Annotated in this window: 109 protein-coding genes and 3 pseudogenes (2 of these 112 only partly in view); 75 read left to right on the top strand and 37 right to left on the bottom strand. The window is 57.8% G+C overall.

Features of this window, described 5'->3' with window-relative positions; translation table 11 throughout:
* Positions 1 to 111, top strand: a pseudogene (locus tag G6L01_RS26615) (ethanolamine utilization protein) (it extends 242 nt beyond the left edge of the window).
* On the opposite strand, the gene G6L01_RS26620 reads toward G6L01_RS26615, so the two are convergent.
* Both G6L01_RS26620 and G6L01_RS26625 read right to left on the bottom strand, forming a co-directional pair.
* Positions 74 to 295, bottom strand: coding sequence for a hypothetical protein (locus G6L01_RS26620; RefSeq protein WP_174096418.1), 222 nt, complete (start codon positions 293 to 295; stop codon positions 74 to 76). The pseudogene G6L01_RS26615 and the gene G6L01_RS26620 overlap by 38 nt on opposite strands.
* Before the next feature lie 76 nt (positions 296 to 371).
* On the bottom strand, positions 372 to 620 hold the full coding sequence (locus G6L01_RS26625) for a DUF2188 domain-containing protein (protein WP_174096461.1): 249 nt from the start codon (positions 618 to 620) through the stop codon (positions 372 to 374).
* Between the two features lie 154 nt (positions 621 to 774).
* On the opposite strand from G6L01_RS26625, the gene G6L01_RS26630 reads away from it, so the two are divergent.
* Positions 775 to 4,371, top strand: coding sequence for a PAS domain S-box protein (locus G6L01_RS26630; RefSeq protein ID WP_174096462.1), 3,597 nt, complete (start codon positions 775 to 777; stop codon positions 4,369 to 4,371).
* A 143-nt stretch (positions 4,372 to 4,514) separates the two neighbouring features.
* Here the strand turns inward: G6L01_RS26630 and G6L01_RS26635 are convergent, their stop codons facing one another.
* The 3 genes from G6L01_RS26635 to G6L01_RS26645 all read right to left on the bottom strand — a co-directional run bounded on the left by G6L01_RS26635 (position 4,515) and on the right by G6L01_RS26645 (position 6,330).
* Positions 4,515 to 5,204: a haloacid dehalogenase type II gene (locus tag G6L01_RS26635; protein WP_234902239.1), complete on the bottom strand. Its 690-nt coding sequence runs from the start codon at positions 5,202 to 5,204 to the stop codon at positions 4,515 to 4,517.
* 199 nt (positions 5,205 to 5,403) lie between these two features.
* Positions 5,404 to 5,793 (bottom strand): response regulator, encoded by a 390-nt coding sequence (locus G6L01_RS26640; RefSeq protein WP_174096464.1) that lies wholly within the window; start codon positions 5,791 to 5,793, stop codon positions 5,404 to 5,406.
* A 180-nt stretch (positions 5,794 to 5,973) separates the two neighbouring features.
* A complete protein-coding gene (locus G6L01_RS26645; protein ID WP_174096465.1) occupies positions 5,974 to 6,330 on the bottom strand; it encodes a low affinity iron permease family protein in 357 nt (118 codons plus the stop codon).
* Between the two features lie 165 nt (positions 6,331 to 6,495).
* Here G6L01_RS26645 and G6L01_RS26650 point away from each other — a divergent pair, with 165 nt between their 5' ends.
* The gene (locus G6L01_RS26650; RefSeq protein ID WP_174096466.1) at positions 6,496 to 6,897 is read left to right on the top strand and encodes a low affinity iron permease family protein; all 402 of its coding nucleotides are present in this window, start codon (positions 6,496 to 6,498) and stop codon (positions 6,895 to 6,897) included.
* A gap of 86 nt (positions 6,898 to 6,983) precedes the next feature.
* Complete coding sequence (locus G6L01_RS26655) at positions 6,984 to 7,406, top strand: GFA family protein (protein ID WP_174096467.1); 423 nt, start codon at positions 6,984 to 6,986, stop codon at positions 7,404 to 7,406.
* A gap of 115 nt (positions 7,407 to 7,521) precedes the next feature.
* Here the strand turns inward: G6L01_RS26655 and G6L01_RS26660 are convergent.
* The 3 genes and pseudogenes from G6L01_RS26660 to G6L01_RS26670 form a co-directional block, all read right to left on the bottom strand.
* A pseudogene (locus G6L01_RS26660) lies at positions 7,522 to 7,893 on the bottom strand (DNA polymerase III subunit epsilon); the annotation flags it as partial.
* A 324-nt stretch (positions 7,894 to 8,217) separates the two neighbouring features.
* On the bottom strand, positions 8,218 to 8,607 hold the full coding sequence (locus tag G6L01_RS26665) for a VOC family protein (RefSeq protein WP_174096468.1): 390 nt from the start codon (positions 8,605 to 8,607) through the stop codon (positions 8,218 to 8,220).
* 66 nt (positions 8,608 to 8,673) lie between these two features.
* Positions 8,674 to 9,420 carry an SDR family NAD(P)-dependent oxidoreductase gene (locus G6L01_RS26670; RefSeq protein WP_174096469.1) on the bottom strand — a complete coding sequence of 249 codons (747 nt, stop codon included), beginning with the start codon at positions 9,418 to 9,420 and terminating at the stop codon, positions 8,674 to 8,676.
* Positions 9,421 to 9,535: 115 nt separating this feature from the next.
* Between G6L01_RS26670 and G6L01_RS26675 the strand changes: the two genes are divergently transcribed.
* On the top strand, positions 9,536 to 10,126 hold the full coding sequence (locus G6L01_RS26675; protein ID WP_174096471.1) for a TetR/AcrR family transcriptional regulator: 591 nt from the start codon (positions 9,536 to 9,538) through the stop codon (positions 10,124 to 10,126).
* Between the two features lie 109 nt (positions 10,127 to 10,235).
* On the opposite strand, the gene G6L01_RS26680 is transcribed toward G6L01_RS26675, so the two are convergent.
* A complete protein-coding gene (locus tag G6L01_RS26680; RefSeq protein ID WP_174096472.1) occupies positions 10,236 to 11,123 on the bottom strand; it encodes an AraC family transcriptional regulator in 888 nt (295 codons plus the stop codon).
* A gap of 136 nt (positions 11,124 to 11,259) precedes the next feature.
* On the opposite strand from G6L01_RS26680, the gene G6L01_RS26685 reads away from it, so the two are divergent.
* The 4 genes from G6L01_RS26685 to G6L01_RS26700 are packed head-to-tail and all read left to right on the top strand — an operon-like array spanning position 11,260 to position 13,738.
* The gene (locus G6L01_RS26685) at positions 11,260 to 12,003 is read left to right on the top strand and encodes an SDR family NAD(P)-dependent oxidoreductase (RefSeq protein ID WP_174096474.1); all 744 of its coding nucleotides are present in this window, start codon (positions 11,260 to 11,262) and stop codon (positions 12,001 to 12,003) included.
* Between the two features lie 16 nt (positions 12,004 to 12,019).
* Complete coding sequence (locus G6L01_RS26690) at positions 12,020 to 12,415, top strand: VOC family protein (protein ID WP_174096476.1); 396 nt, start codon at positions 12,020 to 12,022, stop codon at positions 12,413 to 12,415.
* A 1-nt stretch (position 12,416) separates the two neighbouring features.
* Positions 12,417 to 13,397: a saccharopine dehydrogenase family protein gene (locus G6L01_RS26695; protein WP_174096477.1), complete on the top strand. Its 981-nt coding sequence runs from the start codon at positions 12,417 to 12,419 to the stop codon at positions 13,395 to 13,397.
* Between the two features lie 14 nt (positions 13,398 to 13,411).
* Positions 13,412 to 13,738, top strand: coding sequence for a nuclear transport factor 2 family protein (locus G6L01_RS26700; protein WP_174096479.1), 327 nt, complete (start codon positions 13,412 to 13,414; stop codon positions 13,736 to 13,738).
* Positions 13,739 to 13,756: 18 nt separating this feature from the next.
* Here the strand turns inward: G6L01_RS26700 and G6L01_RS26705 are convergent, their stop codons facing one another.
* Positions 13,757 to 14,347 (bottom strand): TetR/AcrR family transcriptional regulator, encoded by a 591-nt coding sequence (locus tag G6L01_RS26705; RefSeq protein WP_174096480.1) that lies wholly within the window; start codon positions 14,345 to 14,347, stop codon positions 13,757 to 13,759.
* 169 nt (positions 14,348 to 14,516) lie between these two features.
* On the opposite strand from G6L01_RS26705, the gene G6L01_RS26710 reads away from it, so the two are divergent.
* The 7 genes from G6L01_RS26710 (at position 14,517) to G6L01_RS26740 (ending at position 19,285) form a co-directional block, all read left to right on the top strand.
* On the top strand, positions 14,517 to 15,260 hold the full coding sequence (locus G6L01_RS26710) for an SDR family NAD(P)-dependent oxidoreductase (protein WP_174096482.1): 744 nt from the start codon (positions 14,517 to 14,519) through the stop codon (positions 15,258 to 15,260).
* Between the two features lie 93 nt (positions 15,261 to 15,353).
* A complete protein-coding gene (locus G6L01_RS26715) occupies positions 15,354 to 15,725 on the top strand; it encodes an MFS transporter (protein WP_202032385.1) in 372 nt (123 codons plus the stop codon).
* Positions 15,638 to 16,768 (top strand): MFS transporter, encoded by a 1,131-nt coding sequence (locus G6L01_RS26720; protein WP_202032386.1) that lies wholly within the window; start codon positions 15,638 to 15,640, stop codon positions 16,766 to 16,768. Before G6L01_RS26715 ends, G6L01_RS26720 begins: the two co-directional genes overlap by 88 nt.
* A 43-nt stretch (positions 16,769 to 16,811) precedes the next feature.
* A complete protein-coding gene (locus G6L01_RS26725) occupies positions 16,812 to 17,288 on the top strand; it encodes a nuclear transport factor 2 family protein (protein WP_174096483.1) in 477 nt (158 codons plus the stop codon).
* Positions 17,289 to 17,298: 10 nt separating this feature from the next.
* Positions 17,299 to 18,027 carry an SDR family oxidoreductase gene (locus tag G6L01_RS26730; RefSeq protein ID WP_174096485.1) on the top strand — a complete coding sequence of 243 codons (729 nt, stop codon included), beginning with the start codon at positions 17,299 to 17,301 and terminating at the stop codon, positions 18,025 to 18,027.
* Between the two features lie 35 nt (positions 18,028 to 18,062).
* Positions 18,063 to 18,560 carry a nuclear transport factor 2 family protein gene (locus G6L01_RS26735; protein ID WP_174096486.1) on the top strand — a complete coding sequence of 166 codons (498 nt, stop codon included), beginning with the start codon at positions 18,063 to 18,065 and terminating at the stop codon, positions 18,558 to 18,560.
* Positions 18,557 to 19,285 (top strand): SDR family NAD(P)-dependent oxidoreductase, encoded by a 729-nt coding sequence (locus G6L01_RS26740; RefSeq protein ID WP_174096487.1) that lies wholly within the window; start codon positions 18,557 to 18,559, stop codon positions 19,283 to 19,285. Before G6L01_RS26735 ends, G6L01_RS26740 begins: the two co-directional genes overlap by 4 nt.
* Before the next feature lie 144 nt (positions 19,286 to 19,429).
* Here the strand turns inward: G6L01_RS26740 and G6L01_RS26745 are convergent, their stop codons facing one another.
* Positions 19,430 to 19,828 carry a winged helix-turn-helix transcriptional regulator gene (locus G6L01_RS26745; RefSeq protein ID WP_174096489.1) on the bottom strand — a complete coding sequence of 133 codons (399 nt, stop codon included), beginning with the start codon at positions 19,826 to 19,828 and terminating at the stop codon, positions 19,430 to 19,432.
* 47 nt (positions 19,829 to 19,875) lie between these two features.
* On the opposite strand from G6L01_RS26745, the gene G6L01_RS26750 reads away from it, so the two are divergent.
* The 6 genes and pseudogenes from G6L01_RS26750 to G6L01_RS26775 all read left to right on the top strand — a co-directional run bounded on the left by G6L01_RS26750 (position 19,876) and on the right by G6L01_RS26775 (position 25,304).
* A complete protein-coding gene (locus tag G6L01_RS26750; RefSeq protein ID WP_174096490.1) occupies positions 19,876 to 20,685 on the top strand; it encodes an SDR family NAD(P)-dependent oxidoreductase in 810 nt (269 codons plus the stop codon).
* A 197-nt stretch (positions 20,686 to 20,882) separates the two neighbouring features.
* A pseudogene (locus G6L01_RS26755) lies at positions 20,883 to 21,031 on the top strand (short-chain dehydrogenase); the annotation flags it as partial.
* Between the two features lie 214 nt (positions 21,032 to 21,245).
* On the top strand, positions 21,246 to 21,857 hold the full coding sequence (locus G6L01_RS26760) for a TetR/AcrR family transcriptional regulator (RefSeq protein ID WP_234902241.1): 612 nt from the start codon (positions 21,246 to 21,248) through the stop codon (positions 21,855 to 21,857).
* A 78-nt stretch (positions 21,858 to 21,935) separates the two neighbouring features.
* A complete protein-coding gene (locus G6L01_RS26765) occupies positions 21,936 to 23,360 on the top strand; it encodes an MFS transporter (RefSeq protein WP_202032387.1) in 1,425 nt (474 codons plus the stop codon).
* A gap of 128 nt (positions 23,361 to 23,488) precedes the next feature.
* Positions 23,489 to 24,244, top strand: coding sequence for an SDR family oxidoreductase (locus G6L01_RS26770; protein ID WP_174096493.1), 756 nt, complete (start codon positions 23,489 to 23,491; stop codon positions 24,242 to 24,244).
* A gap of 76 nt (positions 24,245 to 24,320) precedes the next feature.
* A complete protein-coding gene (locus G6L01_RS26775) occupies positions 24,321 to 25,304 on the top strand; it encodes an aldo/keto reductase (protein ID WP_174096495.1) in 984 nt (327 codons plus the stop codon).
* A 92-nt stretch (positions 25,305 to 25,396) separates the two neighbouring features.
* Here G6L01_RS26775 and G6L01_RS26780 read toward each other — a convergent pair whose 3' ends face one another.
* Entirely contained in the window at positions 25,397 to 26,017 is a 621-nt protein-coding gene (locus G6L01_RS26780; RefSeq protein WP_174096496.1) for a DUF1684 domain-containing protein, read from the bottom strand.
* Positions 26,018 to 26,114: 97 nt separating this feature from the next.
* Positions 26,115 to 26,585, bottom strand: a complete 471-nt coding sequence (locus G6L01_RS26785; protein WP_337796330.1) for a MarR family winged helix-turn-helix transcriptional regulator — start codon at positions 26,583 to 26,585, stop codon at positions 26,115 to 26,117.
* Positions 26,586 to 26,864: 279 nt separating this feature from the next.
* On the opposite strand from G6L01_RS26785, the gene G6L01_RS26790 reads away from it, so the two are divergent.
* On the top strand, positions 26,865 to 28,421 hold the full coding sequence (locus tag G6L01_RS26790; RefSeq protein WP_174096498.1) for a DHA2 family efflux MFS transporter permease subunit: 1,557 nt from the start codon (positions 26,865 to 26,867) through the stop codon (positions 28,419 to 28,421).
* A 156-nt stretch (positions 28,422 to 28,577) separates the two neighbouring features.
* On the opposite strand, the gene G6L01_RS26795 is transcribed toward G6L01_RS26790, so the two are convergent.
* The 3 genes from G6L01_RS26795 to G6L01_RS26805 are packed head-to-tail and all read right to left on the bottom strand — an operon-like array spanning position 28,578 to position 30,674.
* On the bottom strand, positions 28,578 to 29,150 hold the full coding sequence (locus G6L01_RS26795; RefSeq protein WP_174096500.1) for an HD domain-containing protein: 573 nt from the start codon (positions 29,148 to 29,150) through the stop codon (positions 28,578 to 28,580).
* The gene (locus G6L01_RS26800) at positions 29,144 to 29,893 is read right to left on the bottom strand and encodes an SDR family NAD(P)-dependent oxidoreductase (RefSeq protein ID WP_174096501.1); all 750 of its coding nucleotides are present in this window, start codon (positions 29,891 to 29,893) and stop codon (positions 29,144 to 29,146) included. Before G6L01_RS26800 ends, G6L01_RS26795 begins: the two co-directional genes overlap by 7 nt.
* Before the next feature lie 4 nt (positions 29,894 to 29,897).
* Entirely contained in the window at positions 29,898 to 30,674 is a 777-nt protein-coding gene (locus tag G6L01_RS26805) for a GntR family transcriptional regulator (RefSeq protein WP_174096503.1), read from the bottom strand.
* Positions 30,675 to 30,874: 200 nt separating this feature from the next.
* Here G6L01_RS26805 and G6L01_RS26810 point away from each other — a divergent pair, with 200 nt between their 5' ends.
* The 12 genes from G6L01_RS26810 (at position 30,875) to G6L01_RS26865 (ending at position 44,881) form a co-directional block, all read left to right on the top strand.
* On the top strand, positions 30,875 to 31,849 hold the full coding sequence (locus G6L01_RS26810) for a nucleoside hydrolase (protein WP_174096505.1): 975 nt from the start codon (positions 30,875 to 30,877) through the stop codon (positions 31,847 to 31,849).
* 111 nt (positions 31,850 to 31,960) lie between these two features.
* A complete protein-coding gene (locus tag G6L01_RS26815; protein WP_174096507.1) occupies positions 31,961 to 32,998 on the top strand; it encodes a BMP family lipoprotein in 1,038 nt (345 codons plus the stop codon).
* A gap of 78 nt (positions 32,999 to 33,076) precedes the next feature.
* Positions 33,077 to 34,684: an ABC transporter ATP-binding protein gene (locus G6L01_RS26820; RefSeq protein ID WP_234902243.1), complete on the top strand. Its 1,608-nt coding sequence runs from the start codon at positions 33,077 to 33,079 to the stop codon at positions 34,682 to 34,684.
* Between the two features lie 5 nt (positions 34,685 to 34,689).
* On the top strand, positions 34,690 to 35,784 hold the full coding sequence (locus G6L01_RS26825; RefSeq protein WP_174096509.1) for an ABC transporter permease: 1,095 nt from the start codon (positions 34,690 to 34,692) through the stop codon (positions 35,782 to 35,784).
* Position 35,785: 1 nt separating this feature from the next.
* Positions 35,786 to 36,706: an ABC transporter permease gene (locus G6L01_RS26830; protein ID WP_174096510.1), complete on the top strand. Its 921-nt coding sequence runs from the start codon at positions 35,786 to 35,788 to the stop codon at positions 36,704 to 36,706.
* 52 nt (positions 36,707 to 36,758) lie between these two features.
* Positions 36,759 to 37,685 (top strand): NAD-dependent epimerase/dehydratase family protein, encoded by a 927-nt coding sequence (locus G6L01_RS26835; protein WP_174096512.1) that lies wholly within the window; start codon positions 36,759 to 36,761, stop codon positions 37,683 to 37,685.
* A gap of 11 nt (positions 37,686 to 37,696) precedes the next feature.
* Complete coding sequence (locus tag G6L01_RS26840; RefSeq protein ID WP_174096514.1) at positions 37,697 to 38,680, top strand: nucleoside hydrolase; 984 nt, start codon at positions 37,697 to 37,699, stop codon at positions 38,678 to 38,680.
* Between the two features lie 35 nt (positions 38,681 to 38,715).
* Entirely contained in the window at positions 38,716 to 40,005 is a 1,290-nt protein-coding gene (locus G6L01_RS26845; protein ID WP_174096516.1) for a styrene monooxygenase/indole monooxygenase family protein, read from the top strand.
* 5 nt (positions 40,006 to 40,010) lie between these two features.
* Positions 40,011 to 40,544, top strand: coding sequence for a flavin reductase (locus G6L01_RS26850; protein ID WP_174096517.1), 534 nt, complete (start codon positions 40,011 to 40,013; stop codon positions 40,542 to 40,544).
* Entirely contained in the window at positions 40,545 to 41,969 is a 1,425-nt protein-coding gene (gene hydA, locus G6L01_RS26855) for a dihydropyrimidinase (RefSeq protein WP_174096518.1), read from the top strand. It begins immediately after the preceding gene.
* Complete coding sequence (locus tag G6L01_RS26860) at positions 41,966 to 42,865, top strand: ribokinase (RefSeq protein ID WP_174096520.1); 900 nt, start codon at positions 41,966 to 41,968, stop codon at positions 42,863 to 42,865. Before hydA ends, G6L01_RS26860 begins: the two co-directional genes overlap by 4 nt.
* A 54-nt stretch (positions 42,866 to 42,919) precedes the next feature.
* On the top strand, positions 42,920 to 44,881 hold the full coding sequence (locus G6L01_RS26865; protein WP_174096522.1) for an FAD-binding oxidoreductase: 1,962 nt from the start codon (positions 42,920 to 42,922) through the stop codon (positions 44,879 to 44,881).
* A 182-nt stretch (positions 44,882 to 45,063) separates the two neighbouring features.
* Here the strand turns inward: G6L01_RS26865 and G6L01_RS26870 are convergent, their stop codons facing one another.
* On the bottom strand, positions 45,064 to 45,756 hold the full coding sequence (locus G6L01_RS26870) for an aspartate/glutamate racemase family protein (RefSeq protein ID WP_174096523.1): 693 nt from the start codon (positions 45,754 to 45,756) through the stop codon (positions 45,064 to 45,066).
* Between the two features lie 314 nt (positions 45,757 to 46,070).
* On the opposite strand from G6L01_RS26870, the gene flgD reads away from it, so the two are divergent.
* Entirely contained in the window at positions 46,071 to 46,502 is a 432-nt protein-coding gene (gene flgD, locus G6L01_RS26875) for a flagellar hook assembly protein FlgD (RefSeq protein WP_174096525.1), read from the top strand.
* 234 nt (positions 46,503 to 46,736) lie between these two features.
* Here the strand turns inward: flgD and G6L01_RS26880 are convergent, their stop codons facing one another.
* Entirely contained in the window at positions 46,737 to 47,168 is a 432-nt protein-coding gene (locus G6L01_RS26880; RefSeq protein WP_174096527.1) for a MarR family winged helix-turn-helix transcriptional regulator, read from the bottom strand.
* Positions 47,169 to 47,238: 70 nt separating this feature from the next.
* On the opposite strand from G6L01_RS26880, the gene G6L01_RS26885 reads away from it, so the two are divergent.
* From G6L01_RS26885 to G6L01_RS26925, 9 genes are all read left to right on the top strand, one after another.
* Positions 47,239 to 47,799 (top strand): cytochrome b, encoded by a 561-nt coding sequence (locus G6L01_RS26885; protein ID WP_174096529.1) that lies wholly within the window; start codon positions 47,239 to 47,241, stop codon positions 47,797 to 47,799.
* 375 nt (positions 47,800 to 48,174) lie between these two features.
* A complete protein-coding gene (locus tag G6L01_RS26890) occupies positions 48,175 to 48,480 on the top strand; it encodes an antibiotic biosynthesis monooxygenase family protein (RefSeq protein ID WP_174096531.1) in 306 nt (101 codons plus the stop codon).
* A 283-nt stretch (positions 48,481 to 48,763) separates the two neighbouring features.
* Positions 48,764 to 49,576 (top strand): DJ-1/PfpI family protein, encoded by an 813-nt coding sequence (locus G6L01_RS26895; protein WP_202032388.1) that lies wholly within the window; start codon positions 48,764 to 48,766, stop codon positions 49,574 to 49,576.
* A 355-nt stretch (positions 49,577 to 49,931) separates the two neighbouring features.
* Positions 49,932 to 50,522 carry a TetR/AcrR family transcriptional regulator gene (locus tag G6L01_RS26900; protein WP_174096533.1) on the top strand — a complete coding sequence of 197 codons (591 nt, stop codon included), beginning with the start codon at positions 49,932 to 49,934 and terminating at the stop codon, positions 50,520 to 50,522.
* 68 nt (positions 50,523 to 50,590) lie between these two features.
* Complete coding sequence (locus G6L01_RS26905; RefSeq protein WP_174096534.1) at positions 50,591 to 51,220, top strand: hypothetical protein; 630 nt, start codon at positions 50,591 to 50,593, stop codon at positions 51,218 to 51,220.
* Positions 51,221 to 51,304: 84 nt separating this feature from the next.
* Complete coding sequence (locus G6L01_RS26910; protein ID WP_174096535.1) at positions 51,305 to 52,153, top strand: cytochrome b/b6 domain-containing protein; 849 nt, start codon at positions 51,305 to 51,307, stop codon at positions 52,151 to 52,153.
* The gene (locus G6L01_RS26915; RefSeq protein ID WP_174096536.1) at positions 52,150 to 52,926 is read left to right on the top strand and encodes a molybdopterin-binding protein; all 777 of its coding nucleotides are present in this window, start codon (positions 52,150 to 52,152) and stop codon (positions 52,924 to 52,926) included. Before G6L01_RS26910 ends, G6L01_RS26915 begins: the two co-directional genes overlap by 4 nt.
* A 75-nt stretch (positions 52,927 to 53,001) precedes the next feature.
* Complete coding sequence (locus G6L01_RS26920; protein ID WP_174096537.1) at positions 53,002 to 53,277, top strand: hypothetical protein; 276 nt, start codon at positions 53,002 to 53,004, stop codon at positions 53,275 to 53,277.
* A gap of 48 nt (positions 53,278 to 53,325) precedes the next feature.
* Positions 53,326 to 53,898 carry a DUF308 domain-containing protein gene (locus G6L01_RS26925; RefSeq protein WP_174096538.1) on the top strand — a complete coding sequence of 191 codons (573 nt, stop codon included), beginning with the start codon at positions 53,326 to 53,328 and terminating at the stop codon, positions 53,896 to 53,898.
* Positions 53,899 to 54,063: 165 nt separating this feature from the next.
* Here G6L01_RS26925 and G6L01_RS26930 read toward each other — a convergent pair whose 3' ends face one another.
* On the bottom strand, positions 54,064 to 54,660 hold the full coding sequence (locus G6L01_RS26930; RefSeq protein ID WP_202032389.1) for a cupin domain-containing protein: 597 nt from the start codon (positions 54,658 to 54,660) through the stop codon (positions 54,064 to 54,066).
* 236 nt (positions 54,661 to 54,896) lie between these two features.
* Here G6L01_RS26930 and G6L01_RS26935 point away from each other — a divergent pair, with 236 nt between their 5' ends.
* The 6 genes from G6L01_RS26935 to G6L01_RS26960 all read left to right on the top strand — a co-directional run bounded on the left by G6L01_RS26935 (position 54,897) and on the right by G6L01_RS26960 (position 58,885).
* The gene (locus G6L01_RS26935; RefSeq protein WP_174096539.1) at positions 54,897 to 55,469 is read left to right on the top strand and encodes a nuclear transport factor 2 family protein; all 573 of its coding nucleotides are present in this window, start codon (positions 54,897 to 54,899) and stop codon (positions 55,467 to 55,469) included.
* A complete protein-coding gene (locus G6L01_RS26940; RefSeq protein ID WP_174096540.1) occupies positions 55,462 to 55,896 on the top strand; it encodes a nuclear transport factor 2 family protein in 435 nt (144 codons plus the stop codon). The genes G6L01_RS26935 and G6L01_RS26940 overlap by 8 nt, the downstream gene beginning before the upstream one ends.
* A 355-nt stretch (positions 55,897 to 56,251) precedes the next feature.
* Positions 56,252 to 56,647 carry a chorismate mutase gene (locus G6L01_RS26945; protein WP_202032390.1) on the top strand — a complete coding sequence of 132 codons (396 nt, stop codon included), beginning with the start codon at positions 56,252 to 56,254 and terminating at the stop codon, positions 56,645 to 56,647.
* Positions 56,648 to 56,696: 49 nt separating this feature from the next.
* Positions 56,697 to 57,410, top strand: coding sequence for an alpha/beta fold hydrolase (locus tag G6L01_RS26950; RefSeq protein ID WP_202032399.1), 714 nt, complete (start codon positions 56,697 to 56,699; stop codon positions 57,408 to 57,410).
* Between the two features lie 69 nt (positions 57,411 to 57,479).
* Entirely contained in the window at positions 57,480 to 58,010 is a 531-nt protein-coding gene (locus G6L01_RS26955) for a GNAT family N-acetyltransferase (RefSeq protein WP_174096542.1), read from the top strand.
* A gap of 341 nt (positions 58,011 to 58,351) precedes the next feature.
* Positions 58,352 to 58,885, top strand: a complete 534-nt coding sequence (locus tag G6L01_RS26960; RefSeq protein WP_174096543.1) for a GNAT family N-acetyltransferase — start codon at positions 58,352 to 58,354, stop codon at positions 58,883 to 58,885.
* Positions 58,886 to 59,086: 201 nt separating this feature from the next.
* Here the strand turns inward: G6L01_RS26960 and ydiJ are convergent, their stop codons facing one another.
* The 4 genes from ydiJ to hglS (G6L01_RS26980) form a co-directional block, all read right to left on the bottom strand.
* On the bottom strand, positions 59,087 to 62,128 hold the full coding sequence (gene ydiJ / locus G6L01_RS26965; protein WP_174096544.1) for a D-2-hydroxyglutarate dehydrogenase YdiJ: 3,042 nt from the start codon (positions 62,126 to 62,128) through the stop codon (positions 59,087 to 59,089).
* A gap of 21 nt (positions 62,129 to 62,149) precedes the next feature.
* Positions 62,150 to 63,382 (bottom strand): pyridoxal phosphate-dependent aminotransferase, encoded by a 1,233-nt coding sequence (locus G6L01_RS26970; RefSeq protein ID WP_174096545.1) that lies wholly within the window; start codon positions 63,380 to 63,382, stop codon positions 62,150 to 62,152.
* 107 nt (positions 63,383 to 63,489) lie between these two features.
* Complete coding sequence (gene hglS / locus G6L01_RS26975; RefSeq protein WP_174096636.1) at positions 63,490 to 64,887, bottom strand: 2-oxoadipate dioxygenase/decarboxylase HglS; 1,398 nt, start codon at positions 64,885 to 64,887, stop codon at positions 63,490 to 63,492.
* Between the two features lie 256 nt (positions 64,888 to 65,143).
* Positions 65,144 to 66,520, bottom strand: coding sequence for a 2-oxoadipate dioxygenase/decarboxylase HglS (gene hglS / locus G6L01_RS26980; RefSeq protein ID WP_174096637.1), 1,377 nt, complete (start codon positions 66,518 to 66,520; stop codon positions 65,144 to 65,146).
* Between hglS (G6L01_RS26980) and G6L01_RS26985 the strand changes: the two genes are divergently transcribed.
* Complete coding sequence (locus G6L01_RS26985; RefSeq protein ID WP_174096419.1) at positions 66,453 to 66,605, top strand: hypothetical protein; 153 nt, start codon at positions 66,453 to 66,455, stop codon at positions 66,603 to 66,605. The two genes, hglS (G6L01_RS26980) and G6L01_RS26985, sit on opposite strands and share 68 nt — an antisense overlap.
* Positions 66,606 to 66,756: 151 nt before the next feature.
* On the opposite strand, the gene G6L01_RS26990 is transcribed toward G6L01_RS26985, so the two are convergent.
* From G6L01_RS26990 to G6L01_RS27015, 6 genes are all read right to left on the bottom strand, one after another.
* A complete protein-coding gene (locus tag G6L01_RS26990; protein WP_174096546.1) occupies positions 66,757 to 67,221 on the bottom strand; it encodes a VOC family protein in 465 nt (154 codons plus the stop codon).
* A 42-nt stretch (positions 67,222 to 67,263) separates the two neighbouring features.
* Positions 67,264 to 68,976, bottom strand: a complete 1,713-nt coding sequence (ggt, locus tag G6L01_RS26995; RefSeq protein ID WP_174096547.1) for a gamma-glutamyltransferase — start codon at positions 68,974 to 68,976, stop codon at positions 67,264 to 67,266.
* Between the two features lie 96 nt (positions 68,977 to 69,072).
* Entirely contained in the window at positions 69,073 to 70,224 is a 1,152-nt protein-coding gene (locus tag G6L01_RS27000; protein ID WP_174096548.1) for an ABC transporter ATP-binding protein, read from the bottom strand.
* The gene (locus G6L01_RS27005) at positions 70,221 to 71,984 is read right to left on the bottom strand and encodes an ABC transporter permease (protein ID WP_174096549.1); all 1,764 of its coding nucleotides are present in this window, start codon (positions 71,982 to 71,984) and stop codon (positions 70,221 to 70,223) included. The genes G6L01_RS27000 and G6L01_RS27005 overlap by 4 nt, the downstream gene beginning before the upstream one ends.
* A 126-nt stretch (positions 71,985 to 72,110) precedes the next feature.
* Positions 72,111 to 73,184, bottom strand: coding sequence for an extracellular solute-binding protein (locus tag G6L01_RS27010; protein ID WP_174096550.1), 1,074 nt, complete (start codon positions 73,182 to 73,184; stop codon positions 72,111 to 72,113).
* Between the two features lie 200 nt (positions 73,185 to 73,384).
* The gene (locus G6L01_RS27015; protein ID WP_174096551.1) at positions 73,385 to 74,449 is read right to left on the bottom strand and encodes an extracellular solute-binding protein; all 1,065 of its coding nucleotides are present in this window, start codon (positions 74,447 to 74,449) and stop codon (positions 73,385 to 73,387) included.
* A gap of 235 nt (positions 74,450 to 74,684) precedes the next feature.
* Here G6L01_RS27015 and G6L01_RS27020 point away from each other — a divergent pair, with 235 nt between their 5' ends.
* From G6L01_RS27020 to G6L01_RS27050, 7 genes are all read left to right on the top strand, one after another.
* Positions 74,685 to 76,187: an aminotransferase-like domain-containing protein gene (locus G6L01_RS27020; protein WP_345799436.1), complete on the top strand. Its 1,503-nt coding sequence runs from the start codon at positions 74,685 to 74,687 to the stop codon at positions 76,185 to 76,187.
* 187 nt (positions 76,188 to 76,374) lie between these two features.
* Positions 76,375 to 78,060, top strand: coding sequence for a gamma-glutamyltransferase family protein (locus tag G6L01_RS27025; RefSeq protein ID WP_174096553.1), 1,686 nt, complete (start codon positions 76,375 to 76,377; stop codon positions 78,058 to 78,060).
* The gene (locus G6L01_RS27030) at positions 78,057 to 79,397 is read left to right on the top strand and encodes an aspartate aminotransferase family protein (protein WP_202032391.1); all 1,341 of its coding nucleotides are present in this window, start codon (positions 78,057 to 78,059) and stop codon (positions 79,395 to 79,397) included. The genes G6L01_RS27025 and G6L01_RS27030 overlap by 4 nt, the downstream gene beginning before the upstream one ends.
* Entirely contained in the window at positions 79,394 to 80,584 is a 1,191-nt protein-coding gene (locus tag G6L01_RS27035) for a pyridoxal-phosphate-dependent aminotransferase family protein (RefSeq protein ID WP_174096554.1), read from the top strand. The genes G6L01_RS27030 and G6L01_RS27035 overlap by 4 nt, the downstream gene beginning before the upstream one ends.
* A gap of 148 nt (positions 80,585 to 80,732) precedes the next feature.
* Positions 80,733 to 81,917 (top strand): CaiB/BaiF CoA transferase family protein, encoded by a 1,185-nt coding sequence (locus tag G6L01_RS27040; protein WP_174096639.1) that lies wholly within the window; start codon positions 80,733 to 80,735, stop codon positions 81,915 to 81,917.
* Positions 81,910 to 83,994 (top strand): 3-hydroxyacyl-CoA dehydrogenase NAD-binding domain-containing protein, encoded by a 2,085-nt coding sequence (locus tag G6L01_RS27045; RefSeq protein ID WP_174096555.1) that lies wholly within the window; start codon positions 81,910 to 81,912, stop codon positions 83,992 to 83,994. Before G6L01_RS27040 ends, G6L01_RS27045 begins: the two co-directional genes overlap by 8 nt.
* Before the next feature lie 145 nt (positions 83,995 to 84,139).
* The gene (locus G6L01_RS27050) at positions 84,140 to 85,231 is read left to right on the top strand and encodes a branched-chain amino acid aminotransferase (RefSeq protein WP_174096556.1); all 1,092 of its coding nucleotides are present in this window, start codon (positions 84,140 to 84,142) and stop codon (positions 85,229 to 85,231) included.
* Between the two features lie 30 nt (positions 85,232 to 85,261).
* Here the strand turns inward: G6L01_RS27050 and pcaF are convergent, their stop codons facing one another.
* The 6 genes from pcaF to G6L01_RS27080 are packed head-to-tail and all read right to left on the bottom strand — an operon-like array spanning position 85,262 to position 91,422.
* Positions 85,262 to 86,467 (bottom strand): 3-oxoadipyl-CoA thiolase, encoded by a 1,206-nt coding sequence (pcaF, locus tag G6L01_RS27055; RefSeq protein ID WP_174096640.1) that lies wholly within the window; start codon positions 86,465 to 86,467, stop codon positions 85,262 to 85,264.
* 29 nt (positions 86,468 to 86,496) lie between these two features.
* Positions 86,497 to 87,426 (bottom strand): electron transfer flavoprotein subunit alpha/FixB family protein, encoded by a 930-nt coding sequence (locus tag G6L01_RS27060; RefSeq protein ID WP_174096557.1) that lies wholly within the window; start codon positions 87,424 to 87,426, stop codon positions 86,497 to 86,499.
* Positions 87,427 to 87,445: 19 nt separating this feature from the next.
* On the bottom strand, positions 87,446 to 88,192 hold the full coding sequence (locus tag G6L01_RS27065; RefSeq protein ID WP_174096558.1) for an electron transfer flavoprotein subunit beta/FixA family protein: 747 nt from the start codon (positions 88,190 to 88,192) through the stop codon (positions 87,446 to 87,448).
* 43 nt (positions 88,193 to 88,235) lie between these two features.
* A complete protein-coding gene (locus G6L01_RS27070; RefSeq protein WP_174096559.1) occupies positions 88,236 to 89,414 on the bottom strand; it encodes an acyl-CoA dehydrogenase in 1,179 nt (392 codons plus the stop codon).
* 34 nt (positions 89,415 to 89,448) lie between these two features.
* On the bottom strand, positions 89,449 to 90,609 hold the full coding sequence (locus G6L01_RS27075) for an acyl-CoA dehydrogenase family protein (protein WP_174096560.1): 1,161 nt from the start codon (positions 90,607 to 90,609) through the stop codon (positions 89,449 to 89,451).
* 15 nt (positions 90,610 to 90,624) lie between these two features.
* Positions 90,625 to 91,422, bottom strand: coding sequence for an IclR family transcriptional regulator (locus G6L01_RS27080; RefSeq protein ID WP_174096561.1), 798 nt, complete (start codon positions 91,420 to 91,422; stop codon positions 90,625 to 90,627).
* A 293-nt stretch (positions 91,423 to 91,715) separates the two neighbouring features.
* On the opposite strand from G6L01_RS27080, the gene G6L01_RS27085 reads away from it, so the two are divergent.
* The 4 genes from G6L01_RS27085 (at position 91,716) to G6L01_RS27100 (ending at position 97,056) form a co-directional block, all read left to right on the top strand.
* On the top strand, positions 91,716 to 92,504 hold the full coding sequence (locus tag G6L01_RS27085) for an SDR family oxidoreductase (RefSeq protein WP_174096562.1): 789 nt from the start codon (positions 91,716 to 91,718) through the stop codon (positions 92,502 to 92,504).
* A 29-nt stretch (positions 92,505 to 92,533) separates the two neighbouring features.
* The gene (locus tag G6L01_RS27090) at positions 92,534 to 94,198 is read left to right on the top strand and encodes an electron transfer flavoprotein-ubiquinone oxidoreductase (protein ID WP_174096563.1); all 1,665 of its coding nucleotides are present in this window, start codon (positions 92,534 to 92,536) and stop codon (positions 94,196 to 94,198) included.
* A 351-nt stretch (positions 94,199 to 94,549) separates the two neighbouring features.
* Positions 94,550 to 95,773: an arsenite efflux MFS transporter ArsK gene (arsK, locus tag G6L01_RS27095; protein ID WP_174096564.1), complete on the top strand. Its 1,224-nt coding sequence runs from the start codon at positions 94,550 to 94,552 to the stop codon at positions 95,771 to 95,773.
* A gap of 359 nt (positions 95,774 to 96,132) precedes the next feature.
* Positions 96,133 to 97,056, top strand: coding sequence for an alpha/beta hydrolase family protein (locus tag G6L01_RS27100; protein WP_427832972.1), 924 nt, complete (start codon positions 96,133 to 96,135; stop codon positions 97,054 to 97,056).
* 147 nt (positions 97,057 to 97,203) lie between these two features.
* On the opposite strand, the gene G6L01_RS27105 is transcribed toward G6L01_RS27100, so the two are convergent.
* Positions 97,204 to 97,665 carry a YybH family protein gene (locus G6L01_RS27105; protein ID WP_174096566.1) on the bottom strand — a complete coding sequence of 154 codons (462 nt, stop codon included), beginning with the start codon at positions 97,663 to 97,665 and terminating at the stop codon, positions 97,204 to 97,206.
* A gap of 124 nt (positions 97,666 to 97,789) precedes the next feature.
* On the opposite strand from G6L01_RS27105, the gene G6L01_RS27110 reads away from it, so the two are divergent.
* On the top strand, positions 97,790 to 98,719 hold the full coding sequence (locus G6L01_RS27110; RefSeq protein ID WP_174096567.1) for a LysR family transcriptional regulator: 930 nt from the start codon (positions 97,790 to 97,792) through the stop codon (positions 98,717 to 98,719).
* A gap of 108 nt (positions 98,720 to 98,827) precedes the next feature.
* Here the strand turns inward: G6L01_RS27110 and G6L01_RS27115 are convergent, their stop codons facing one another.
* Complete coding sequence (locus tag G6L01_RS27115; protein ID WP_174096568.1) at positions 98,828 to 100,231, bottom strand: helix-turn-helix domain-containing protein; 1,404 nt, start codon at positions 100,229 to 100,231, stop codon at positions 98,828 to 98,830.
* A gap of 120 nt (positions 100,232 to 100,351) precedes the next feature.
* Between G6L01_RS27115 and G6L01_RS27120 the strand changes: the two genes are divergently transcribed.
* The 11 genes from G6L01_RS27120 to G6L01_RS27170 form a co-directional block, all read left to right on the top strand.
* Positions 100,352 to 101,938: an isocitrate lyase gene (locus G6L01_RS27120; RefSeq protein ID WP_174096641.1), complete on the top strand. Its 1,587-nt coding sequence runs from the start codon at positions 100,352 to 100,354 to the stop codon at positions 101,936 to 101,938.
* Between the two features lie 103 nt (positions 101,939 to 102,041).
* On the top strand, positions 102,042 to 102,221 hold the full coding sequence (locus G6L01_RS27125; protein ID WP_174096569.1) for a hypothetical protein: 180 nt from the start codon (positions 102,042 to 102,044) through the stop codon (positions 102,219 to 102,221).
* Between the two features lie 46 nt (positions 102,222 to 102,267).
* Entirely contained in the window at positions 102,268 to 102,750 is a 483-nt protein-coding gene (locus tag G6L01_RS27130; protein ID WP_174096570.1) for a UPF0262 family protein, read from the top strand.
* Between the two features lie 375 nt (positions 102,751 to 103,125).
* Complete coding sequence (locus G6L01_RS27135) at positions 103,126 to 103,668, top strand: TetR/AcrR family transcriptional regulator (RefSeq protein WP_174096571.1); 543 nt, start codon at positions 103,126 to 103,128, stop codon at positions 103,666 to 103,668.
* A 64-nt stretch (positions 103,669 to 103,732) separates the two neighbouring features.
* A complete protein-coding gene (locus tag G6L01_RS27140; RefSeq protein WP_174096572.1) occupies positions 103,733 to 104,416 on the top strand; it encodes an NAD(P)H-dependent oxidoreductase in 684 nt (227 codons plus the stop codon).
* Positions 104,417 to 104,492: 76 nt separating this feature from the next.
* Positions 104,493 to 105,590: an alcohol dehydrogenase family protein gene (locus G6L01_RS27145; RefSeq protein WP_234902244.1), complete on the top strand. Its 1,098-nt coding sequence runs from the start codon at positions 104,493 to 104,495 to the stop codon at positions 105,588 to 105,590.
* A gap of 146 nt (positions 105,591 to 105,736) precedes the next feature.
* Positions 105,737 to 105,937, top strand: a complete 201-nt coding sequence (locus G6L01_RS27150) for a helix-turn-helix transcriptional regulator (RefSeq protein ID WP_174096573.1) — start codon at positions 105,737 to 105,739, stop codon at positions 105,935 to 105,937.
* 325 nt (positions 105,938 to 106,262) lie between these two features.
* Positions 106,263 to 106,439, top strand: a complete 177-nt coding sequence (locus tag G6L01_RS27155) for a hypothetical protein (protein WP_174096574.1) — start codon at positions 106,263 to 106,265, stop codon at positions 106,437 to 106,439.
* Between the two features lie 201 nt (positions 106,440 to 106,640).
* On the top strand, positions 106,641 to 107,675 hold the full coding sequence (locus G6L01_RS27160) for a DUF3991 and toprim domain-containing protein (protein WP_174096644.1): 1,035 nt from the start codon (positions 106,641 to 106,643) through the stop codon (positions 107,673 to 107,675).
* Between the two features lie 64 nt (positions 107,676 to 107,739).
* Positions 107,740 to 108,345, top strand: coding sequence for a DUF1419 domain-containing protein (locus G6L01_RS27165; protein ID WP_174096643.1), 606 nt, complete (start codon positions 107,740 to 107,742; stop codon positions 108,343 to 108,345).
* 144 nt (positions 108,346 to 108,489) lie between these two features.
* On the top strand, positions 108,490 to 113,063 hold the 5' portion of the coding sequence (locus G6L01_RS27170) for a DEAD/DEAH box helicase family protein (protein ID WP_174096575.1). 514 nt of this gene lie beyond the right edge of the window; 4,574 of the gene's 5,088 nt are visible here — the first part of the coding sequence; it begins with the start codon at positions 108,490 to 108,492; its stop codon lies beyond the right edge, outside the window.

The following is a 113,063-nucleotide window of genomic DNA, read 5'->3' on the forward strand; positions in this document are numbered from 1 at the left end:
GAGATCGTCTATATGCCCAAGGGCGAGGCCGTGACCATCACGACAGAAGGTGAAGGAGCGCTCACGGCCTTCGTTACGTATCCGCATTGGGCAGAAGTCGACGAAGGTTGAAATAGGGACGTAGTGTGGGGTAGACGAAGCGTTCGAGGTCCGTATCGAAATTGCGGCAGAGGTCCGTCAGTGCCGACTGGTTGCCCGGCGGCCCGATATTTCTCGTGGACGCGATCCGCGTCCCGCGCCTCTCTATCGCGATCGGCAGGCGGAACGCCGAGTTACGCAAGCTTATGGCTGGCATCGACATTTATCCGCTCGCCAGCTTCGACCTAACCGCAGTTTTCCGCAACGTCAGCAGTGCGCGCATGTTTTCGATATCACCTGATGTCGTCGACAACTTCTGTGCCAGGACGATCCCCGCCGCCGGCATGTTCCGTCTGCCAGCGACCGTCGGAAAGCTGAAAGGAGATCTCGGCGTCGCGGCCTTCGACATGTTGCCGTTGTGCTGCAGACTTGGCGGCCGCAAGAGCCGTGTCGTGGTCGGGAAATGTCTCTGACCAGACGTCTCCCAGCCGATACCCGTAGCCGCCGTCGTGCTTCGCAACATGATATGTGATCGTCGTCATTACGCTTTCCTTCTGCGAACTCACATTTCAAATAGGGCGCGGTGAGCATCTTCCAAAGCAAGTTTTTGAATGCGGAGCTTTCCGGACAAAAAACGAGAATAGGCTGCGGCAGGCGGCCTTTCGCTGGCCTATGATCTCGCGTAATACCGCTACCATGAGCCGTGAACACAATGCCTTCGACTTCCTTGCACATACCGGCGAACTCGCGCGCCTGATCGCCGCCTTCGACTGGTCAAACACGTCGATTGGTTGTCCCGGATCATGGCCGCAGAGCCTGCGCACTACGGTGGCGCTGATCCTGCAATCGCCTGTGCCGATCGTCACCCTGTGGGGCGAGGACGGTATCATGATCTACAACGACGCCTATTCGGTCTTTGCAGGCGAGCGACATCCCGACCTTCTCGGCGCGAAGGTTCGCGAAGGCTGGGACGAGATCGCCGATTTCAATGACAACGTCATGCGTGTCGGACTATCGGGGCGAACGCTCCGTTACACGGATCAAGAGCTTTCACTGAACCGATCGGGAACGCCCGAACCCGTCTGGATGAATCTCGACTACTCCCCGATCATCGACGAGAACGGCAACCCGTGCGGCGTTATGGCGATCGTTATCGAAACGACTGCGAAGGTCCGGGCCGAACGGGCGCTTGTCGCGAGCGAAGAGCAGAGCCGGCAGATCATCGACAGTGCCGTCGATTACGCGATCATTGCCCTTGATCTCGAGGGAAGGGTCATTCGCTGGAATGAAGGCGCGCGTCGCATCTTCTGCTGGACGCAAGAAGAAGTAGCTGGTCTCTTTTGGGAAATGCTGTTTACGTCGGAGGACCGGGCGGCTGGCAAGCCCCGGGAAGCGATGGATGCGGCCTTAGCACTCGGCACCACCCATCACGACCGATGGCATCTTCGCAAGTCCGGCGAGGTCTTCTGGGCAAGCGGCGAGATCAGTCCTCTGCGCGATGCTGGAGGCACGCCAATCGGGCTCGTCAAGGTGCTGCGAGATCAGACAGATCAACATAGGGCCACGCAGGCTCTCGCCGATGCGGAGGCGGGGCTTCGCCGTGCGCAAGAGGCGGGCGGGGTCGGAGTATTCTCGCTCGATCTTCAAACGGACATCCTGAGTCCGTCACCCGAATTCTGCAGCATCTACGGAATCGAACAGACGGACGCCATTCCCATTTCGACAATCCAGCATCTCGTCTTCGGCGAGGACCAGGAAATCGCTTCCAATCCGGAGACGAGAAAAACTGGTACGTCGCCGCTCACGGTCGAATATCGGATCCGACGCTCGGACAACGGCCAGCAACGCGTCGTGGCGAGACGAGGCGAGTTCGAATTCGCTCCTGACGGCAAGCCGATCCGGTTTGTCGGCGTTGTCCAGGACGTGACGGAGCAGCTGAGGGCGCAACGCGAACTGCGCGAAAGCGAAACGCGTTTCCGGGCACTTGCTCAAGCCATTCCAAACCATGTCTGGACGGCATCGCCCGATGGCCAGCTCGACTGGTTCAACGATCGCGTCTACGAATACGCGGGCAGAGCGCCGGGGGAGCTCGACGGCGAGGCCTGGGTGTCGATGGTCCATGTGGACGACGTTGCTGCAACAGCACAGGCCTGGAAGCACGCGCTCGATACTGGCGAGACCTATCAGGCGGAATTCCGCCTGCGTCACAAGTCGGGGGCTTTCCGATGGCATATCGTGCGCGCCGTTCCGATCGAGAGCGACGAAGGCAGCATTCTCCGCTGGATCGGCACCAATACCGAAATCGAGGAGCTGCGGGCGACACGAGAGAAGCTCCAGGCTCTCAATCAGACCCTCGAGCAGCGCGTCGCCGAGCGCACGGCGGACCGCGATCGCATGTGGCGGCTTTCGACCGACGTAATGCTCGTAGCATCGTTCGATGCCGCGATCACCGCGCTCAATCCGGCATGGAAGACGGTTCTCGGTTGGGACGAAGACGATCTGATCGGTCGATCCTTCATGGACTTCGTCCACCCGGACGACCGTCAGACCACCCTCGACGAAGTCGGCAAACTTGCCCAGGGCGTCACGACCTTCTCGTTCGAGAACCGCTATCAATGCAAAGATAAGTCCTACCGGACGATTTCCTGGACCGCCGTCCCGGACGAGAGCTTCATCCATGCCGTCGGTCGCGACGTGACCGAGGAACGGGAGGCAGCGGCGGCGCTTCGCCAGAGCGAGCTTGCCTTGCAGCAAGCCCAAAAGATGGAGGCGATCGGCAACCTGACCGGCGGCGTCGCCCATGACTTCAACAATCTGTTGCAGGTCGTTGCCGGCAATCTTCAGCTTCTGTCAAAGGACGTGGTCGGGAACGAGAAGGCTGAACGGCGCATCACCAACGCCCTTGCCGGTGTCAATCGAGGATCGAAGCTCGCTTCCCAGCTGCTGGCATTTGGCCGACGACAGGCACTTGATCCGAAGGTCGTCAGTGTCGGCCGGTTGATCCGCGGCATGGATGAGATGTTGCGACGCACGATCGGCGAAGGCGTGGAAATCGAGACAATCGTGTCAGGCGGCCTATGGAATTCTCTCATCGATCCTATGCAGGTCGAGAATGCGCTCCTCAATCTTGCGATCAATGCGCGTGATGCGATGGAAGGGTTCGGCAAACTCACCATCGAGGTCGGCAATGCCTATATCGACGACACCTACGCGAGACTGCACGACGACGTGCAGCCGGGACAATACGTGGCACTTTCGGTCACGGATACCGGAAGCGGCATGTCGCCGGAGCTGATGACAAAGGTCTTCGAACCATTCTTCTCGACCAAGCCTGAAGGCAAAGGCACGGGCCTTGGGCTGTCGATGGTCTACGGTTTCGTCAAACAGACCGGCGGCCACGTCAAGATCTATAGCGAACTTGGCCACGGTACGACCGTCAAAATGTACCTGCCAAGGGCCATGCAGCAAGAGGATGTCGAGGTCGAGCGGATTGATGGCCCAGTCGAGGGAGGGTCGGAAACCATCCTCGTTGCTGAGGATGACGAAGGTGTTCGCGCCACTGTCGTCGAACTTCTCCAAGAACTGGGCTATCGTGTGTTGAAAGCGCCAGATGCCGCCTCAGCGCTGTCGATCATCGAAAGCGGAATGAATATCGATCTGCTGTTCACCGACGTGGTGATGCCGGGTCAGTTGAAAAGCTCCGAGCTCGCCAGAAAGGCGAAGGAGCGCGTTCCGAACATCGGCATTCTGTTCACGTCGGGATACACCGAAAACTCAATCGTCCATGGTGGTCGCCTGGATCCGGGCGTCCAGCTTCTGTCGAAGCCCTACAGCCGCGAGCAGCTCGCCAGAAAAATCCGGCACGTGCTCAACAATCGCACGCAAGTGCAAACTGCGACAAGCCGGCTCGCGGAGGCGCATCGAGAGACGAAAGCGACAGGCATAGCGAAACGCCGCGTCCTTTTGGTGGAGGATAATGATCTGATCCGGATGGCGAGCGCCGACATGCTGCTCGAACTCGATTGCGATGTGACGGAAGCTGGGTCTGCCGAGGATGCGCTGGCTCTCCTTGAGCAGGGCGGCGTCGATATTGTCGTCTCCGACCTTGGGCTGCCCGGCATGACCGGCGAGGAGTTCTGTCGCCAGGTTCGCCGGCGGTGGCCTGGGATCGGTATCGTTTTCGCAACGGGCATGGATCAGGGGCCGTCGCTTGACGATCCGGCGCGAACAGCGCTTCTGACAAAGCCTCACGGTCTGGAAGAACTGCGCGCGGCGCTGGCGGCGGTTGCATAGCGTCCACTGCTTGGAAACACGTAAGCGAATAAGGTCGATCGACGGGTTGTAAACCTTTTAAAAGCGACAACTTGACAGGGTGATCCCGCCATTTCCGTTAACTAGCGCATGGATTGAACAGTCATAGTGCCGGCAGCTCAGGCTCATGGCGGCAGGAGCAATGATGCCGCGCCATCCAAGTCTGACACTTCAGCATAAGGCAGCCAGTCGGGGTTGCCGGTCTCTCCCCGCCGGTTCACCCAGATACCTCGCAGACCTAGTTCATGACGGGCTTTCATGTCCCAGTACATGCCCATGGCCACGTGAACCGTTTCGTCGGGGTTCACGCCCATCCGGCGGTAGGCGTATTCGAATAGTTGTCGCGACGGCTTGTAGGCGTGAGCCTGTTCGGCGGTGATGATGTAATCAAAGGGCACGCCGATGCGCGCCACTGTTGGCGCGATAAGATCGTCGTCGGAATTCGTGAAGATCGCGAGCTTGTAGCGCTCGCGCAGCCGTCGCAGGGCATCCGGGACGTCTGGATGCGGGCCCATCATCATGGGTGACGAGGCAATGCGTTCGATCTCCTCCGGGCTCAGGGTCAGCCCGTGTTCGCGAAATGCAGCAGCAAAGCCAATGCGCAGAATGTCTTTATAAAGGCGGTGCGGCTTTTCAGCCGTCAGGCGCCGCCCCTGTACGGCGAAGCTGTCGAGGATTGACGATGCACTCAATTCACTCGCGCGGTGCGCCGCCAGCGTCGCGCTGATCTCGCGGAGCAGCACCTCATACCACTGCACGAGCGTGCCATAGCAGTCGAAAGTGATGACCGTCGGCGCGGGATCGAGTTTGAACATGGAAGTGTCGGGTCCGGGCATCAGCATAACCTGCAGTCGTAGCAATAATCATCGTCAGCGTTGGAGATCAATCAGGGCATTGATAGTCATCATCGACACTCCGGGTCCCCCATTCGCCAGTAAGTAGACCACAACCGGCAATATGACGTTGCGGTAGTTGTTCTCGGCCATTGTGTTGCTTCGGGGTAACACTCGGCTCCTAGTGCCGGATACAGCGCTCCCTCAACACTTTATGGACATGCTCCGCGGTGAATGGCTTGGAGATGAACGTTGCATTATCCGGAATGTCGCCAGGTCCAGGAACGGCCGCGCCCGACGCAATGACGACGCAGATATGTGGCCAACGCTCAGCGACAACCCGGGCGAGATCGAAACCGTCCAGATCACCGGGCATTTGGACATCGGTGAACAGGAGCTGAAGCGATGAATGCCGGTCGAGGAATTCATAAGCCTGGTCGGCAGTGGTCGCCTCCACGACGGCATAACCTTCGTCGGAAATCATGTCCGCCGTGTCCATGAGGATAAGCGGCTCGTCGTCAACGACAAGTGCGATGGGTTCTTCGAGTTTTGCGAATTCTGAGGTTTCCATCCCGCCTAAAGCGCTGTTGAGACGTTTGGTTCCTGACGGGCACTTCTACGCCGACAACTTATCGCGTTGTGGCAGTTCAAGGAGCGGTTTCGACCTCGATTTTCTCAACGACATCGAGTTCCTGAGGCACCGCAACAGCTATCTGGAGTAAACACATTTCGCGTTCTCCTACACCGAAGTTCAGATCTTGGTTTGCCGATCTTGGACCATGCGCTCAATCTCGCGTTCCTCCCGGCGTTCCACGGCAATCATTTCGTTTCGCGCGGCGCCGTTGGATCGGATTAGTTCATCGACCTTTACCTTCAGCGCGTGCATGTCTCGATTTTGCGAGTGCTGGACGAGCAGGAGAACGAAAACTGTAACCGCTGTGCCGACCATGTTTGCGATGAGGAACCACTCCGTTGGAAAACCTTTCATTGAGCCGACGACGATCCATCCGATCATCGCAACGGTGACGAGCAACGGGGAAAGGCGATGGCCCGCGACCGTGACAGTTGCGTTGGACAGTTGGAGAAAGCGTTGGTCAAGGATCTTCATCGTCGGCTCCTGCCAACAAATGCATGACGTCGTTGCCTGTTCCTTCGATCAGTGACGCCGTTTCAACGCTGACTGTCCGCATTGCATATTTGTAATATTTCGCATCGGAACTGGTCATAGGCGCACGCGTTTCAGCGCTGTCTCCTGATGATCGGACAACGTCTCATGAATTCCCTGTTCTCCAAGTTCGCAACAAAAATCGCGGATCTTTCCGGCAAACCGGCGACGTTTGTCACGGCAGTCGTGCTCGTTCTTGTCTGGGCGCTTTCCGGACCGTTCTTCGGATACTCGGAGACATGGCAGTTGGTCATCAACACATCGACGACGATCGTTACATTCCTCATGGTCTTCGTGCTGCAGAACTCCCAAAATCGTGACGGCAAGGCCTTGCAAGCTAAGCTCGATGAATTGATCCTGACGTCTCAGGCGCAGAACAAGTTCGTCGGCATCGAAAAACTTGACGAACAACAGCTGCGCGAAATGAGTGAAAGCCTCGCAGAGAAGGCTGAGTGCATGGAAGACGTCGCCGAGGAAAAGGCGGAAGTCTCGAAACAGGCTGCTGAATAACGCCTCAAGCTGCCTCATAGTCCACGGTCTGCACTGGGTCGGCGCTTGTCTCGCCCCGCATCGAGATGTTTTTAAGAGGAGAGGTGATGAGAGTGGCGGCATGCAAATGCAGGTCTTTCACGGCCGAATGTGAAGGTGAACCCCGTCACGTCTCAGTCTGCCATTGCCTGGACTGTCAACGGCGCACCGGTAGCGCCTTTGGCGTGCAGGCTCGCTTTCCCAAAAAGAATGTCACCCTGTACGGCGCTTGTCAGCAATGGGAGCGAACTGGTGAGAGTGGCAGGTTGGCAAAGCACTTCTTCTGCCCGACATGTGGATCGACGGTCGTTTATGAAAACGAAGATCTCCCGAACATGGTGGCTATCCCGGTTGGGGCATTTGCCGACCCAGGTTTTCCGTTCCCGCAGCGCTCCATCTTCGAGAGCCGCAAACACGGCTGGGTCGAGATCACCGACGCCGCGTTACGACATCATGCCGAAGGTGATAGATCGGATGGTTTCGAAACCTGACCCAGCATTCGCTGTCGAGATCAGCGCGCCCCCCGGGGTCGTGGTCGTGCCGGACATCATATCGTCAGAAGCCGCAGCTCGCGGCCTACGGAGGCAGCAATCGCGCTATCGTTCGTCAAAGAAGTGTCCGTTGAGCCGGCTCGACAGTTATAGGCTGGGCGATATCGCCACGCCGTGCCAGTTCTGTCTTGGCGCTAAAGCGAATATCGATATCCCGATCGCGAAGGAATTCATTAAGCGCCTCGTTACTGAGACGATCCCAGCTCTCGCCCCGATCCGGACCCGAGGGCACGCGCGGCAGAAGGCCGGGCTCAGCGCTCCAGGCGAGACACGGTTCAAGCGACGCTGCGTTCAACAGATCACGAAGATGATGGGCCGTGACATAGGCGTCCGGCATCGCTCGATGCGCTGGCAGACCAATCTCGTGCACCAGCCCCTCCGGCATCCGCTCGTAGCGGAGTATCTGGTTGGAAAACCGCGGCAGCTTTACGGTGAGTGCGCTGGTAGCAAACTTTCCCGCCAGCATTCTCGGTTGCCCTGCTCCGACTGGTACGTCTACGGGTGAAACTCGACAATGCCCGGCCGTCGAGCCCACCGGGTAATTGCCTTGGCGACGACCTGCATCTGAGCGTAGGCCAGCGGACGCAAGCAATTGAACCACTGGGTCGGCCGTTCGACTCCGTTCAAGGCGTGAGATTGTGGCGTTCAAAAAAAAGGTCCAAGGGGCGGGCTTGTTCTTGGGAAGAAGCTCCGGATATAGGCGAGGACCGTCACCAGAGCAGGGCGACTATCCGCACCGGTGATAATCATATCAGATCTGGCAAACAGCCTCGATGTTGTTTCCATCTGGGTCGAGAACGTAGGCCGCATAATAGCTTGAGTGATAATGTTCTCGAATACCAGGCGGGCCGTTGTCGCGCCCACCGCTCTTCATAGCCGCCGCATAGAAAGCATCTACCGCTGCTCGACTGTCGGCCGTGAATGCAACATGGATTGCGGCGCGCTGCCCCTTCCTTTCGTGAATCCACAGACTGGGATAGCCACCGCGACCAAACCCATATCTTGGACCTCCATGTTTCGTGCGTGCCGGATCGACGGAGATGACGACATGAATGCCCAGAGGTGCAAGGGCCTCCTCATAGAAGGCTTTCAATAGCTCCCCATCCGAAACAGGAAATTCGATGTGATTTAACAGATCCATGGATCATTCTTTCTGTCGGTCGGCTTTGCGTGCCGGGCAATGTCCAAGACCAACGGGCTCGTTTGGTTAGACTTGTGATGCGCCGCCATCGGCGAACAGTTCAATGCCGTTGACATAGCTTGCGGCATCGCTTGCGAGGAAAGCTGCGACCTCGGCGACTTCTTCCGGCTCTCCAATGCGTCCGATCGGACTTTTGTTGGTCAGGAACTCCATGCCTTCTTTTGCGTGGTCACCGAATGCAATGCGGAGAGAGTCGGTGTTCGTAGGGCCGGGGCTTACGATGTTGATCCTGATCCCGGAGCCCTTCAGGTCGCTGATCCAGCTTCGAACGAGATTGCGGACGGCAGCCTTGGTGGCGCCGTAGATGCTCATTGTCGGCCCCGGATCGATCGAAGCCGTTGAACCGACAATGACCACAGAGGATCCCCTGCGCAGCAGCGGCAGTGCCTCCTGAACGGTAAAAACGATACCCTTGACGTTGGTGTCGAACTGCTCGTTATAGGCTTCTTCGGTGATCTGCCCGAGGGGTGCGTGGATACCTTTTCCGGCATTGGCAACCAGAACATCGATGTGACCAAAACGATCGCTGATGTGGCGGAACAGCTCGCGCAGGGCAGCAGGATTGGCAACATCACCGACTATTCGTTCCGAATTGGCACCGAGTGCGATGAGGGCCTTGTCCAGTGCTTCTGCGCGTCGGCCGACTATCACCACATGCATGTCGGATGCGATCAGTCGTCTGGCGATCTCCAGTCCGATGCCACTGCTACCGCCGGTGATCACAGCGATCTTTTTGGAAATCTCGTTCGTCATACTCATTGCTCCTTTTCGCAGGACATATAATAGCAGTCACTACAAACGCATTGCAATGCCGATTGCCAAAATATGTAGTGATTGCTATTATCTCCTTCTAACAGTGGAGAGAAATGTGGCTGAAACTCCTCGTACACGCCGTCCGCGCCGCCCGTTTGACCGGCAGTTGGGGCTGGAACGCGCTCAGCGTCTGTTTCACGAACGCGGCTACGATGGGGTCAGTCTCGCCGACCTTACCGAGGCCCTCGACATCAATCCGCCGAGCCTTTATGCGGCCTATGGCAGCAAGGCTGGACTGTTCCGAAACGTTCTCGATCGGTACATGATGGACCAGGCGTTGCCGCTTTCCGAGTTCTTCGACGAACGCGATCTGGGTGATGCCGTGGCCCTGCTTTTCGTTTCCGCTGCCGACCAGTATTCGCGCCATGGCGACTGCCGGGGCTGCCTGGTGACGGAGGGCGCACGTGCTGCGGATACCGATGCGCGCAGGATCGCTCAGGAATTCAGTGCCATCATAAATAGCGCCATTCGCGAGGAGATTATCAAGCGTGCGCCTAACGATGCCGATATCCTCACCGATCTGGTGGTCACCATAATTCGCGGCCTATCGGCTTCGGCCTATACGGGGATGGAAAGATCGCGGTTGTTGGCAACAGCCGAACGCGCCGGTGCCATGTTCAGGATAAAAGCCTCTGCGGCTCTGTAATTTACGATATGGCTCTTCTCAAGAAAGCAGCTTGCCGAAGCGCCGCCGTCCGTGAGGCACGTGGTCTTCCTTGAGCCGGGACATGCTAATTCTCTAACTGACCTTTTCGCTACGCGACCCTGAGATCCTGCGTCGCTCTGGCCAGATCTTTTGAAGGCGGCAGTCCGAACAGTCGCGTGTATTCGCGACTGAACTGGTTCGGGCTTTTGTATCCTACCCCGAAGGAAACCGATGTCGCGTTGCCCTGCCCGGCGATTAGCAGGGAGCGGGCATGGAGAAGGCGGACGCGCTTCTGGTATTGCAAGGGGCTAAGCGCCGTGACCGACTTGAAGTGGCGGTGGAATGCCGACACGCTAAGCGCCGCCATTTCAGCCAAGGCCTCGACCCTGATCGTCTGGGCAAAATTCTGGCGGATCCAGTTAATGGCTACACTGATACGCGAGAGCGCCGTATCGGGCGAGGCGATGTCGCGTAGCATCCATCCGAGTGGACCCTGGAGGACGCGGAAGAGTATTTCCCGCTCGTAGACGGGGGATAGTATCGCGATTTCGTCTGGTCTCTCCATCAGTCGCAGCATCCGGATCCAGGCGTCAAGAAGGTCCTCGTTGACCGGGGCAACGGAAAATCCCGAGCTGAACAGCTCGCTTGATACCTTGACAGGCAGATCTCGGATCAGGCCCGCGACGATAGTGGGGTCGAGTGTCAGGCTGACCGCCAGATAGGGTTCACCCGCCGACGACGGATGCACAGATCCGACGGCCGGCAGATCCACAGACATCACGAAATAGGTCGCCGGATCGTAGTGGAATGTCCGGTCACCGACCGTCATCGTCTTCGATCCTGTCAGGATCAGGTTGACCATCGGATCATAGACGGCGGCGAGCTGGTGCTCCGGGATTTCACCCTGGACCATTGCCACGCGCGGAATGCCAGTGTCGGTGCGCCTGTTCTCGGCCTTCGACGCCAGTGCGCGCAGTTCGGTCAATTGCTTTTCCATGTTTCAGAGCTTGGCAGAGCTTCGATGAGCGCGCAAGACGAAAGCAGAAATAGGCAAGCTTCAGAGAGAAATGGGTGAGCGAACGATGCCTCGCCGAAGTAGCTTCAGGTCAACACAGGACATGGAGCAAAGAGACATGAAAATCGTCATCATTACCGGCGGCAGCCGAGGCCTTGGAGCCAGCACCGCGATCCACTGCGCAAAGCGCAGCATGGGCGTTGTCGTCACCTACAACAGCAATCCCGCCAAAGCCGATGAGGTTGTCAGCGAGATCACGGCGCAGGGCGGCAAAGCCGTCGCATTGAAGCTCGATGTCGGCGACATAAGCGCATTCCCGGAATTCCGGGATGCGGTCAAGCTACAACTTCAGGCGGTCTGGGGCCGTCAGACTTTTCACTCCCTCATCAACAATGCCGGATACGGTCTTTACGCTCCGATCACCGATGTGACGGAAGACCAGTTTGACGGCCTGTTCAACGTCCATCTTAAGGGACCGTTCTTCCTGACCCAGACGCTGCTGCCGCTGATGGAGGATGGCGGGCATATCGTCAATATGACGAGCGCCACAAGCCGCGTCGCAACCGCGGGCGTTGCCCCATACGCATCGTTCAAAGGTGGCCTGGAAGTTCTGACACGCTACATGGCCAAGGAATTCGGCGAGCGCCGGATCCGGGCGAACTCCATCGCTCCTGGGGCTATCCGCACGGAACTGGGCGGTGGTCTGAACGAGGAGTTCGAAGCCATGCTGGCGGGACAGACTGCTCTCGGTCGTGTGGGTGAGCCGGAAGAGATCGGCGGCGTGATTGCCAGCCTGCTGTCTGAGGAGAGCCGCTGGATCAACGCCCAGAATATCGAAGTCGCCGGCGGCTACATCATCTGAACCAAAGGAGAGCACCATGCTCGACCATGTCTTTCTGTCGGTCAGCGACATCGACCGCTCCATCGCTTTCTATGAGGCGGCGCTCGCACCTCTCGGGATCGTCCACGCCATCGACTACGACGGAAAGGACGGCCCTCCCGGCCATCCCGATCTCAAAGGTTTTGGGGCGAACGGCCGGGTGTTCTTCTGGCTCCGCATGGGCGTCGTCGAAGGGCGCGCCGGGCATGTTGGCTTCGTTGCCGATGGTGAGGCGCAGGTGGATGCAGCCTATGCAGCAGCCATGACGGCAGGGGCCGCCGAGATCCACCCGCCCGGACCGCAGCTTCACTACGACCCTCGCTACTACGCGGCACAGGTCCGCGATCCCGACGGCTACTCACTCGAATTTGTCTACAAGGAATGGCAGCACTGACATGAAGAAAATGATGATATACGGCGCGACCGGATACACAGGGCGCATGGTGGCAGAACATGCCCAGTCTGCCGGCACTCAGCTCGTGCTGGCAGGACGCAGCGAAGGAGCCCTGGCCAAGCTCGCGGCCGAACACGGTGTCGAGTGCCGGGTTTTCGCGCTCGATGATGCCGACACGATCGACCAGAACCTATTGGGTATATCAGTCCTGCTGAACTGCGCTGGTCCCTTTATGCGGACGGCGAAACCTTTGATGGAAGCTTCCATCCGCAACGGCATGCACTATCTCGACACCGCGGCCGAACTCGACAGCTATCGTCTTGCTGAACGCCTCGACGGCGAGGCGAAGGCCGCAGGTGTCATGCTGATGCCGGGCGGTGGAGGCAGTGTTGCGATGCTTGGCAGTCTTGCCGGACATGCTGTCGCAAGGGTGCAGAATCCCCGCAAGATCAGGACTGCGATGCATGTGTCCGGTGGGATGTCCCGGGGGTCTGCCATCAGCGCGACCGAGAACATGACCACTGAGACGCTTGCGCGTGTGAATGGCGAGCTGGTGACGGTCGCCAACAGCATCCGGAAGTTCGACTTCGGGCAGGGTGCTGTCGAGAGTTTCCAGGTCACGCTTCCCGATCTCATCACAATCTGGCGGGCGACGGGGGTTCCCAACATCGAGACCTTCGTCCATGTGACGGGCAATGGTTTTCCACAGGGCGATCTCTCCCTGCTCCCGGATGGGCCGAGCGACGACGAGCGGCTGGCGAACCGCTATCAGGCAATCGTCGAAGTGACCGATGCTCAGGGTAAGGTTTTCCGCTCGCTCCTCGACACGGTCAACGGCTACAGCTTTACCGCAATCGCGGTAGCGGAGGCCGGGCGTCGCGTCCTGGCGGGCGAGGCCAGGGGAGGGTTTCAAACACCGGCCGGACTGTTTGGCAATGGATTTGCCAAAACGATCGCCGACACCACAATCATCGATCTCTGAGGGAGCCAGCAACCATGCAGAAGCTCGTCGAAGACTTCATACGGACCACCAATGCTTTCGACGTCGCTGGTGCAATATCCCTGTTCGCAGCGGATGCTGTCATCGATGACGTATCTGTCGGCGACGCGTTCGTCGGAATTGAAGGTGTGCGACGTTATATCGAGCGGTTTTTCGTCGGGTACAATACCCACAGCGAGCTTCTGTCGATGGAAAGCGCCGACAACTTCAATGCGGTCGTTCGCCTGGATTTCACAGGTGACTACGGCCACGAGATCGGCACCCTCAAAATTGCGGCGAATTCAGCCGGCCTGATCGAACGGATCGACGCGGATCTCGAGTAAGTGCCCAGACGGATTGGATCAGGCCGCGTGCGTATCGAAATCGCCTTCCAGCGCGCGGCCAGCCATCTCCGCACAATGGGTCAGACGCTCGGTCGAATACCCGAGACAGGCATAGGAGGACAGGCCGCGAAGGGTCATCAGGACGTAGTCGGTCACCCGCTCCGGATCCTTCGCCTGATGGTCTCGGATGTAGTTGCCAATGATGTCGCTGCCGCCCTTGGCAAGCTCGGCAGCCATGCTTCTCGCCGTTTCGTCGTCAGCGCGCATGCCTTCGGTGACCATGCATCCCTTCCACTTGTCGTGGCGGGTATAGTGTTCCGTCGCCCTGACGAACAGTTCCGTCAAGGCTTCCACAGGCTTGCTATCGGACGTGAGGATATCGTCCAAAGGCAGGAAATCTGTCCCGACGTAGCGCTTCATCGCCCGATTGAACAGCTCGGCCTTGCTGCCATAGGCCGCGTAGAGGCTGGGCGCTACGATGCCGAGCGCATCGCACAGCTCCGCCACGCCCACGGCATCGTAGCCGCGTTCGTGGAAGAGGCCTTGAGCGATTGCCACTCCCTCTTCCCGGTCGAATGCCGGACGTCTCCTGCGAACTTTCGTTTCCATGGACCACCTTGTTCAGTCTTCTTTATAGCGAACGCTAACTCCGACGGCAAGCACGATCGGAAAATATATAGCGACTGCTAAATAGGTGTTGCGCCGTCAGTAAATCGGATGTAGCTGTCGATATAGTGACCACTAAATAGGTCGCCCATGTCCATAAAAGGAAACATCGATGTCATATGAAGGAAAAATCGCGCTGGTCACGGGCGGGTCGTCTGGGATCGGTCTCGGGATCGCCAAGGAGCTTGCTTCGCTCGGAGCGAAAGTCATCATCACCGGTCGGCAGGATGCGAAGCTGGATGCAGCGGTGAAGGAGATCGGCGGCGCCACGAAGAGCATCAAAGCGGACGTTTCGGATCTTGAGGATCTCGACAGGCTGTATGCAGACATCAAGTCCGAGTATGCGACGCTCGACATCCTCGTCGCCAATGCGGGCTTCGGCATCCTGGCTCCATTAGGTGCCATCACCGAAGAGCAGTACGACAGCGTCTTCGACACCAATCTGAAGGGTGTCATCTTCACCGTGCAGAAAGCCCTGCCGCTGATGACATCTGGCTCCGCAGTGGTGCTGATCGGATCGACGGCCTCCATCCAACCAGGCGGCTCCATGAGCGTCTATGGCGCAACCAAAGCAGGCCTGCGCAATCTGGCCAGATCCTGGATCGAAGACATCCGGGGCACTGGTATCCGCATCAACGTCGTGAGCCCAGGACCGATCAAGACCCAGTCACTCCATGACTACTTCCCGGACGACAAGCGGGACGAGATTATGGCTTATCTTGAGACCAGGAGCACTGTCGGCCGCCTCGGCAAGCCGGAAGACATTGCAAGGGCCGTTGCGTTTCTCGCAAGCGACGATGCCGGCTACATCAACGGCGTCGAGCTGATCGTCGACGGCGGCGCGTCCCAGGTCTGACGCCCACGGGCTGAGCCTGGCTCAGCACAACCTTCCAAAACCGTGACTTCAAGAAAAAGGTGGCGCGACATGGCGACCAGCGAAGGAGGACCTGTGTCCTTAAATTCCGCACGACTTAGACCAACGCTGGCGCTGGCGACGATCCTGACAGCGCAGCTCATGCTGACGATGGATTTTCTAATCGTTCTGGTCGCGCTACCCAAGATCCAGACAGAGCTCGGTTTTACCCCAGCCGGGCTTTCGTGGGTGCCGAACGCCTTCGCCTTGGCGTTCGGCGGCCTTCTTCTACTTGGCGGTCGCCTCGGTGACCTCTACGGCCAGGTGAAGGCCTTCAAGATCGGCATCGCCATCTCGTCGCAGCATCGCTTCTGGGCGGGGTGGCCGGAACACCACTTCTCCTCATTGCCGCCCGCGTCCTTCAGGGCATCGGGGCCGCCCTCGCGGGGCCAAGCGTTCTCGCGCTGATCACGACGATGGCGCGTGATGAAACCGAGCGGAACCGTGGCCTCTCCCTGTTCATCTCCATATCGTCGGTCGGAGCGTCCGTCGGTCTCATCCTCGGAGGAGCCCTGACCGACCTTTTGTCCTGGCGCTGGTCGCTGCTCATCAATGTTCCGATCGGAGCGGTCGTCCTCGTTCTCATCGGACGACTGGTCAAGGAAACGGACCCGAAGCCAGCGCGGCTCGATATTGCCGGCGCGCTGACGGCGACACTCGGATCCGTCGCACTCGTCTACGCCTTCATCAGCGCCGCTGAACATGGTTGGACGGCGGCGTCGACTGTCGGGTCCTTTGCCATCTCTGTCGGTCTTCTCGTCTCGTTCTTCCGGATCGAGAAATGGACTGCAGAACCTTTGCTCGATCTCTCGCTCCTGCATAGCAGGCCCCGCCTGGGCGGACTGGCCGTGATGGCGATGATCGTCGGCATGCACTTCTCGATGTTGTTCCTAATCGTGCAATATCTGCAGCAGGTCCTCGGCTTCGCGCCGCTTGCGGCCGGGCTCGCCTACCTGCCCCTGTCCGTCACCATATTCACGATTTCTCCCGCCATGCCAAGCTTCATCGTCAGGTTCGGGCCTCGGCCGTTACTCGCAATCGGCAGCGTGCTGGTTGCCGCAAGCTTTGTTGGCTTTGCGATGCTCGACGGTGACAGCACCTATTTCCCTGATGTGCTTGTTCCGCTGGTCGTGCATGCCGTTGGTGTCGCCCTGGTCTTTGCGCCGGGCACCGTCGCCATCATGGAAGGCGTACCTGTTAAGCACGCCGGGGCAGCGTCCGGACTGCTCCAGATGGACCAGCAGGTCGGTGGTGCGCTTGGCCTTGCTATCATCGCGGCCGTTTATGCCGGCAACGCGGTGCCAGGTCAGTTCACGATCGGCCTCGGAACTGCCTTCGCCGTGGCCGCAGCGGTCTCGCTTCTGGCCACCCTCATCGCAAGCCGGACGGTTCGCCATAAGCGGCCCTCAACCGGCACTGAGATCCCGAAACCCCAAACCGTTCACTTCTAAACCAAACGGAGCCCTTGGGCCCGTCAATCACAAAGGAACTGACATGACCAATACAACCGAGATCCTCGCACGCCTCGACGCCGAAAGCGCCATCACGCGGCTGCTCTCGACCTACACGCATCTCCTTGACGACGGCAAGTTCGACAAGGTCGCCGAGCTGCTTCAGCACGCGACCATGGATATCCTTGGCGACACCGCCAGTACGCGCGAGGGCATCGAAAAGTACCTCGCAGCCGGCGTCCAGCGCCATGGGGACGGAACGCCGCGGACATGGCATCAGATTTCCAACATCATCATCGACGTCGAAACCTCGGGCGAGAAGGCGAGCTCCGTCTGTTACTTCACCGTCCACCAGGAGCTGGAAGGTTTCCCGCTGCAGCCAATCTGCACCGGTCGTTATGTCGATACGTTCGAGAAGCACGATGGCGAATGGAGGTTCGTCTACCGCCTGCTGAAGCCACGCCACTTTGGCGATCTCCATAATCACGTCGGTTCGCCGATCGACAAGTCGAAGGCGTGATGGTGCAGCTATGACCAATCAACCAAGAGCGCTAGTTACCGGCGCCAACAAGGGTATCGGGCTCTCGATCGCAAAGGGGCTGGGCCAACACGGATATCAGGTCTGGATCGGGTCCCGCGATGCGGAGCGAGGCCGGATTGCTGTCGCTGAATTGGAGCAAGCGGGCATCGACGCGCGCGTGCTTCTGCTCGATGTAGCGGATCCCGGAAGCGTGGAAGCGGCCTCGTCGTTTTTGAGCAGGCAGATCGATGCTCTCGACGTGTTGGTCAACAATGCCGGGATTGCCTTGGGTTTTGCGAATCCACCGAGCGAGCAGTCGATCGACGAACTCAAGGCGGTCTACGAGGTCAACGTCTTCGGGCCGGTCCGCGTAACCCAGGCATTTCTGCCGCTTCTCAAGAAGGCGGAGGGGGCGCGCATCGTGATGATGAGCAGCGGTCTCGGGTCGCTCAGCCTCGTGACCGATCCGACGTCCATCTACTCCACGGCCAACCTGCTCGCCTACAATTCCTCGAAGACGGCGCTGAATGCCGTGAGCATTGCCTTCGCCAAGGAGCTCGCGCCGCTCGGCATCAAGGTCAACGCGGTCGAGCCTGGCAGTGTGGCAACCGACCTCAACGGCAACAACGGCGCCCTGACCCCGGACGAGGGGGCTGTCAGTGCGATCCGTCTTGCAACGATTGGCCCTGACGGCCCGACGGGCGGCTTTTTCGGACACGATGGCACCCAGCCCTGGTGACACGCCCCGCTTCCCATCAAAGAAAGGAAATTCTCATGTTCCAGAGCTCATCAAAGGTCGACGTTACTGATCGCCTTGTCGCCGAGAGCGCAATCGGCCGCCTCATCTCCACCTACGTCCACAACGTCGATGACGGCAAGATCGCAGAGAATGCCGAACTGCTCGCTAACGCCCGGTTCACGGTCGGGGACACCGTTGTTCACGGCCGGGACGAAGTCGCGCGCTTCTTCAAGAACAATGTCCAGCATCACGAAGATGGAACGCCCAGAACCTGGCATGCAGTCTCGAATGTCATCATTGATGTGGACTCTGCAACGAGCGCGAGAGCGGTGAGCTATTTCACCGTCCATCAGGAGCTTCCAGGCCTGCCGCTTCAGCCGATCGTGACAGGCCGATATCTCGATACGTTCGAGTTCGTCGATAGCGAGTGGCGCTTCGCATCACGTTCCGTCCAGCCGCGCCTTATCGGCGAGCTCGGCCACCATGTCGCCAAACCAGAAGACAGCTCCGAAAACGGAGGTGGCAATCCATGACTGAGAAGAAACATGCGCTGGTGACCGGCGCGAACAAGGGCATTGGAGTTGCCATCGCCAAAGGATTGGCCGAGCAAGGCATGACCGTGTGGATGGGTGCCCGAGATCCCGAGCGTCGGGAGAATGCGGTCGCGCAGCTAAGGAGCGACGGCCTGGATGTCAGGCTACTCGTCATCGATGTCGCTGACGACACAAGTGTGAGACAAGCAGCCACTCGGCTCTCCGAGGAAATCGACGCCCTCCATGTCCTCGTCAACAATGCCGGGATTCTGGTTGATGTCGCCACACCCCCAAGCCAAGTCACGATGGAGGCTATTAAATCGACGTTCGAGGTGAACGTCTTCGGCCCTATCCGCGTGACCCAGGTCTTCGTTTCTCTTCTCAAAGCGGCGGGTGATGCCCGTATCGTCATGATGGGGAGCGGTGTGGGTTCGCTGACCCTGATATCCGACCCGACGTCGCTGTATTCGAGCGTCAATCTACTCGACTATACCGCTTCCAAGGTCGCGCTCAACGCGGTCACGGTTTCCTTTGCGAAAGAGCTGGAGCCATCCGGTATCATGGTGAACGTCGTCGAGCCTGGCCATGTGCGGACTGATCTCAACAAGAACATGGGGTTCATCTCGCCCGAAGAGGGTGCTTTGACTGCGATCAAGATGGCCATGATCGGAAACGATGGTCCAACTGGAGGTTTCTTTGGAAGTCACGGTCGTCAGCCGTGGTGAGTGGGCCGCTGACCGCCAGTCAGGGTTACGAGAATGCGGGCGCCAGTTTAAGAGTGGCGCCCGAGCAAGCGAGCTTTTTGGATTCTACGTAAAATCAGGCCGCTACCAGCTTTTAAAATATGCGGTTGGCGGTTCGGTTCCCTTTCAGGGCGTGAGGTCCGGCTCTTGAATTTTGCCATGGCGACGAGAAAATTCCCTCACCGAAATCAGGACCGGCAAGAGGCCGTGGCCGGCGTCGGTAAGCCTATACTCGACATGTGGCGGCTGCTTCTGAAAATCGACCTTCAGCACAAGGCCGTCGTTCTCCAGCTCTCGCAGATGCTGCGTCAGCATTTTCTGCGAGATCCCTGGTATGTCCCGCAGCAACTTCGACGTTCGCATCGATGGATCTGCAAAAAGACGGAACAGGATCGGCAGCTTCCATCGTCCGCTGATCATGCGAAGCACTCTGGTGACATGTGCGACCGAGCCGTCAGGGCCTAGGCAAGCATTGTTCTCTTCGCGTTCGATAGGCACCTTTAGGTGCGTAATTGCCTCATTCATCGTCCTGTCCTCTTATCCGGTCCAGGCATTAACATGGGAACTGTACGATGGATTTGAAACTCGACGGCAAGGTTGCTCTGGTGACCGGCAGCAGCAAGGGCATCGGCGAAGGTGTGGCCAGAGGACTGGCACGCGAGGGCGCCATTGTCATCATCCACGGCCGCAACAGGATCAAGGCCGAGGAGGTCGCTCACGATATCTGCGACGAGGGCGGGCGAGCCTTTGTCGTCATCGGCGACCTGACCAACGAAGACGAGGTCCAGCGCCTTGTTGACGAAGCGCAGGCTTTCGTCACCCCCGTCGAGATCGTCGTCAACAATGCGGGCGGCTCGGGGGAGACCGAGGACTGGACCACGACGCGTTCTGAAACATGGGCGGCGGGATATGACCGCAACGTCCTTGCGGCCGTTCGGATCACCACGCGACTTCTACCAGGCATGCGAGCCGCAAAATGGGGAAGGGTCGTCAATATCTCCAGCCTCGCGGCACTGATGCCTCCGTCGAAACGACCTGACTACGCCGCAGCAAAGGCAGCAATGATCGCAATGACCGCCTCTCTGGCAAAGGCCGTGGCGTCAGATGGCATAACCGCAAATACTGTTTCTCCGGGAACCATCCATAGCGCCAGCCTTGAGGCAGCATTCCGGACGGTCGCAGTAAATCACGGCCTTGCGTCGGAAGCGCCATGGGCACAGATCGAACAGACGGTGCTGCCGATGTTTGCTCAGGTTCCTATGGGACGGGTGGGCACGCTCGAAGAAATCGCCGATGCCATCGCATTTCTTGTCAGCCCACGGGCTAGCTACATCACCGGTGCCAACATTCGGCTCGACGGAGGAATGTGGCCGGGACTGTAGCCTCTCAACAGGCAGGTCATGGATGAGCCAACCTGACACGCGCCGTCGTAGATTCGATCTCGAGACTATGGTCAGACAGGCTGGACAAGGTGACTTCGGACCCATTTCGTCTCGTCCGCCCCTGTTCGCCCAAAGTGCCGTTCAAGGTCAAAACGGAAGCGCAAGACAGCCCTGATCACCGGAAGTTGGCGCGCCACATCGCCGCGCCAACCCATCCTGCCTATGCTGCTTCCAAGGGGGGCCGGAGATATTGAAACTCGCGCTGACACCGAAATTTTCAGTTCGTGGCATCACGGTCAATGCCGTGATGCTGCCGGATGTGACGGAGAGGGATATGAATACCGAATGATTGGCATCGCCAGGCGCATGCCCGATCTGATCAAGTTGGAGGCTCAGCTGAAGAACACCACAGGGCTCATCTTGACTGGGTGCCGGTTGAAGTCCGATGCCCTTCTCGGTACCCGGCGCGGCTCGCCTGCAGCGGCCACGGCAAAACTATTTCGCTGAAGCTTCTGAAAATTTCGGTTGAATTATAAACCGAATGGTTCCATATAGGCCTCATGGTCAAACGCGTTCAGACATCGCCCTCCGTTGGTCGCCCTCGCGAATTCGAACTCGATGATGCAGTTCGCAAGGCGATGGATGTATTTTGGGATCGTGGATACCACGATGCATCGCTGCCCGACCTGCTCGAAGGCATGGATCTGTCACGAGGCAGTTTCTATAAAGCTTTCGTAGACAAGCGGGGCGTCTATCTCCGTGCACTTGATGCCTATATCGAGGATGCCATTCGCACGGTGGGTGAAACGCTGCGCTCCAACCCATCGCCAAAAGCCGCAATCCGCGAGGCATTCTCGCAGCAGGTTCACTTTTCTTCCGGAAAAGAGGGATTGCGCGGATGTTTTGTTGTCTTGGCAGCGGTGGAAATGCTTCCGGGAGATGAAGAGGTTTGGGCTCGAATTTCCCGCCTGTTTCGGCGACTGCAAGACCTCTATGCAGCCACGATCATCAGGGCCCAGGCTGCTGGCGAAATCGATTCCGGGCTGGATGAACGGGCACTTGCCAGGTTCCTCGTCTGCCAGATCCAGGGCATGAGGGTTCTGGGCAAGGCAGGAGCGGATCGCGAGGAGACGAGGGCCATGATTGACCTTGCCTTAAAGGCGCTTGGCTGACTTCAATTTGGAACTAAACGGTTCCGAAATACTGCAGTTGTGCCCGGTTTTCTCCGGCCTCTCGCGGATTACAAGGAGATGAATGTGGAACGTTCCTGCGACCCCGAAGACAAGCTCGATCCACGCAGATGGGCCGCGCTTGTCATTCTCCTGGTCGGGGCTTTTTTGCCACCGCTCGATTTCTTCATCGTCAACGTGGCTTTGCCCTCTATCCGGGAGGACTTCCAGGCTTCTGCATCGACAATGCAGTTGATTATCTCAGGCTACGCCACGAGTTATGCGGTCATGCTGATTACGGGTGGCAGGCTTGGAGATCTCTATGTTCGACGAAACGTCTTTCTCTCCGGAATGGCAGCGTTTGCCGCCGCTTCCGCCTTATGCGGACTTGCCTGGTCTCCATCGGTCCTGATCGTCGGCCGGGTGCTTCAGGGGTTTGCTGCGGCAATCATGGCGCCGCAGGCTTTGGCGTCAATAAATGCAATATTTCCTGACCACGAAAAATCAAAGGCACTCAGCTTTTACGCCCTGACCTTCGGTGTCGCATCGATGGTTGGTCTGTTTCTCGGTGGAGCGCTGATTGCGCTTGATATCTTCGGTCTTGGATGGAGATCCATCTTCCTGATCAACCTTCCGGTGATCGCGATCGCCGCTCCGTTGGCCTTCTTCATATTGCGCGAAACCCGATCGGAGCATCCAAGCAAACTGGATCTGGGCGGAGCATTGCTGATCGCGCTTGCACTTTTTGGACTGATCGCGCCGCTGATCGAGGGTCGCGAGCAGGGGTGGCCGGTCTGGCTACTTTTGATGCTTGCCGCTTCCCCGCTGCTTTTTCTCCTATTCTGGCGACATGAGCGACATCTGGAGGCGGCAGGAGGAGATCCCATCCTTGCACCGAGCCTGCTTGATGTTCCGGGATTGAAGCGCGGGCTGATAGCTGCCCTGTTTTTCTACGCGCTGGCAGCATTCTGGCTCGTGTTCTCCGTCTATGAGCAGAGCGGCCTTGGTCGCACGCCTTTCGGAGCCGGGTTGGCGATCCTTCCCGCGGCAGTCGGCTTTGTCCTTGGCCCTTTCGCGAGCGAGCGCATCCTCAGGGTTTTCGGAAGATATTCCGCGGCGGTTGGTATGGGGCTGCAATCTGTCGGCCTGTTTGCAACAGCCGCCCTGATCTCAAGTGGTCATGCCCAATTCCTGTTTCTTGCGCTCGTTCTCATCGGGATGGGGCAGGGGATCGCGCTTCCAAACCTTTTGAAAAGCGTCGTGCAGCGGGTCGGTAGAACACAATCCGGATTGGCCTCCGGCCTCGTCAACTCAATGCTTCAGATTGGCGGTGCATTCGCGGTGGCAATCGTCGGCGGGTTGTTCTTCGCAATTTTGGGATCCGCGACCGACGTTACATCCGTCAGCAAAGCCTACAGCATTGCAGCGATCGCAATTGCAATCTGTCTTCTGATTGCAGGATGGCTTTCCGTGGGCTCGGCCTCGAACGCAGAGGTTCACCGATGACCGCGGATATTGCTTGGCCGTCTAATCGGCGCGTCGGCTAACGGCGTGAACAATCACGCCTCCCAGTCGGTCAGCAAGCCGGAAATTTTGTCTCTACAGAAAAGAAGTATTTCAGAAGGAACGCCTCCATGAACACTATCCCCACCCTTCCTCTCGCTGGCAAACGCGCGCTCGTAACCGGTGCAGCGCGCGGGATTGGAGCAGCCATTGCTCTAAAGCTCGCGGAGGACGGTGCCGACGTTGCAATCACCTATGAGAAGTCGGCTGAAAAGGCCGAAACTCTCGCCGCCGAGATCGGCGCCATGGGCCGCAAAGCTGTCGCCATTCAGGCTGATGCCGCCAGCCCGGAAGCCGCGATCGCGACTGTCGAGCGGACCGTTGCTGACCTTGGCGGCCTTGACATTCTGATCAATAACGCGGGCGTCCTTTTCTCAGGTGACTTTTCCACACAGCCACTGGAGGAGATCGATCTGCAGCTGAACGTCAATGTGCGCGGCGTGTTTCTGATCACGCAGGCGGCGTTGAAACACATCCCGAACGGCGGCCGTATCATCAGCACCGGGAGCAATGCGGGTCTGGCTGTCCCGTTCGCAGGGATCGCGGTCTATGCAGCAACCAAGTCCGCGCTGGAAAGCTTCACTCGTGGTCTCGCGCGTGAACTTGGTCCAAGGGAGATAACCGTCAATCTGGTCCGACCAGGCCCGATCGACACCGACATGAACCCTGCCGACGGTGCTCTCGCACCTGCTATCCTGCCAAAACTGTCGATTGCCCGGTACGGCAAAACCAGAGAGATCGCAGAGGCCGTCGCTTTCCTCGCCGGACCTGGTGCCGCCTACATCACCGGCTCGGGCATTCTCGTTGACGGCGGCATAAGCGCTTGAGCACTGCACGAGGCGGCGATCTGACGCCTCGTTCGTCGCGTTCATATTCATTCTCACTAAAAATTGGGAGATAAACATGGAATATACCCGCCTCGGAAATACCGGTCTTGAGGTCTCCCGCCTCTGCCTTGGATGCATGACTTATGGGCAACCCGATCGCGGCAGCCATCCATGGACGCTGGCGGAAGAGCAAAGTCGCCCCTTTATCCGCAAAGCGATCGAACTGGGGATTAACTTCTTCGACACCGCCAATGTCTACTCGGACGGAACGAGCGAGGAAATCCTCGGCCGCGCCATCAGGGACTACTCGACGAGAGACGACGTCGTCATCGCCACGAAGGTCAACGGCCGGATGAAGCCGGGACCAAATGGTGCCGGTCTGTCCCGCAAAGCCATTCTTTCGGAGATCGATGCCAGCCTGAAGCGGTTGGGGACCGACTATGTCGACCTCTACCAGATTCACCGCTTCGACCATGATACGCCGATCGAGGAAACGCTGGAAGCTTTGCATGACGTCGTCAAGGCGGGCAAAGCACGTTACATCGGTGCGTCGTCTATGTACGCGTGGCAGTTCTCGAAAATGCTGGCAGTCTCGCAGGCGAACGGATGGTCACGATTCATCTCCATGCAGAACCACCTGAACCTGCTCTACCGGGAGGAGGAGAGGGAGATGCTTCCGCTGTGCAAAGCGGAAAGCATCGGCGTCATCCCATGGAGCCCGCTTGCACGTGGTCGTCTGACCCGCGACTGGAGCACGCAAAGCGATCGTTCAGAAACCGACGAGATCGGCAAAGGTCTCTACGCCGAAACCACTGAGGAGGCCGACATGCGGGTGGTGGAGGCAGTTGCAAAGATCGCACAGGAGAGGGCTGTTCCCAGAGCGCAAGTCGCGCTCGCATGGGTATTGTCGAAATTAGAAATCACAGCGCCTATTATCGGCGCGACTAAGTTGCAACATCTGGATGACGCTTTAGCCGCGGTCGCTCTCAGGCTCACCTCAGCTGAAATCGGCGCCCTCGAAAGCAACTATATTCCACATTCGGTCGTCGGCTTTACGTAATGACGTAGAGGAGAAAAAAGTCGACGGTAATGCAACCCTTAATTCGCCTCCGACCGGTGGTGGTAAAAACGGCTGGCTTGCTGGACTTCTCGCTATTTCGAGAATGCCATCCGCTCACCACCGCGTAGCGCGGCTTCCAGTCGATTGCCCGGAGGCGACAACGGGCAAACATAGCGAGACGAATAGGCACACGACGGAAAATAAGAGAAGTTGAAGTCGAGCAGTAAGGTCCCGTCTTGATGAACATTGCCGAGATCCGCGCCCTTGATTGTGTCGAGCAGGTATCGCCCGCCTCCATATGTCTCCGCACCTGAGGTTCCGTCGGTGAACGGTAGGAAAACGCCACCGCCGTAACCCTCAATCCAGTAGAGTGTTAATTCGCCACCCAATCTGGTCTCTAGCCCCTCGGTACGTGCGAATGCACGCATCGACACGTCTCCGTCCGGTCCCGTTGAAACAGTTATTCGTTCTGCGTTTGTCGGAGCCAGTTGGACTGTGAGGCGGAGCGCCGGGTTGTAGGGAAATATCTCCGGACCTGGAAACGCTTCACGATCCGGCGGGTCAATGGGCGACTGAGGATGACTCCGAAATAGCGCAGTGCGAGTTTCGCACCACAGGTGCCATGCTTTCTCGACATCTGGATTTGAACGTACCTCGTAATAAAGGTTTGAGATCTTCTCGCGCCAATCCCACAACTGCTCCGTTTCGCTCAAGTGATGCCCTTTCTTTCCCGCAAACCGGAGAGCCACCGTCTCACGGTCATTAGTATGTCGGCTCGAAATCGGCTTCGTTCAGACTCGATCGCAGATTTCAGTTGCCAAGCCCCTCGAACGAGCTGAGTACCCTTGAAGCAGCCTCGAGGTCCTCGTCGGCCACGACTCCAAATAGTTTTCCATACAGCTCATCAAAGATCTGCTCCAATTCAAGTATCAGCTTGTGGCCTGCAGGGGTCAACCAAAGGGTCTTAGCTCGCCGATCGGCTGGATCGTGCTTTCGGACTATGAGTTCGAGTTTTTCAAGCTGATCAATCGAGCGCACGAGAGAGGCTGGCTCAATTTCCAAATAGCTGGCAAGGGTTACCTGTCGTACTCCGCCGCCGAGTTCGGCAATCCATAGCAACGGCGCCGCAGATGCCTCTGTTACTTCATACGGTTCGAGCGCAAGGTTGACTGCGCGCCGCCAGTGGCGACCTGCCGACAGGAGACCTGCGGTCAGCTTGTGGTAGAGAACCTTCTTATTTTCCATATTGCCGAACGCTAAGCCTTCATTTGCGAGACGCATTGTGCCATCGACGAAACAAAAATACGCCGATATCCGCGTCTGCCAACTAGAAGGTAGGGTTAACGTAATGGTTTCGGCAAATCAAGTGCTTTGAATGAAGCGGGCTCCCATTCAAACCCATCAGATTAGGCATACATCATGGGCGCTTGAAACAGCTTGCGACTCTACCTACTACAAGGTAGGGTGCTCATATGCGGTGCCAGGCAGGCCTTCTCCCGCGATCCTAATTGCGACCCACTGAATCGCTTCACCGTTTTCACTAATTGAGAGAACCCAAAGATGAGAGATTTATCCTCCTCGGCGGACCAATCTGACGAACGCGCGGATACCGCAGCGTGGCTGGCTGTTGTGGCCGGTAACCTAGGCGCGCTAATGGCGACGCTCGACATATCGATCATAAACTCTTCCCTGCCGACAATCGCTGGGAACATTGGAGCAAGTGGAACGGAAGCCACGTGGGTCTCTACTGCCTATCTGGTCGCGGAAATCATCATCATCCCATTGGCCGGCTGGCTCGAGAGTGTTTTGCAGCTCAGGACATTCCTGCTACTGGCGGCGAGCCTTTTCACCATCTTTTCGATTGTGTGCGGAGTGTCGACCAATCTGACGGTAATGATAATCGGTCGAGTAGGTCAGGGTTTTACCGGAGGCGCGATGATCCCGACCGCGCAGACCATCATCGCTACGCGCCTACCACGTCATCAGCAGCCACTGGGAATATCGCTTTTTGGTGCAACGGCTGTACTTGGGCCGGTAATCGGGCCTGCACTGGGCGGCTGGTTGACCGAAAATCTTAGCTGGCATTGGGCCTTTTTTCTGAATTTGCCACTTTGCCTGCTTCTTATAGGCATGCTGTTCATTGGCCTTCCTTACAAAAAGCCTGACTTCAGTCGGTTCGCCCAAGCGGACTGGATGGGAATCGCCGGTCTGACTTTGTCCCTCGGAGGGCTCACGGTCGTATTGGAGGAGGGGCAGCGCGAAGACTGGTTTTCCTCAAACCTGATCGTCGGTCTAAGCGTGCTTTCAATAGCAGGATTTGGACTTCTTTTCACGAGCCAGAGACGAGCAAGGCGCCCGGTCATTCGATTGGGACTGCTTTTGAACCGTCAGTTTGGAAGCATCGTGATCATGGTGCTGGTCGTCGGCATGGTCCTTTACGGGACATCGTATGTCATCCCGCAATTTCTTGCGACAATTAGCAATTACAACTCTTATCAAGCAGGACTGATAGTTCTTTTGTCAGGCATTCCTGCGCTGATGCTCATAACTGTAACGCCAATACTAGTTCGCCTTTTCGACATTCGGATCGCTGTCTTTGTTGGAATGGGGCTACTCGCTATCAGCGCCTTCCTTGAGACAGGGTTGACAGCTGGATCTTCGGGTGGCGACTTCGTCGACTCGCAGCTCCTGCGTGGTGCAGGCACGATCCTTGTCCTGTTGTTTCTCAACCAAGCCGCTGTCCAGTCCGTTCCTCCTGAATTCGCAAGTGACGCCGCGGGGCTCTACAATGCAGCGCGCAATCTTGGCGGTTCGTTGGCACTCGCAGGCATTTCGGTCGTACAGGACAGACGTCTGTTCTTCCATTTCGAGAGGCTTGGAGAACATGTCAGATCGAGCTCGCCAATTGTGAATTCATTTCTGGTCGAGCAGGCCCAACGACTGGGCAGCTCGTCGTCAGCCTTGCGCTACCTATCAAACATCGTGCAGAGGCAGGCTCTCGTCCTTACGTATATCGATCTTTTTTGGATACTGGTGGTGGGAATCGTGGTCGTGTCGCCGCTGACGATTTTCCTGCGCCCTCTCGATCTGGGTCGAAAACCTTCATCAATGCATTGAACGCGCCACTTGCCATATAAGATTCGAGCCGGAGGCACTACCAAACTGATGGGTAACTCGCCTACCCATGCTCCAATTAGGGTTGGGCGTGCGGCCCAGGCCGCAAATTCCAACCATGCGATATGAGATGTTCGAAAGTTTCCTCGCCTGAGAAGTTTATCGGCTCTGGGCAAAATGGTTCCGCACCATCTGTTCAACAGTCGGCCAGACGTCGGGCATCGCCGCAGATATGAAGGGCTTATACCGTTCGATTACGGTCTGCTCGCTGACGCCGTTCTCCCTCCAGGTTCCCCCATTATTGAGGATGTTCAAGAGCAAAGGTTGCAGTCGGTCCATGCCTCGGGCAAATACCGCCTCGGCGCTGCTGCCCTCTTCGAACTCGTCCCACAATGCCCGATATTCCACACTGTCGTTAACTGGCAAGAGACCATACAGGCGATCCGCGGCTGCCTTTTCAGCTTCTACCTTGTCTTGCCTGTCGCTGGAATGAAGCGGTGTGTCACCTGCATCAATCTCCACAAGATCATGGATGATGAGCATCTTCACGGCCTTGAGCAAATCCACCGATCGGCCCTTCCCGAGTAAGAGGGCGAAGAGCGCCAGGTGCCAGGAGTGTTCCGCGGAGTTTTCGCGCCGTCCGCCGCCCGTCACTCTTGATTGCCGTTCGACCAACTTTAGCTTGTCCACCTCGAGCAAAAAGGCAAGGCGCTGATCCCACTCGTCTACCACATGACATCTCCGCCGTTGGGCGAAATGCTTTGGCCAACGAAAAATCCGGCGAGGTCAGACGCAAGATAAACGTATGCCGAGGCAATTTCTTCCGGCTGTCCAGCGCGCCCGATTGGTAGTGCGGCAAGTTTGGCGGCAACGAATTCGGAGCCGCCGACCCACAGCATCGCGGTATCGGTCATGCCGGGACAAACGCAGTTTACCGTAATGCCGGATCCTGCAACTTCCTGTGCCACGCTCGCCGTAAGCGCCGTGACGGCGGCTTTCGATGCGCAGTAGGCGCCATGGTTGCCGACCGGCTTGTGGGCCAGTTGCGAGGAGGTGTTGATGATCCGGCCGTAGCCGCGTCTTAGCATGTGCGGGATGACATGCTTCATGCCGTAGGCGACGCCCTTGAGGTTGACATCGAAAATAGCCGACCAGACCTCCCAATCCTGTTGGTGGATCGGGGCACCCGAGCTGGTGATGCCGGCATTGTTGACGAGGATGTCGATATGACCAAGGCACTCGATCGCTCGGCGCGCTGTCTCAGCCACCGACATCTCGTCAGTTACGTCAACGTCCAACGCGACGGCATCGACCGCCATCGCCTTGAGCTCGGCCAGCAAGGTCGTCTTGTCATCCTGCTTGCCAAGATCGGCGAAGGCGACGTTGGCGCCTGCTTGTGCAAACGCAGTGCAAACAGCACGGCCTATTCCGACCGCGCCACCAATGACAAGCGCGTTCCGACCTCTCAATGTCATGTGATCACCCCTTGACGGAAATTGGCTTTCTTGGACCAGTCGAAGCGTTGGATTTGGAATATTTGACCAACACGCTTTCGAGGCTCGGTTTTTCTTCCGGCTTCTCGTCCTGCAGAAGGTCATGTTCGATGTCATCGAGATGCCGTTCCATCTGACTCATGGCGGCAGGCGCGTCACGTGCCATCAGGAGCTCGACCAATTTGCGGTGATCGTGCGCCTTACAGCAGGCCGTGACGTCACTGTAGGTCGCAATGACGAGGGCGGAGCGGCAGATGAGATTGCGCAAGTACACGGCAAGGACGCCATTGTCGGCAACTTCGCTCAATAGGATATGAAACTGTCCCGACAGCCTCAGGGCCTCGCGCTGGTCATTTCGATGATACGCGGAATCCTCGGCATCGACATGGGATTTCAGTGCTGCGATATCCTTGTCTGTGGAGATCTCTACAAGGCGCCTTATGATGAAGGGCTCGATCGCCTTGCGCGCGGCAATGATATCCCTCGCTTCTTTAAGGTCCGGCACAACCACGAAACATCCCTTGTACGGCTGCACGTCGACAAGGCGGTCCTGCTGCAGCCGCTGGATTGCCACCCTGACGATCGTCCGGCTGACGCCATAATGGCTACAAAAGACTTCCTCAGGCAGCTTCGTCCCCGGATCGAGCGCCCTGTCCAGGATCGCGTGCACCACCGTGTCATAGATTTCGTCGGGGACCCGATCGATGGAGGCGACCTCTGGCGCCTCGGCGGTGATTGACGCGGTCTGTGGCTTCTTCGGCATGAGATAGTCCTTGGTGTCGCTGCATTCGATATAGCCGACGATTCAATTGCTCTCAACAGAAAAACAGAAATTGAGAGGCAGGATGATACGAAATATTAGAAAATCGTATTGACTAAAAAATAAAACCGACCTTCTATTCCACTCGCGAGGCCCCTTTTCTGATCCGGGCCCATCATCGCAAGCAAAGCGGAGGCATGTGAATGCGAAAGAAACTTATCCTCGACGTGGACACCGGAACCGACGATTCCGTGGCAATCATGCTTGCTGGCCTGCACCCCGATCTCGATCTGGTCGCGGTGACGGTCGTCAACGGTAACGTCCCGGTCGAGAACTGCACGGACAACACGTTGCGCACGCTCGACTGGATTGGCCGTAGCGATGTACCGGTCTACCAGGGCCTGAGCCATCCGATCGTCCGAGAAGATTTCCCAACGCCGCGGGCAACGAAACGGGATCCCAAGGTCCACATGGCAGTGCTGCCGCTTCCTGAAGCGACATCCGTCAAGAAAGAGCTCGCGGCGCCAATTTTCCTTAGCCAGGCCTTTGCCGATCAACCGGGCGAGATCACCCTCGTTGCCGTCGGCCCACTGTCAAACCTTGCTGCTGCGATCGCGATAGACCCCAAATTTGCGGGAAACTGCGCCGAACTGATCATCATGGGCGGGGCCGTGAACAAGTCCAACATCACGCCATCAGCGGAATTCAACATCTGGGCTGATCCGGAGGCAGCCGCACAGGTTTTCCGTGCGCCATTCCGCAAGATCACCCTCGTACCGCTTGACGCGACCCATGACGCGCTTGTTTCCCAGGATCAGTGCGACATGTTGCGCGCACACGGCACGCCTGCATCCACGGCCTCTGCCGACATCATCGAGCATCGTATCAAGGGATACGAGGCCAACCAGCCAACCGGCACCCCGCAAGCGGCTCCCGTCCACGACGCGGTCTGTGTCGCCGCCCTTGTCGATCCGGACATCATCGAGACCAAGCATGTGAACGTGGTCATCGAAACCTTTGGCGAATACACGATCGGCCGCACGGTGGTGGACCATGAGCGCCGCACCACACGCGCGCCCAACTGCCATGTGGCCTTCCACGCTAAGCGCGAACCCTTTGTTGCGATGCTTTCACAAACCTTCTCGCCAGCGGTGCCGAGCCAGGCCAAGGTCGGGTGATGCATTGACATTTCGATACGATCGTGCCTAAGATCGTATCAACTTGCATACATAATTTCAAAAATTCACAACGGAACACCTGCAAGTTTCCAAACCGAACTGGGGATCAACATGAAACTCTTGAAGACCGCAATCCTATCCGCCGCCCTGTCTCTCGGAGCGATGACGGCTTTTGCCGAGGCAGCCACGCGCGTTGCTTTCGTCACCGCTGAAGGTGGCCTGGGCGACCATTCGTTCAACGACATGATCAACGAGGGCTTGAAGAAGGCGAAGACCGACCTCGGGATCGAATTCGTCGTTATCCAGCCCCGCGCCGTTTCAGACATGCAGTCGTCGCTGATCCGGGCCGCCGGTCAGAAATTTGATCTTGTTCTCGGGGCATCCTTTGACATGATCGAGCCGATGAAGGCGGCAGCGAAAGCGTTTCCGGACCAGAAGTTCGGGATTATCGACGTTGGGTCCGATCCGATCGCACCAAATGTCGTTGGCGCCGTCGCCAAGGATTGGGAAGGCTCTTTCATCGTTGGTGCCGCCGCAGCGCTAACGTCCAAGACCGGCACGATCGGATTTGTCGGCGGCAAGGACATTCCCGTCATCCACCGCTTCTTCAACGGCTACTACTACGGGGCCAAAATGGCGAAGCCTGACATCAACGTCCTTGAACGCTATTCGGGCTCGTTCACGGATCCGGCAGCGGGGAAGGAATACACGCTCGCCTTGGTCAGCGCGAAGTCCGACGTCAATTTCGCGGTCGCCAACTTGACCGGCGCCGGTGTCATCGACGCTGCCAAGAGCACCAAGACGTTTGCGATTGGTGTTGACTCCAACCAGAACGGCATGGCTCCCGGTACTGTACTCACGTCGATGATGAAGCGTGTCGATATCCTCGCCTATGACATCGTCAAGTCTGTCACCGACGGCAGTTTCAAGGGCGGCGTCAACAAGCAGTACGGCCTGAAGGAAGGCGGCGTCGAAGCTGCCATGGACGACAATAACAAGGGCCTCATTTCCGAAGCGACGCTAAAGACGATGGACGAACTTAAGGCGAAGGTCATTTCCGGCGAGATCGTCGTGCCGAACTATATCGAGCTCGATCCAGCTGCAAAGCAGATGGGTACACCGCCCATCGACCGCCCAGTTGCGAAGTAATCTGGAACTCCTCCCCGACGGCCCGGGGCGCCATGAAGGCGTCCCGGGCGAAGAAGACATCAGCCAGAGGAGGGTGACATGTCGCAAACCAAAATGGAAAGCAGACCAAATCTCGCAGAGGACATTCTTGTCCTCGACGGGATCACCAAGACCTTCGGCGACCTCGTTGCCATCGAAAACGCCACGCTGACCGTTCGAAAAGGCGAGATCCACGCGCTGGTTGGAGAAAATGGCGCCGGCAAATCGACGCTGATGAACATCCTCTATGGCATCCACGCACGTGACGGCGGAGACATGCGGCTGCGCGGCCGGGATGTTCGCTTCAGCGGTCCCGCCGAGGCAATCCGCGCGGGCATTGGCATGGTCCACCAGCATTTCAAGCTGTCACCATCCTTTACCGTTGCCGAGAACATCATCCTTGGCTCTGAACCGATGAAGGGCGCGGGGCGGGTTGATTTCGCTAGGGCTGAAGCCGAGACCCGTAAGCTCAGCCGGCGCTTCGATCTGGAACTCGACCCGAAAGCGCTCGTCGCAAAACTCCCCGTCGGCCTGCGCCAGCGCGTTGAAATCCTGAAGGCACTCTATCGGAACGCCGAGATCCTCATCCTTGATGAGCCGACGGCGGTGCTGACGCCGAACGAAACCCGTGAGCTCTTCAACACTATGCGCTCGCTGGCCGCCAGCGGCTGTACGATCATCTTCATCAGCCATAAACTGCGCGAGGTGCTCGCCGTGTCCGATCGCATATCCGTCATGCGCCGCGGCAAGATTATGCGCACGTTCGACAATGAAAATGTCACGGCGCAGGATATCGCCAACGAGATGGTTGGCCGCTCTGTACTGCTGCGCGTCGACAAGTCGGCCGCCCGCGACATCGGCAAGCCGGTCCTCGAGGTGAACAACCTGATCGCCTTCGGCGATCGCGGCGAACGGGCGGTCGACGACCTGTCGCTCACTGTGAGAGCCGGGGAAATCGTTGGCATTGCGGGTGTCCAGGGCAATGGACAGGACGAGCTGGTTGAATGCATCGCCGGTCTTCGTACGGCTGGCGAAGGGACAATCCTGATCGGCGGCGTTTCCGGCTCGGTTGACCCGCGAACGGCACGCGAGGCGGGCCTTGCCTACATACCGGTTGACCGTGGCGGTCTTGGCCTTTCGCTTGAGAGCCCGCTTTGGGAAAATTTGAGCATCGGCCATCTGCCGGAAGTCTCTAATGGGCCGTTTCTCTCTGCGCGCCGCGCGCAAGAGCGTGCGGGCAAGCTGATCGAGGCCTATGACGTTCGAGGAGGCGGCATGTTCGCGGCCGCAGGTTCCCTGTCGGGTGGTAACCAGCAGAAGATCCAGATAGCCCGTGAGCTCAGTCGCGATGCCCGGCTTATTGTTGCAGAGCAGCCTTCGCAGGGCGTCGACATCGGTGCGATCGAATCCATCCACAAAGTCCTGGTTGCGATGCGCAATGCCGGCAAGGCTGTGCTCGTCGTTTCGGCCGACCTCGACGAGGTGATGGCGCTCTCCGACCGCATCATTGTCATGTATCGCGGCAGGGCGGTCGCAGATCTCGCAAGTGACAAGACGAGCTATGAAGAGATCGGACGCTACATGGGTGGCCTGCACGAGGACGCCCATCCCGACCCTGCTTCCACGGCACAATCAGCCGCGCAAGCCGCAAACACAATCGACGGGTGAGCGATATGGAAAATCAAAAGAGCCTGCTGAACAAGCTAGCGATGCCCTTGGTTGCACCAGTCATCGCCATTGTCATCGCCTTCTTGGTTGGCGCGATCCTGATCGCTCTTCTCGGACGCAACCCCGTCGTGGTTTACCAGACACTGCTCGAAGGCGGGCTGTCCGGCTGGCCGAACCTATCCGTTACGCTGCAGATGACCACGCCGCTGCTGTTCACCGGTCTTTCGGTGGCGATTGCTTTTCGCGCGGGCCTCTGGAATATCGGCGCGGAAGGCCAGATGCTAATCGGCGCCATGTTCGCCGGGGTCGCGGGCTATGCCCTGGCTGGCCTGCCGGTCATTATCCACCTGCCACTCTGCATCCTGCTCGGTTTCCTGGGCGGTTTGCTTTGGGCCTCGATCCCCGCGCTACTGCGCGTCTATCTCGGTGTCAACGAACTCGTCGTCTGCCTGATGCTAAACCCGATCGCGTTGTTGCTGACCGGGTACATCTCAACGAAGGCCTTGAAGGCACCCGGCCCAACGAACAAACTGCCCGATATTGCCGAGACAGCTTATCTCCCTTCGTTCTCGATCTATTCACAGCTCAATGCCGGCATCATCCTTGGCGTTGCCGTCTGCCTGTTTTTCCTCGTCTTCAACGCCACGACCGTGCGAGGGTTCATCTGGAAGCTGATCGGCCTCAATCCGCGTTTCGCGCATTATGGCGGCGTCGATGTGAAGACCAATGCGTTGTGGGTTATGCTTGTCAGCGGTGGCGTCGCGGGACTTGCCGGCGTTGAGCAAGTCCTTGGTCAGTATCACGCTTTCTACGACAATTTTTCGCCAGGCTTTGGCTTCGACGGGATCGCGGTTGCGATGCTCGCAAACTCCAATCCACTTGGAGTGATTGCCGCCTCATTCCTGTTTGGTACGCTGAATGGTGGTAGCGCCGTTCTGCAAATGACCACGGGCTTGAGCAAATATTTCGTGCAGGTGCTGCAGTTCATCGTGGTCCTCGTTCTCGCCGCCAAGTTTGTCTGGCGTCGCAAACCGGGTCCGCTCAAGCGCAAGCCTGCAACCACGCCTAGCCAGCCGCAATCCGCGCCCCAGGAGGCATGACATGATCGAGGAACTTGCTTTTTCCGCCCTCCGTATCTCGGCGCCCTTGGTGCTGGCAGCCCTTGGTGGCCTGCTGACGTTCCAAGCCGGCATTCTTAACATCGCGCTCGATGGCTTCATGATCGTTGCGGCTTTCGCGGCCGTTGCCTTCGCTTACGCGACGGGCAGCCTGACCGTCGGCATTCTCGCTGCAGTACTTTGCTCGATGATGCTGGCAGCACTTTTGGTCACTTTCAATCTCAAGTTCAGGGCGCATATCTTTATTGCCGGGATTGCGGTGACGTTCATCGCCTATGGGCTGACAGCACTTCTCCTCGAAGGCATCTTCGGCCAAGACGGCATGTTCACGTCCAACCAGATCCCGACGTTCCCGTCGATCAATATTCCACTTATCAAGGACATACCGTTCATTGGTCCGGTTCTGAGCGGACACACCCTGCTCGTCTACGTCGCCTATCTCGCAATCCCGGCAGTTTACTGGCTGCTCTATAGGACGCGTTGGGGCCTCAGGGTGCGGGTTGTCGGCGAAGCGGAGGACGCTGCAGCATCTGCCGGCGTCAACGTCGATCGCATCAAGATCCAGACAATGCTCGCTTCAGGCTTTTTCTGCGGGCTTGCCGGTGCGTATCTCTCGCTCGGCTATGTATCGCTATTCGCCAAGCAGATGACCAACGACCGCGGCCTGATCGCGATCGCCGCTATTATCTTCGCCAAGGGAAATCCCTTTGCAACAGCGGTCGTTGCATTGCTGTTTGGCCTTGCCTCAGCGCTGTCTATACGACTTCCCGAGGTCACGGGCATTGCGCCGCAGCTCTTGCAACTCATGCCTTACGTGGTCACCGTCATTGCATTGATCATCGTCGGCATCCGCGGTGCCCGGACCAGGAACAGGCATGGCAGCTGGAATTTCGACATCACCTGACCGACGCCTTGGCTGCGTTCCCAGGGAACCAAAATAGTGGGAGTAGCATGGAATGCGTGAATCCATCCTCGTGACAGGCGCAAACGGTCTGATCGGCTATGAAATCGTGAAGAGGCTGTCCGGCGCAGGACGCAAGGTCATCGCCGTCGACCGAACGGTCTCCGACGTTGCCGGGCTGACAGACAACGCCTTCCCTCTGGAGATCGGCGACCAGCACAAACTTCATGAACTTGCAGCCCGTTTTGGAATCGACGCCATCGTTCACTGTGGCGGGGTGTCCGGCCCGATGCTCGGTCGCGACAATCCAGCCGCGCTGTTCAACATCAATATTGGGGGGACGATCGATGTTGCGGAGGTCGCGCGCCAGCGCACCGCGCTTGGACACCCGTGCCGGCTGCTGTTTTGCTCATCACTCACGGTTTACGGCAATCAGCCGCAGGACGACATCAGAGAAGGCAACCCGCTACTGACGCGGCAGTGCTATGCGTCCAGCAAGGTGGCGGGCGAAGCGGTGGTGCTTTCCTATGCCGAAGAGCACGCCGTCGATGCAATCGTTCTGCGTATCGCAGGGGTTTACGGTCCGCGTCGCACGACAAGCTGCGTGCTGCGCCTGATGATCCAGAACGCACTCGAGGGAACATCGACACATCTGCCCTATGGAGAGGGATTTCCACGGCAATGGGTTCATGTCGATGACATCGCCAGCGGGCTTATTCTGGCGCTTGATGTGGAAGCACCCTCGCAGCGCGTCTTCAACCTCAGTGGTGGCATCAATCCGACCATCGACGAGGCAGCCGACATCATCCGCCAAGCCATACCGGAGGCCGATATCAGGCTCGATCCCGGCGCCGACCCGGAGGACATCACGCTTGGCCTTCTCAATATTGACGCGGCACGGCGCGTCCTCGGATACGAGCCGGCAGTGACACTGAAGGACGGGATACACCGTCTGATCCAATTCATAAAAAACGATAGGTGAAGGAAACTCTTATGGAAAAGGTCATTTTGGATTGCGATCCTGGGCACGACGATGCCATCGCCATCCTGCTTGCGGCAGCCAATCCGGCGATCGACCTGCTCGGAATTACGACCGTCTCCGGCAATCACAATGTCGACAACACGACGCGCAATGCGCTGTCCACCTGCACCGCCTACGGCATCAAGGTGCCTGTTGCCAAGGGCTCGCGCGGTCCGATTGTCGCCGAGCAGGTTCTGGCGATCGAGATCCACGGCGAAACGGGTCTCGATGGTCCTGAACTGCCACCGGCTTCGTTCGACCTGGACAAGCGGCATGCCGTCGACTTCATCATCGACACGGTGATGGAGCACGAGCCCAAGACGGTTACGCTCGTGCCGGTCGGTCCCTGGACCAATATCGCACTCGCGATCCGTAAGGAGCCCCGCATCATCGAGCGCGTGAAGCGCGTCGTCGGGATGGGCGGATCCTATACCCGCGGCAACATTACGCCGGTGGCAGAGTTCAATATCTATGCCGATGCGGAGGCCGCCGATTTAGTGTTCCGGGCCAATTGGGACGTGACCATGGTTGGGCTGGATCTCACACAGACCCAGGCTCTGGCGACGCCCGACCTCCAGGATCGGGTGCGTGCGATCGACGGTTCGATCAGCAAGTTCATCCTGGATATCTGGGCGTTTATCGCGACGACGCATGGCGGGCTGCTGCAGATCGCCTATCCCGCCATTCATGATGCAGTCTGCGTCGCCGCACTGATCGATCCGGCTGTGCTAACGACCGAAAAAGCCGACATCCGGGTGGAGACGGCGGGGCGTTGGACCAAGGGAATGACCGTCTGCAACTTCGAGAAGATGGGCGGCATGCATCATTTCGGGGGAACGGCCGCCGAGCAGGTCGATTTCCGCCACAATGTCGCGATGACGCTCGATCATCCTAAATTCTGCGACATGATCGTCGAGGCTGTCGAGCGTCTAACCAGGATTAAAAACTCAAGCTGAAACGGCCAGCAAGGCCGCAACAAGGGGAACTATGCATGAGAAAGATCGCGATTATCGGCTCAGGGCAGGCGGGATGCATCCTGGCCTACGCGCTTGTGAAGAACGGCTATGACGTCACGCTTTATTCCGACAAGACGCCGGACCAGTGGCTCTACCATTCCGCGCCGACCGGAACCGCCTGCCTCTATGCCGAAGTCATCGATATCGAGCGGGAGCTGGGTATGGATTTCTGGTCGGAAGGCATGTTCCCCGCCGAGGGGGTGCTGCTCGAGAGCGCCCGCTTCCCGAGCGACCCCGACGCGACTGTCATGAAGGGCCGGATCGAATATGGCCGCAGCGGCGGCGCAATCGACCAGCGGATGCGTATTCATCGCTGGCTGCAGGATTTCGAAGGCATCGGCGGCAGGCTGGTCATCGAAAGCGTCACGCCGGAACGCGCTGATAGGATCGCGCTGGAGCACGACCTCACAGTCTTAGCCGCTGGCAAGGCCGATCTTGGCCGGCTCATCCCACGCGACCCGCACCGCAGTGTCTACGACCGTCCGCAGCGCAACCTGGCAATGACCATTGTACGCAGCAAGTCGGGTCGGCATGTGCGCGAATGGTTTTCCGAGCGTACGCCCTACAGCTCGACAAAATTCGATTTCTTCGCCGATTCCGGTGAGTATTTCTGGGTTCCCTACAATCACAAGACCTCAGGCCCGACCTACGGCATTCTCTTTGAAGCGCGCGAAGGAAGCCGCATGGACCGGTTCGCTGGCTCGACCTCGGGTCAGGAAGTGACTGAACATGCGCGCAACATCATCCGGGAGTTTGCGCCTTGGGAACACGACATGGTCGACGACATGGAATATGTTGACGAAGACCCGCATGGCTGGCTGGTGGGGCGGTTCCCGCCGACGGTCCGCAAGGCATTCGGACGCCTGCCATCGGGTGGCCTGATCATGCCGGTGGGTGACACCGCAATCACCTTTGATCCGATCTGCGGGCAGGGCGGCAATTTTGCCAGCCGCAGCGCCAAATACCTCGCCCAAGAAATCGCTCGTCACGGCGATGCCGCCTTCGACGAAATCTGGATGACCGAAGTCAACCTCGGCATGTGGGAAAAGTATGGTCGTGGCGGCTGCGATCTCACCCGCATCTTCCTGGAGCCTGCATCGGAGGCCACGCAGATCGTGCTGGACACGGCGCGTGCCGACGAGCGGGCGGCGGATGCCTATTATTACGGCTTCCCGCATCCGGAAAGCATTGTGCCGGCGCTGACCGACATCAATGTTGCAAAGGCGTTCGCGGCCCGCCACGGCATCACTCAGCCAGGCTACTGATGGTCATGTCCCGGTCCGGCCATTTTACGGAGCTTCAGGAGGACGTCACGGTCTCCCTGCAGGCGTTCCGGGACGGCATGAGCCGCCTCGGTGCGGCCGTCAACATCATCACCTCGGACGGCCGAATGGGGCGTCTCGGTTTCACGGCGACAGCCGTCTGCAGCATCAGTGATACGCCTCCGTCGCTGCTCGTCTGCATGAACCGCCGCAGTTTGCAGAACGAACCGCTCAAGCAGAACGGCGTTTTCTGCGTCAACACTCTGTCAGCGGGCCAAAAGGATCTTTCCGGCGTGTTTTCTGGCGTCGGCAAGCTGGAAATGGACGACCGTTTTCGTGTTGGAAACTGGGCGACGCTGGAAACTGGCTCGCCCGTTCTGCTCGATGCCATCGTGTCCTTCGACTGCCGTATCGTCCAGGCGCTTGAGGTCAACACGCATACGATCATGATCGCCGAAGTCCTGGCGGTCAAAAACAGTGCGCGGGTAACGAGTCTGATCTACCTGAACCGGCAATATCACGAACTACATCAGGAGCCTTGAATGAAACCGCAATACGATCTTGTCATTCGGGGCGGGACTGTCGCCACGGCGGCCGATCTTTTTGCCTGCGACATCGCGATTGCAGGCGGCAAGGTTGTCGCACTAGGCCCGGATCTTCCAAGCGGGACTGAGGAGATCAATGCGGCCGGCCTGCTCGTGCTTCCCGGTGGCATAGACAGCCATGTCCATCTCGACCAGTACCAGGGCGAGGGAATCGTCATGGCGGACGGTTTTGAGACCGGCAGCCGAAGTGCTGCGGCCGGTGGCAATACCTGTATCGTCCCATATGCCCTGCAAAGGAAAGGCCAATCGCTGCGCGAGGCCGTGGCGGACTATCACGCCAAGGCGGATGGCAATTCACTGCTCGACTACGGTTTCCACCTGATCATCAGCGATCCGACAGCCGCGGTGCTCGGCCAGGAACTCCCGGCACTGATCGCCGACGGCTATACGTCGGTGAAGATCTTCATGACCTATGACGACCTGGTGCTGAAGGATCGCGAAATTCTCGAAGTGCTGAGCATCGCTCGACAGTACGGCGCGATGGTGATGATCCATGCCGAAGGCTACGACCAGATCAAGTTCCTCACCGACAAACTGGAACAAGCGGGCAAGACCGCGCCCTACTATCACGCTGAGGCTCGACCTCAGCTTGTCGAGCGGGAGGCGACACACCGAGCCATAGCCCATGCGGAGCTTGTCGATGTCCCCGTCATGATCGTCCACGTTTCGGGGAAAGAGGCGATGGAGCAGATTGAATGGGCGAGGGCCAGGGGCATCAAGGTCTATGCTGAGACCTGCCCGCAGTATCTTGTGCTGACGGCCGATCATCTGAAGGGTCTCAACATGGACCACTCGGGTGCAAAATACGTCTGCTCGCCGCCACCGCGCGATCATGCTTCGCAAGAGGCGATATGGCGCGGCATCGTCAACGGCACGTTCCAGACATTCTCGTCTGACCACTGCCCCTTCCGCTATGAGGACGCCGCCGGCAAGTCCAGCCCGAAAGGCCGCACCTCTTTCCGCTGGGTGCCGAACGGCATTCCAGGCGTGGCTGCACGGATGCCGATCCTATTCTCGGAGGGCGTTGCCAAAGGCCGCATCTCGCTACAGCGCTTTGTCGAACTCACCTCGACCAACCACGCCAAGCTGTTCGGCATGTATCCAGCAAAGGGTACGATCGCGATCGGTTCGGATGCCGATATCACGCTTTGGGATCCGGACAAGAAGGTCACTATGACCCAATCCCTTATGCATCACGGCAGTGACTACACGCCTTATGAAGGCTTGGAGGTGACCGGCTGGCCGGTGACGACAATCCTGCGCGGCGAGGTCATCTTCGACCATGGACATCCTGTCATGCCTAAGGGCTTTGGCCGTTTCATATCACGCGGCCTCGCTGGGGCGGTTGCAGGTGCCTCATGATCGTAGTGCTCGGTTCGATCAATCTCGACATCCGGTTCGGCGTCGAAACACTGCCTTTGGCAGGCGAAACACTTCATGCTCGGGGGAGGTCTTATTTCGGGGGCGGGAAGGGAGCAAATCAGGTCCTCGCCGCCAAGCGGGCGGGCGCCGAGGCTCGCTTATTTGGCGCCGTTGGCGATGACGATTTCGCGAAGATCGCTCTCCGGGAACTTGTCGAAGCAGGTGTCACTCTTTCGGGAGTGGCCGTTGTTGCGGAAGAGACCGGTTCGGCCAATATCTACGTCGATTGCCTCGGTGAAAACTGCATCGTCGTGGCGGCAGGGGCTAACGGGCTCGTAAATTTCGAGATGGTGGTCTCAGCAGTGTCAGCCATGCAGGGCGGCATTTTAGTCCTTCAGCAGGAGATCCCGTTTGCAACGAACAGGGCAGCGTTGGAGCTTGCACGGCTACATGGCGTCAAGACCATCTTGAACGTCTCGCCATTCGATGCGACCTCTGCAGAACTGTCGCGCCTGGCAGATATCGTCATCGCAAATGAACACGAATGGGCAAGATTGAACGATGGTCAAGTCGGCCACGATGCGATGCGGGAGTGGTGTCGTCGGAACGACAAGATCCTTGTCGTAACGAAGGGAGCGGAAGGCGTTGCGGTCTCTACAGCCAAGGAGTTATTCGAAATCGCAGCGCCTGCCATCCGGCCGCTCGATACCGTGGGCGCAGGCGATACATTCTGTGGGTATTTTGCGGCAGAGCTCGATCGTGGCGGTTCAATACGGGAGGCTGCGAAAATCGCGGTCGTCGCGGCCAGCATCGCTTGTTTGCGGGCAGGCGCGCAGCCTTCCATTCCGCTCAGGCACGAGGTCTTGAGCGCGATGGCAAAGCCTCAATCGCCCTGATTCCATGCGCGCTGCGATCGTTTCGCTGGTGACGCGTCAAAAAAGGACACTGACATGGATCTGGAAACGCGTCGGTTCATCGAGAACGCGACGCTCCTCTTCATCGCCTCGCGCAATGCAGAAGGAGCCATGGACGTTTCGCCAAGGGGCGGGCAACCGAGCGTCCTGACGGTAACCGACGACGGGACCCTTCTCTTGCCCGACTATAATGGCAATCGTCGGCTCGACACGATCAGCAACATCCTTGCCAACCCCCGCGTCGCGCTCATCATCGTGAACCGTGGATGTGATCGTTTCCTGCGCGTTGCCGCAGATGCGGAGGTCTCGTTCCTGGCCGAAGACCTCGCACACTTCCCCGCCGATGGGAATTCGCCGATCAGCGTGCTCGTGCTGACACCCTCCTCGCTAGAATTCGACCAGACCGAGGCATTCGAAAAGGCGAGTTTTTGGATTGATCCAGCGCGACGCCTTCCGCCGCTCGACCTTGGCGCTGTCATCGATGGAGACAAGTTTGCACAGGCCGCCACGGGCTCTTATCCTGTGCCGCGAAGCGAGGCTGAGGAACGGGATCTACGGGACGCTGGCGTGCGTGATGTCTATGGCCCGCCGATGGAGGGCGTCGACCAGAAGATCGGCGGGTTCGCAGGCCCCGGCGCCCTGAAATTCATGGAAAAGGCGGCTCTGACCATCTTTGCGCGGGAAGGCGACAACGCGGAGATCAGAATCGACGTTACCGCAGAAGCTCCGCTAGCTGTCATCCCCTTCGACAATCGGCATGCCTACCGTCTTCGCCTGCCTATCGGCGCTATTGCGGCGGCGAGCGGGGAATGCGCGCTGTTGGCGATTACCCCGGGGCAGAACGAGCTGCTCCGGATCAACGGGCGTTCAGAACCGGAGCCGAACGCTTTGAAGCTGGCGCCGCGAGAAGTCTATTTCCACTGCTCCGCGGCGTTGTCGCGGTCGCGCATCTGGCAACAGGACCGCCGCAGTTACTGGTCGGGCAAGCGCAGATTCATATGCATTGAACGTCACCGCGAAAGCCCCGACGTTACGTCCTTCGTCCTTGAGCCATGCGATAAGGCGCCGATCGGCCCCGTTCTCCCCGGACAGTACGTCACGGTCTCTGTGCCGGGTGCCTCCGGCCCTCTTCGACAGCGCTCATATTCAGTTTCACGCCGTCCCGACGGGAAAAGCCTGCGCATCTCGGTGCGCCGTGCCGGAAAAGGCGGGGTATCAGACTTTCTTCATGACACAATTCACACAGGCATGGAGTTGCACGTGGGCGTTCCTGCCGGACGCTTCGTCCTGTCGAGCCCGCCAGGGCGCAGAATCGTGCTGATCAGCGCTGGCGTCGGTGTTACGCCTCTTCTTCCAATGTTGGAGCAAATTGCGTCGCAACACAGCGGCCGGGAGGTATGGTTTATTCACGCTGCCCGGGATGCGGCCTGCCATCTCTTCGAAAAAGAGGCCAAAGCCATTGCGGCTCAGGCGAAAAATTGCACGGTCAGACTGTTCACCTGTTATTCTCGCCCCCAAAAGGGAGAGCGCTGTGATTTTGTCGGCCGGATCGACAGCGCTGTGCTTGCGCGGCTACTGCCGATCGATCAGGCCGATTTCTATATCTGCGGTCCCGACACCTTCATGACCTCGCTTTGCGATGGGCTGATAGCACGCGGAGCAGAGTCGCAATCCATTCACTACGAGGCTTTCGAAGCCGCGTCTGGCCCGACACTCGATCTCGCCGGCAGGGAAACGGTTTTTGGTAGCAAGGTTACCTTTTCCAGGTCGGGAAAGACCGTAAAATGGTCGCCGAGTGATGGCACGCTGCTCGACCTTGCGCTCAAGAACGAGATCGAGGTTGCCTATTCCTGTCGCCTCGGGGACTGCCAGTCCTGCGTCCAAAAGGTGATCAGCGGGGTCGTTGATCATGTCGGGGATGAGGTTCCGCTGCTTTCCCTCAACCAGGCCCTCTTGTGTCTAGCGGTGCCACGTGGCGATCTCGAGCTGGATTGTTGACTTGGCTGACGGCTAAAGCGGTGGACTTTTGCAAATCGCTTTCGAAGCGGTCACTGGCCACCAACGAAGCGGACGGCCAGACGAACCAATGAAACTGGAGCCTAAAACTCCCGGATCGGCAGTCCCTGAGGCGTTTCAACGATGGTCTGAAACTGAGCTTGGACGCATGGTCGATGAGAGCCCTATTCGCTTAACGCCATTGCGAGAGCCATATCGCAATGGATCAGCGTCGTGTCAAATACGGGCACGGTCACATTATCCTGGTTTAGGAGCATCCCGACTTCCGTGCAGCCGAGAATGAGGCAATCAGCCCCGCGATCAACGAGGCGCTGGGCAATGGCGACATAGGCCTGCTCGCTTTCCCTAGTAACGACATCGCAGCAAAGCTCTTCGTAGATGATACGGTGCGTTTCGGTTCGATCTGGCGCTTCCGGTATGATCGGGGTGACACCGGCCGCCACCAGCTTGTCGGTGTAAAAGGTTTGCTCCATCGTGAACGCTGTCGCCATCAGTCCCGGACGGTTGAGGCCTTCTTGGTTGATGCGCGATGCGGTCGCGTCAGCGATATGCAGCAACGGGATGGACACGCCGTGCATCATTTGTTCGGCCAATTTGTGCATCGTGTTCGTCGCGAGGACGATAAAATCCGCGGCCCCACGCTCAAGGGCCCTGGCCTCTCGGTTCAAGATCTCGCCGGCTTCTTCCCATTTTCCTTCAGCCTGCAACGCCTCGATCCGGGCGAAATCCAGGGAGCGTATGAGCAATTCCGGAGAGTGGAGGCCACCCAGGATTTCTCGCGTCCGATTGCAAAGTTCGCGATAGTAGATTTGCGTTGAAGCTGCGGACATACCGCCGAGAATTCCGATTGTCTTCATGGTCCACCGCCGGATACTAGTTTTCAGATACTCACGGAGAGAAGGGCTGCGACCGCTGCTCTCCACAGCGTCCCGACATGCGGGTTATAATCTCATGGCAAGGCGACGCAATTCAAGCCGCGGACTTAAGTGTCATCCGATGACTTTTCCTGCTGACTGCCAATACCAACGCCGAATTTGATACGTACCTGTTTCCAATTGACGGCTAACCTACTAGAAGGTAGGCATATGTCAATGGTTCGGGAAGTCAGCACAACTTTGTTTGAGGATGTGTGCGATTGCCCCCGCACGCCCGGTCACGCAAAGGACGCCCCATGACGAGCTCTGTCGATAGTCTCACACCCTCAAACGTTGCTTCCAATACAACTAGCCAGAATAGGGCGACGACAAACTATGACGATTTCCTACAGCTTCTTATAGCGCAGCTCAAAAACCAGGATCCCACGGATCCCGTCGATCCCAGCGAGCAGCTCGCTCAGTTGGCAAGTTTTTCCCAGGTGGAACAAAGCATCCAGACAAACAAGAAGCTCGACGCCCTGCTCGCTGGCTCAAGCCTTACGCAAGCGGGCGGCTATGTTGGAAAATACATTGAGAGTGCCGATGGATCCGTCAAAGGCACCATATCATCGGTCAAAATCTATACCGATGGCATCGTCGCAACGACATCGGACGGCGGCAAGGTACTGATCCAGCCGGGCATCAGCCTTGCCGACAGTCCGCCAGCGGGAACGGGCGGTGCAACATGAGGTTAGGAGCGCTCGTGCAGGGCTAGGTCGTAAACGACACCCGTTCCTTTCTCAAAAACCATTGCGACACGCTACTGTTACCTGCTGCCAGTCAAAGGCGGACACGTCGTCGCGCCGGCCCGACCAACCCTATCGCCTGCTTTGTTCTGGTGACGATAGTCAGACCAATGGTCCATGCGGATGGCCGTTGGATCCGACGAGCGAAGGGGCACTTATGCTCGTTGGATCCGGGGTTTACTCATCCAGGGCTTTCCCCAGCGATTGGGCCATCGTGCGCAAGATTCGACGGAAGTTATTGAGGTCTTCGACAGTTAAACTGTTGCCAACGGTATCGTTGATGCCGTCGATAGCGCTTCGGATCGCTTCCGCCTTTTCCCGGACCTGTGGAGACAACGCATAAAGCAACGTTCGCTTGTCCGTCGGATTGGGCCAGCGGGTGATGATGCCATCCCGCTCCATGCGGCCCAATGTCGCCGCCATCGTAGGCTGCTCAATGCCAGCGTGGTCGACCAGAGCCTTCTGCGACAAGGGCTCCCTTTCCATAAGGGCCGTCAGTACCGGCAGGTGACCCGACGATAGGCCAAGATCGGCAAGCCTTCGATCCATCAGTCTGCGCGCGAGGCGCGCTGCACGGTTAATAGCCTGGCCGACCGATTCTTCGCTCATGATATAGCTTGCTATCTCTGACATAGCATACTATGTCATCTTCGTTGGCATCTGGAAAGAGGATCTTGCCATGAAAGCGAAACGCAATGAAAGCAGTCACGGCGGTATCGCCGTCGCACTACACTGGATAATCGCCGTGGGCATCGTGACGCTGTTGGTCCTTGGGTTCGCGGCGGGCCGGGCGGTATCGGAATCGCAGCAGGCCGACATACTTCGCGTCCATATCACCCTTGGCGTCTCGGTCCTGTTGCTCACGCTGTTTCGGGCGATCTGGTGGAGCCTGAACCGCCGTCCTGGACGACTTTCGGGCCAGCCACTCTGGCAGCATCACGTGGCGCAGGTCACGCACGCTCTGCTCTATGGTGTCCCGGTCATCGCGGCTGCCAGTGGCATCGGCCTCCTCATTTTTTCCGGAGCAGGACCGATCATTTTCCTCCACGCCCCGGGACCTCTCCCGCAATTTGAAGACTTTCCCCCGATGGCCGTGCACGCGATCGCTGCTTTTACGCTCATCGGCTTGATTGTCCTGCATGTCGTCGCGGCGCTCTACCACCAGGTATTGAGGCGCGACCGGCTTTTGGCGCGGATGGGCATCGGTCGCGGCCAAATCTTTTCAATCGACGGAGAATAAAATGGACGGTACCGGAGAAGGCGCAGAAGAGATGATCATCTCGACTGATCTGGACGTGGTGGCGGCGATCGAGGGCTTCGATGTGCCTGCCAGCGGGTAGGATGAAGCAGTGAGGTTGGCGAGCAAAGCGATTCGATCGCTGCGCAAGCCGAGCCGACCTTCGTTGGTGGCCTCGTTCTACGGAGCATCAATACGAGCGGCATCTCGACCTACGTCCAATGGCGTCGTCCGGATGATGGCGAAATCCCGCTTGTGCCAAAAGCACCTCTCTCCTTGAGGAACGCTCTCCAAACATTTCCGATCCTCAATAGCCGGAATTACGAGCTGGCCTTTACAAGGCAGGGGCCTCAACTATCAGGACCGACGCAAATCTCGTTGGCAACGACGCCTTGCATCCACTTCGGCCTGTTCGACGTGACATCCGAAAATCAAGCCAAGCTGCTGAAACGTGCGGCGGAGGAGGGGCCAAATTCCTTCGGGACGCCCGGCTTGCTTGCGATCGATTTTCACCGGAGCCTAGACGGAACCCATGTTGTCAATCTTGGGGCCTGGCGCTCGTTCAACGATATTGAGCAGCTCCACGTGCAGCCGAGCTTCAAGCCTGGCGACCAATATTTCCAGGGCCTTGCGAAGTTCCAGCCTGACTTCTTCGATCTGGTGGACGTCATTTCGGCGGCTTGAGACTTGTTCGGCGGCTCCAGTGAGCGACGTTTCGCAGGGCTAGGTCCGCGATTTCATCCGATCGTCGAGGTACCCACCGCTCGCCCTCTCTGCAGCGGTGCGACAACGTGCGTCACCAACAGAAATTTACATGCACCTACTAGTTGGTAGATTGCTTTGCCGATGCGTTGACGTGAGTCGGACTCGAGCGACTAGGATGCTTGAGCTGGTCAACGCTTCCCTTGGCGCCAATGACTTTGAATAAATTTGCTCGTCCCGAGCTCAATAACCAAAGGAAATGATCATGAGCGACTTCAGCCGCCGCGACATTCTCGCGATTGCCGCGACAGTGGGTGCTGCCAGCGCAATTGCGGTACCGAGTTCTGGCCAGCAGGGGTCTGGTCCGGCCATCCACCAGATGCCAACGCCAGCTGATGCACCGCGCATCACCATGTTGATTCATCCGCGCATGGTCCTGCAGGATCTCGTCGGGCCCATGACGGTTTTCGATATCCTGCGATGCAGGATTGATCTCGTCTGGAAGGACAGGGAACCGGTTTCGACCGAGCTCGGAATTCCAGTTGCGCCCACCAAGACATTCGCCGAGGCGGACGAGGCACCGGACGTACTGTTCGTGCCGGGCGGGCTGCTGGGAACGATCGATTGCATGAACGACCCTATTGTCATGGATTTCCTTCGTCAAAGGGGAGAAAAGGCTAAGTGGGTCACTGCCATCTGCACCGGTGCACTTACGCTTGCCGCGACAGGCCTGCTGAAGGACTATGACGCGACGGCGAACTGGGTACATGCAGACCTCCTGCCGTTGATGGGGGCTAGGCACGTCAAGAAGCGTGTCGTGAAAGACCGCAACCGGATGACCGCCGGAGGTGTGACGGCGGGTTTCGATTTCGGGCTAACGCTGGCAGCCGAACTGCGCGGTGAGGACGAGGCGCGGCGCGCCCAGCTCGTGCTCGAATATGCACCAGAGCCGCCCTTTGACGGTGGTACACCCGAAAAGGAGCCGGAGCGGGCTGCCGCGTTGCGGGCGCGCACACCCAAGATGCGCCAACAAATAGAGCAAGCCGCGGAAGCCGCTGGCAAGCGTCTTGGTATCTAGGTGATTCAGGATGGGGTGGCAGTGGTCGTTCCGCAATACGCAGGCAGCTTCATGCAATCGCTGCCACGAGGCAAATCCACTGCGGACATTCCGCGCCGGGGCACGCCCCCCGGCTCTTGCCGTCAGAGGTTTCCGGAGCAGGAAGGGCCAATCAGGCATTGGAAAACTCAAGGCGCCCGTTTTTCCGCGAGGGCAGACCGGCTGCGGGCATGCCTTGGCAAACTGTCAACTTGAAGCTAGTTCTTCGCTTGCGGCGGAGATGGGCAACAGGATGATGACGCGATCGTGCGAAGGGGCGAGGAAATCAGCCAATAGCATGCTTGACAGCCTCCCTACTGAAAGGTAGGTGTTAGATATGAGCAACCTATTGACGACCTCTGACGAAATCCTCGCCTCCGCGCGAACGCTGATCATGAACGGTGGCTATAACGGTTTCAGTTATGCTGACATCGCTGATGTCGTCGACATTCGCAAGGCGAGCATTCATCACCATTTTCCCAGTAAAGCAGACCTCGTGCGAACCCTGGTTTCGCGCTATCGCGAGGATGCGCAGACTGGCGTTGCCGCGCTGGAGCGGAACGCACCGGGACCCCGAGAGATCCTGAAGATTTACGCTGATCACTGGGCGGGATGCATCGAGGACGCAAGCAGGCCTTTCTGCGTGTGCGCCCTACTTGCAAGCGAATTGCCTTCGCTTCCTCCAGAAGTCGCCACCGAAGTTACCGCCTTCTTCCGCTTCTTGTCACAGTGGCTGACCTCCATCATGAGCCGGGGCGCGCAGACGGGCGCCTTGAGCCTGACGAGTTCCCCAAGCGTGGAAGCGGAGGCCTTCATGGCATGTGTCCACGGAGCAATGCTTTCCGCCCGAGCCTATGGACGCCCTGAAGTGTTCGCGACTGTTCTCGCCCCCACACTGGAGCGTCTTTCAAGGATCACCGTCCAATAATTGTCTGGCGCGAATCTCGCACCGGATAATACCGCGTCAATTAACCTATCAACTAGTAGGAAGATATCATGTTAAAGAGCTTGACCCCCGCCATGTCCCTGATGCTTTCCGGGATATTTTTGGCGACGATGACCGCTTTGCCCGTACGCGCCGAAGAAGCCAAGGGTAGCCATGTCAATGTCAGAGGCAGCGTCGTTTCCTTCGGCGGTTCAAAGCTGACCGTAAAGACCCGCGAGGGAGCGACCCTTGATGTTATTCTCGCTGACGGCTGGCAGGTCTCGGCGGTCGCAAAGGCGAAGATTGAGGACATCAAGCCCGGTGATTTTGTTGGCATCGCTTCGCTGCCAAAAAAGGATGGCGGCGACGGAGCCCTTGAAGTTCTCATTTTCCCGCCAGCGCTCAAGGGCGCGGGTGAGGGCAGCTACGGCTGGGACCTGAAGCCTGAAAGCAGCATGACCAACGCGACTGTTGCCGATGCCGTGAAGGGTGTGGATGGTCGCACGGTCACGGTCGCTTACAAGGGCAAGGAAAAGAAGATCTCCATCCCTGACGGCACGCCGGTCGTGACCCTTGCGCCGGCGACGAAGGACGACCTCGTTCCGGGTGCCGTTGTTTTCGTGCCGGCTGACAAGGCTCCCACCGGCACTGTTGCCCACCAGGTCGTCGTTGGAAAGAATGGCGTGGTCCCGCCCATGTGACCATGTCCGTCGCCGGTCGGCTGGCCTCCGGCTCGACCGGCGACCATTCTCGAAAATGCGCCTCTTTAAGGAGCAAGGCTGGACATGAGTCCCACCAACGACAACGCCCGGAACCCCCGGACGATATTCATCCGCCGCCACTCGCTTATGACGCGGATCACGCATTGGCTGAATGTTATGTGCTTGAGCATTCTCCTGCTGAGTGGGCTGCAGATCTTCAACGCCCATCCCGCGCTGTACTGGGGCCACTATGGCGCGGATGGCAATCTTGCTCTTTTCACCGTCGGGTCTACGGGAGATGGTGCCAATGCCCATGGATTCGTACGTGCGGCGGGTCTGGAGGTTTCGACCACCGGCGTGCTCGGGATTTCCAACGTCGATGGCCAGCCGACTGCACGGGCATTCCCCGCCTGGGCGACAATTCCCTCGTTCCAGGATCTCGCGGCAGGGCGCCGCTGGCACTTTTTTTTCGCTTGGCTGTTTCTCATTAATGGCCTTGTCTACGCAGGTTTTGGCATCCTCAGCGGACACTTCAGGCGGGATCTCGCACCGCAGGCGCACGAACTGTCTGCCCGTCATCTCTGGCACGAGATCCTCGACCATGCGTGCCTGCGCTTCCCGAAGGGTGAGGAAGCTAAGCGCTACAACGCATTGCAGAAGCTGACCTATATTGCGGTGATCGCCATCCTGCTTCCGCTGATGATCGTGACCGGCGTGACGATGTCGCCTGGGCTCAATGCTGCCCTTCCCTGGCTCGTTGACATCTTCGGTGGCCGACAGTCGGCGCGGACGATTCACTTCATGACGGCGTCGCTCCTGGTGCTGTTTGTCGTCGTCCATGTCGCGATGGTCGTGCTGTCGGGCACCTGGAACAACATCCGATCGATGGTGACCGGCCGCTATGCGATCAGGGACACGGGACCGAACTCATGAGCCTATTGCTCACCCGACGCCGCTTTCTGATTGGCAGCGCAATTGGAGCGAGCGCGCTGACACTCCCGGGATGCGACCTGTTCGACCAGAACGAAAAGGTTGCCGGAGTAATCCGCTCGGCCGAGACCCTGACAATGAAGGCACAGCGCCTGCTGCAGGGGCGCGACGCCTTGGCCCGTGAGTTCACCGACGCGGATATCTCGCCGTCCTTCCGCGTCAATGGCACGAGTGCACCCGATAGCGAGGAATATGCCGAGCTTCTCGAGGGCCGGTTCGCAAAGTGGCGCCTGACGATCGATGGCCTTGTCGACAGACCGCTTGAGATTTCTCTTGAAGAGCTGAAGAAGCTGCCGGCCCGTACGCAAGTTACCCGCCACGACTGTGTCGAGGGCTGGAGCGCGATCGGCAAGTGGACAGGCGTCCCCTTGGGCGCGCTCCTTAAAACGGTTGGGCTTCGACCAACTGCCAGGTTCGCGGTCTTTCACTGTGCCGACGAACTGGAAAAGACGCTCGACGGAAGTGGCCGCTATTACGAAAGTATCGACCTCGTCGACGCGTTCCACCCGCAAACAATTCTGGCCTACCAGATGAATGGTGAAGACCTCACCGTCGGTCACGGAGCGCCATTGCGCCTGCGGGTTGAGCGGCAGCTTGGATACAAACAGGCCAAATACGTCATGCGAATCGAGATCGTCGACAGTTTCACCAGCTTGTGGGGTGGAAACGGTGGCTTCTGGGAAGACCGCGGATACGAGTGGTACGCGGGAATCTAAGCGCGAGTAGCTCCGGATTGACCAGATTTTGGTCGCCGCAACCGAAGTGCTTTGCAAGATCGCAAGGGAGGTCTCATGACCAGACGAAAAGTGGACAGGATTGAGCCGGTTTCAGCGATAGACCCATCGAACCCCGTCAGTGTCTGCCAGACAAATTCGATCCTTACGGATCCCGACGGTCGCTGGGTTGCGGCCCGCCAATCGGCCATCACCGCAGCAATGGAGCGTCTAGACCCGACGAAAGACGCGCACCGTCGAGAAAAAGCCCCTACATTTTCAGGGGAAAACGAACGCATTGGAAAACAGGCCGACAGTCGCACACGCTTCGGCAATGGCGTTTTCTACATCTGAACGCGCAGGGCACACACGTCCCAAGCGCAGAAAAAAGGAAAGACTAAAATGAGCAACAGGACACCGAAAACCGCCAGCGCCGATGAAATATGGCTGAAGCGCTACTATTTCATGCGAGCAATTTTCTCCATCATATGGGTCGCCCTGGCGCTTACTGTCGGGCGGCAATCCTTCGGCGTCGCCGCTCTTTTGCTGGTTATCTATCCCGCATGGGACGCGTTTGCAAACTTCGTTGATGCCGGGCGAAACGGCGGACTTGCGAGCAACCGCAGCCAGGCTTTCAATTTTGGGGTCAGCTCCCTCATGACTGTGATCGTGATCGACGCGCTGACGATGAGCATGAACTGGGTTCTTGCTGTGTTCGGGCTGTGGGCGATCTTCTCAGGCCTGCTCCAGCTCAGTGCCGCCGTTCGCCGCTGGAAAACGAGCGGGGGCCAGTGGGCGATGATTCTTAGTGGCGGGCAATCAGCGGTCGCAGGTATCTTCTTCGTCCTTCAGGCGCGCATGCCTGATGAGCCGTCGATTGCGAATGTTGCTGGTTACGCAGGCTTGGGCGCCTTCTATTTTCTCCTGTCTGCCGTCTGGTTGAGCGTTCGCGACATGCGCAGAGCGAAAGCCTGATTTCTGGCGCGTCGCCCGAGTTTGTTGTCGACATGGATCCCGCCCTAAGACGCGGTGCAGGGTTGAGTTCATCTCGCGGCGTTGCACCGCCGCGTGGAAGAGATCTCGCTACCGCCGCAATTTTTTTGGCATGGGCAGGCCGGCGATCACAAGTCGCTAACACCGTCAGAGGAATGGCGGTGTGCAGGCAGCGATCAGTTCTAGGACATCGTCGCCGGCGTTTCTAAAGCGATGTGGTTCCCGACTGTTGAAAAGGTAGGCTTCTCCGGCCTTGAGAACCCCGACCCGATCGCCCACCGTCAATTCCAATGTGCCAGAAAGCACAATCCCGCCTTCATACGAGTCGTGCTGGAACATCGTCTCTCCGGTATCGGCGCCGGGCTGGTAGCGCTCGAAAAGCAGTTGCAAGTTAGCCGCGGCGGCATCGCCAACCTGAAGCAGTTCAATCTTCGCTTGATGCTGCAAGGCCAACGGCATCTGCTGTGCGAGGTCGGTCAGATCTGAACATTTGAAGAAAATCTGGTTTGGATTGCCGGTTGATTCATGAAAGAAATCGCCAAGCGTCATTGGTATGCCGCCAATGATCTTACGGAGTGAGGAAACGGAAGGGCTGCTCTTGTTGCGCTCTATGACCGAGATGAGGCCGTGCGGTACTCCAGAGCGGGCCGCTAACTCCCTTTGAGATAGGCCCGCGGCCACCCTGACCTCGGTCAGCCGTTTACCTACGTCGAATTCCATAGCGCTGTCATTCACCAGATCCATTCTAGCTCCGTTTAAAATTATATCCGCTCAGAATGAAATTTTGAGCATTGAAAGTCGTGGGCATCCGTGCTTTATTTTGAACGTTACAGCAGAAATATCGACATTATGCGCGGTATTTTGACCGAAGCAATAGTGAAGACACGATGTGATCTTCATCTTTCCCCTCCTAACACACGCCGCAGCCGGCGAACCTGTGGCGCGAGGGTTTAAAGCACATTCGAAAATTGGAGACCGATATGACGAATTCCTCCCAAGAGAACTGCGTCGAAGCCCGCCTCAGGATCATTGAAGACAAGCTTGCCATTTACGAACTGATTGCGTCGCATCCACCGAGTGCTGATACCGGCCACGCCGAATACACCAGCTCGGTCTATCTTGAAAACGGCGTATTCGATCGCGGCCCTGCTCTCGATGGTGCCGAGGGTGTCGATGCGATTGCCGCGTTCATCCAGCGACCGGCCCATGACGAGGCGATGCGCGGCGGTCTGGCACATTTCACCGGGTTGCCTTTAATCGATCTGCGTGGCGATAAGGCAGTCGTGACCTCTTATCTCATGATTATTCATCTGGACCACCAGGGTGTACCGCGCGAACTTGCCAACCACGGCACGTCAAACGGCTATCGTATCCATCGCGCAGTCGCAAACCGCTGGATGCTGGAGCGGCACGATGGTCGCTGGAGAGTGGCGAAACGCACTCTGTTGCCCATCGACGGTTCCGACGGTCCGCGCGACCTTTTAAAGCAGGGGCTCGACGATGTTCTCGCCCGTTATTCCACCTCGAACGAAGCGGCTCTTTCCCATGCGTGATCTGACAGAGCAAAACCGGTTATTCGTGGAGCAGCTTTTCGAAACTCTGTCCAGAGATGGCTGGGGACAGGGTTTTCTAGACGCCCTTGATGAAGATGTCGTCTTCAATCCCATGGGGCAATCTCCAATCGCCGGCCGGTATCAAGGTAAAGAGGTGTACGATAGACAGGTTCTCCGTCCTTTGCACGATAAGCTGGCCAGCCGTCCAAAGTTGGTTTTTGATACGGCGATCGTTGAAGATGACATGGCCGCCGTGCGCTTTCATTCCGTGGGCGGCAAGGGCGTCAACGGTGCCGACTTCAGTATCGACTATTTCTGGATGTTAAAGATCAGGGACGCAAAGATCGTTGAAATCTGGGGCTATTACGATACCGGGAAGATGAGGGACCTATTTGATCCCGAATACAAGAAACCGACGAGGAACTAGGGCGATCTGCACATAAGAGGTCGCGATAAGGCGCGAGCATGGGCTCGCGCTACTTGGCCAAAAGCGCTTCGAGCCGGTCAAATCGCTGCAAACGCCTGCCGCTCTGTCCGGACGCCAAAAACCGAATTGCGGATTTCTAAATGCCTGTTCCGTTACTTAGGCCACGATCGGTTAAGGTGGTCAATATTCGCTGGTAACTTCGCGCGTCTCGGCATCGAGCGTGAGGCGGATCCAAGGCGGCTTTCAGCTTCATCAAAACCTGAATTTTTGGCGCGTCACATGGGTGTGGAGTGACAGACAATGTCGATATTTCTACCTATCAGAAGGTAGATAAGAATTAAGTAAGGAGAACGACTTGGAAACATCTGAAATTCAAACACTCTTGGCGCCGGTTCGCCAACGCATCGACAATCTTGATGCGGCCCTCATCCATATTCTCGCCGAGCGGTTTCGCTGCCCTGATGAGGTGGGCATGTTGAAGGCCGAGCACGCGCTGGCTTCTAAGGATCACGACCGAGAGAATCGCCAGTTCGTACGCGCTAGAAGCATAGCAGTCGAGTCTGGTTCGGATCCCGAGATGATTGAAGAGATTCTCAAATTCGTCATCAGCCAGGTCGTTGATCGGCACGAGAGGATGGCGGATGGCTACAGGCAAACGCGCGGGGGATCGGGCCCCCCTAAGGCTCAAAAGACATGTGATGCAGCCCTTCTAACAAGACATTCGACCGGAGTTGAACCAGGTGAAAATTAACCGTCGGACCTTTACCACATCCATATTGGCTGCAACCGCAACTGCCGCCATGCCAACAGTGAGTCAGTCAACCGCCCCAGATGAATTCAAATCCCGAAATGTCGTGCTGCTTCACGGGCTTTTTGCCGACGGCTCATCCTGGTCGGAAGTGATCCCTCTACTTCAGGCTCAAGGGTTGAATGTCACCTCGGTGCAAAATCCGCTGACGACACTGCCCGAGGCCGTTCAGGCGTGTTACAGGGTGCTCGACCGGCAGGAGGGGCCGGCAGTGCTGGTAGGCCACTCGTTTTCCGGAATGATCGTCACCGAAGCCGGTATGCATCGTACCGTCTCTTCGCTGGTCTATGTGGCGGCTCGCGCACCCGACGCCAACGAAGACTATTCGGCCCTCGCCAAGAAGTTCGCTACACCTCCAGGTTCAGCAGGGGTGGTCTTCGATAAAGATGAAGGGCGGCTCACGGAGGACGCCTTTCTGCGGGACTTCGCGCCTGACTTGCCAGTGACCAAAGCTAAGGCATTGTATGCGGCTCAGTGGCCCTTTCAGAAGGGCCTACTTGCGGGACGAACGACAGCTGCCGCGTGGCACTCGAAGCCCTCCTACTACGCAGTGTCCACTCAGGATCGTATCATAGATCCCGAGCTACAGCGGTTTTTGGCGAAACGGATGAAAGCAAAGACGATCGAGCTGGCCTCCAGCCACGTTTCGCTGCTCTCGCATCCGACGGAAATCTCGGAGGTCATCATCGAAGCAACAAAGTCGTGAGAACTGCCGGCCTGGAAATCACTCTCAGGCGCCGCCCCGCAATTTCTCAGAGAAGAAGTGGATAGATCGATGAACGATATCGTGGTTCGTCGCGCACTAAGACGCGAGCTCGGAAACATCGAACAAATTGGGATCATGGCCTATGAGGAATTCCGTACGGACGTCTCGCCTGCCGTCCTGAATGCATACTTTGCCGATCTGCGGAATTTGAACTATCAGTGGGACCATGCCGAGGTCCTTGTAGCCGAGATCGATGGTGAACTCGGAGGAAGCGTCATGTACTACGCGGATGCAAGTACGGAAGGTTTGGGGCTGCCGAGCGACTGGGCCGGTTTCCGCAAACTGGCGGTAGCGCCCCGGATGAGAGGCAAGGGTATTGGACACAAGCTGGTTGAACATTGCGTCGGCGTAGCACGCGAGAATAGCGCATTCACAATTGGAATCCACACGACAAGCTTCATGACGTCCGCCAGACGGATCTACAGCAAATTTGGTTTCAAACGCTGCCCCTCGTTCGACAGGAAAGTCAGTGACATCCTCAACATAGATCGCAATGCCGATGATTTCGACATTATTGCTTGCAGGCTTGAGTTGATGTGAGCAGCACGAACTCACTTTAGGTGCGAATTGATTTGGCGGCCGTGCGCCGGATCTATGGTCTCAGAGGATTTGCCTTCGTCGACAAAAGGGTAGTTCTCCTCCGTTCGGCACTATCAGACACATACCGGTGCGTAAGATTAGCGTTAGGCTGGCCGACGCCGATGGCTTGGTTGACACGCTGATCAGGCAGCCCGGTGGAAAAGTGGTGATCCTCTTAAAGCATTGGCTCGATTGGCCTCCCCAGCGATCAAGTTGCTGGATGCTTAAGAAACACCAGAGAACGAAAAAACTGCATTAGCGAGGCCCTGGCCTCTCGAACGAGTTAAAAAGCAGGAGAGAAAATGATAATGCAGCTTACAATTGCTAATCAAAACGAGATCGACATTGTGGTTGATCTTGTTAACGAGGCATATCGCGGCGTCTCGAACCACGGCTGGACGACGGAAGCCGGTCTGATAGAAGGACATCGGGTTGATCGAGCAGCTGTCAAAAGGATGATCGACGGAGAGCAGACCAAAATCCTGCTCGCAAAAGATCAGACCTCCCACCAAATTCAGGGATGCGTGGCGGTTCGCCCGGTGAAAAATAACGAATGGTATCTGTCGATGCTGGCGGTCAATCCGGCGCGTCAAACTACAGGCATCGGCAGATCAATCATGACCGCGGCCGAAACGTTCGTCGGCGAACGGGGTGGGTTTTCGATAGACATCTCGGTTATCGGGATCCGGGATAGCTTGATCGCCTGGTATGAGCGGAGGGGTTACGAAAAAACTGGAGAAATCGAGCCTTTCCCTTACGATGACCCAAGTGTGGGGGTACCGCTCCTGGACGATCTGACGCTGATTACACTCCGCAAATCGTTGCCGCGCCCATGACAACGAAAAACTTCTGGATCAGGTGACCTGTGCAATTCCCAGGGCCAGAAGGCGACGCCTGTTGCCCAAGGACGGACGAATGATGCAGTAACCTCTGATCTGCCGACTGTGATCTCGCTACAACGATATGAATTCACACCGACCATGATCTCTCAGTTCCTGGATCCCTGCAGTTCAGGAAGTCTGCTTTGCATATCGCGCTCACAGAGCATGCCGTTCTAAGATTTGGAGGGGGTGAGGAAGCTCAATCGCGTTGATTGCTTTCGCCTGCGAGCGGCAGGAATAGCCGGTCGCCATGATCACGGTGTCATCCGATGCGGCGGCGATGGGGCCGGCCCAGCTCATGGCATAGAGCTGTTCTGAGACGGCGCGGTTGCGGGTCTGGTGGCCGAAGGTCCCGGCCATACCGCAGCATCCGGCCCGGATCGTGTCGAGCTTGATCTGAACGGCGTCGAAGACGGCTTTCCACTGGGACGTCGAGGCTGGTGCATTGCTGCGTTCCGTACAATGCGGCAACAGCTGAAAGCGCTTGCCTGGGGGCGGCATGATGCTTTTCGCCAGCCGCTCGAGATTGGCGGCCAGCCATTCCTGCGGCAGCAGAACAGGTGCGGATGGCTCGATCCCTGTGATGCCCTTGTACTCGCTGCGAAAGGCGAGTGTCATTGACGGATCGAGGCCGACAAGCGTCACGCCGGTCTCGGCAAGCCGCTCCAGGTAGTTCGCAGTCTTGAGGGCCGCTTTCTCAAACTGGCCGAGATAGCCATGCACGTGCAGCGCCTTGCCATTGACAAGCGATGCGGCGAGCATTGGCGACAGCCCCATCTTCTGCGCCAGCTTGATCGCGGCGATCACCACGTCAGGATCGAAGGACGCCGTGAAGGCATCCGGCACGAAGACGACGATGGCCTGCCGCTCTGCGGCCGGAAGCCTGGCCAGAACCTCGGGGTCCGCAGTAGCGATGCCGAGACGGCTTGCCGCTGTTTGCAGTGAGGTTTTCGGCAGGAGCGGAAGCGATGTCAGGCCGGCGGCCCGCATCAGGCGCTGACCAAGAGCTGTCCCTGCGGCGAGATTGTAGAGCGGCCGGATCCTTCTCATCCACGGCAGAGTGGTTTCGATCGCCGAGACGAGCGGGTCCGTCAGCGGCCGCAGGTAGCGGCCATAATATAGCTCGAGAAACTTGGAGCGGAAGGCGGGAACGCTAACCTTCACGGGACATTGCCCGGCGCAAGCCTTGCACGCGAGGCAGTTATCCATGGCCTCGCGCACCTCATGGGAAAAGTCGGCGCGGTTTTTAGGATTGAGGCTGTTGTAGAGGCGTACCGGAAGGCTAACCAGCGCGTTGCCGCCCCGCAGCCGCCCAGCTTCTTTGCGAGGATCGATCTGCTTGTCGGCGAGCAGCCGCAGCCATTCCCGCATGAGCATTGCGCGGCCCTTCGGTGAGAACCGCCGATCGCGCGTTGCCTTGAAGGAGGGACACATCGGGCTCGTCTCGTCGAAATCGAAACAGGCGCCATTTCCGTTGCAATAGGCGGCGTTATCGAAGGCGGCGCGGATTTCGTTGCCGATCGCCTGGTCGTATGCACCGCGCAGCGGCACCTCGTCGATCTTCAGGAGAGGGGCGGGAGCCGAGGACGGCGCGGCGATCTTGCCGGGGTTGAGCCGGTTTTCCGGGTCGAAGGCGCGCTTGATGTCCTGGAGGTCGGGATAAAGATCGCCGAAAAACTCGGGCACATATTCGGACCGCACGCCCTTGCCATGCTCGCCCCACAAAACGCCGCCATGTTTGCGTGTCAGCGCCACAACGGCATCGCTGATCTGCCGCACCATCGGCACATGATCCCCGCGGGTGAGATCGAGCGCCGGGCGCACGTGTAGCACGCCGGCATCGACATGCCCGAACATTCCGTACGAAACACCGGCATCGTCGAGCAGCGCACGGAACTCGCGGATATAGGCCGCCAGGTTCTCCGGCGGTACCGCCGTGTCCTCGACGAAGGCAACCGGCCTGATGGGGCCATCGACATTGCCGAGGAGGCCGACGGCGCGCTTGCGCATCGTCCAGATCGCCTCGATATCCTGAGGATCGCGGGCAACCGTGTAGCCGAGGCGTCCGGCTTCCTGCCCCCGATCGAGCGTTTCGGTCAGAGCGCCAAGCTTCTCCTCAAGCTCGGCCACATTATCGGCAAGCACCTCGACGATGTTAATGCCGTTCGCCGGGATCGCGTCCCCATCCGGAAAGAAGCGGGCGATGCCGGTCCAGATGATGTCCTGCCGGGCAAGCCCCAACACCTTTTCGTCCACGGTCTCGACCGAGGCGACCTTCAGGGCCGTCAGGCTGCGGGCATCCTTGAGCGCGGCGTTGAAGTCGCCATAGCGGATATTGACGAGTGCGGCCTTGGCGGGGATCGGCAGCAGATTCAGCTCCGCCTCGGCAATCATCGCCAGCGTGCCTTCCGAGCCGCAGAGGATGGCGTTCAGGTCGAAGCGGCCGTCCTCGCGGTGGATATGGGCGAGGTCGTAACCGGTCATGTAGCGGTTGAGTTTTGGAAATACCGCGGCGATGCGCTCGCGCTTTTGCCGCGCGATCGTCTCCACCGTGCGGTGGATGTCGCCGATGCGATCCTGTTGCGCCATGATGCCGGCAAGCTCGGCATCATCCATCGGCCGCGACCACCAGTCTGAACCGTCGGTCAGGACGATATGCAGGCCGAGCACGTGATTGGAGGTCTTGCCATAGAGGCAGGAGCCCTGGCCGCAAGCATCCGTCGAGACCATGCCGCCGATCGTCGCCCGATTCGAGGTGGAAAGCTCAGGTGCGAAAAACAGGCCATATGGCTTCAGCGCCCGGTTCAGCTGATCCTTGACGACTCCGGCTTGTACGCGGGCGGTCCGTCTTACGGGATCAATTCCCAGAATGCGGTTCATGTGGCGGGAACAATCAATCACCACACCTGATGTCAGCGACTGGCCATTGGTGCCTGTGCCGCCGCCGCGAGGGGCGATCGTTATCTTCTGGAAGCGGCGCTCCAACAGGACGCTGGCGATCACCTTCAGATCATCGACGCCCTTCGGAAACAGGATGCCGGACGGCACGATCTGGTAGATCGAATTATCGGTCGCCGAGACCGTCCGCGAGGCAGCCTTGGTTTCCACGTCACCAGCAAATCCGGCTTCAACGAGACGTTCGAAGAAGCCGGGTTGTGATGGTTGCTGACCATGATCAGAGCGAAGACGTGGGATCATTGTAGGTGCTGCCGGGACCCGTTAGGTCCGCAATGCGGCGCAGGCGCGCTCGATGCGGTCGAGGGCCTCAACAAGCTCTGGTTTGGATGTCGCGTAGGAAATCCGGAAATAGGGCGAAAGCCCGAATGCTGATCCCGGAACCACCGCAACATGCGCCTCTTCCAGAAGGTAGTCGGTGAAATCCTGATCGGTTTCCAGCCTCTTGCCCTTGGGCGTCGTCTTGCCCAAAACGCCTGAACATCCCGAGAATGTGTAGAATGCGCCTTCTGGCGCGCGGCATTCCAGACCATCGATCGCGTTCAGCCGCGAGACGACGAGATCGCGCCGCTGGCGGAAGCTGTCGCGCCGACCCTTCAGGAAATCCTGGGGACCGTTCAACGCCTCGACGGAAGCGGCTTGGCCGACGGAGGAGGGGCAAGACGTGGCCTGGCTCTGAATGACTGCCATGGCCTTGATGAGCGCCTTGGGGCCGCCGGCATAGCCGATGCGCCATCCAGTCATCGCATAGGCCTTCGAGACGCCATTGATGGTGAGCGTGCGCTCCTTCAGGCGCGGCTCGATCGCGACCGGCGTTACGAATGCGAAATCATCATAGACGATGTGCTCGTACATATCGTCCACCATCAGCCAGACATGCGGATGGCGCAGAAGCACATCGAGCAGCGGGCGATAGTCTTCGGCGCTGTAGGCAGCGCCCGAGGGGTTGGACGGCGAGTTGAGAAGTACCCAGCGCGTCTGCGGGGTAATCGCCTTTTCCAGTTGCTCTGCCTGCAGGCGGAAGCCCGCCTGTGCATCACAGGGGATGAGCACGGAAACGCCGCCGCAGATCTCGACGATATCGGAATAGGACGTCCAGTAGGGCGTCGGGATGATCACTTCGTCGCCAGGGTCGATGCTCGACATGAAGGCGTTGAACAGGATCTGCTTGGCGCCCGTCGCGACCGTCACTTCCTCGGTCGTATAGTCGACACTGTTTTCACGTCGGAACTTTTCGACGATCGCCTTCTTCAGCGCCGGTGTGCCGTCGAGAGCGGTGTATTTCGTCTCCCCGGCATCGATCGCTCGTTTCGCGGCATCCTTGACGTTGTCGGGCGTGTCGAAATCGGGCTCGCCGGCGCCGAGAATGATGACCGGAAGGCCCCCACGCTTCATGGCGGCCGCTTTCGCGCCGATCTGTAGGATTTTTGAAACGCCAACTGTAGCGATCCGCGAAGCGAGTTTGAAACTCGCCCCTTCGATATTGTTAGAAGTCATAGCCTGCATGTCCTGTTCGGGATACGACGAGACGGTCGATAGGCATCGCCACATCTTCACACACAGCGTGTGTTGACGCCCAAAGCACGCTCGTTCGCGCTGGTGTTCTATTCGGCAGCAAGGCGGCCAGTGAGGTGATCGATGCAGGCCTGAATGGAGGCGCGTTCAATCTCGCCGTAGTGTTCGAACTCGTTGAGAACCTCGGCGCCTAAATCAGTCTCGAAGCGCTGCTGGTTCGGGCCAGCGACGAATTCCTGCTGTGCGCCATCGCCGAGGTTGGATTGGAAAATCCCGGCCGCGCTAACCGGCAGGAAATCTTCATAGACGATCGGGTCGAACTGGACGAGACCTTGCGAAACAAGGCTCTCGATATCAGCATTAGGATCCGTCGATGCTTTCATGCCCTTCTCCGTCAGCGAATAGCTGAAATAGCCGAGCCCTTCGGCGCGGATCGTCGCCCAGTCATCAGGGAAGGCTTCGAAGGTGGCCGAAAGTGCCGCCTCGTAGGCCTCCGCGTTCGAGCCGTCAGCCGCCGGGCGAACGACCTTGCGCGACTGTTCCAGAAGCCTGTCGTAAAGACCGCGACCCTTCGGCGTCAGTGCGATGCCGCGTTGTTCGATTTCGCCAAAACGCGCCGTGTGCGAGCCAGTCTGCCAGCCGCCTTTGCCATCCGAAAAAGCAACGGCTTCTTCAAGTGCCTTGAACGACGTCTGGCGCAACAATATGGAGCAGCGCCGGGTCGGCGGCCCTTCAACAACTGCCTTGGGAGCAATGCCGTAATCGGGCATTAGGCGCTGTACTTTATCGATATCAAGCGTACGCGGCGTCAGGTGATTGATATGCGGGCCCTTGAAAGACACGACGTCGGCGATCAGGCGGTGCGCGTCGTGCAGACGGTGATACATCGCTACGTCGACGATCGCCTTGTCGTGCCAGCGGAAGGTTTCGAGCACCGCAGCGACGAAACGATCGGCATCCTCCGTGGCCAGGCCACCGTGTTCTTCAGCCTTCTTCGTCAGGGCGATGGCCTCATCGGTGAAGATGCGGCGCGTCGAAAGGATCATTGCAGCTTCGTCGCGCAGCTGCGCGTCTCCAATGAGATCGAGGCGGAGCAGCGAGGTGAAGACGCGGAACGGGTTGCGCTTCAGCGCGCCGTCACCCACCGGTCGGAAGGCGGTTGAGTGAACGGGAACGCCCGCGGTCGAGAGATCGTAATAGCCGACCGGATACATACCCATGACGGCAAAGACGCGGCGCATCATCGCCAGTTCCTCAGCCGTTCCGAGACGGATCGCGCCGTGACGCTCCTCGGAAATGCGCTCCAGATTCTCGGTCGCTTCAAGGCGCGCTGCAAGCTCGGGCTGTTCCGAGAGCGTTTCGGCATTCACCCGCGCGACCAGTTCCAACAAAGTCCCGTAGGCCGGGACTTCGTCGCGGTACATAGACGACATGGCTGCGGAAAAAGTGGCGCGTATATCGCTAGAGGGTACATGTCTTGTCATCATCTTGGCTTTCAATGGGATGTTGAACGAGGTTGTCTCTTGTTAAGAGACCGTTGAACAGGCGACAAAGCCCGCGTCTGCTTGCAGTGCTTTCGGGCGATTATCGCGTAGTCCGAGACGACGCGAACCGTTGCGCCGTGACGAGAGGAAATCGGCCTCGTCGCCCAATCGGGCGTCATTAAGGGGCGAACATCATCGATTCTGCCCGCATGCCGCGGCACGTACGATGGCGTACCACGATTTCTCAAGTGGCGATCCATCACGCTATCCGTCTCAAGCTTGGTCGTGAAAGACATGCATGGATCGATGCCGACTCGATTGCCTGATAACGAGCAAACTCGTTCAGAACGGTCTGCCCCAGATCCCGCTCAAAACCAGCTTGGTCAGGACGAGCACCGAACTGCTCGTTTTGATTGTCATGACCGTTCCAATGAAATGCGCCAGCGCCGCTGCTCGGAAGGAAGCCTTCGTAGATGATGGGATCGGCGCGCACGCGACCCATCGTGATTAGATCTTCGAGATCGTGGTATGGGGAAAAGGGCTTGTTGTCCAAACGAGAATAGAAGAAATACCCCAGTTTCCTTTCACGTATTTCTTTCCAATCATCTGGAAATTGAGTGAAGGCATCGGCGAGCGCAGCCTGGTAGTCCTTGGCGTTCGAGCCGTCGGCAGCAGGCACGGTCACTCTTCTCGTGTCAGTCAAAAGCCGATCGTAGAGCTTTCGGCCCTTAGCCGTCAGGGCGATACCTCGTTGCACAATTTCACCAAATCGGGCGGTGTGCGATCCCTGATGCCCATTAGCTTTTTCAAACGAGACACCTGCAACCGACTTGAAAGAAAACTGCCTCAGAAAGATCGGGCATTTGCGCGGCGGAGGACCGGCAATCACGGGAGTGGGCGTGATCCCAATGAGTGGTATTCTCGCCTGCACCGTATCGATGTCGAGTGTGCTGGCTGTGAGATGATTGATGTATGGTGCTTTCAACGAAACGACATCTGCCACTTCATGGTGATCATGGCGAAGGCGCTCAAATTCTTTCGGCACGCCCGATGAATATTGCCATCGGAATGTCGCTACCACGGATGCGACGAACCGCACCGCATCGTTTCGGGTCAAGCCTCCATGCAGCTCGGCTTTCGCAACCAATGCAAGGGTTTCTTCCGTAAATATCTTTCGACGCGCAAGTATCCTTGAAGCTTCGGATCGGAGCGGTAGATCCGAGATGAGGTCTAGCCTGAGTAGGGAAGTGAAAACCCGAAATGGCTTCCTCAACAAGGCTGTGGTCTCGACAGGTCGAAACGAAGTCGAATGGATAGGGACGCCCGCTTCCGACAAGTCATAGTAGCCGACAGGATACATGCCCATGACCGCGAACAAGCGACGGGTGTCATTAAGTTCGCTGGCAATGCCTAGCAGAATTGAAACATGCGGTTCTTCGCCAACGCGCTCCAGCGTTGCGTCGGATGGCGGTTGTTCTCTTAACCTCGATCGTCGCGCCAGTAAATTTTCGTCCACCTTCGACACAAGGTCGATCAATGTGGCATACGCAGGAACCTCTTCTCGGCACATGGAAGACATTGCCGAGGAAAAGGCTGCTCTTATGTCATCGGGTGACATAAATGTGGAAACCACGATCCGACTGCCTTTATTGTTGTTGCCTGACATTGGTGGTGAGCGCGGCGCCGTCGCGTCGCGCCGCATCATCGCAAACGGTTTTTGAAGAGGGCGACCAGGAGCCGCCGAACAAGCCGAGCGACATTGCCGAACTGGATGTCTCCCAACTCGTTACCCATACGGCGTGCAAATTCGAGGTCCGGTATGTCGATCATGGCACCCTCTCGCCGCGGCTACCGCAGCAGATGTTGCTTAACTTATTTGGAAGCCGCTTTTCTCGCCTCCATTTTTGCCTCCATTCCAGCGCGCTCAAGCAACTCAATTGAAAGCCCACCGAAAGCTTTCGGCAGCCACACGATCCGGGTCCCGGAAGGAGACTCGAGCGCCTCTTTCGAGATTGGCTGGCCATTTTCATTCTCGGGCTGAACGCCTGAGGCAAGGAGTTCATCATAAGCCTCAAGCATGTCCGGCACGGTGTAGCAGAGCCGGTAGATCGTACCTTCGCCTTTTTCCTCAATCAGATCCTTGAGATTGCCTGCATGAGGCTGGACCAGGAAGAAGCGTTCATCACCGTTGAACATGATGATGTACTCGACGTGGAACCCATCACGGTTCCAGACGATTTTCTCCGATGCGGTGCAATTTAAGACCCTTCGGTAATATTCGACCGCCTTATCAAGATCATGGACCAAAATGTCCACATGGCTGAATTTGAGTTCCATCGTTCACCTGCTCGTTTCGTTTACTGCTGGAGAAAAACCGTCTTAAAAGCCTGAAGCGGCCGTAGCCTGAAATGGATTCACGCCTGAAATCATCAGGCCGGCGTCATCAAACATGATCCCGCAAGGGTTTCCGAACTCGAATGTCGACAAGCCTTCCGTTCGGACTTCAAGGGCATGACCCATGTCTTCCAATTTTCGGAGCACAGCCTTGGGAATGCGTGAATCTGCGATTATCGTCTCTCCTTCGAGATCAAGCCTCGGATGGGAAACCGCGGCTTGCATCGGCAAGTCGTGATCCATGAAGAGCGTCAGAATTTGTGCGACCGCGGGGATGATTTTTCGTCCGCCGGACGCGCCCAAGGTTGCGAGAGGTTTCCCGTCCTCGTCAAATACAAGGACGGGGCTCATATTCGAACTCGGCCTTTTGCCCGGTGCGACGGAATTCATCTGGCCAGCAATGGGACTGAACCCGATCATCCCGTTGTTGAGCAAAATGCCGTGTTCACTGGTCACCAGAGAACCAAAGTTCCCGACCACTGTTTCGGTTAGGCCAACCATGCAACCGTCGCTGTCTGCGGCCGAAATATGGACAGTTCCCTCGTGTCGCGCCGGCTTTCCGGACGTCGCATCGCCGTCCGACGTTCCCGGCTGGAATTCGAATGGATCGACATCCGTCCTGCTTGCCGAAACGCGGTCGACGCTGATGGTTTTTGCCACTTCCGCCGCAAATTCAGGACTGGAAAGTCCTTTCCAGGGTCCATCGACCACATCGGTGTCGCCGTTGAAGGCGTCTCGATATTGCCAACTCCGTTTCAGGGCTTCGGCGACGAGATGATATCGATATGCGCTGTCAGAACCATGGCCGGAGAGGTCGAACTGGTTCATCAAGTTCAAGAACAGCGCCAGTGTTGGAGACGCATAGGGAACGTAGTCGACAGCGAAGTTTCGGTATCTCACAGTGGATGGTTGATATCTGCGGACCGTGTAGTTCTCCAGGTCTGAAGTCTCTAACAGCCCGCCGGAAGCCTTCACCGACCGGGAGATGCCTTCCGCGATTTCACCTCGGTAAAATATGTCTGCTCCACCTGCAGCAACTTTCGTCAGTGTGTCGGCAAGGGCAATCTGGACATGGACATCCGCTTTGCCAATCACTGAGGGACGGTACGTGTACACGCCGTCCCTGAGGAATTGCCGCGCAGTCGCAGGAAATTTCTGCATCTGATCGGCATGAACGGAGAGCATAAGAGAACCGTACCAGTCCATCGAGAAGCCTGATCTTGCAGCCTCGATCGCCGGTCCGACCACCGCGCTCCATGGCAGCCGTCCAAATTCGGATGAGACAGCATGCAGACCTGCGATCGACCCCGGAGTGCCGACCGCCAAACCGCCAATTTCATTCAACTGGTCCTTGATCCCGGTCCATCCAAAAAGTCCTGGCGCTGCATCGTCTTCCATCGGAAACATGGCGGCGTGAGCCCGTTGCGGGGCTTCGTAGAGGTAGTTGATTGCAGTTTTTCCCTTGATGGGATGGCTGATGATCATCAAGCCACCACCGCCAATCGTGTTGGCCATCGGCTGCACGACACTACCGACGAGCGAAGCGCCTATCGCCGCATCGACGGCGTTGCCACCTTTTTCTAGGATTTTCCTGCCAGCCTCGGCTGAGAGAGGATGCCGCGCGACGACCATGCCGTTCTTCGACCTGGCCTCTGTCTTATCGTGCACCCATTCTGATGACTGTGCCTGCCGTTCCATGCTACCCACCCGCTAAATCCACGCGCCAAGGCCCGCCGTCAGACTTATGTGACGGGCCGTTCAAACCACCAGTTATTCACAAGGCTCTGTTGTCGGTCAGCTACCGAGCAAAACTGTCTCGGCAGGATCCCAGTAGACTGGAAGCTCTCCAGAGGTGAAGTCGATCTTTGTTCGCAACCGATGTGGAATCTGAACCATAAGTTCACCTACGGGCGATTGGAGGTTCAATAAAGTGTTGCTGCCATGAAACCTTGTTTGGGTGACGCGGCAATTGATCGACCGATTTGGCGCCGAATCTTTATCGACCGCGACATGAAGCCACTCGGGACGAACCGCAACCTTTGCGGATCCGCGATGGATCAGATCATTAGCAGCAAAATGAAGCGGCAATCCCGTGACAGGCTCGATGAGCGCTCGACGCCCGTCCAGTTGTTTCCACTCACCTGATAAGACGTTGCATTCGCCCACGAATTTGGCAACGAACGTGTTCACTGGCTTCTCGTACAACTCGAGAGGCGTGCCTTGCTGTTCGATGATGCCGTCCCTCATGACAACGACCCTGTCAGCCATCGCCAGAGCCTCGTCCTGGTCGTGAGTTACATAAACGAAAGTCGTACCAAGGCGCTGATGTAGATCCTTCAACTCGGTCTGCATCGCATCCCTCAGGCGCCGGTCAAGCGCTCCGAGCGGTTCGTCAAGTAGGAGGATTGGTGGCGAATAGACAAGAGAGCGTGCCAGAGCGACACGTTGCTGCTGCCCGCCCGACAGTTCGCGAGGGAGCCGGTCGCGATGTGCCGACAGATCGACCATTGCGAGCGCCCGTTCTACCTTTGCCTCGATCTCAGCGCTCGGACAACGTCTGATTTCCAAGGGAAACGCAATGTTTCGTTTGACCGTGAGGTGTGGAAACAAAGCGTAGTGCTGGAAGACGACACCCAGATTTCGGTCGTAGGGCGGTAAATCTTTAGGCAGTACCTTGCCGTCGATCTCGACCTCTCCCTCGTCAATGCTCACAAAACCTGCGATCGCTCCCAGGAGCGTGGTTTTGCCACATCCAGAAGGGCCGAGAAGCGCGATGAACTCGCCAGGCTTGATTTCGAGGGAGACACCCTTAAGAGCCTGAAGTGACCCGTAGCTTTTCTTAAGGCCAGAAATCTTCAGGCTACCGCTTTGGGACTGAGAGCCCGGAAGACGGGTTTCGTTGGTTTCGCTCGTCATTGGTCTTTCGATCTGCGCTTGATATGTCATTTGGAGGCTCCTGCGTCCGCAGCGAGATGATGCATGTCATCGGCGATGACGACGGGTCGGTTTCGCTCAAACAATCGCGTCGCGGCGAATACGACAACAACCGCCAGGATCAGAACCGTACCGACCACCGCTAGCTCGGGACTAATGTTTTGGGATGTTGCGGCCCACATGCGAACGGGCAGTGTCGGCAACGCAGGCCCGGCGATGAAGAGTGTGATGATAAGCTCGTCGAAGGAAACGAGAAAGCCGAATGCGGCAGCCGAAAAGATCGACGTTTTCAACAACGGAAATTTGACTTTGCGAAGGGAGGTCAGGGGCCTCGCACCAAGGCTTGCCGCCGCAGTGTCCAAACGTTCATCGTAGCCTGCGAGCCCATTCGAAAGGTTGATAAAGGCATAGGGCAGGGCGACGACGGCATGCGCGACACTCAACGCCCAGATGCTCCCGGTCCACCCCATCTGCAGGAACACGCCATATATTCCCAGAGCAAGAACAATATGCGGAACGGTAAGAGGGCCAATTGCGACGCCGGTGATAACAAGCCTGGTTACCTTACCTGCCTTGCGGATGCGCGTCGCCAGAAAGAAACCTACTGCCACAGACAGTAGTGTTGCGAGGAAGGCAATGATCAAGCTGTTTCTGCCGGCGATGAACCATTCCTGCTTGTTGAAAGCCGTATAGTACCACGTCAACGAGAAGCCGTTTGTTGGCAGGGCGAGCAACCGAAGCGGCTGAAATGAGACGGCGATGACGTACAAAAGCGGCAGTACAAGCAACAAAAGATTGACGACCAGAAAACCATAGGAGATCGCCAGACCTTTGTGTTGCAGTGGTAAACCAGCCGCGAGGCGCGCAGCTGCCGTCGTTAGCCGACCCGTCTTTTGACGCGATGGCGAAACGCGGGGGCGATCGGTTTTCAGCTGATGTTTGATTCCGAACATTTGGGCAAGATCGACAAACTTCGCCGCAACCAGCAATAAAACCATCACTGTGCCGAGCAACGTTATAGCGAGGCTCCCGGATCTTCCCCAATCGAAAAGCTCATTGATGAACGAGTAGATAATCATCGCAACTGTCGTCTCGCTTGTGCCACCGATCAATGCCGGCGTGATGAAGAAGCCAAGAGAGACGATGAAAACGAGAAGCATCCCGGACAGAAGTCCCGAAACCGTCTGAGGATAATAGATGCGCACGAAGGTCTCGGCGGGGCGGCATCCAAGAGATCCGCTCGCAAGGGTCTGGCGACTGTCGATCGCCTGCATCGCGGTGAACAGCGGGATGATCATCAGCGGCAGTAGCATGTGGGTCATTGCGATCACCAGGCCAGGCTGCGTACCATTGAGGCTTGCGCCTTGATAGCCCAGTGCGCGGGCGGTAGTGGCCAGGATCCCGTTGTTCCCCAAAATCGCAATCCAGCCATAGGTTCTGACCAGATAGGACGTGAGGAATGGCAGGATAATCAGCGTCATCACGACCGCGCGCCAGGACTTATTTAGCCTGGTGATCGCATAGGCAGCAGGGTAGCCCAATATTGCGCAGGTTACCGTGACAACGGCTGCCAGTCGCAGGGTCCGGAATATGATTGTGGTAATTGCCGAAGAACTCAGGACCTCTTCGAAATGCTGGTAAAAGGGCTCACCGAGGCTTTTGACCACCACCAACGCAAGTGGTGCAATAAAGGTTGTGAGTAGGAATATTGCGCTGATGATCCACGTCGTCACGACTGCGACTGACATAAGGTTTGGGGTGCTAATCTTCATGAGAGCCGCCGTATTATCTCGTCCAACCGCTGCAGTGGGCAAAGGTACCACCGCTAAGCGGTTCGGGAAGGGATTTCAGATGACGTCGGCCGGCACGGCCGACGTCTAACAACCAGTCAACCTCAATTACTGAGCGAGCCAGTCGACCCACTTCTTATTGATTTCAGCAAGATTCTGATGCCAGTATGCATCATTCAGAATGTGTTGCTTCTTCAAGTTATCCGGAGACGTCGGCATCATGGAGCGGAACTCCGGAGAAATTTTCTCGGCAGCCGCAGCATAGGCTGGAGCCATTCCTGTCCGCTCAGCAAAGCGGGCTAGCACGTCTGGGCGATAGTGATACTCAAGTAGTGCGACGGCGGCGTCGACGTTCTTCGCGCCCTTGAGAAGAGCACCTCCATTCCCCACAAGGAACCCGTCGTCATACGAGAAGTTAATATTGATGCCGTCTTTCTTGGCCAGGAAGATACGATTGCTGTAGCCGACCTGATAAGTGGTCTCGCCGGTACCAAGGTTGTTGATCTGATCGGCGCCAGACGCGTTCACGAGGATTCGCGTCGCGGACTTCAAGTCCGTCAGCTTCTTGAGCGCTCTGGTAATATCAAGTGGATATAATTTGTCGGCGGGCACCCCGTCAGCGAGGAGTGCCGCCTCGAGCTGAACCGTTGGCGAAATGCGGTTAAGCCCACGCGTCCCCGGAAATTTCGCGACGTCGAAGAACTCCGCCCAGTTCTTTGGAAGAGGAACCGATGCGTCCTTGGCGGCGATTACGTAAGAATAGTTGTGAAGTATCAGCATTGCTGATGACGGATCAGGAGCTCCATGGTCCTTGGCGATTTTTGCCAGGCGCTCGTCGTGAACCAGCCAGCCTCGGCTATCACGGGACATCAATCCACCGCGGTCGAGACCGATCACCAGGTCACCAATGAATTGGCCACCCTCCATAGCCGCTTGCAGTCTTTGGCAGCACGTGTCGTCGATGATAACCTTCGCGCCCGTTTCCTTTTCGAATGGCGCGATGACCAATTCCTTCGTCGTTTCCAGCTGAGTGCCGCCGAACGTGTAAAGGACGACTTCTTGCCCTTCGAGGGGTTTTGTTTGAGCCGCCACTCCGTTGGCTAAAAGCACGGAGCCCACCAAGGCTACACTCCCAAGAAGAAGATTCAGTTTTGCTCGCAGTTTTCCAAACTGGGTTTTCATAGGTCTCTCCATTTGTTCCACTCATGTTTTGTTGCATTGCCGGCTAGGAAAGGAATCGTGCCTTGTCGCAGCCGGAATAGAGCAATCTTGTATTAGTTGTTATGCTATGTTGTAGGCTTGTATCATGTCAAGCCGTTTCTGGCTAGCATGGTGTTTTTCGGCGACCTCGCCTCTGGATTTATCGTTGTTTCACTCCAGCGCTATTGCGCTAGCCATTTTACCCAGCGGTCGCTGAGATCGCGCAAGTTCTTTTGACAGTAGTCGTCGTTGAACGGATGCTGGAGCGGCAGGTTTTCAGCCGATGTCGGCAACATCGATTTGTATTCTGGAGCGATCATGTCGACTGACGCCTTGTACGGCGGTGCCATTCCTGTTCGCTCGGCAAACCGGGCCAACACTTCGGGGCGCATATGATAGTCCAGCAGCGCGATCGCGCCCTCGACGTTTTTTGCTCCCTTGAGAAGGGCGGCCGAGTTGCCCACGATGAATCCATCGGCGTAGCTGAAATTGATCGGTATGCCGTCACGCTTTGCGAGAAACGCACGGTTACTGTACGTGACCGAATATGTCGTCTCTCCAGTTCCAAGATTGTTGATTTGATCGGCACCCGAGGCATTCATAAGGATCCTGGTCGACGCCTTGAGCTTGTCAAGCTTGCGAAATGCCCTATCGGAATCCAATGGATACAACGCGCTAGGCTCCACGCCATCGGCCAACAAAGCAGCTTCCATTTGAACGTGTGGCGACGACCGGATCATGCCCCTGGTCCCAGGGAATTTCTCGACGTCCCAAAATTCTTTCCAGCTTTTCGGAAGCGGGATCGATGGGTCCTTGGCCGCAATGATGAATGAATAGAGATTAAGCACCAGGACGCCGTCAGATCGAAGCTCCTTGGGAACGTTGTGACGGGTAGAAATGGCTTCAACTCTCGGATCATGCAAAACCCACCCCCGGGCGTCGCGAGCCATGAGGCTGCTTCGATCCAGGCCGATTATAAGATCGCCGACGAACTGTCCGGCTTCCAGTGCCGCCTGTAGCCTGGAGCAACAGGAATCGTCTATCACGACCGTCGCGCCAGTTTCCTTCTCAAATGGCTTGATCACGAGCTCCTTAGTCGTCTCGAGCTGGGTGCCGCCGGAGGTGTAAAGAACGATCTCTTGCCCCTCCAGCGATCGACCCTGTGCGACAGCCGCCGTCACAAAGGTAAGTGAAAGTAGCCCGCCCAATGTGAGGGCAACGCCTTGCAAATGCTGTCTGTGATTCATCTAGCTCTCCGCTGTTCCCGCTGCGTGTTGGAAGTGTTTCGGGACGATTGATCTCGACCTCTTGTCTTATTTGTATTAGGTTGTCTCAATGATCTAGGTTTGTCAAACGATCCTTGCGATCTTGGGGGCGCCACTAAAGGAGATTACGGTGCGTTGCGTAGCTATGCGTTGTATACGTCGTTGTTTGACGTGTTCGGCTTCCTATGACATGAGTGACAATTAAACCTCAGGTGGAATGATGGATATAAACGGTATTTTAGGGTCGGTCCGGCTCGATAAGGCCAGTGAAGTGCCGATGTATGCGCAGGTCAGGGACACCCTTCTCACAGCCATATCGAATGGACAGATCGCAGTCGGAACGCGACTGCCGCCAGTGCGAAAACTGGCGAGTTCCCTGGACGTCAATCTGATGACGGTCGCTCGAGCATACAAGGAGATGACCGAGCAGGGGGTGATCGCTGGGCGAGGGGCGCTTGGGACATTTGTCACAGGCCAGGCCAAGCCGCCGGAAGAGGCTCTTCCTGTCAAAGCAGGACGCGAATCCTACTCGGTTCGTGATGACGATACATTTGCCCGAATGCTGCAATTCAGTGGGCGGCCAGGGGTCATTCCTTTTACCCGCGCCTACCCAGACGCATCCACCGTGGACGTGGCATCATTTGAAGCCAACCTGATGCAGGTGATTTCCAGTCATCCAGAGCATGCGTATTCGTATATCCAACCTGACGGACTTTATGGACTGAAGGTAGCGTTTTCCACGTTGATGAAAACACAGCGAAATCTTCTCCTGGATCCAGAGTCTATCCTGGTTTCAAGCGGAGGGCAGCAGGCGCTAAGCCTCGTCGCGCAATCGGTCTTGAAGGCCGGCGATACGGTGATTGTTGAGCGTCCGACCTATTTCGGCGCCCTAGATCTTTTTCGCACGCTCGGAGTGAAAGTTCTTGGCGTCCGAATGGAAAAGGACGGAATGGATATTGAGGAGCTTGAGCATGTCGTAAGCACCTCGAAGCCCAAGCTTTTGTTTCTCATCCCGACATTCCATAACCCTACCGGCATCACCACGTCTCTGGAGAAGCGCCGCGCCATCCTGGAGATCAGTCGGCGCTATGGTGTTGCCATCCTTGAGGATGATTGCTGCTCGGAGCTTCGTTACGTCGGCAGCAGTCTACCATCAATAAAGGCTCTCTCTGAGCCGCTCGACGAGATTTATTACTTCTCAAGCATGGGTAAGGCATACATTCCGGGCCTGCGCTTGGGCATGGTTGCACCGCCGCGAAGCCGGCTTGGCGATATCGTCAAACAGAAATCGGTTGCCGATCTGCACACATCGCCGCTGCTGCAAAACGCATTCCAGCTCTATCTCGAGTCGGGAGCCTACAAAGCCAGTCTGTCGAATACGTGTGACACCTACAGAAATTTGCTCGACAAGATCTGCGACGAGCTGGCCGCCGTCATGCCCGCCGGCGCAAGTTTCATGAAGCCTGATGGCGGGTTGAACATCTGGCTGAATTTACCGGTGGAAGTCGACTCTATCGACTTCTTCTATGCATGCCTCCAGCGGAACGTGAGTGTGCTCGTGGGCCGGCACTTCTACCCGGACAGTGGAGAGACAAATACCATTAGGCTGAGCTTTGGCCATTCGGACCAGCAGACGATGGTGACAGCTGTAGCTGCAATGGGGGATGCGGCCCGGGAATTGCAAGGGCGTACCTCTCTACGTTTCCCGGTGCTCGTGTAAACGACCAGCTCCTGCTGCGGCTTGACCGACCTGAAATCAGGCCGCGGCAACTATGATCTCCGGGCCCGCTCGATCTCAGCGCTAAAAACTTTTCGTTCCCAGCACAAACTTGTCTTGTTGACTTGCAACATGGCAATACATGGCGTAACAATCCAATACAAACGGCCATGGAAAAAGGGAACGGTCAATGCCCCTCGATAATACGCGCAGCAATTGGATCCACGATAAATCAGAAGCACAAGCTTCGGGCGGGATGGTATCGTCGCGGCACCCGCTGTCGGCTGAAGCCGGTATGCAAATTCTTCGTGCAGGTGGGAATGCTGTCGATGCCGCAATCGCAGCTTCATTCGCTGAAAGTGTCGTTCAGCCTGCGGCAAGCACAATCGGAGGCGGGGGGCTCTTTACGGTCCGCACGGCAGACGGAGAAGCGCACGGCATCAACTATATGTGGCAAGCGCCCCAGCGCGCTTCGGCCGACATGTATCCGATGGTTGGTAAACCAGAGCGCGGGCTTTTCGGGTGGAGCGGCGTCAAAGACGCGGCAAACGAATTTGGCGGTTTGGCGGCAGCGATACCCGGTTCTGTTTCCGGTCTAACGACGGCTTCAGCCAAGTTTGGGCGGATGCCCTTGGCTGAGGTGATGAAGCCTGCGATCAAGCTGGCGACCGACGGGTTTGCTATGGATTGGTACGGTAGCCTGATGGCTGGCATTCACCTGGACATTCTCAAGAATTATCCAACTACCGCCCGTATCTTGCTGAGAGAGGGCATCTACCCGTATCGACCAAACATGATCGGTGCTGCGGACATTCACAAGCAGCCTGAACTCGCTTCGACCCTTGCCGCAATCTCGGCTGAGGGTGCTGATGCTTTCTACAAAGGCAAAGTTGCCAAAAGCGTGGTCGACGCGGTGAATGCCGCCGGCGGCATCTTCACTATGGAAGACCTCGAGACTTACCAGGCAAAGATCACGCCGCTTGTTGAAGTTGAATATCGTGGGTTCAAGGTAAAAGGTGAGCGGAGCGGCTTCATCATCTATGCTCAGATGCTGAACGTGCTGAAGCACTTCGACGTCTCAAAAATGAAGCCGGACTCCGCCGAGCGACTTCACCTCTACATCGAAATTTTCCGCCATTGCCTGGCAGACCGCATGAAGGTCAATCCGGATTTCCGTGAGGAGGATGGTGATTGGTCCTACCTGCTGACGTCCGAATATGCAGCGGCACTGGCAGGCCAAATCAACACGGCCCGTCGAACCGACATTCCGTCCGTTTTCGACAGCGCAAAATCGTCTGCCAGCGCGGGCGAAAGCAGGACGGTTCATATCGCTGCAATCGACGCCGAAGGCGGCATGGCGAGTCTGACCGAGACGGTCATCGGAAACTACGGATCGTTCGTAATGACCGAGACCGGCGTCCTTCTCAATAACGGGATGATTTCGTTTGCTCCGGTGTCCGGCTACGCCAACTCGATTGCGCCGGGGATGCGGCCGGGAACATTCATCAGCCCGCTGCACATCACCTACCCTGACAACAAGTCGATCATGACGATCGGTTCGTCCGGCGGCATCAAGATCATGACATCGGCGTTGCAGATCGCGAGCTACATCATAGACCACGGCATGTCTCCTCAGACAGCGGTTTCTTTCCCCCGCATCGATTTCGTGGGGCCGAAGGTTATTCTCGATGGCCGTTACGGGGCGGATGTGATCGCCAAGCTCCGCGATTACGGACATGAGGTGGAGATCCGTTCGGAAGAACTGTCCACCTTCGAGTTCGGGAACCCCAGCGTACTGATGCGCGACGGCGATGGTACGGTTCGCGGCGGAGTAAATCCGTTCCAGGCGACTGTCGCGGTCGGTTATGACGCTTGATCCATGGCAACTCCATTCAATCCGAAGCGGTGATACAGATGAATAATTTTCTTCCCACGAGCGACCAACAGAAGCAGCGCATCCAGCTTTCGAAAGAACTGATTCCAGGCGGCTCGACGAATTCGCTCTTGCCCCCTGCGGGGATCGAATTCCTTGCCGACTACGGTGAGGGCGCTTACGTCTATGACATTGACGGAAGACGCTACCTCGACTTCATGCTCGGTGCGGGTCCATTGGTGCTTGGGCATGCTCATCCCCGGATCGTAGAAACGATTTCCAAACAGGCAGCCCGCGGTACGCAATTTTTTGGCCTTGCCGACAGGGCGTTGGCTTTAGCCGAGCGTATCGTAAAGACCGTTCCCTCGGCTGAGATGGTGCGCTATGCATCGAGCGGATCCGAAGCAACATTCCATTCCCTCCGCCTCGCTCGGGCAGTGACCGGCCGGCGGAAATTTATCAAATTCGATGGCGCCTGGCATGGACATCACGATCTCGCAGTTTGGTCGATGGAGCTCTCGCCGACCCAGATACCAAAAGGCTATCCCATCAGCGAAGGGATTCAGTCGGGCGTTGCGGACGACATAATCGTTCTTCCTTACAACGACGCGGCGTCCTTTAAGGCAATGATGGCGGAGCACCCCAACGAGTTTGCCGCCGTCATCTGCGAACCGATGCAACGCACGCTGACCCCGCTGCCAGGTTTTTTGGAAACCTTGCGCGATGAGTGCGACAGATGGGGCACCGTTCTGATCTTTGACGAAGTCGTCAGTGGCTTTCGATTGGCCCCAGGCGGTGCACAGGAAAAATACGGCGTGACGCCCGATTTGACGGCCCTTGGAAAGGCGCTCGGAGGGGGGATGCCTCTGGCGGCGATCGTCGGAAAGCGTTCTCTGATGGAGCATCTCGATCCAAACAGCGCACCAGAGACCTACAGCTTCCATTGCGGCACGCACAATGGACATCCCATTGGCATCGAATGCGCCCATACCACGCTGGACATCATGGTTGGGGAGGGCGGGATCGAGCAGATCTCTCAACTCGGCACCTACGCTCGCGAGAAGATGGAAAAGCTCTTCAAGGATCTTGGCGTCACTGCCCAGATCACGGGTGAAGGTCCTATCTTCCACTTCTATTTCACGGATGAACCGGTCCATAACCACTCGGTCGTTCGCCGCTCCAACATTGCGCTCTCGGACGCGATGCACCGCAAGGTGTATGAAGGCGGGATCTATAAGAACTTCTCGAAAGCGTATCTGTCGACCGCCCATACCAAGGATCATGTTGACGAACTCGCCGATGCTCTCGGTCGGGCCTACAAAGAAGTGGCCGGCCGATGACGCAAGGCAAAGCTTCGAACGTTCTCAAGCTGGACCAGGGTGAGAAGCCGTGGGTCATGAAGCCTACGACGGTTCTGAACATGTCGACGGGACCCGTGGAGGTCTCGCGCCACGTCTTGAGTGCTCAATTGGCAGACCTGCTGACACCTCACACGGAAAAATTCTGGGCGGCACACGACGAGACGTTGGCTCTGCTTGGACGTGTTTTGCGCACTCAGTCTAGGGTCCTCATGATGCATGGCTCGATCCGTACAGGGATCGATCTGGCCCTTGCAAACTTTATACGGCCGGGAACCAAGGTCCTGTGCATCGTCAACGGATTCTGGGGGGAACTCATCGCCCAATGGTCCGAACGATACGGCGCTGAGGTCACTCGGCTGAACCATGAATTGCTCGAGCCGGTGGACGTGCAAAGGGTTTCAGAAGCGGTCAGGGCGAGCAAGTTCGACCTCGTCACCCTGGTCCACGTCGAAACGAACTCAGGCATCGTAAATCCGGTAGAGGAAGTTGGCAAACTCCTCTCCGCAACGGATACCCTATATTTCGTTGACACGGCGTGCTCGGTTGGCGCGATGCGCGTGGAAACCGATGCTTGGGACATCGATATTCAAACGACAGGCTCTCATAAGTGCCTTTCGGCGGTGCCTGGCCTGGCGGTCGTATCTGTTTCCGAGAAGGCATGGGCAAAACTTGCCACTATAGAGCCCGTTGGCACTTATTTCGAGTTTCGCAGCTGGTGGCGCAATACTGTCGAGCGCGCTTCAGTGCCGCCGTTCACGCAACCATCTACGCTTGTTCTGGCGCTGCGTGCCGCGCTGCAGGAGATCGATGTCTTCGGTATCGAGGCATGGTGGGAACTCCACGAGCGGGTCGCCGACGGGTTCATAAGCGAGATCCGGGACATCGGCTTCCGGCTTCTCCTTGATGATGGACCAGCGGCAAACAATCGCCGCCTCTATTCGGACACGGTTATTGCCGTCAGATATCCGGAACACATCGACGACGAAAAATTCAGACGCGTCTTGTTGGATGATTTTGGAATTTTCGTGATTGGGAATGTCGGCGAGTTCGCCGGCAAATCGTTCAGGGCAGGTCTGATGAGTGCCGCGCAAATGCAACCGGTGAACGTTTACGGTGCGCTGGCCGCGTTTCGTGAAACCGCTGCATCCGCTCGTTGCTGGAAATAGCGCGAAGCCACTGAGAGCGCACCATCAACGTGCGATGAAATCCTTGCAAGCCACCTAACCCGCGTCATGAGGAGTGACGCGGGAGCGCTATCCATCGAGCGTCGCACTCAAGGGAGGCGAGAGCAGTCATTATGGTCGAAGGAGGAGTATTCCATTGAACAGTTTGCCATTGTCCGGGATCCTGGTCCTTGACCTGTCGCGCGTCCTAGCTGGGCCGCTGAGTGCCATGTCGTTGGGAGACCTTGGAGCGGACGTCATCAAGGTGGAACATCCGGTACGCGGCGACGATACGCGTGACTGGGGCGTTAAGATCGCCCCCGGGGAGACGTCATACTTTAACAGTTTCAATCGCAACAAGAAATCGTTCCCGCTCGACCTCTCGACGGACGCAGGCCGAGAAGCAGTGAAATCGCTTTGCGATCGTGCCGATGTCGTGATCGAAAATTTTAAGACAGGTGATATGGAGAGGTTCGGGCTCGGATACGAGGTGCTATCCAAGCGCAATCCGAAGCTTATCTATTGCGCGGTATCTGGCTACGATCGGAACGGTCCGGAGGCCGCTCGACCTGGCTACGACCTTGTCGTGCAAGGTGAGGCCGGACTTATGTCAATCAATGGCGAGCCTGACAGTAAACCGCTTAAGTTTGGAATTGCCGCAGTCGATGTTTTGACGGGAATGTATGCCGCTCAAGGAATTTTAGCGGCACTTGTCGAGCGCGGCAGGACAGGAAAGGGCCGTCGGATAGACCTCGCCCTATACGATTGCGGCGTAATGTTGAGTTCATATTACGGCCTGGAAGCAGTTTTGCGCGATGAGGACCCGGTCAAGTTTGGCAATGCGCATCCATCAATCGTACCGTACGGCGTGTTTGAAGCGGCCGACGGTCCCCTGGTCATTACGGTCGGAAACACGGGACAATTCGAGAAGCTCTGCGAAGTCCTTCAAATCCCAAGTGTTGGCAAGGACCCGCGATATGCAACCAATATGCTCAGACAGCAGCATAGAACGGAATTGTTAGATATCTTGCGCCAGAGCCTCAAGGCAATGCCGCGAGTGGCGATACTCGAAGAACTGAAGAAAGTTGGCATTCCGTGCGGCGAGGTTCTCGGTTTGCACAGCGCTCTAACGTCGGAGCGTTGCCGTACGGCGGGCTTGATCGAAGAGAAAGAACACCCAACAGCAGGATCTGTTCCGGTATTCCGACCGCCTTGGCGGTTCGACGGAGAACGTCTTCCCGTAACGCGGCCACCGAGCCTCGGTGAGCATGCTGAGGAGATCGCAGCACGATACCTACACGCTAATGGCTCAGCAGCCGGAGGTAAGAATGACTAACCCAGAACGCAATTCTCATCTCGCTCGCACGCTGGTCGGCACGTTGGTTAAGGGCAAGATTGGCATTATTACTATCGACAACCCTCCAGTGAATGCGCTCGGGGCCGACCTCCGTTACGCGCTATTTGCCGCCCTGAGAGGCTTCGAGAGCGCTGAGGAAATCAAGGCCGTAGCGATCGTCTGCGCAGGCCGGACGTTCGTTGCTGGTGCCGACATCGGCGAACTGGGTACGGCGCGGCAGCTCGAATACCCGCAGCTTCCAGATATTTGCGCGTTTCTCGAATCCATGAGCAAACCCGTTGTGGCAGCAATCCATGGAACCGCTTTCGGAGGCGGGCTTGAACTTACGCTCCCTTGTCATTTTCGTATCATGACATCCGATGCGTCAGTCGGATTGACGGAAGTAAAGCTCGGCTTTATCCCCGGCAGCGGTGGAACTGTCAGACTACCTCGACTTGTCGGGCCTGAAAAGGCCGTTGAGATGATCGTGACCGGGAAAGGCATCTCTGCTGCGGAGGCGTTGGAATTTGGTCTGGTGGACAAGATCGTTACCGGTGACTTGTCCCAAGCGTCCGAGATCTTCCTGCAGGACGTGATCTCGTCGGGCGCTCCGCTCCTTCCCACTCGATCGAAAGATGCGAAAGTCAATGCGACACTTCGCGATCCAGCACAGTTTCAAGCGATAAGCGATCGGCTCTTGGCGAAGAGCAAGGGTGGGCGAGCACAAGCGGCGTGTGTTGAGGCTGTTCGTAGAGCTTTCACCTTGCCGTTTGATGAGGCCTTGAAGATCGAACGCGAGATATTCACATCGCTTGTAACGAGCCCTGAATCGAAGGCGCTGCGCCACCTTTTTTTCGCCCAGAGGGACGCCACCAAAATACCAGGTGTGCCAAAAGATACGGCCCCGCGAGACGTTCGGCATATCGGGATCGTTGGCGGCGGAACAATGGGTGGTGGGATCGCGATGGCTTTTGCAAATGCTGGCTATGCGGTGACAATCCTTGAACTGAATAGCGAAGCGCTCGAGCGCGGACTGAAGACCATACACAACAATTATGCAGTCTCTGTTTCCCGCGGCTCCCTTTCGGAGGATGCACGGCAACAGCGGATAGCCCTTATCGCGGGCGTGACAGACTACGCAGCGCTCGGTCATTGCGATTTGATAATCGAAGCAGTCGTCGAGGACCTCGCGGTCAAGAAGAAGGTCTTCGAAAGCTTAGCCGCAGTTGCCAAACCATCAGCAATCATTGCGACCAATACTTCCTATCTGGATGTTGACGCTCTGGCCTCGAGCTCCGGCAGGCCGGTGGATGTCGTCGGCCTGCATTTCTTCTCTCCAGCGAACGTCATGCCGCTCCTTGAAATTGTGCGAGGAAAGCAAACGTCCCCTGATGTGATCAGAACGGCGGTCAAGGTCGGCCAAAAGATCGGTAAAGTCCCTGTTGTTGTCGGTGTATGCCACGGTTTTGTCGGCAACCGCATGCTCTCCGCCAGATCGGCGGAACTTGAGTATCTTTTGCTCGAGGGGAGCAGTCCGGCGGAAGTCGATCGGGCGTTCACGGATTTTGGTTGGCCGATGGGGCCGTTCCAGATGTACGATCTTTCCGGCCTCGATATCGGTTGGCTAAACCGAAGGTCCAGGGGCTTGAAGGCGCCGATTGCGGATGCTCTTTGCGAGATGGGGCGCTTTGGGCAGAAGGCTGGAAAAGGTTGGTACGCGTATGAGCCGTCATCGCGTAGTCCGAAGGCCGATCCTGCTGTCGCCGAGTTGATTGAAACCGAAGCTCGAAAGCAAGGGATTGCCCGGCGGAAGATCGGTGCAGAAGAGATCGTGGAGCGCACACTGCTGCCTCTGATCAATGAAGGCACCAAAATCCTTGAAGAAAATGTTGCCAGCCGGAAGTCGGACATCGATCTGATTTGGGTGAACGGGTATGGCTTCCCCAAAACCCTCGGCGGCCCGATGTATTGGGCTGAGGCGAAAGGAATGTCTGTAGTCGCTCAGCGGCTCAAATACTGGTTCGACGCCACCGGTCGCGCCGTTTTCGAGCCCTCGAAAACCTTGCGGGAATTATAGAAGCGATCTCGAGAGTTTACTCAAACTCGCACAGCACGAGACGTTCGCGGGACGTCCGCGTGCGCCATGAGGCAGGTATCCAGTGAAATAGACGCGGCGCATGAGGGTGCGTCGCGAACTTTTTTGATAAAGGGAACGCAAAATTATGATCGCGACAGAGTTCGTCTCGACACCCCATCCGGCTCCTCTGGCCGAAAGGGAGCGGATTGAAATCTTGAAGGAACCTGGCTTTGGTCGGCATTTCACCGACCATATGTTTGTCATGCGCTGGCAGGCGGGGCGTGGTTGGCACGATGCCGAGATCAAACAGCGTCAAGCATTCTCGATCGATCCGGCTAATGCCATATTGCACTACGGTCAGGAGATATTTGAGGGTCTGAAAGCCTATAAAACGACCGATAGCCGAATTTTTCTGTTTCGCCCCGAGCAGAACGCTCAGCGATTTGCCGAGTCCGCGACGAGAATGGCAATGCCGGCACTGCCGACAGAGCTGTTCGTTCGGGCAATCGAGGCTCTCGTCACTGCTGACCGAAACTGGGTACCCTCAGGCGACGGAAGCTTGTACATCCGGCCGTTCATGTTCGCCGACGACGTGTTCCTGGGTGTCAGACCCGCCCGAGCGTATACCTTTTGCATTATCGCATCTCCAGCCGGCCCGTACTTTAAAGGTGGGAGCAAGGCAGTGAAGGTTTGGGTCGAGGACACTTACACCCGCGCAGGATATGGCGGTACGGGTGCTGCGAAATGCGGTGGAAACTATGCGGCCAGTCTCGCCGCGCAGGCCAAGGCGATCGAACATGATTGCGATCAGGTGATATTTCTCGACGCCGCAGAACGGCGATGGATTGAAGAACTGGGCGGCATGAATGTCTTCTTCGTGACCAACGATGGTGGCCTGATCACTCCCCCCGTCGATGGGACCATATTGCGAGGTATAACACGCGACTCTATTCTAACGCTTGCACGTCAGGCCGGCCGTCGAATTGAGGAACGAAAGATCGCTTTCGACGAGTTTCGCGATGGGGTTCGTGATAACCGCATCGTCGAGTGTTTCGCTTGCGGCACCGCAGCTGCGGTTGCTGGTATCGGCAGAATATGCCGCGGCGAGGGAGATTTTGTCATCGGGAGCGGCTCCACCGGCCCGGTTACCGAAGAGCTGCGAAATCAGCTTGTCGCAATCCAACGCGGTCACGCCCCAGACGAAAATGGATGGCGGCACGAAGTGAGCGGCGGCTGATCAATTTCAGCCGTCCGCCGCCACTTGCCGTCACACCCGCTCTATTGCGATTGCAATACCCTGTCCAACGCCAACGCACATCGTGGACAAAGCGTAGCGCCCGCCCGTTGATTGAAGCTCTTGAGCGGCTGTTCCGACGATACGAACACCGGACATGCCGAGGGGGTGGCCGAGTGCAATAGCGCCGCCATTGCGATTGACGCGGGAATCGTCATCGGCGATTTGCAACTCCCGCAGAACGGCAAGCCCTTGAGAGGCGAAGGCCTCGTTGAGTTCGATCACGTCGAACTGACTTTGGTTCATACCGAGCCGCGCCATCAGTTTCCGCGAGGCAGGAACTGGGCCGATGCCCATAACTCGGGGCGGCACGCCCGCGGTTGCACCACCAAGTATACGGGCGATCGGCGTCAGGCGGTATTTTTTCACTGCGGCGTCTGAGGCTACGATCAAAGCCGCAGCGCCGTCATTCACGCCCGACGCATTCCCTGCCGTTACGGTGCCGCCTTGCTTTTTGAAGGGTGTTGCAAGTTTCGCAAGTGCCTCAGTTGTGGTTACGCGCGGATGTTCGTCCTTGTCGACAACGATCGGATCTCCCTTGCGCTGCGGAATGGTCACGGAAGTGATCTCCAGCCTGAGACGGCCATTCGCTTGAGCGGCTGCGGCTTTTGCCTGAGACCGGACCGCGAACGCATCTTGATCCTCGCGCGTCACGCCGTAGTCTTCAGCAACGTTCTCGGCCGTATCAGGCATGGACTCTACACCGTACTGGCTTTTCATCAGTGGGTTGACGAAGCGCCACCCGATCGTCGTGTCGTAGATCTCCGCGTTGCGCGAGAAAGCGAAGTCTGCTTTTGGCATCACGAAAGGCGCGCGAGACATGCTTTCAACGCCGCCTGCAATGATCATGTCAGCTTCACCGGCGCGGATGGCGCGTGCGCCTGTGATGACGGCGTCCATGCCGGAGCCGCAGAGACGATTCATTGTCGTGGCCGACACCGATGTGGGCAGGCCGGCAAGCAGCAGCGCCATACGCGCAACATTACGATTGTCTTCGCCAGCCTGATTGGCGCAGCCGAAAATGACGTCGTCGACCGCTTCCCAATCTACGACCGGGTTTGCCAACATCATAGCCCTTAGCGGAACCGCCGCCAGATCGTCAGGACGGACCGAGGACAGGGCGCCGCCAAACCGACCGATTGGGGTTCGGATATACTCACAAATAAACGCGTCACGCATAAACATTTCCCTCTGAACGACTCTCTGATTTAGATGGCGTTCTTCAATGCCGGCAGGATTTCGAAGAGATCGCCGACGATACCGTAATCGGCAACCTGGAAGATCGGGGCTTCCTCGTCCTTGTTGATGGCGACGATCACTTTGGAATCTTTCATGCCGGCCAGATGCTGGATGGCACCGGAAATGCCGGCCGCGATATAAAGCTGCGGCGCGACGACCTTGCCGGTCTGGCCGACCTGCCAGTCGTTCGGGGCATAACCCGCATCGACTGCCGCGCGCGATGCGCCGACCGCTGCGCCGAGCTTGTCGGCAACCGGCAGGATGACTTCCTTGAACTTTTCCGAGGACCCGAGTGCGCGACCGCCGGAGATGATGATCTTGGCCGAGGTCAGGTCCGGACGTTCCGACGAGGAGAGCGCGTCGGAAACGAAGGAGGAGACACCCGGGTTAGCAGCAGCCGAAACGGTCTCGACAGCAGCCGAACCACCTTCGCCTGCGGCCTGGAAGGAGGCTGTGCGCACCGTGATCACCTTTTTGGCGTCTGTCGACTGGACCGTCTGGATGGCGTTGCCGGCATAGATCGGGCGCTTGAACGTGTCGGCGGACACCACTTCGATGATTTCCGAAACCTGCGCGACGTCGAGCAGGGCTGCAACGCGCGGCATGACGTTTTTCGCCGATGCGGTCGCCGGCGCGATGATCACGTCATAGGAACCGGCGAGCGAAACGATCAGTGCTGCCAGCGGTTCAGCCAGGTTGTCGGCAAGGCCTGCGTCGTCGGCGAGCAGCACCTTGGAGACGCCGGAGAGTTTCGCAGCGGCATCGGCAGCAGCATTGGCACCCGAACCAGCGACCAGCACGTGCACCTCGCCACCGATCTTGGAGGCTGCGCTCAGGGCCTTGGCTGTCTGGTCGTTGAGGCTTGCATTGTCGTGTTCTGCCAGAAGAAGAATGGCCATGTTGATGTTCTCCCTTTCCTTACAGAACGCCGGCGGTCTTCAAGGCGCCAACCAGTTCCTCGACCGTCTTTACCTTGATGCCCGCCTTGCGGCCGCCAGGCTCCTCGGTCTTCAGGACCTTCAGGCGCGGCGCGGTGTCGACGCCGAAATCTGAAGGCGTCTTCTTGTCGAGCGGCTTCTTCTTGGCCTTCATGATGTTGGGCAGCGAAGCATAGCGTGGCTCGTTCAAACGCAGGTCGGTGGTGACGACGGCCGGAAGCTTGACTTCGATCGTCTGCAGGCCGCCATCGACTTCGCGGGTGACCTTGGCGGAACCGTCTGCGAGCTCGATCTTCGAGGCGAAGGTCGCCTGGGCGGAGCCGAGCAGGGCCGCCAGCATCTGGCCGGTCTGGTTCGAATCGTCATCGATCGCCTGTTTACCGACGATGATCAGGCCGGGCTGTTCGGCATCAACGGCGCCCTTGAGGATCTTGGCGACGGCGAGCGGTTCGACGAGATCGTCGGTTTCGACCAGGATCGCCCGGTCGGCGCCCATAGCGAGTGCGGTACGCAGGGTCTCTTCGGCCTTGACCGGGCCGATCGATACGACCACCACTTCTTCCGCCTTGCCGGCTTCCTTCAGCCGCAAAGCCTCCTCGACGGAGATTTCGTCGAACGGGTTCATCGACATCTTGACGTTGGCGAGTTCGACGCCCGAACCATCCGGCTTTACCCGGATCTTGACGTTGTAATCCGCCACGCGCTTGATCGGGACGAGAAGTTTCATTTGTTGCTCCGTAACTCACTTGGCGATCGCCTGAATACACGCTTTAGAAGAACGCTTGGATGCCCGTCTGAGCTCGGCCAAGGATCAGCGCGTGGACGTCGTGCGTGCCTTCGTAGGTGTTGACCGTCTCCAGGTTCTGCGAATGGCGCATGACGTGGTACTCGATCTGGATGCCGTTACCGCCGTGCATGTCGCGGGCCTGGCGGGCGATATCCAGCGCCTTGCCGCAATTGTTGCGTTTGACGATGGAGATCATTTCTGGGGCCATCTTGTGCTGGTCCATCAGCTGGCCGACGCGGAGCGATGCCTGCAGGCCAAGCGTGATTTCGGTCTGCATATCGGCGAGCTTCTTTTGGTAAAGCTGCATGCCGGCGAGCGGCTTGCCAAACTGCTTTCGGTCGAGGCCATACTGGCGGGCGCGGAACCAGCAGTCTTCGGCGGCGCCCATGACGCCCCAGGAAATGCCGTAGCGGGCGCGGTTGAGGCAGCCGAAGGGACCCTTGAGCCCGGACACGTTCGGCAGGATCGCGTCCTCGCCGACTTCCACGCTGTCCATGACGATTTCGCCGGTGATCGAGGTGCGCAGCGACAGCTTGCCGCCGATCTTCGGCGCCGAAAGGCCCTTCATGCCTTTTTCGAGCACGAAACCGCGGATTTCGTTGTTATGGGCTTCCGATTTTGCCCAGACGACGAAGACGTCTGCGATCGGGGCGTTGGAAATCCACATCTTCGAACCGCGCAGCCGATAACCGCCTTCGATCTTTTCGGCGCGGGTCTTCATGCCGCCTGGATCGGAACCGGCATCCGGCTCGGTCAGGCCGAAACAGCCGATCAGCTCGCCGGAGACAAGGCCGGGCAGATACTTCTTCTTCTGTTCGTCGGAACCGTAGGCGAAGATTGGATAGATCACCAGCGACGACTGCACGCTCATCATCGAGCGGTAGCCGCTGTCGATACGTTCGATCTCGCGAGCGACGAGGCCGTAGGCGACGTAGGAGGCATTGGCGGCGCCGTATTCCTCCGGCAGGGTCACGCCGAGCAGGCCGGTCTGGCCCATCAGCTTGAAGAGGTCCTTGTCGGTCGTCTCGTCGAGATAGGCTTCATTGACGCGCGGTGCGAGTTCAGCCTTGGCGAAGCTGGCCGCCGCATCGCGGATCATCCGTTCGTCTTCGGAGAGTTGTTCGTCCAGCAGGAAGGCGTCGGTCCACGTGAAAGTGCTCATCGTATCTCCTCGATATTGTTAACCTTGCCACCCTTCAGGTGGCGTTCTTTGCATTGCGGATCATGTTGCGAGCGATCACCAACTGCTGAATTTGGGACGTTCCCTCGTAGATCCGGAAAAGCCGGACATCGCGGTAAAAGCGCTCGATTCCGAAGTCGGTCATGTAGCCCGCTCCGCCGAAAATCTGGACAGCTCGATCGGCAACCCTGCCGACCATTTCACTCGCAAACAGCTTGCAGGCGGCTGCCTCCGTAGAAACCGATACATCCAGGTCTTTCAAGCGAGCCGTTTCCAGTACCATGCAACGCGCCGCGTAGGCTTCTGTTTGGCTGTCAGCCAGCATTGCCTGTATGAGCTGAAAATCGGCGATGGGTTGTCCGAACTGCGTTCGCTGCATCGCATAGGCAAGACTGTCTGCAATTAGACGTTCCGCCATGCCAACGCAGACCGCAGATATATGCAGTCGGCCTCGATCCAACACCTTCATCGCAGTGCGAAAGCCGGCTCCTTCAACGCCGCCCAGAAGCGCGGTAGCGGGAACCCGGCAATCGTCGAAGATGACATCGCAAGTATGGGAACCGCTTTGCCCCATTTTCTTGTCGATAGGCCCCAGGGATAAGCCGCCGGTGGGAGCCTCGACCAGAAAAGCGCTGATTTCGCCCTTCGATTCAGTGAAATTTGACGTGCGAGCGAACACAGTGAACAAGCCGGCATGCGGTGCATTGGTGATGAACCGCTTTGTGCCATTTATCACATAGTCGGTTCCGTCCCTGACCGCAGTTGTCTGTAACGAGGATGCATCCGAACCTGCCTCGGGCTCAGTGAGGGCAAATGAGCTAATCAGCTCTCCTCGCGCCAACATTGGTAGATATTTTCGCTTTTGCTCCTCCGTTCCGCCCATGATGATGCCTTGGGACCCAATGCCGTTATTGGTTCCGATGAGCGAGCGAAAACAAGGCGAAGTGCGCCCGAGTTCAATTGCCACACGGGCCTCCTCGACCATGTTCAGACCGAGCCCGCCGTACTCTTCGGGGATTGCCAAGCCAAAGAACCCAAGTTCCCGGAACTGATGTTTGATCGTTTCCGGAATAACATCGTCTCGCGCCACCTGCGCCTCGAGCGGCATCAGCTTTTCGCGAACGAAGCGGGCTGTCGTGTCGATGAGATGGTTCATGGTCTCAGCGTCGAGCGCCATCTGGTCTCCGCCGTATCATTGAGCTTCAAGCCGCCGAACAAGGTCGACGAGCCGGGGAGCGATATCGTCAACCAGTCGCTTCTGGTCGACCAAAAATGAAGGGCCGCCGCAATTGAACGCCATGATCGGCGTACCATCGCTGGGCCGGTAAGGAACACCGACTGAATTGACGTCGTGCTTCCATTGTCCAACAGAAAGGCAGTATCCGAACTGCCTGTAGGTCTCGATGGATTCCAAGATCTGCTCTTCCACCTGCGGCCAGTTTTCGCCCTCGTGATCACTCAGAGCTTCCAGTAGCGCGAGGCGAGCGGCATCGCTGAGGCCCGCGATGTAAGCGCGTCCAAGTGAACTGCTTGCAAGCTTGATATGAGCGCCAACTTCAATCGCGAGCGTAATGGCATCGGAACTTCGGCAGCACTCCAAATAGACCATGGAAAACTGGTCCCGAGCACCGAGCGCCACTGGGATCCCGGCATAATCAGCAAGTTCTTGCATCATCGGCTTGGCAAGACGCCGCACGCCAAGATCGGCAAGGTATGCATAGCCAAGCGACATGGCGGGTGCATCCAAGCGATACCTGCCTGTCGAGTAGTTGTAAGAAAGATATCCCAAGCTGGACAATGTGAACGTCAGTCTCGAGATGGTCGCTTTTGGAAGACCGGTTCGTTCGGCAAAGTCCTGGTTGGAGAGTTCCTGATCTCCGCGTCGAAATGCCCGAAGAACCTCCAGCCCTCGGGCCAACGATTCAACGAAGCGCCGATCGGACACCTCTCCGCCGCTGCCGGAACCTTCGTTGACCCTACGCTTCTTCATCTCACCATCCCAAACCCACTTGATGAAACCGATAACGTCGTTTAAAGCTAAGGTCAAGTTGCGGAATTAAATACCGCACAGCGGAATTAGCGATTGTGGGTTCGAGTACAGGCCCGGCGACCCCGGAAAATTCGGGGACGTCGGCAGAGGTGTAGTGAGGAGCGGTGACTGTCTGCAAGCTCGCCAATGGCGTGAGATGAGATAGGGCGTCGCCCTCATCAATCACCAAAACCCGCGAGATTATCAGCCTATGGAACAAACGTCGCGGCGGAAACCGTAACCGGAGGTAACTCATGGACCTTGGCATCAAAAGCAAGCAGGCATTGGTACTCGCTTCATCGCGTGGCCTAGGCCACGGCGTCGCCATTGCGCTTGCGAGGGAGGGAGCAAATGTCTTGCTTTGCGGCCGAAGTGCCGACGATCTGGCTCAAAACTGTGCCCAAATAAACTCGGAAGGTGAGGGACACGCAGATTGGTTTCAGGCCGATCTGAGCGAAGAGCGTTTCGTTTCGGTCGCTGCGGGCGCCGTTGCGCAGGGCGGTAAACCGATTGACATCCTTGTCAACAACACAGGTGGACCGACCTCAGGGTCTGCCGAAGCGATGACCGCTGAACAGCTTCAACTTTTTTTCATGTCCATGGTGGTTCGCGTCATCGATCTGACAAACAGATTGTTGCCAGACATGAAGAAGAAAGGATGGGGTAGGGTCCTGACGCTTGCGTCATCCGGGGTCATCGAGCCGATCAACAGTTTGGCGCTTTCCAATACATTGCGTCCGGCGCTCGTCGGTTGGAGTAAAACACTGGCCACCGAGGTCGCGGACCAGGGGATCACCAGCAATGTTCTCCTTCCTGGCGCAATACTGACGGCGCGAATAAATCAGCTGAACGAAGCAGCTGCCAAGCGGACCGGCAAGCCTGTCGAGGACGTTCGAGCAAATTCCGAAAAGCAAATTCCTGTCGGCCGATACGGGCGTGTTGATGAGTTCGCATCGGTGGCGGCGTTTCTTTGCAGCAACCAGGCCAGCTACATTACGGGCTCGATCGTGCGTTGCGATGGCGGTGCTACCAGGTCGATCTAGAGCGGATTTGCCCTTTCAAGGCGGAACAGATGACTGACGTTTTAGAAGTACCTGAACGCGAGGCAATGGAATTCGACGTTGTGATCGTCGGGGCCGGGCCGGCCGGTCTGTCTGCGGCGATCCGGCTGAAACAGGTCAATCCGGATCTGTCCGTCGTCGTCCTGGAAAAGGGGGCCGAGGTCGGCGCGCATATCCTGTCGGGTGCGGTGGTCGATCCGATCGGCATCGACCGGCTCTTGCCGGGCTGGCGCGCGGAGGAGGGGCATCCCTTCAAGACCGAGGTCAAGGACGACCAGTTCCTGCTGCTCGGCCCCGCCGGTTCGATCCGCCTGCCGAACTTTTTAATGCCGCCGCTGATGAACAATCACGGCAATTACATCGTCTCGCTTGGCCTCGTCTGTCGGTGGCTGGCCGAAAAGGCCGAGGCGCTCGGCGTCGAGATCTATCCCGGCTTTGCCGCAACCGAAGTGCTTTACAACGAGCAAGGCGCCGTCATCGGTGTTGCCACCGGCGACATGGGCGTCGAGAAGAATGGCGAACCGGGTCCAAACTTTGCCCACGGCATGGAGCTTCTTGGAAAATACACGCTGATCGGCGAGGGCGTGCGCGGCTCGCTCGCCAAGCAGCTGATCTCGAAATTCGATCTCTCGAAGGATCGCGAGCCGCAAAAATTCGGGCTCGGCATCAAGGAACTGTGGCAGGTCAAGCCCGAGAACCACAAACAGGGTCTCGTCCAGCATTCGTTCGGCTGGCCGCTCGGTATGAAGACCGGCGGCGGTTCGTTCCTCTATCATCTGGAAGACAATCTGGTTGCCGTCGGTTTCGTCGTGCATCTCAACTACAAGAACCCCTATCTCTATCCGTTCGAGGAGTTCCAGCGTTTCAAGACGCATCCGGCCATTCGCGGCACCTTCGAAGGCGGCAAGCGGCTGACCTATGGCGCCCGCGCCATCACCGAGGGCGGCTACCAGTCGGTGCCGAAGCTGACCTTCCCGGGCGGCGCGCTGATCGGCTGTTCGGCCGGCTTCGTCAATGTGCCGCGCATCAAGGGTAGCCACAACGCGCTCCTGTCCGGCATCCTCGCGGCCGAAAAACTGTCGGATGCGATTGCGGCCGGTCGCGCCAATGACGAGGTCATCGAGATCGAGAACGGCTGGCGCGACAGCGCCATCGGCCAGGACCTGAAGCGAGTGCGCAACGTCAAGCCGCTGTGGTCGAAGCTCGGCACGGCGGCCGGCGTGGCGCTTGGCGGTCTCGACATGTGGACCAACACCTTGTTCGGTTTCTCCTTCTTCGGCACGCTGAAGCACGGCAAGACCGACGCCCAGTCGCTGGAGCCGGCGTCGATGCACACGCCGATCGCCTATCCCAAGCCGGATGGCGTGCTCACCTTCGACCGTCTCTCCTCGGTGTTCCTGTCGAACACCAATCACGAGGAGAACGAGCCGGTGCACCTGAAGGTCAAGGACATGGCCCTGCAGAAGTCGTCCGAACACGACATCTATGCTGGCCCATCGACCCGCTACTGTCCTGCAGGCGTCTATGAATGGGTGGAAAAGGACGGCGAGGATGTCTTCGTCATCAACGCCCAGAACTGCGTCCACTGCAAGACCTGCGACATCAAGGACCCCAACCAGAACATCAACTGGGTGCCGCCGCAGGGCGGCGAAGGGCCGGTCTATCCAACCATGTAGCTCGCCCGATGGCGTCGACGACCGGAAGCAAACCAATGGTGTTCACCGAGGAGCTCTTCATACCTCCCTTGGCCACCACGCCTTTCGCCTCCAGGCTAGCCGATCGCTTTCAGATCCGCGCGACGGGTGACGTAGGCAAGGCTGCTCGGCGCCGTGCCGGGTTGGATCTCGATCGGGATGTGAAGATCCACTGCGACGACAGGAAAGATAGACGAAAATCACGATGAAGAAGATAACTTGTTTAAATTGTCGGTCGGAAAAAATTGATGAGCAGACCGAGAGCAATCCTGATGCCATCGTAATGTATTATGAAGCAAGCTTGTCCTCCCAGAGCCTCAGTGGCATATTCCGATGACTTCTTGTGGGAATTGTTACGGTCGAGATCCCGAATTTATATCCAAAGTGGCAGTCATGTGCCTCGGAATTACGCAAATTATAGGGTACGGCACCCTATACTATTCGTTCGGGATACTCGCGCCTGCCATGGCGCATGATTTCGGTCTCTCCGTCGAATGGATGTTCGGGGCTCTTTCGGTAGCCCTGCTGGTGGGCGGTCTTTCTTCGCCATGGCTTGGTCAATTGATAGACCGCTTCGGCGCGGGGCGGATCATGACGGCGGGTTCGTTCGCCGCAGCGGCGGCTCTGATTGCTGGAGCCCTTTCGCCGGGTCGATCGTTCTTCATCGTCGCGCTGATAGGTATCGAAGTGGCTGCAAATTTTGTACTCTACGGCGCAGCCTTCTCCCTTCTGGTGCAAATTCATGCGATCAAGGCTCAGCGCAACATTACCTTTTTGACTCTGATGGCTGGTTTCGCCTCTACGATATTTTGGCCGCTCACGACTAGCTTGAGCGCCCACTTTTCCTGGCAGCAGATCTACCTCATTTTCGCCGCGCTGAATTTCTTCATTTGTTGTCCAATTCATTTTGCCTTAGCGCGGATGGCGCAAAGGGAACGGGCGAAAGAAGACGGATTCCGGGAGGTCAGCGTGCCGGGTTCGCTTATGGGGGATGCACGACCGGCCGGGTTCGTTCTCATGGTATCCGGACTTTGCTTGCTTTCGCTTATGTCAGCGGCGATCCTAGTACATATGGTTCCGATGCTTTCGGATCTTGGTCTTGGATCGATGGCCGCACTTGTAGGCTCTTTATTTGGGCCTGCTCAAGTCTGCAGCCGCTTTGCAAATATGGCGATTCGACGCGATATCAGCCCTCTTCTTCTGGCGATCCTTGCTGCCGTGCTCATGGCCGGATCGGTCGGGGTGCTTGGTTTGACCGCCCCCTCTCCAGTTGGGGCGATGACCTTCGCCGTCTTATTTGGTTGTGGCAATGGACTGTTCAGCGTCATCGCAGGAACCTTGCCTCTTGCACTTTTCGGAAGCGAAGGCTACGGCCGCCGCCAAGGCAGGATCATGTCTGCGCGACTCATAGTTTCGGCTATGGCGCCGTTTGCTTTCGCGCTTTTGCTCGGCATTGTAGGTCCCTCGACAACACTTGCGATCACTGCGTCACTGGGGGGAGCGGCCGCGTTTAGTTTCTTCCACATCACACGTGTGGGAGTGAAAGGAGTTGGCTAACCCTCTCCTGCATTTTAGAGCACTCGCGTATAAACCCGATCTTCGATTCCCATTCAAAACCAGCGCCGGGAAAAGGACTTTTCGTTAGCTCGTGATGGCCAAAGACATCCAACGAGCACATCCGGTTTTTGCATGAGCGGTACTGGATTATCGTCATTCATCGATTTAGTCGACCGGGATAATCCTGCGGGACTTATCACGCCGGCATTGACCGGACTTTAGTCAGACGATCGACGAAGCACTTACTAAAACTGCCTCGCGGTTGAAACGACCTCAGCCCCAGGTCAAGGCAGCCTGTGCTTGTCGACCAGTCTGTTTCAACTTGTCTAAGTCGAGGATCACAACATATGACACCCCTCATTCCACGGACCGAGTCAGAGATCGGCCAGGTTCTCAAGAATATCGCGCAGCACTGGGCGCATCCAATGCGCTCACCCCTGCTCAAGACACCCGGTGACTACGGCGTCGAATTCGAAAGCGTGAGCTTTCCCTCCCAGGACGGCGTGCCGCTCGAAGCGTGGTACATACCCTCTGCCGGTTCGAAAAAGCTTGTGATCTGCAATCATCCAATGTCGTTTAACCGCTATGGTTTTCCTTCTCACCTTGAGCCTTGGCGTTCCATGGGCGCGCTCGGGGGGAACGATTTTGAGGTCGACTATGTCTCCGACTACAAGATCCTTCATGATGCCGGATATAATGTTCTGACTTACGACGAGCGGAACTTTGGCATGAGCGGCGGGGCGAATGGTGGGTTAAACAGCGGCGGCCGCTTCGAGGCCCGCGATGTGGTCGGTTCAATGAACTATGCTCGCACTCGCCGTGACCTCAAAGGCATGACTATCGGTTTGTTTTCAAAGTGCAATGGAGCGAATGCAACGCTTTTTGCGGCGCATAGCCAGCCGCAAGAGTTCGAAGACGTCCGCTGCATGGTGGCATGTCAGCCGCTTTCCGTCGGCGTCGTCAACGCTCGCATCCTGGAAATAATGGGCCTTGGTGATCGTTGGGGTCAATTGGATGATGAGATATTCCTGGCGGCGAGCATTCGTTTTAACGACATGAGGCCGCCGGAATGGGCAAAGAGCGTCAGAACGCCGACCTATGTGCTCCAGGTTAAAGACGACATGCTGACCCGTCAGAACGACGTGCAGTCATTTTTTGACAATATTCCGATCCCCGAAAAACGGCTACACTGGGTCGAGGGTACCACGGCCCGATGGGATGGCTATCTCGAGTTTCAGCGGCGCCCAGAGCCGATTTTGCATTGGTTCCGGACCTACCTTTGACACCCCGCTCCCGCGTTTATGCGCGGGATGCCAATTTGCCGTCCGATTGCATCTGAGGACGCGTTCACGATCGAACGCGCCCTCAAATATTGGTCATGTGTGACGGAAAGACGGGTGCTCTGAGCCCTTTTGCGGCGCACCAGCTACTCAGGTTGGCGTAAGACCCGTCAGTGCCATTCCGTTGCTCAGATCCATCGGAACCGAGACATGGTCGTGGACGAGAAGCCATTTGCCGTCGATCTTGCGCATGCAGCAAGTTTCGCGCAACCACATACTCACGTCGTGGCCACTCATCTTTCCATGTAGGCGGATAAGATTTGTTGCGAAGGCGATATCGCCTGAGCATTTAACCTGAAGGTCCTTATTGTCCATTCCTGGACTACCCTCGAATGCACCAAAAAAATTCTTCCAGCTTTCGCGATATACGTCTAATCCGGAGTATTCCAGAGGTGGCATGATGTCATAAGACACGAGTTCGTCGCCGGGAGCGTAATAAGAAAGAATCTGCTCCACGTTCTTCGCGACAAAAGCGTCCTTCCAACCCCGTCTCTGATTTCGAATTGCCTCGACATCTTCGGTAGGCCCGATGTCCTTTACCATGAGTGGCATTACTCGTTCTCCATGTGGATGATTCTTATTGCGCTCTTGCTGTGCGTTGGCGGCAAGGTTGCAACACGAGCGACACTATGGCTGACTTGCACATTCAGAAAATGATAAATAGAAGATAAGTCCCATGCAAAAATCAAATACGGCAGGCTACGGTCACATTGATCTCCGGGCGTTGAAATTTCTCGCGTTAGTGCTGGAGACCCGTAGCGTCACCCTCGCTGGTGAAGAACTCGGGCTAAGCCAGCCGGCTGCCAGTCGGCTGCTTAGTCAACTGCGCCGAGCGCTGGGCGATGATCCGCTGGTTGTGCGCGCGTCGGGTCGATATGTCCTAACGGAGCGGGCAACGGCCGCGCTTCCTGTGCTGGGTAATCTTCTATCAATCGCGGAACTGATGTTTTCTGCCGGCAGCTTCGACCCCGGTTCGTCAAGAAAGACGTTCAGGGTCGCGACAACCGACTATGGCGCGGCCGTCGTGCTGGCTCCCTTGGCGAGCAAAATCGCCGAGCATGCCCCCGGCGTTTCTTTAGACGTCCATCATTTCAGTGGCGCAACCTTCACTGACTTAGAGGAAGGAAGACTCGACTTCGCCCTCTACACAGATGCTTCTTTGGCGGCCGGCTTCCAGAAGCAGCATCTCTTTGAGGAGAGTTTCGCATGCGTTGTTCGGGATGATCATCCCATATTGGATTACCGTGACACGGAGGGACAAGTTCCGTTACAAATGCTGATGGAGCTGCCGCGGGTCCTGCTTACCTACCCCGATGGCGTCCGACGCGCCGTTGACGATCCGCTGACCGACCTTGGTGACCAATCGCAGTTCGGATCGTTCCTCACGCCCTATTTTCTGGCCGGGCCAATGCTTGTTAGAAAGTCAGAGCATGTATTATGCATGGGAAAACGTGTGGCAATGCTCATTGCGGAAACAGCCCGGGTTCAGGTTATCGATTTTCCCCCTGCCGGCAATTTTGCTTATTGCCTCATCTGGCATGATCGCACCGACCTTGACCCAGCTTCTATGTGGCTTCGCAAGCAATTACGCGCGCTTCGTTTCTGATCGACGTGCCAAATAACCTTGTTTCACGCTTGCAGTATGCAAAAAAGGTGCATAGCCGAAGCCCGACGTCCATAGAGTATATACACGCAGCGCTCGGGCGAAGAACGACTAGGCGTCCGAGAAACCAAACGGCGCATCCATTCGACGGAAGGTATCGGCTAAGATTTGACGCCCGATCGGCGGCTCCGATCGGGCCGGGCATTCGATGCGGTGACAGAGGCGGCAACCGATCCCGATAGGGGTGGGAATCTCGTTCGATGAGCGATTGCGATTGTAGACGAGCCGGTCAGCATGGTTAGCCTCGCACACCAAGGCGACGGCTCGTTCCACATGGGGCTGGCCGTAGGCCCCGCCACCGGAACTTACAGTTCGGGCGATCGAAAAGAAGCGCTGCCCATCGGGGAGTTCGAGCCATTGCGTGACGACCCGTCGCGGCGCCGAGAATACTTGATAAACGCTCCAGAGAGGGCAGCCGCCGCCATGCCGCGCAAATGGAAAGGTGCCACTGTTCAGGCGTTTCGAGACATTGCCTGCGGCATCGACGCGAATAAAGAAGAAAGGTACGTGTTCCTGACCCGGCTTCTGAAGAGTCGTCATCCGGTGGGCCGTCTGCTCAAAACTCGTACCAAATTGCCGTGCGATGGATTCGATATCATACCCACGTGTCTCAGCGGCACGGGCAAATGTGGCATAGGGCATCAGCAAGGCCGCCGCGCAATATGCGGCCAGAGCACGATGTCCTAGTCGTAGCGAATTCTCGTTCGGAAACTGGCCTTCTGCGAGGGCTAGCTTGATATCCTCTTCGAACTCTAGATAGGCAAGTTGCTGCGCAAGCTGAAAATTTTGACTGGCACCATCGAGCGTGTCGCTGAGCAGGATTTCCTTCCGATGCCAGTCCAGCCTGCGGAGGGAGCCGGCCATGACGCTCGATGGCATTCGTCTGACTCGGAGATTGTGATGTTGCTTTAGGTAGCAGACAAGACCGCCCGTCTCGCCCACCTTGACGGCGAGCTTTTCCGCCGCCGTATCGAGAACGGGAAAGCAATTGCGCCTTGTTGACAAAAAGCTCCGAACGGCAGCTACAGGATCATTTGTGCCGTCGGACGCATCACTGGAGGACCTTTCGTTGACGTCGGCCAGAGCAAATTGCGCTTCCTTATAAGCCAGGTGCAATCTTAGCAGTGCTTCCGCAAATCCAGGGAAGCTGCTGGCCACGTCGCCGATCTCGAGAGCGTCGAAGTCAACGTCGCTTAGAATCGGGTCCCGTACGACCGATTGCAGGCGAGCGACCGTGTCGCGACCAGAACCGTCGGAAAGTTCCGAGAAATCGATCTTATAGGTTTTCGCTAGGCGCAGAAGCATCTCCGCCGTCACGGGACGCTGATTGCGCTCCATGAGAGCGATGTAGGAGGGCGAAATTTCCAGATCCGACGCCATGTGAACTTGCGTCAGACCAAGGTCGCGTCGGAGACGCCTCAAACGTGGTCCTATATAAACTCCATGCCGATCCATACATACCATTACAACATGACAAACAAAGCATGTAAAGTATGACAACGTTACAAAGGAGTGCTGGCTTCTGTCGGCGCTGAAGATAATTCTTCTGCGGTGCAACAAGCGTGCGGAGGAACCATGTCGTATAAGAACCAAGTCGAGAATGCAGCCACGATCATCAAGAGCAACTGGACGGGCGTCAATGCCGAAGCCGTGGCACGTATGCGGCTTCAGAACAGATTCCAAACGGGTTTGGATATTGCTCGATATACCGCAACGATTATGCGCAAGGATATGGAGGCCTACGATGCCGATCCTTCGAAATACACCCAGTCGCTCGGCTGCTGGCACGGCTTCATCGGGCAGCAGAAACTGATCTCAATCAAGAAGCATTTTAAAACAACCGACCGCCGCTACCTGTATTTGTCGGGGTGGATGGTTGCCGCCTTGCGCTCGGAATTTGGGCCGCTTCCGGACCAGTCGATGCACGAAAAGACGAGTGTCCCGGCGCTGATCGAGGAACTTTACACCTTCCTTCGCCAGGCGGACGCCCGAGAACTCGGCATGATGTTTCGCGACGCGGACGCGGCGCGGAACGCCAACGACCGGGTTAAGGAGCAGCAGATCCTTGATGCCGTCGACAACTATCAAACGCATGTTGTTCCGGTTATCGCCGACATCGATGCTGGTTTCGGCAACGCGGAGGCCACGTACCTCCTCGCCAAGAAGATGATCGAAGCTGGTGCCTGCGCTCTGCAGATCGAGAACCAGGTTTCCGACGAGAAACAATGCGGCCATCAAGACGGCAAGGTCACCGTTCCACATGAGGATTTCGTCGCAAAGATCCGCGCCTGCCGTTATGCCTTCCTTGAACTCGGCATCCCCGATGGTGTGATCGTCGCGCGCACCGACTCGCTCGGCGCCGGTCTAACCAAGCAGATTGCCTTCAGCAAGGAGCCGGGCGATATCGGTGACCTCTACAATTCCTTCCTGGATTGCGAGGACGTCGACGATCTTTCAAGCCTAAACGGCGATGTTATCATCAACCGCGACGGCAAACTCATGCGTCCAAAGCGTTTGGCATCTAATCTCTACCAGTTCCGCGAAGGGACGGGAGCTGACCGTTGCGTCCTTGACGGTATCAACTCGTTACAGAACGGAGCCGACCTATTGTGGATCGAAACAGAAAAGCCGCATATCGAGCAGATTGCCGACATGGTCGATCGTATCCGCGAAGTCATTCCGAACGCCAAGCTCGTCTACAACAATTCGCCATCCTTCAACTGGACGCTGAATTTCCGCCAGCAGATCTTCGACGCCTGGCAGAAGGCCGGCAAGGACGTCTCGGACTATGATCGCGCCAGGTTGATGAGCGTCGATTACGATGTTTCGGACCTTGCTCTCGAAGCGGATGACAAAATCCGTACCTTCCAGCGCGATGCAGCCAAGCGCGCTGGAATCTTCCATCATCTGATTACGCTGCCGACCTATCATACGGCCGCTTTGTCAACCGACAATCTCGCCAAGGAATATTTTGGTGATGCGGGAATGCTCGGCTATGTCGCAAACGTCCAGCGCAAGGAAATCCGCGAGGGTATTGCCTGCGTCAAGCACCAGAACATGGCCGGCTCCGATCTCGGCGACGACCATAAGGAATACTTCGCCGGCGAAGCCGCTCTCAAGGCCGGCGGCAGCCACAACACAATGAACCAGTTCGCCGCCTGAGCTTCGGCGGCATCCATGCGGAGCGCGCCGGAGGAGGCGCGCTCCGCCACACGACACGATCAAGCGACGCTCTCGTGCGTCAGGTCTAAAGGGAGCAAACTCTATGTCCGAAGAATCGTCCAAACCCCATCCATCCGAGCCGAAGCGTTCAAGGGCCGTCTTTTCGCCCGAGGATTTCAAGCTGCTGCAGGCAGCAGTCGCGCACTACCTTCAAGAGGTGAAGGGCAAACCGGAGGCGGTCAAGTACTCCAACCTTTACCACAGGCTCGGACGAATAAGCTGACACGGTCTTTGAAGACTGGCGAGTTTTACGACAACAGGAGCCGCGAATGACCGAAACCTTGAACCGGCTTTGTGCAGTTCAGGTTGAGCATGACGGCACGAGGGCGAACCGCGGCGTTGTCATTGAACAGGCCGCAGCCATCGCGGATCTTGTCGAGGAAAGCTATTTCGAACTGGTCGACCGCGAGTCTGGACCTTATTGTCTCGTCATTTCGACACGGGGTGGCAGACTTACATTTCATGTGTCCGATGCTCGCGGTACTCCCATTGTTTCACATTTCATGTCAGCCGGTCCGCTGCGTCGGGCCATCCGCGATTACGTAGCGATGTGCGAAGTACACTATGAAGCTGCAGCAAACGGAGACGCGCGGCGTCTCGAGACCCTCGATATGGGGCGGCGAGCGACACATGATGAAGCTTCTCAACTCCTGAGGGAGCGGCTCGGGTCGAAGGTGCGGATCGACCTGGGCACTGCACGCCGGCTGTTCACAATCATAGCTGCAGCCCAATTGGAAAAAATTTTGATTTAGCTGACTGCGGGAATAACCCCCGAATTATGTAGGAATCGGTCCGATACGACCACCGACCACGACATCCGTCCTCGACCGGTGGATCGTATCGTACCCGCCACGAACGACTTTGGCGGGGAACGTTGATAATCGCCAGACCTAGAAAAAGAGGTCCTTTAATGCCGCCTCAAGGAACTTGGACCCCTCCCGGACTGGAATCCCCTAGCAGTCGCCAGACGAGCACAAGCGGGTTCAGTGATGCCGCCGCGTGGTTGTCAGGCATCAACACCGAACTGCGCGGCATCATCGTCCATCCGCTCTCGAGGGAAAGAAAAAACCCACATCCGGAAAGCCCAGTAATATTGCCTTTGTACAACGAACGTTTTACATAGGGCCATGAACATAAAATCCCGAATCGTCTCCAGTGCGGAACGCATGTTCGATCATCACGGCTTCGCCGCAACCGGGGTGGACCGGTTGACAGAGGCTGCGCAGGTCTCCAGCAGGACGTTCTATAAACACGCGGGCAGCAAGACAGCGCTCATCGCGGCAGTTCTCGGTGAACGATGCCGCCGCTTTTTCAACGAAATGAATGTGCTGTCCGTGGATGAGCTATTTGTTGCGCTCGAAACCTGGACGAATGCCCTGGGAGCCCGGGGATGTCTTTTTCTGCGCGCCGAGCGTGAGACGGGCGGGGAAGTTCCCGAAGTTTCGGAAGCAGTTGCGGATTATAGGAAAAGGCTCAGCATTCTTATCAACCATCTTGTAGAGGCTCAGGTCGGTAGCGGGCGCCACGCGCTCGCCGAGCAGATCCTCGTGCTGTTCGAAGGTGCGACCTCCGCTGCAGCTTATCGCGGAACGAGTGCCATCCGGGCAGCGCGCTTCGCAGCCACCATACTCATCGAAAACGCAACGCTCGGACGCAGCGGTGCCAGCTAGCGCCAAACTTGTTCGATGTAGCGCGACTTCAGTCAAATGCTCTACCATAGTCGGAGCCAACACCATGCATCTCCTAACTGTTTTTTCGCATCCCTTCGCCGACAAATACCCGGCCGCGGTCATGGACGCCTTCCACGAACCGTTTAGGCAGGCCGGTTACTCGGTGGATATCCTGGATCTTCATCAGGAGAACTTCGATCCTCGCTTCACTCGCGAGGACCACGCCCATTTTTGGGGCGGACCGGTCCCTGACGAAATTGCTGCGATGCATCACAGGGTCGAGACAGCAGATAGGCTCGCCTTTGTATTTCCGGTCTATTGGTGGGGGATGCCGGCGATGATGAAGGGATGGATAGAGCGCGTTTTCACGGGTGGTTGGGCGTATCAATTTGGCGCGGGGGTGGAAGACCGCGGCAAGGAGCCGCCAACGTCCCTTCTCGGAAATATTCCCACGACGTTGATCGGGATAGCAGGCTCGACCAAGCGGACCTACGACAAGTACGGGTATGGTGAGGCAATGAAGACGCAGATCGACGTCGGGACCTTTGCTTACTGCGGCCTAGCGGACGTTGAAAGCCATCTCATCTATGACGTTGAAGGTGATCATAACGCACCGAACCGCACCGAAGGTTTTGTGCAGGTGCGCGAGATTGCAAAGGCGTTCCTATCGCCGGAGCGCATGGTGAAAAACGCCAAAGAAGAACACCTTCGTGCCGGATCACATTTATCGCGTTCGCTCGGCGCTTAACTCCCTGCGTTCAACAAACCATGTATTCAGAAAGATAAACGTCATGAGCACAGTCGTTCCACGCCGACGGTCCCGGATGGCAGAGGATTTGCCCACGACGATGCAGGGCGTGCTGCTTGTGGGGCACGGGGACTTTGAGAAACTCGAATTTCGAATGGATATCCCGGTCCCAAGACCCGCTGCGGGGGAGGTTTTGATCCGCGTCTTGGCCGCGGGTGTCAACAATACCGACATCAACACGCGTGTCGGCTGGTACTCCAAGAGCGTTACCACCGGCACAGCGAGTAGGGCGCAGGACGGTTTCCCATTAGCGCAGAATGACGATGCGAGCTGGTCCGGCCTACCGCTCGCGTTTCTCAGAATTCAGGGAGCTGACTGCTGCGGACAAATCGTGGCGGTCGGGAATGGCGTCGACCCGGATCGTATTGGCGAGCGGGTACTCGTTCGCAATATGCTGCGCTCTTACGTTGATTATCGTCCCTACGAATGCTGGACGTTTGGCTCGGAGTGCGACGGCGGATTCGCTCAGTATACAAAGGCGCCTTCGAAAGAAACCTACGCGGTAAACTGTGATTGGAGCGACATCGAGCTCGCTTCAATTCCTTGCGCGTATTCGACCGCAGAAGGAATGCTTCACCGCGCGAACGTGCGGGACGGGGAGCATGTGGCTATAACCGGCGCTTCCGGCGGCGTAGGGTCTGCTGCCATTCAGCTCGCGAAGCGGCGAGGTGCTTATGTGACGGCCATTGCCGGACAAGATAAGGCCGCTTTGCTTCTCGAACTGGGAGCCGACACGGTCATTGGCCGTCATGAAAATTTGGTCAGCAAACTTGGCAAGGAAACCGTGGATGTCGCCCTTGACGTTGCTGCCGGCCCAGGATTCCGAGCATTGCTCGATGTGCTCAGGAAAGGCGGCCGATATGTAGTCGCTGGCGCGATTGCCGGTCCGCTTGTTGAGCTCGACGTCCGCGATCTCTACCTTAAGGACCTGAGTTTCTTCGGCTGCACCTTCCAGGACGACGTCGTCTTTGAAAATCTCGTCGCATACATTCAGCGCAACGAAATTCGTCCATGCATTTCGAAGACCTTTCCACTTCATGAAATCGCCGAAGCACAGAAGGCATTCTTGTCCAAATCTTTTGTTGGCAAAATCGTTCTTGAGATCCCGGCATGAGGAGGACTTCCAAAGTCTTTCAGCCACGGGATCGTGCGGACGTGTTTTGATACGGGGCTAACCGGATGGTGAAATGGTTCACAACGGATAGTTCCATAATAGAACTTATGCAATATGTTATAACATTACGAATGGGCTACTTATGTATGAAGAATCAGATTTTATCCCCGCTTGAAAAGACATGCCTTCGATGGATCTCTCGAGGCAGAACGGTCGGCGAAATCGCCGCACTGGAGGGCAAAGCCGTTGCCGAAATCGAGAAGTGCCTTGAACTTGCACTTGCCCATTTAGATGTCCACTCGATCAAGGAGGCAATAGAAAAAGCGGATCTTTTTGGCATCGATTGACTTCAGAATACTACCGTCAGTTCCCAGATCGCCACCTAGCACCAGCGCGCCGAGACGGACGCGCACCAGACTGCTGGCCGCGAACGCACTCTTAGCGAAACCTTTATGCCGCACGCAATTCTGTCTCTCGGAAGCAGTCCAATCCCGCTTTTCAGTAATGGCGTCCTGGCCTGGTTTCGGATCTTCCACGATCAACCCGTGAAGGGTCCGCTAGCAAGCTGCGGCCGCTCTCGGCTTTCGCCTTCGCGGTGATCGCGACCGTAACCATGCCTTTTGAGGAGCCATCGAGCGGGAATTGGCCCGCTCCCGAATGGAGCCCTCTCACATGTCGCACGATCTCTCCCTCGCACAGTCCCACGCCTTCCAACTATCCCGTGACCTGATGGTCCCGGTCACCGTCTTTGCAGTCGACGGTGAATACGGCGTCCTGCCCTCCGACGAGATCGACGCCAGCGACGACCTCGAAATCGTGCACGAGTTCTTTCCCTGGGCGGCTCATTGAGCCGTCTTTGCCGTTTCGGCTGCCGCTTGCGAGCGAGCGGTGGCAAGGGAAGCTGCGCCAGGGCTGGCGAATCCTTTGCAGGATTCACCAATTGCCAACCCCGCCCTTGCCGCCTTTGCTCTTCGCGCCGGACGGGAAGGGTCCGCGAAGCGTGCGGAAAGGAAATCAGGAAGGGACGATCGCCATGCGATCGGAAAGATGATGAAGCGAAGAGATATTGACGAGATCCGCGAACGGGTCGGGTGCGGAGCTGTTTTAGAAACATCGGGCTTTGCGATCGATCTGAAGGAAAGTACCCTTCGGGCTGTGAAATACCGCCGTGGGGGTGAGATCGTTATTGTCACCCACGGTGGCCAAGGTTGGTTCGATCCCCTGAGCGACGGTAAGGGTGACGTGTTCTCGCTTGTTGCACACGTCGATGGAGGCGGCTTCCTGGAGGCGTTGGACCGTGTCGCAGGTCTAATCGGCTTCCGGTCGGTAGAGCCGGCGCAGGCGAAAGAAACACCAACAAAAACAGCCACGGCGACGATCCATGATCGATGGGTATCGCGTCGGGCTCCTTGGCCAACATCGGACACGTGGCAGTACCTGCGGTTCAGGCGTTTAATATCGGCACAAATTCTGAAGGGTGCCATCAGCCAGGGCATACTTCGTGAGGGTCCTTACGGAAGCATGTGGGCCGGTCATGTTGATGAGGACGGTAACATCTGTGGCTGGGAAGAACGCGGCCCGGATTGGCGGGGCTTTGCGACAGGCGGCGCGAAGGTTCTGTTCCGGCTCGGCCCATCCGGCGCCCATCGGCTTTGTGTGACGGAAGCGGCGATCGATGCCATGAGCCTCGCTGCGATCGAAGGGATGCGAGAAGGCACCCTCTATCTCAGCACCGGCGGCGGGTGGTCACCGAATACCGACACAGCGTTGCGACATCTGGCTCGGCACCCGGACGTGCAACTGGTCGCGGCAACCGACGCCAATCGCCAAGGAGAGGCCTATGCACACAGGCTTCGTGAGCTGGCCGCACAGGCTGGATGCGATTGGTTGCGTCTCCGACCGCCGGCGGACGACTGGAATGAGGTCCTGAAATGTCAGGAGAGGGAGAAGTGGGAAAGGGAGAGGAAAAAGAACGGCGTGCCGCATTCGCGCCGCCCGCATCAAGGGAAGCTTCGCCCGGCTGCCCCGGCCCTTGACCCGGGCGGACACGATGCCGGCGGCCCGGGACATGTCATGGAGGATTGAAGAGAAAAGCATGGTCGTGACGACGGTGTTCTCTTCGGTCTGGACATATCTCAAGGAGCCGCAAATGAACCCCTCTCCCACAATCCGCAAGGTTTTCCAGGGTGTGGCAACACGCCAGCAAATGTTCCGCATGTTCGACCGTCATGGCCAGCGACCGGACCCTTGGGACGGCGATCCTTCACATCTCTATGCCGGGGAATGGTTCGAGATCGCTGAGGCCGAGCACGATTATATGTTCGAGATCCTCCCGCCACTTTGGATCCGCGGATCAATGTTCGCCATGCGTGAGTTCCTGACCGACTCTGTGACGTCCGTGTTCTTCACCTCGCGTATCGATGGGGTCATCCGCCACTTCCACGGCTATTGCGACCTGTCCGACCACTCCGCCGTCGAGCATATGCGCGTGGCAATCGTTGAGCGGGAAAGTCGACCGGTTGGGTCAATGTCCCGGGGAGAGCGACTGGAGCATATCTGGAGCATCACGGCTGACGACTATCGCGGCTATGCGGGCGATCGATGGCCCCAAAGCAACCGTGGGCATCGCACTGTTGTCCTCTACGGCGGCAAGGAGGGCACGTTCCTGAAACTGCTCGACGATCTGACGGACGACGAAATCTCCGCCAAGCTTCCTGTGCATTTAAGGCACCTCCCCGTCTCCATCGCCGCTTGAGCGGAGCGACAGCCGTCACAACCGGTCGCGATGAGCGGCCGAACTCGCCGACAATCGGCCCAGCCGCATTCCCATCCTCTGCGCACTTCGACCTGCCCCCGCTGGCAGAGCGGAATGTTGCACCCTCACCAGGAGTTTCATCATATGAGCAGCGATCCCTTTTCACTCGACATGTTCGGCAACAACGCGCTCTCCACCACGCTCGATCTTGGCATCACAGGCTTCGGAGGCCCCGCACCTGATGCGGCAAACGATGACGAGCCGGATCCGACGCCACCAGCGCCCGCCCCTGCCAAGGTGGCACCGACCAGTTCACACCCCCGCCCGCAGGGTCAGCGTTCCAACTTCCACCTCAATGACGACCGAGGCCTTGCCGCGTCCTGGCGGGATCGCGCTCGCGCCAATATCGCAGCCATCCTGATTGCTCAGGCGATAGAACAACGGGATCGGCCCGCCACACAGAAAGAACAGACGCAACTGATCCGCTTCACCGGCTTTGGCGCCAGTGAGTTGGCGAACGCGATGTTCCGCCGCCCCGGCGAAACCGCGTTCCGAAAGGGTTGGGACGAGATCGCGGCTTCACTGGAAAGCGCCGTCTCGCAGGCCGACTACGCGTCGCTCGCGCGCTGCACTCAATATGCGCACTTCACGCCTGAAGGGATCATCCGCGCGATTTGGGCAGGATTGCTGCGTCTCGGCTGGCGCGGCGGCCGCGTGATCGAGCCAGGTATCGGGACCGGCCTGTTCCCGGCGCTGACGCCACAGGAATTGCGGGGAGAGAGTTTCTTCACCGGCATCGAACTCGACCCGGTCACGGCACGTATCGTTCGCTTGCTGCAGCCGAAGGCCAGGATCATCAACGGCGATTTCGCGCGCACCGAGCTCTCACCGATCTTCGATCTGGCGATCGGTAATCCCCCCTTCTCCGATCGGACCGTCCGTTCCGACCGCGCCTATCGGAGACTTGGACTTCGCCTGCATGACTATTTCATCGCCCGGTCGATCGATCTCCTCAAACCCGGCGGGCTTGCTGCCTTCGTCACGACGCATGGGGCGCTCGACAAAGTGGACGGCACGGCGCGCGAGCATATCGCCAAGTCGGCCGACCTGATCGGCGCCATCCGTTTGCCCGAAGGCAGTTTTCGCCACGACGCCGGCACGGATGTCGTCGTGGACATTGTCTTCTTCCGTAAACGCAAGGTTGGCGAAGAGGCCGGCGATCTCTCGTGGTTGGAACTGGAGGAGGTTCGCCCTCCCAGCCCCGACGCCGAACCGATCCGCATCAATCGCTGGCTTGCGCGCCATCCCGAGTTTGTGCTGGGCAGCCATTCGACAACGTCCGGCCCGTTCGGCGAAACCTATACATGCATCGCTTCATCCGATCAGGATTTCGAGGCCGCGCTCGGCGCCGCCATCGCCCGGCTTCCCGCAGGCCAATATGACGGCGAGCCGACGCCGATTGACATCGAGCATGAGGCAGAACTTGGCGATTTCGTCGGTCTCAAACCGAACACGACCAGGATACGGGAGGGAAGCTTCTTCATCGACAAGGCCCACGGTCTCATGCAGATGATCGACGGTGCGCCGGTGGCGATTACCATGCGAAAAGGTCGCACAGGTGATGGCCTGTCGGAAAAGCACGTGCGGATCGTCACCAAGCTGATCCCAATCCGCGACGCTGTGCGCGAGGTATTGCGATGCCAGGAGTCCGATCGACCTTGGCGCGATGCTCAGGTCCGGATGCGCATCGCCTGGTCGAGTTTTGTGCGCGATTTCGGGCCGATCAACCATACGACTGTTTCGATCCAGGAGGACGCGGAGACGGCTGAGGTGCGGGAAACGCATCGCCGACCGAACCTGCAACCCTTCTTAGACGATCCGGATTGCTGGCTGGTCGCCTCGATCGAGGACTACAATCTCGAGACCGACACGGCGAAGCCGGGTCCGATATTCGCTACCCGTGTGATCGCTCCGCCGATGCCGCCTCTCATCACCAACGCGGCTGATGCGTTGGCGGTCGTGCTCAACGAACGCGGCCATGTCGACCTCGATCATATCGCCGAACTGCTGCATCTCGACGTGTCCACAGTGATTGCTGATCTAGGCGACGAGGTGTTCCGCGACCCAGCTGACGGATCCTGGCAGACAGCCGATGCTTATCTTTCAGGCGCAGTCCGTACCAAGCTCGCCGCCGCGCAGGCCGCAGCCGAGCTTGATCCGTCCTATGAGAGCAACATGCTTGCTCTGCAAGTTGTTCAACCGGCCGATCTTCGCCCCTCCGACATTACCGCCCGGCTCGGAGCACCATGGATACCGGCCGCCGATGTCGTTGCCTTCGTCAAAGAGAAGATGCAAGCCGACATCCGCATCCACCATATGCCGGAACTCGGATCCTGGACGGTGGAGGCTCGGCAGCTTGGATACAGCGCCGCCGGCACGTCGGAATGGGGAACGAGCCGCCGCCATGCCGGAGACCTGTTGGCCGATGCCCTGAACAGCCGGGCTCCCCAGATCTTCGACACCTTCAAAGATGCCGATGGCGAGCGCAGGGTTCTCAACGTCGTCGACACCGAAGCCGCGCGCGACAAGCTCCAAAGGATCAAGCAGGCATTCCAGGACTGGGTCTGGACCGATCCAGATCGAACCGACCGGCTGGCCCGCGACTACAATGACCGTTTCAACAACATCGCGCCGCGGAAATTCGACGGCTCCCACCTGAAACTTCCCGGCGCCTCTGGCGCCTTTGTTCTTTATGGGCATCAGAAACGCGGCATCTGGCGGATCATTGCCGATGGCTCGACCTATCTTGCCCATGCCGTCGGCGCGGGCAAGACGATGACGATGGCGGCGGCCATCATGGAGCAGCGCCGGCTTGGACTGATCGCCAAGGCCATGCTGGTCGTGCCCGGCCATTGCTTGGCGCAGGCTGCCCGCGAGTTCCTGGCGCTCTATCCCAATGCTCGTATTCTCGTCGCTGACGAGACCAACTTCACCAAGGACAAGCGGGCCCGCTTCCTATCGCGGGCTGCCACCGCCACCTGGGATGCGATCATCATCACGCACTCGGCGTTCCGGTTCATCGCCGTGCCGCCTGCCTTTGAGCAGGAAATGATCCAGGACGAGCTGCAGCTCTACGAAGACCTGATGGCCAAGGCCGATAGCGAGGACCGCGTTTCGCGCAAGCGGCTCGAGCGGTTGAAGGAAGGACTGCAGGAGCGGCTCGAAGGTCTCGCCACCCGCAAGGATGATATTCTCACCATCTCCGAAATCGGCATCGACCAGATCATCGTCGACGAGGCGCAGGAATTCCGCAAACTCTCCTTCGCCACCAATATGTCGACGCTGAAGGGCATCGACCCGAACGGCTCGCAGCGGGCATGGGATCTCTACGTCAAATCCCGCTATATCGAGACGAGGAATCCCGGCCGCGCGCTGGTGCTGGCGTCGGGCACGCCGATTACCAACACGCTCGGCGAGATGTTCTCGATCCAGCGCCTGCTCGGCCATGCAGCACTCGCTGAACGCGGGCTGCATGAGTTCGATGCCTGGGCCTCCTGCTTCGGCGACACGACGACCGAGCTCGAAATCCAGCCATCCGGCAAATACAAGCCCGTGAGCCGCTTCGCCTCCTTCGTCAATGTGCCAGAGCTGATCGCCATGTTCCGGTCCTTCGCTGATGTCGTCATGCCGGAGGATCTCAGGCAGTATGTAAAAGTCCCAAACATCTCCACCGGGCGCCGGCAGATCCTGACGGCCAAGCCGACGGCGCTGTTCAAGACCTATCAGCAGATGCTCGACGCGCGCATCAAGGCGATCGAGCAGCGTGAGGGACCGGTCAAGCCGGGTGACGATATCCTGCTGTCCGTCATCACTGATGGACGCCATGCGGCGATCGACCTGCGCTTCGTCATCCCCGATGCCGACAACGAGGAGGGAAACAAGCTCAATCTTCTCGTCCGAAACGCCTGTCGGATCTGGAAGGAAACGGGCGATGGCGTCTACCGACGCCCCGATGGCAAGGACTTCGATCTTCCGGGGGCGGCGCAGATGATCTTTTCCGATCTCGGCACCCTTAATGTCGAAAAGTCCCGCGGCTTCTCAGCTTATCGCTTCATTCGAGACGAACTGATCCGGCTCGGCGTGCCGGCATCGCAGATCGCATTCATGCAGGACTACAAGAAGACCGAAGCCAAGCAGCGGCTGTTCGGGGACGTCCGCGCTGGCAAGGTCCGTTTCCTGATCGGTTCGTCGGAGACGATGGGCACCGGCGTTAACGCCCAGCTTCGTCTTAAGGCGCTCCATCATCTCGACGTCCCTTGGTTGCCGTCTCAGATCGAGCAGCGAGAAGGACGGATCGTCCGCCAGGGCAACCAGCATGAGGAAGTGGATATCTTCGCCTATGCCACAGAGGGTTCGCTCGACGCCTCGATGTGGCAGAACAACGAACGCAAGGCCCGGTTCATCGCTGCGGCCCTATCCGGCGACACATCGATCCGTCGGCTCGAAGACATCGGTCAGGGCGCCGCCAATCAGTTCGCCATGGCCAAGGCCATCGCGTCCGGCGACGAGCGCCTGATGCAGAAGGCAGGGCTCGAGGCGGACATTGCCAGGCTTGAACGGCTGCGGGCGGCGCATGAGGACGACCAATATGCGGTCCGTCGCCAGATGAGGGACGCCGAGCGAGAAATCGAGGTCTCGACCCGGCGCATCGGCGAGGT

Source organism: Agrobacterium vitis, assembly GCF_013337045.2.
GTDB lineage: Bacteria > Pseudomonadota > Alphaproteobacteria > Rhizobiales > Rhizobiaceae > Allorhizobium > Allorhizobium vitis_B.

Excerpts from the sequence above, each read along its gene's own strand:
- G6L01_RS26620 (WP_174096418.1), bottom strand. The coding sequence starts at position 295 with ATGCCAGCCATAAGCTTGCGTAACTCGGCGTTCCGCCTGCCGATCGCG.
- G6L01_RS26625 (WP_174096461.1), bottom strand. The coding sequence starts at position 620 with ATGACGACGATCACATATCATGTTGCGAAGCACGACGGCGGCTACGGG.
- G6L01_RS26630 (WP_174096462.1), top strand. The coding sequence starts at position 775 with ATGAGCCGTGAACACAATGCCTTCGACTTCCTTGCACATACCGGCGAA.
- G6L01_RS26635 (WP_234902239.1), bottom strand. The coding sequence starts at position 5,204 with ATGTTCAAACTCGATCCCGCGCCGACGGTCATCACTTTCGACTGCTAT.
- G6L01_RS26640 (WP_174096464.1), bottom strand. The coding sequence starts at position 5,793 with ATGGAAACCTCAGAATTCGCAAAACTCGAAGAACCCATCGCACTTGTC.
- G6L01_RS26645 (WP_174096465.1), bottom strand. The coding sequence starts at position 6,330 with ATGAAGATCCTTGACCAACGCTTTCTCCAACTGTCCAACGCAACTGTC.
- G6L01_RS26650 (WP_174096466.1), top strand. The coding sequence starts at position 6,496 with ATGAATTCCCTGTTCTCCAAGTTCGCAACAAAAATCGCGGATCTTTCC.
- G6L01_RS26655 (WP_174096467.1), top strand. The coding sequence starts at position 6,984 with ATGAGAGTGGCGGCATGCAAATGCAGGTCTTTCACGGCCGAATGTGAA.
- G6L01_RS26665 (WP_174096468.1), bottom strand. The coding sequence starts at position 8,607 with ATGGATCTGTTAAATCACATCGAATTTCCTGTTTCGGATGGGGAGCTA.
- G6L01_RS26670 (WP_174096469.1), bottom strand. The coding sequence starts at position 9,420 with ATGACGAACGAGATTTCCAAAAAGATCGCTGTGATCACCGGCGGTAGC.
- G6L01_RS26680 (WP_174096472.1), bottom strand. The coding sequence starts at position 11,123 with ATGGAAAAGCAATTGACCGAACTGCGCGCACTGGCGTCGAAGGCCGAG.
- G6L01_RS26685 (WP_174096474.1), top strand. The coding sequence starts at position 11,260 with ATGAAAATCGTCATCATTACCGGCGGCAGCCGAGGCCTTGGAGCCAGC.
- G6L01_RS26690 (WP_174096476.1), top strand. The coding sequence starts at position 12,020 with ATGCTCGACCATGTCTTTCTGTCGGTCAGCGACATCGACCGCTCCATC.
- G6L01_RS26695 (WP_174096477.1), top strand. The coding sequence starts at position 12,417 with ATGAAGAAAATGATGATATACGGCGCGACCGGATACACAGGGCGCATG.
- G6L01_RS26700 (WP_174096479.1), top strand. The coding sequence starts at position 13,412 with ATGCAGAAGCTCGTCGAAGACTTCATACGGACCACCAATGCTTTCGAC.
- G6L01_RS26705 (WP_174096480.1), bottom strand. The coding sequence starts at position 14,347 with ATGGAAACGAAAGTTCGCAGGAGACGTCCGGCATTCGACCGGGAAGAG.
- G6L01_RS26710 (WP_174096482.1), top strand. The coding sequence starts at position 14,517 with ATGTCATATGAAGGAAAAATCGCGCTGGTCACGGGCGGGTCGTCTGGG.
- G6L01_RS26725 (WP_174096483.1), top strand. The coding sequence starts at position 16,812 with ATGACCAATACAACCGAGATCCTCGCACGCCTCGACGCCGAAAGCGCC.
- G6L01_RS26730 (WP_174096485.1), top strand. The coding sequence starts at position 17,299 with ATGACCAATCAACCAAGAGCGCTAGTTACCGGCGCCAACAAGGGTATC.
- G6L01_RS26735 (WP_174096486.1), top strand. The coding sequence starts at position 18,063 with ATGTTCCAGAGCTCATCAAAGGTCGACGTTACTGATCGCCTTGTCGCC.
- G6L01_RS26740 (WP_174096487.1), top strand. The coding sequence starts at position 18,557 with ATGACTGAGAAGAAACATGCGCTGGTGACCGGCGCGAACAAGGGCATT.
- G6L01_RS26745 (WP_174096489.1), bottom strand. The coding sequence starts at position 19,828 with ATGAATGAGGCAATTACGCACCTAAAGGTGCCTATCGAACGCGAAGAG.
- G6L01_RS26750 (WP_174096490.1), top strand. The coding sequence starts at position 19,876 with ATGGATTTGAAACTCGACGGCAAGGTTGCTCTGGTGACCGGCAGCAGC.
- G6L01_RS26760 (WP_234902241.1), top strand. The coding sequence starts at position 21,246 with ATGGTCAAACGCGTTCAGACATCGCCCTCCGTTGGTCGCCCTCGCGAA.
- G6L01_RS26765 (WP_202032387.1), top strand. The coding sequence starts at position 21,936 with ATGAATGTGGAACGTTCCTGCGACCCCGAAGACAAGCTCGATCCACGC.
- G6L01_RS26770 (WP_174096493.1), top strand. The coding sequence starts at position 23,489 with ATGAACACTATCCCCACCCTTCCTCTCGCTGGCAAACGCGCGCTCGTA.
- G6L01_RS26775 (WP_174096495.1), top strand. The coding sequence starts at position 24,321 with ATGGAATATACCCGCCTCGGAAATACCGGTCTTGAGGTCTCCCGCCTC.
- G6L01_RS26785 (WP_337796330.1), bottom strand. The coding sequence starts at position 26,585 with ATGCGTCTCGCAAATGAAGGCTTAGCGTTCGGCAATATGGAAAATAAG.
- G6L01_RS26790 (WP_174096498.1), top strand. The coding sequence starts at position 26,865 with ATGAGAGATTTATCCTCCTCGGCGGACCAATCTGACGAACGCGCGGAT.
- G6L01_RS26800 (WP_174096501.1), bottom strand. The coding sequence starts at position 29,893 with ATGACATTGAGAGGTCGGAACGCGCTTGTCATTGGTGGCGCGGTCGGA.
- G6L01_RS26805 (WP_174096503.1), bottom strand. The coding sequence starts at position 30,674 with ATGCCGAAGAAGCCACAGACCGCGTCAATCACCGCCGAGGCGCCAGAG.
- G6L01_RS26810 (WP_174096505.1), top strand. The coding sequence starts at position 30,875 with ATGCGAAAGAAACTTATCCTCGACGTGGACACCGGAACCGACGATTCC.
- G6L01_RS26815 (WP_174096507.1), top strand. The coding sequence starts at position 31,961 with ATGAAACTCTTGAAGACCGCAATCCTATCCGCCGCCCTGTCTCTCGGA.
- G6L01_RS26820 (WP_234902243.1), top strand. The coding sequence starts at position 33,077 with ATGTCGCAAACCAAAATGGAAAGCAGACCAAATCTCGCAGAGGACATT.
- G6L01_RS26825 (WP_174096509.1), top strand. The coding sequence starts at position 34,690 with ATGGAAAATCAAAAGAGCCTGCTGAACAAGCTAGCGATGCCCTTGGTT.
- G6L01_RS26830 (WP_174096510.1), top strand. The coding sequence starts at position 35,786 with ATGATCGAGGAACTTGCTTTTTCCGCCCTCCGTATCTCGGCGCCCTTG.
- G6L01_RS26835 (WP_174096512.1), top strand. The coding sequence starts at position 36,759 with ATGCGTGAATCCATCCTCGTGACAGGCGCAAACGGTCTGATCGGCTAT.
- G6L01_RS26840 (WP_174096514.1), top strand. The coding sequence starts at position 37,697 with ATGGAAAAGGTCATTTTGGATTGCGATCCTGGGCACGACGATGCCATC.
- G6L01_RS26845 (WP_174096516.1), top strand. The coding sequence starts at position 38,716 with ATGAGAAAGATCGCGATTATCGGCTCAGGGCAGGCGGGATGCATCCTG.
- G6L01_RS26850 (WP_174096517.1), top strand. The coding sequence starts at position 40,011 with ATGTCCCGGTCCGGCCATTTTACGGAGCTTCAGGAGGACGTCACGGTC.
- hydA (WP_174096518.1), top strand. The coding sequence starts at position 40,545 with ATGAAACCGCAATACGATCTTGTCATTCGGGGCGGGACTGTCGCCACG.
- G6L01_RS26860 (WP_174096520.1), top strand. The coding sequence starts at position 41,966 with ATGATCGTAGTGCTCGGTTCGATCAATCTCGACATCCGGTTCGGCGTC.
- G6L01_RS26865 (WP_174096522.1), top strand. The coding sequence starts at position 42,920 with ATGGATCTGGAAACGCGTCGGTTCATCGAGAACGCGACGCTCCTCTTC.
- G6L01_RS26870 (WP_174096523.1), bottom strand. The coding sequence starts at position 45,756 with ATGAAGACAATCGGAATTCTCGGCGGTATGTCCGCAGCTTCAACGCAA.
- flgD (WP_174096525.1), top strand. The coding sequence starts at position 46,071 with ATGACGAGCTCTGTCGATAGTCTCACACCCTCAAACGTTGCTTCCAAT.
- G6L01_RS26880 (WP_174096527.1), bottom strand. The coding sequence starts at position 47,168 with ATGAGCGAAGAATCGGTCGGCCAGGCTATTAACCGTGCAGCGCGCCTC.
- G6L01_RS26885 (WP_174096529.1), top strand. The coding sequence starts at position 47,239 with ATGAAAGCGAAACGCAATGAAAGCAGTCACGGCGGTATCGCCGTCGCA.
- G6L01_RS26895 (WP_202032388.1), top strand. The coding sequence starts at position 48,764 with ATGAGCGACTTCAGCCGCCGCGACATTCTCGCGATTGCCGCGACAGTG.
- G6L01_RS26900 (WP_174096533.1), top strand. The coding sequence starts at position 49,932 with ATGAGCAACCTATTGACGACCTCTGACGAAATCCTCGCCTCCGCGCGA.
- G6L01_RS26905 (WP_174096534.1), top strand. The coding sequence starts at position 50,591 with ATGTTAAAGAGCTTGACCCCCGCCATGTCCCTGATGCTTTCCGGGATA.
- G6L01_RS26910 (WP_174096535.1), top strand. The coding sequence starts at position 51,305 with ATGAGTCCCACCAACGACAACGCCCGGAACCCCCGGACGATATTCATC.
- G6L01_RS26915 (WP_174096536.1), top strand. The coding sequence starts at position 52,150 with ATGAGCCTATTGCTCACCCGACGCCGCTTTCTGATTGGCAGCGCAATT.
- G6L01_RS26920 (WP_174096537.1), top strand. The coding sequence starts at position 53,002 with ATGACCAGACGAAAAGTGGACAGGATTGAGCCGGTTTCAGCGATAGAC.
- G6L01_RS26925 (WP_174096538.1), top strand. The coding sequence starts at position 53,326 with ATGAGCAACAGGACACCGAAAACCGCCAGCGCCGATGAAATATGGCTG.
- G6L01_RS26930 (WP_202032389.1), bottom strand. The coding sequence starts at position 54,660 with ATGGATCTGGTGAATGACAGCGCTATGGAATTCGACGTAGGTAAACGG.
- G6L01_RS26935 (WP_174096539.1), top strand. The coding sequence starts at position 54,897 with ATGACGAATTCCTCCCAAGAGAACTGCGTCGAAGCCCGCCTCAGGATC.
- G6L01_RS26940 (WP_174096540.1), top strand. The coding sequence starts at position 55,462 with ATGCGTGATCTGACAGAGCAAAACCGGTTATTCGTGGAGCAGCTTTTC.
- G6L01_RS26950 (WP_202032399.1), top strand. The coding sequence starts at position 56,697 with ATGCCAACAGTGAGTCAGTCAACCGCCCCAGATGAATTCAAATCCCGA.
- G6L01_RS26955 (WP_174096542.1), top strand. The coding sequence starts at position 57,480 with ATGAACGATATCGTGGTTCGTCGCGCACTAAGACGCGAGCTCGGAAAC.
- G6L01_RS26960 (WP_174096543.1), top strand. The coding sequence starts at position 58,352 with ATGATAATGCAGCTTACAATTGCTAATCAAAACGAGATCGACATTGTG.
- ydiJ (WP_174096544.1), bottom strand. The coding sequence starts at position 62,128 with ATGATCCCACGTCTTCGCTCTGATCATGGTCAGCAACCATCACAACCC.
- G6L01_RS26970 (WP_174096545.1), bottom strand. The coding sequence starts at position 63,382 with ATGACTTCTAACAATATCGAAGGGGCGAGTTTCAAACTCGCTTCGCGG.
- hglS (WP_174096636.1), bottom strand. The coding sequence starts at position 64,887 with ATGATGACAAGACATGTACCCTCTAGCGATATACGCGCCACTTTTTCC.
- G6L01_RS26985 (WP_174096419.1), top strand. The coding sequence starts at position 66,453 with ATGGAAGACATTGCCGAGGAAAAGGCTGCTCTTATGTCATCGGGTGAC.
- G6L01_RS26990 (WP_174096546.1), bottom strand. The coding sequence starts at position 67,221 with ATGGAACTCAAATTCAGCCATGTGGACATTTTGGTCCATGATCTTGAT.
- ggt (WP_174096547.1), bottom strand. The coding sequence starts at position 68,976 with ATGGAACGGCAGGCACAGTCATCAGAATGGGTGCACGATAAGACAGAG.
- G6L01_RS27000 (WP_174096548.1), bottom strand. The coding sequence starts at position 70,224 with ATGACATATCAAGCGCAGATCGAAAGACCAATGACGAGCGAAACCAAC.
- G6L01_RS27005 (WP_174096549.1), bottom strand. The coding sequence starts at position 71,984 with ATGAAGATTAGCACCCCAAACCTTATGTCAGTCGCAGTCGTGACGACG.
- G6L01_RS27010 (WP_174096550.1), bottom strand. The coding sequence starts at position 73,184 with ATGAAAACCCAGTTTGGAAAACTGCGAGCAAAACTGAATCTTCTTCTT.
- G6L01_RS27015 (WP_174096551.1), bottom strand. The coding sequence starts at position 74,449 with ATGAATCACAGACAGCATTTGCAAGGCGTTGCCCTCACATTGGGCGGG.
- G6L01_RS27020 (WP_345799436.1), top strand. The coding sequence starts at position 74,685 with ATGATGGATATAAACGGTATTTTAGGGTCGGTCCGGCTCGATAAGGCC.
- G6L01_RS27025 (WP_174096553.1), top strand. The coding sequence starts at position 76,375 with ATGCCCCTCGATAATACGCGCAGCAATTGGATCCACGATAAATCAGAA.
- G6L01_RS27035 (WP_174096554.1), top strand. The coding sequence starts at position 79,394 with ATGACGCAAGGCAAAGCTTCGAACGTTCTCAAGCTGGACCAGGGTGAG.
- G6L01_RS27045 (WP_174096555.1), top strand. The coding sequence starts at position 81,910 with ATGACTAACCCAGAACGCAATTCTCATCTCGCTCGCACGCTGGTCGGC.
- G6L01_RS27050 (WP_174096556.1), top strand. The coding sequence starts at position 84,140 with ATGATCGCGACAGAGTTCGTCTCGACACCCCATCCGGCTCCTCTGGCC.
- pcaF (WP_174096640.1), bottom strand. The coding sequence starts at position 86,467 with ATGCGTGACGCGTTTATTTGTGAGTATATCCGAACCCCAATCGGTCGG.
- G6L01_RS27060 (WP_174096557.1), bottom strand. The coding sequence starts at position 87,426 with ATGGCCATTCTTCTTCTGGCAGAACACGACAATGCAAGCCTCAACGAC.
- G6L01_RS27065 (WP_174096558.1), bottom strand. The coding sequence starts at position 88,192 with ATGAAACTTCTCGTCCCGATCAAGCGCGTGGCGGATTACAACGTCAAG.
- G6L01_RS27070 (WP_174096559.1), bottom strand. The coding sequence starts at position 89,414 with ATGAGCACTTTCACGTGGACCGACGCCTTCCTGCTGGACGAACAACTC.
- G6L01_RS27075 (WP_174096560.1), bottom strand. The coding sequence starts at position 90,609 with ATGGCGCTCGACGCTGAGACCATGAACCATCTCATCGACACGACAGCC.
- G6L01_RS27080 (WP_174096561.1), bottom strand. The coding sequence starts at position 91,422 with ATGAAGAAGCGTAGGGTCAACGAAGGTTCCGGCAGCGGCGGAGAGGTG.
- G6L01_RS27085 (WP_174096562.1), top strand. The coding sequence starts at position 91,716 with ATGGACCTTGGCATCAAAAGCAAGCAGGCATTGGTACTCGCTTCATCG.
- G6L01_RS27090 (WP_174096563.1), top strand. The coding sequence starts at position 92,534 with ATGACTGACGTTTTAGAAGTACCTGAACGCGAGGCAATGGAATTCGAC.
- arsK (WP_174096564.1), top strand. The coding sequence starts at position 94,550 with ATGACTTCTTGTGGGAATTGTTACGGTCGAGATCCCGAATTTATATCC.
- G6L01_RS27105 (WP_174096566.1), bottom strand. The coding sequence starts at position 97,665 with ATGCCACTCATGGTAAAGGACATCGGGCCTACCGAAGATGTCGAGGCA.
- G6L01_RS27110 (WP_174096567.1), top strand. The coding sequence starts at position 97,790 with ATGCAAAAATCAAATACGGCAGGCTACGGTCACATTGATCTCCGGGCG.
- G6L01_RS27115 (WP_174096568.1), bottom strand. The coding sequence starts at position 100,231 with ATGGATCGGCATGGAGTTTATATAGGACCACGTTTGAGGCGTCTCCGA.
- G6L01_RS27120 (WP_174096641.1), top strand. The coding sequence starts at position 100,352 with ATGTCGTATAAGAACCAAGTCGAGAATGCAGCCACGATCATCAAGAGC.
- G6L01_RS27125 (WP_174096569.1), top strand. The coding sequence starts at position 102,042 with ATGTCCGAAGAATCGTCCAAACCCCATCCATCCGAGCCGAAGCGTTCA.
- G6L01_RS27130 (WP_174096570.1), top strand. The coding sequence starts at position 102,268 with ATGACCGAAACCTTGAACCGGCTTTGTGCAGTTCAGGTTGAGCATGAC.
- G6L01_RS27135 (WP_174096571.1), top strand. The coding sequence starts at position 103,126 with ATGAACATAAAATCCCGAATCGTCTCCAGTGCGGAACGCATGTTCGAT.
- G6L01_RS27140 (WP_174096572.1), top strand. The coding sequence starts at position 103,733 with ATGCATCTCCTAACTGTTTTTTCGCATCCCTTCGCCGACAAATACCCG.
- G6L01_RS27145 (WP_234902244.1), top strand. The coding sequence starts at position 104,493 with ATGGCAGAGGATTTGCCCACGACGATGCAGGGCGTGCTGCTTGTGGGG.
- G6L01_RS27150 (WP_174096573.1), top strand. The coding sequence starts at position 105,737 with ATGAAGAATCAGATTTTATCCCCGCTTGAAAAGACATGCCTTCGATGG.
- G6L01_RS27155 (WP_174096574.1), top strand. The coding sequence starts at position 106,263 with ATGTCGCACGATCTCTCCCTCGCACAGTCCCACGCCTTCCAACTATCC.
- G6L01_RS27160 (WP_174096644.1), top strand. The coding sequence starts at position 106,641 with ATGAAGCGAAGAGATATTGACGAGATCCGCGAACGGGTCGGGTGCGGA.
- G6L01_RS27165 (WP_174096643.1), top strand. The coding sequence starts at position 107,740 with ATGAACCCCTCTCCCACAATCCGCAAGGTTTTCCAGGGTGTGGCAACA.